The organism is Mucilaginibacter sp. 320_HR (assembly GCF_059691875.1).
Genome location: NZ_JCAWAI010000004.1, coordinates 285,383 through 400,725, shown reverse-complemented (window position 1 = coordinate 400,725; position 115,343 = coordinate 285,383). Strand labels below are relative to the sequence as shown.

General features: G+C 44.6%; 111 protein-coding genes and 1 pseudogene (2 of these 112 running past the window's edge). 69 read left to right on the top strand and 43 right to left on the bottom strand.

Features of this window, described 5'->3' with window-relative positions; genetic code table 11:
- The 9 genes and pseudogenes from hisD to AC59GT_RS16425 all read left to right on the top strand — a co-directional run.
- A protein-coding gene (gene hisD, locus AC59GT_RS16465) for a histidinol dehydrogenase (RefSeq protein WP_497238636.1) crosses the window boundary here: on the top strand, positions 1-1,086 show its 3' portion. The gene continues 276 nt to the left of window position 1, outside the view; the window shows 1,086 of its 1,362 coding nt (coding positions 277-1,362); the start codon falls outside the window, past its left edge; its stop codon occupies positions 1,084-1,086.
- Between the two features lie 118 nt (positions 1,087-1,204).
- Positions 1,205-2,305 (top strand): histidinol-phosphate transaminase, encoded by a 1,101-nt coding sequence (gene hisC, locus AC59GT_RS16460; protein WP_497238635.1) that lies wholly within the window; start codon positions 1,205-1,207, stop codon positions 2,303-2,305.
- A complete protein-coding gene (gene hisB, locus AC59GT_RS16455) occupies positions 2,302-3,447 on the top strand; it encodes a bifunctional histidinol-phosphatase/imidazoleglycerol-phosphate dehydratase HisB (RefSeq protein WP_497238634.1) in 1,146 nt (381 codons plus the stop codon). The genes hisC and hisB overlap by 4 nt, the downstream gene beginning before the upstream one ends.
- A 64-nt stretch (positions 3,448-3,511) precedes the next feature.
- On the top strand, positions 3,512-4,159 hold the full coding sequence (hisH, locus tag AC59GT_RS16450) for an imidazole glycerol phosphate synthase subunit HisH (protein ID WP_497238633.1): 648 nt from the start codon (positions 3,512-3,514) through the stop codon (positions 4,157-4,159).
- Between the two features lie 4 nt (positions 4,160-4,163).
- On the top strand, positions 4,164-4,913 hold the full coding sequence (locus AC59GT_RS16445) for a 1-(5-phosphoribosyl)-5-[(5-phosphoribosylamino)methylideneamino]imidazole-4-carboxamide isomerase (RefSeq protein ID WP_117382357.1): 750 nt from the start codon (positions 4,164-4,166) through the stop codon (positions 4,911-4,913).
- Between the two features lie 59 nt (positions 4,914-4,972).
- A pseudogene (locus AC59GT_RS16440) lies at positions 4,973-5,317 on the top strand (endonuclease domain-containing protein); the annotation flags it as partial.
- On the top strand, positions 5,315-6,109 hold the full coding sequence (gene hisF, locus AC59GT_RS16435; RefSeq protein ID WP_497238798.1) for an imidazole glycerol phosphate synthase subunit HisF: 795 nt from the start codon (positions 5,315-5,317) through the stop codon (positions 6,107-6,109). The pseudogene AC59GT_RS16440 and the gene hisF, both read left to right, overlap by 3 nt.
- A 55-nt stretch (positions 6,110-6,164) precedes the next feature.
- Positions 6,165-6,752, top strand: coding sequence for a bifunctional phosphoribosyl-AMP cyclohydrolase/phosphoribosyl-ATP diphosphatase HisIE (hisIE, locus tag AC59GT_RS16430; protein ID WP_497238632.1), 588 nt, complete (start codon positions 6,165-6,167; stop codon positions 6,750-6,752).
- Between the two features lie 5 nt (positions 6,753-6,757).
- Positions 6,758-7,660 carry a WD40 repeat domain-containing protein gene (locus AC59GT_RS16425; protein WP_497238631.1) on the top strand — a complete coding sequence of 301 codons (903 nt, stop codon included), beginning with the start codon at positions 6,758-6,760 and terminating at the stop codon, positions 7,658-7,660.
- On the opposite strand, the gene AC59GT_RS16420 is transcribed toward AC59GT_RS16425, so the two are convergent.
- A complete protein-coding gene (locus AC59GT_RS16420; protein WP_497238630.1) occupies positions 7,657-8,418 on the bottom strand; it encodes a C40 family peptidase in 762 nt (253 codons plus the stop codon). The genes AC59GT_RS16425 and AC59GT_RS16420 overlap by 4 nt on opposite strands.
- Positions 8,419-8,524: 106 nt before the next feature.
- Positions 8,525-8,878: a 4Fe-4S dicluster domain-containing protein gene (locus AC59GT_RS16415; protein ID WP_117382362.1), complete on the bottom strand. Its 354-nt coding sequence runs from the start codon at positions 8,876-8,878 to the stop codon at positions 8,525-8,527.
- Between the two features lie 101 nt (positions 8,879-8,979).
- Here AC59GT_RS16415 and AC59GT_RS16410 point away from each other — a divergent pair, with 101 nt between their 5' ends.
- The 5 genes from AC59GT_RS16410 (at position 8,980) to dnaJ (ending at position 13,063) form a co-directional block, all read left to right on the top strand.
- Entirely contained in the window at positions 8,980-10,005 is a 1,026-nt protein-coding gene (locus AC59GT_RS16410; RefSeq protein ID WP_497238629.1) for an acyl-CoA reductase, read from the top strand.
- A 98-nt stretch (positions 10,006-10,103) separates the two neighbouring features.
- Positions 10,104-10,307: a fructose-6-phosphate aldolase gene (locus AC59GT_RS16405; protein WP_117382364.1), complete on the top strand. Its 204-nt coding sequence runs from the start codon at positions 10,104-10,106 to the stop codon at positions 10,305-10,307.
- A gap of 7 nt (positions 10,308-10,314) precedes the next feature.
- Positions 10,315-10,998: a cell division ATP-binding protein FtsE gene (locus AC59GT_RS16400; protein WP_117382365.1), complete on the top strand. Its 684-nt coding sequence runs from the start codon at positions 10,315-10,317 to the stop codon at positions 10,996-10,998.
- A 155-nt stretch (positions 10,999-11,153) separates the two neighbouring features.
- Entirely contained in the window at positions 11,154-11,741 is a 588-nt protein-coding gene (locus AC59GT_RS16395) for a nucleotide exchange factor GrpE (protein WP_497238628.1), read from the top strand.
- A gap of 155 nt (positions 11,742-11,896) precedes the next feature.
- On the top strand, positions 11,897-13,063 hold the full coding sequence (gene dnaJ, locus AC59GT_RS16390; RefSeq protein ID WP_497238627.1) for a molecular chaperone DnaJ: 1,167 nt from the start codon (positions 11,897-11,899) through the stop codon (positions 13,061-13,063).
- Between the two features lie 69 nt (positions 13,064-13,132).
- Here the strand turns inward: dnaJ and AC59GT_RS16385 are convergent, their stop codons facing one another.
- Positions 13,133-13,588: a hypothetical protein gene (locus AC59GT_RS16385; protein WP_117382367.1), complete on the bottom strand. Its 456-nt coding sequence runs from the start codon at positions 13,586-13,588 to the stop codon at positions 13,133-13,135.
- Positions 13,589-13,828: 240 nt separating this feature from the next.
- Here AC59GT_RS16385 and AC59GT_RS16380 point away from each other — a divergent pair, with 240 nt between their 5' ends.
- The 4 genes from AC59GT_RS16380 (at position 13,829) to AC59GT_RS16365 (ending at position 17,015) form a co-directional block, all read left to right on the top strand.
- On the top strand, positions 13,829-14,731 hold the full coding sequence (locus AC59GT_RS16380; RefSeq protein WP_497238626.1) for an ABC transporter ATP-binding protein: 903 nt from the start codon (positions 13,829-13,831) through the stop codon (positions 14,729-14,731).
- 3 nt (positions 14,732-14,734) lie between these two features.
- A complete protein-coding gene (locus AC59GT_RS16375; protein WP_497238625.1) occupies positions 14,735-15,100 on the top strand; it encodes a hypothetical protein in 366 nt (121 codons plus the stop codon).
- Positions 15,097-15,993 carry an ABC transporter permease gene (locus tag AC59GT_RS16370; protein WP_497238624.1) on the top strand — a complete coding sequence of 299 codons (897 nt, stop codon included), beginning with the start codon at positions 15,097-15,099 and terminating at the stop codon, positions 15,991-15,993. The genes AC59GT_RS16375 and AC59GT_RS16370 overlap by 4 nt, the downstream gene beginning before the upstream one ends.
- 68 nt (positions 15,994-16,061) lie before the next feature.
- On the top strand, positions 16,062-17,015 hold the full coding sequence (locus AC59GT_RS16365) for a Ppx/GppA phosphatase family protein (protein ID WP_497238623.1): 954 nt from the start codon (positions 16,062-16,064) through the stop codon (positions 17,013-17,015).
- Here AC59GT_RS16365 and AC59GT_RS16360 read toward each other — a convergent pair.
- The 4 genes from AC59GT_RS16360 to AC59GT_RS16345 form a co-directional block, all read right to left on the bottom strand.
- On the bottom strand, positions 17,012-17,719 hold the full coding sequence (locus tag AC59GT_RS16360) for a carboxypeptidase-like regulatory domain-containing protein (RefSeq protein ID WP_497238622.1): 708 nt from the start codon (positions 17,717-17,719) through the stop codon (positions 17,012-17,014). The genes AC59GT_RS16365 and AC59GT_RS16360 overlap by 4 nt on opposite strands.
- A gap of 310 nt (positions 17,720-18,029) precedes the next feature.
- Positions 18,030-18,311 (bottom strand): hypothetical protein, encoded by a 282-nt coding sequence (locus AC59GT_RS16355; protein WP_497238621.1) that lies wholly within the window; start codon positions 18,309-18,311, stop codon positions 18,030-18,032.
- Positions 18,312-18,313: 2 nt separating this feature from the next.
- Positions 18,314-19,711, bottom strand: a complete 1,398-nt coding sequence (locus tag AC59GT_RS16350) for a radical SAM protein (protein ID WP_497238620.1) — start codon at positions 19,709-19,711, stop codon at positions 18,314-18,316.
- A complete protein-coding gene (locus AC59GT_RS16345) occupies positions 19,704-20,453 on the bottom strand; it encodes a prolipoprotein diacylglyceryl transferase (protein ID WP_497238619.1) in 750 nt (249 codons plus the stop codon). The genes AC59GT_RS16350 and AC59GT_RS16345 overlap by 8 nt, the downstream gene beginning before the upstream one ends.
- 105 nt (positions 20,454-20,558) lie before the next feature.
- Here AC59GT_RS16345 and AC59GT_RS16340 point away from each other — a divergent pair, with 105 nt between their 5' ends.
- Entirely contained in the window at positions 20,559-22,538 is a 1,980-nt protein-coding gene (locus AC59GT_RS16340; RefSeq protein ID WP_497238618.1) for a M1 family metallopeptidase, read from the top strand.
- Positions 22,539-22,654: 116 nt separating this feature from the next.
- Here the strand turns inward: AC59GT_RS16340 and AC59GT_RS16335 are convergent, their stop codons facing one another.
- The 5 genes from AC59GT_RS16335 to AC59GT_RS16315 are packed head-to-tail and all read right to left on the bottom strand — an operon-like array spanning position 22,655 to position 25,214.
- On the bottom strand, positions 22,655-23,227 hold the full coding sequence (locus AC59GT_RS16335; protein ID WP_497238617.1) for a Maf family protein: 573 nt from the start codon (positions 23,225-23,227) through the stop codon (positions 22,655-22,657).
- Between the two features lie 43 nt (positions 23,228-23,270).
- Positions 23,271-23,792: a KdsC family phosphatase gene (locus tag AC59GT_RS16330; RefSeq protein WP_117382378.1), complete on the bottom strand. Its 522-nt coding sequence runs from the start codon at positions 23,790-23,792 to the stop codon at positions 23,271-23,273.
- A gap of 2 nt (positions 23,793-23,794) precedes the next feature.
- Positions 23,795-24,037 (bottom strand): Fe-S cluster assembly protein IscX, encoded by a 243-nt coding sequence (gene iscX / locus AC59GT_RS16325; RefSeq protein WP_117382379.1) that lies wholly within the window; start codon positions 24,035-24,037, stop codon positions 23,795-23,797.
- Between the two features lie 42 nt (positions 24,038-24,079).
- Positions 24,080-24,412 (bottom strand): 2Fe-2S iron-sulfur cluster-binding protein, encoded by a 333-nt coding sequence (locus tag AC59GT_RS16320; RefSeq protein WP_497238616.1) that lies wholly within the window; start codon positions 24,410-24,412, stop codon positions 24,080-24,082.
- 19 nt (positions 24,413-24,431) lie between these two features.
- Positions 24,432-25,214 carry a Rossmann-like and DUF2520 domain-containing protein gene (locus AC59GT_RS16315; RefSeq protein ID WP_497238615.1) on the bottom strand — a complete coding sequence of 261 codons (783 nt, stop codon included), beginning with the start codon at positions 25,212-25,214 and terminating at the stop codon, positions 24,432-24,434.
- Between the two features lie 99 nt (positions 25,215-25,313).
- Between AC59GT_RS16315 and AC59GT_RS16310 the strand changes: the two genes are divergently transcribed.
- Together AC59GT_RS16310 and AC59GT_RS16305 are read left to right on the top strand one after the other, a co-directional pair.
- Positions 25,314-25,643, top strand: coding sequence for a YbjQ family protein (locus AC59GT_RS16310; RefSeq protein WP_117382383.1), 330 nt, complete (start codon positions 25,314-25,316; stop codon positions 25,641-25,643).
- A gap of 118 nt (positions 25,644-25,761) precedes the next feature.
- Positions 25,762-27,132: a dipeptidase gene (locus AC59GT_RS16305; RefSeq protein ID WP_497238614.1), complete on the top strand. Its 1,371-nt coding sequence runs from the start codon at positions 25,762-25,764 to the stop codon at positions 27,130-27,132.
- A gap of 133 nt (positions 27,133-27,265) precedes the next feature.
- Here the strand turns inward: AC59GT_RS16305 and AC59GT_RS16300 are convergent, their stop codons facing one another.
- Positions 27,266-28,363, bottom strand: coding sequence for a mandelate racemase/muconate lactonizing enzyme family protein (locus AC59GT_RS16300; RefSeq protein ID WP_497238613.1), 1,098 nt, complete (start codon positions 28,361-28,363; stop codon positions 27,266-27,268).
- Positions 28,364-28,557: 194 nt separating this feature from the next.
- On the opposite strand from AC59GT_RS16300, the gene AC59GT_RS16295 reads away from it, so the two are divergent.
- The 4 genes from AC59GT_RS16295 to AC59GT_RS16280 all read left to right on the top strand — a co-directional run bounded on the left by AC59GT_RS16295 (position 28,558) and on the right by AC59GT_RS16280 (position 32,888).
- A complete protein-coding gene (locus tag AC59GT_RS16295) occupies positions 28,558-29,304 on the top strand; it encodes a DUF4290 domain-containing protein (protein WP_497238612.1) in 747 nt (248 codons plus the stop codon).
- A gap of 145 nt (positions 29,305-29,449) precedes the next feature.
- The gene (gene murA / locus AC59GT_RS16290; protein ID WP_117382387.1) at positions 29,450-30,757 is read left to right on the top strand and encodes a UDP-N-acetylglucosamine 1-carboxyvinyltransferase; all 1,308 of its coding nucleotides are present in this window, start codon (positions 29,450-29,452) and stop codon (positions 30,755-30,757) included.
- 146 nt (positions 30,758-30,903) lie between these two features.
- On the top strand, positions 30,904-32,460 hold the full coding sequence (locus AC59GT_RS16285; protein ID WP_497238611.1) for an ArnT family glycosyltransferase: 1,557 nt from the start codon (positions 30,904-30,906) through the stop codon (positions 32,458-32,460).
- 56 nt (positions 32,461-32,516) lie between these two features.
- A complete protein-coding gene (locus tag AC59GT_RS16280; protein WP_497238610.1) occupies positions 32,517-32,888 on the top strand; it encodes a DMT family protein in 372 nt (123 codons plus the stop codon).
- Positions 32,889-33,038: 150 nt separating this feature from the next.
- Here AC59GT_RS16280 and AC59GT_RS16275 read toward each other — a convergent pair whose 3' ends face one another.
- Positions 33,039-34,400, bottom strand: a complete 1,362-nt coding sequence (locus AC59GT_RS16275) for a pyridoxal-phosphate dependent enzyme (RefSeq protein WP_497238609.1) — start codon at positions 34,398-34,400, stop codon at positions 33,039-33,041.
- 171 nt (positions 34,401-34,571) lie between these two features.
- On the opposite strand from AC59GT_RS16275, the gene AC59GT_RS16270 reads away from it, so the two are divergent.
- Positions 34,572-40,412, top strand: a complete 5,841-nt coding sequence (locus AC59GT_RS16270; protein ID WP_497238608.1) for an alpha-2-macroglobulin family protein — start codon at positions 34,572-34,574, stop codon at positions 40,410-40,412.
- Positions 40,413-40,600: 188 nt separating this feature from the next.
- Here the strand turns inward: AC59GT_RS16270 and AC59GT_RS16265 are convergent, their stop codons facing one another.
- The 6 genes from AC59GT_RS16265 to AC59GT_RS16240 all read right to left on the bottom strand — a co-directional run bounded on the left by AC59GT_RS16265 (position 40,601) and on the right by AC59GT_RS16240 (position 47,137).
- Positions 40,601-41,458 carry an AMP nucleosidase gene (locus AC59GT_RS16265; protein ID WP_497238607.1) on the bottom strand — a complete coding sequence of 286 codons (858 nt, stop codon included), beginning with the start codon at positions 41,456-41,458 and terminating at the stop codon, positions 40,601-40,603.
- Between the two features lie 141 nt (positions 41,459-41,599).
- Positions 41,600-42,838, bottom strand: coding sequence for an ATP-dependent Clp protease ATP-binding subunit ClpX (gene clpX / locus AC59GT_RS16260; protein ID WP_497238606.1), 1,239 nt, complete (start codon positions 42,836-42,838; stop codon positions 41,600-41,602).
- Between the two features lie 89 nt (positions 42,839-42,927).
- Positions 42,928-43,632, bottom strand: a complete 705-nt coding sequence (clpP, locus tag AC59GT_RS16255; protein WP_497238605.1) for an ATP-dependent Clp endopeptidase proteolytic subunit ClpP — start codon at positions 43,630-43,632, stop codon at positions 42,928-42,930.
- A gap of 268 nt (positions 43,633-43,900) precedes the next feature.
- Entirely contained in the window at positions 43,901-45,253 is a 1,353-nt protein-coding gene (gene tig / locus AC59GT_RS16250; protein ID WP_497238604.1) for a trigger factor, read from the bottom strand.
- An 84-nt stretch (positions 45,254-45,337) separates the two neighbouring features.
- Positions 45,338-46,330, bottom strand: a complete 993-nt coding sequence (locus AC59GT_RS16245) for a c-type cytochrome (RefSeq protein ID WP_497238603.1) — start codon at positions 46,328-46,330, stop codon at positions 45,338-45,340.
- Positions 46,331-46,411: 81 nt separating this feature from the next.
- Positions 46,412-47,137: a head GIN domain-containing protein gene (locus AC59GT_RS16240; protein ID WP_497238602.1), complete on the bottom strand. Its 726-nt coding sequence runs from the start codon at positions 47,135-47,137 to the stop codon at positions 46,412-46,414.
- Positions 47,138-47,291: 154 nt separating this feature from the next.
- Between AC59GT_RS16240 and AC59GT_RS16235 the strand changes: the two genes are divergently transcribed.
- Complete coding sequence (locus AC59GT_RS16235; RefSeq protein WP_497238601.1) at positions 47,292-48,392, top strand: carboxypeptidase-like regulatory domain-containing protein; 1,101 nt, start codon at positions 47,292-47,294, stop codon at positions 48,390-48,392.
- Between the two features lie 115 nt (positions 48,393-48,507).
- Here AC59GT_RS16235 and AC59GT_RS16230 read toward each other — a convergent pair whose 3' ends face one another.
- Positions 48,508-49,113, bottom strand: a complete 606-nt coding sequence (locus AC59GT_RS16230) for a GIN domain-containing protein (RefSeq protein WP_497238600.1) — start codon at positions 49,111-49,113, stop codon at positions 48,508-48,510.
- Positions 49,114-49,788: 675 nt separating this feature from the next.
- Between AC59GT_RS16230 and AC59GT_RS16225 the strand changes: the two genes are divergently transcribed.
- Positions 49,789-49,968 (top strand): hypothetical protein, encoded by a 180-nt coding sequence (locus AC59GT_RS16225; RefSeq protein WP_497238599.1) that lies wholly within the window; start codon positions 49,789-49,791, stop codon positions 49,966-49,968.
- Positions 49,969-50,136: 168 nt separating this feature from the next.
- On the top strand, positions 50,137-50,562 hold the full coding sequence (locus AC59GT_RS16220) for a hypothetical protein (protein ID WP_497238598.1): 426 nt from the start codon (positions 50,137-50,139) through the stop codon (positions 50,560-50,562).
- A 346-nt stretch (positions 50,563-50,908) separates the two neighbouring features.
- Here the strand turns inward: AC59GT_RS16220 and AC59GT_RS16215 are convergent, their stop codons facing one another.
- From AC59GT_RS16215 to AC59GT_RS16205, 3 genes are all read right to left on the bottom strand, one after another.
- Positions 50,909-51,526, bottom strand: a complete 618-nt coding sequence (locus AC59GT_RS16215) for a GIN domain-containing protein (RefSeq protein WP_497238597.1) — start codon at positions 51,524-51,526, stop codon at positions 50,909-50,911.
- A gap of 167 nt (positions 51,527-51,693) precedes the next feature.
- A complete protein-coding gene (locus tag AC59GT_RS16210) occupies positions 51,694-53,589 on the bottom strand; it encodes a RecQ family ATP-dependent DNA helicase (RefSeq protein WP_497238596.1) in 1,896 nt (631 codons plus the stop codon).
- 67 nt (positions 53,590-53,656) lie between these two features.
- Positions 53,657-54,943: a citrate synthase gene (locus tag AC59GT_RS16205; RefSeq protein ID WP_497238595.1), complete on the bottom strand. Its 1,287-nt coding sequence runs from the start codon at positions 54,941-54,943 to the stop codon at positions 53,657-53,659.
- Between the two features lie 133 nt (positions 54,944-55,076).
- Between AC59GT_RS16205 and AC59GT_RS16200 the strand changes: the two genes are divergently transcribed.
- Positions 55,077-58,325 carry a PAS domain S-box protein gene (locus AC59GT_RS16200; RefSeq protein ID WP_497238594.1) on the top strand — a complete coding sequence of 1,083 codons (3,249 nt, stop codon included), beginning with the start codon at positions 55,077-55,079 and terminating at the stop codon, positions 58,323-58,325.
- A 14-nt stretch (positions 58,326-58,339) separates the two neighbouring features.
- On the opposite strand, the gene AC59GT_RS16195 is transcribed toward AC59GT_RS16200, so the two are convergent.
- Positions 58,340-59,587 carry an ABC transporter permease gene (locus AC59GT_RS16195; RefSeq protein ID WP_117382406.1) on the bottom strand — a complete coding sequence of 416 codons (1,248 nt, stop codon included), beginning with the start codon at positions 59,585-59,587 and terminating at the stop codon, positions 58,340-58,342.
- A gap of 210 nt (positions 59,588-59,797) precedes the next feature.
- On the opposite strand from AC59GT_RS16195, the gene queA reads away from it, so the two are divergent.
- Positions 59,798-60,847 (top strand): tRNA preQ1(34) S-adenosylmethionine ribosyltransferase-isomerase QueA, encoded by a 1,050-nt coding sequence (queA, locus tag AC59GT_RS16190; protein WP_117382407.1) that lies wholly within the window; start codon positions 59,798-59,800, stop codon positions 60,845-60,847.
- Between the two features lie 384 nt (positions 60,848-61,231).
- Positions 61,232-61,927, top strand: a complete 696-nt coding sequence (locus AC59GT_RS16185) for a 2-C-methyl-D-erythritol 4-phosphate cytidylyltransferase (protein ID WP_497238593.1) — start codon at positions 61,232-61,234, stop codon at positions 61,925-61,927.
- A 34-nt stretch (positions 61,928-61,961) separates the two neighbouring features.
- Here the strand turns inward: AC59GT_RS16185 and AC59GT_RS16180 are convergent, their stop codons facing one another.
- The 4 genes from AC59GT_RS16180 to AC59GT_RS16165 form a co-directional block, all read right to left on the bottom strand.
- Positions 61,962-62,108 carry a lmo0937 family membrane protein gene (locus AC59GT_RS16180; RefSeq protein WP_117382408.1) on the bottom strand — a complete coding sequence of 49 codons (147 nt, stop codon included), beginning with the start codon at positions 62,106-62,108 and terminating at the stop codon, positions 61,962-61,964.
- Between the two features lie 146 nt (positions 62,109-62,254).
- Positions 62,255-62,401: a lmo0937 family membrane protein gene (locus tag AC59GT_RS16175; protein WP_117382409.1), complete on the bottom strand. Its 147-nt coding sequence runs from the start codon at positions 62,399-62,401 to the stop codon at positions 62,255-62,257.
- Between the two features lie 130 nt (positions 62,402-62,531).
- A complete protein-coding gene (locus AC59GT_RS16170; protein ID WP_002996718.1) occupies positions 62,532-62,753 on the bottom strand; it encodes a DUF2795 domain-containing protein in 222 nt (73 codons plus the stop codon).
- An 83-nt stretch (positions 62,754-62,836) separates the two neighbouring features.
- Positions 62,837-63,385, bottom strand: a complete 549-nt coding sequence (locus AC59GT_RS16165) for a cob(I)yrinic acid a,c-diamide adenosyltransferase (protein WP_497238592.1) — start codon at positions 63,383-63,385, stop codon at positions 62,837-62,839.
- Between the two features lie 136 nt (positions 63,386-63,521).
- On the opposite strand from AC59GT_RS16165, the gene AC59GT_RS16160 reads away from it, so the two are divergent.
- The 4 genes from AC59GT_RS16160 to AC59GT_RS16145 all read left to right on the top strand — a co-directional run bounded on the left by AC59GT_RS16160 (position 63,522) and on the right by AC59GT_RS16145 (position 66,768).
- A complete protein-coding gene (locus AC59GT_RS16160; RefSeq protein WP_497238591.1) occupies positions 63,522-64,520 on the top strand; it encodes a chitinase in 999 nt (332 codons plus the stop codon).
- Positions 64,521-64,591: 71 nt separating this feature from the next.
- On the top strand, positions 64,592-64,954 hold the full coding sequence (locus AC59GT_RS16155; protein WP_497238590.1) for a hypothetical protein: 363 nt from the start codon (positions 64,592-64,594) through the stop codon (positions 64,952-64,954).
- Positions 64,951-66,015, top strand: a complete 1,065-nt coding sequence (locus AC59GT_RS16150) for a cyanophycinase (protein WP_497238589.1) — start codon at positions 64,951-64,953, stop codon at positions 66,013-66,015. Before AC59GT_RS16155 ends, AC59GT_RS16150 begins: the two co-directional genes overlap by 4 nt.
- A 135-nt stretch (positions 66,016-66,150) precedes the next feature.
- Complete coding sequence (locus AC59GT_RS16145) at positions 66,151-66,768, top strand: hypothetical protein (protein ID WP_497238588.1); 618 nt, start codon at positions 66,151-66,153, stop codon at positions 66,766-66,768.
- Positions 66,769-66,828: 60 nt separating this feature from the next.
- Here the strand turns inward: AC59GT_RS16145 and AC59GT_RS16140 are convergent, their stop codons facing one another.
- The 3 genes from AC59GT_RS16140 to AC59GT_RS16130 form a co-directional block, all read right to left on the bottom strand.
- Positions 66,829-67,593 carry an ABC transporter ATP-binding protein gene (locus tag AC59GT_RS16140; RefSeq protein ID WP_497238587.1) on the bottom strand — a complete coding sequence of 255 codons (765 nt, stop codon included), beginning with the start codon at positions 67,591-67,593 and terminating at the stop codon, positions 66,829-66,831.
- A gap of 174 nt (positions 67,594-67,767) precedes the next feature.
- A complete protein-coding gene (gene gatC / locus AC59GT_RS16135; RefSeq protein WP_497238586.1) occupies positions 67,768-68,055 on the bottom strand; it encodes an Asp-tRNA(Asn)/Glu-tRNA(Gln) amidotransferase subunit GatC in 288 nt (95 codons plus the stop codon).
- Positions 68,030-68,770 (bottom strand): lysophospholipid acyltransferase family protein, encoded by a 741-nt coding sequence (locus AC59GT_RS16130; protein ID WP_497238585.1) that lies wholly within the window; start codon positions 68,768-68,770, stop codon positions 68,030-68,032. Before AC59GT_RS16130 ends, gatC begins: the two co-directional genes overlap by 26 nt.
- 53 nt (positions 68,771-68,823) lie before the next feature.
- On the opposite strand from AC59GT_RS16130, the gene trpS reads away from it, so the two are divergent.
- Together trpS and AC59GT_RS16120 are read left to right on the top strand one after the other, a co-directional pair.
- Entirely contained in the window at positions 68,824-69,819 is a 996-nt protein-coding gene (gene trpS, locus AC59GT_RS16125) for a tryptophan--tRNA ligase (RefSeq protein ID WP_497238584.1), read from the top strand.
- A gap of 120 nt (positions 69,820-69,939) precedes the next feature.
- A complete protein-coding gene (locus AC59GT_RS16120) occupies positions 69,940-70,554 on the top strand; it encodes a deoxynucleoside kinase (RefSeq protein WP_117382419.1) in 615 nt (204 codons plus the stop codon).
- A gap of 235 nt (positions 70,555-70,789) precedes the next feature.
- Here the strand turns inward: AC59GT_RS16120 and AC59GT_RS16115 are convergent, their stop codons facing one another.
- Positions 70,790-71,137, bottom strand: a complete 348-nt coding sequence (locus tag AC59GT_RS16115; protein ID WP_497238583.1) for a winged helix-turn-helix transcriptional regulator — start codon at positions 71,135-71,137, stop codon at positions 70,790-70,792.
- A gap of 101 nt (positions 71,138-71,238) precedes the next feature.
- Here AC59GT_RS16115 and AC59GT_RS16110 point away from each other — a divergent pair, with 101 nt between their 5' ends.
- From AC59GT_RS16110 to AC59GT_RS16060, 11 genes are all read left to right on the top strand, one after another.
- Positions 71,239-71,835, top strand: a complete 597-nt coding sequence (locus AC59GT_RS16110; RefSeq protein WP_497238582.1) for a short chain dehydrogenase — start codon at positions 71,239-71,241, stop codon at positions 71,833-71,835.
- Positions 71,836-72,166: 331 nt separating this feature from the next.
- Positions 72,167-72,565 (top strand): hypothetical protein, encoded by a 399-nt coding sequence (locus AC59GT_RS16105; RefSeq protein ID WP_497238581.1) that lies wholly within the window; start codon positions 72,167-72,169, stop codon positions 72,563-72,565.
- Between the two features lie 90 nt (positions 72,566-72,655).
- A complete protein-coding gene (locus AC59GT_RS16100; protein ID WP_497238580.1) occupies positions 72,656-73,543 on the top strand; it encodes a dienelactone hydrolase family protein in 888 nt (295 codons plus the stop codon).
- 51 nt (positions 73,544-73,594) lie between these two features.
- Positions 73,595-74,323 (top strand): hypothetical protein, encoded by a 729-nt coding sequence (locus AC59GT_RS16095; protein WP_497238579.1) that lies wholly within the window; start codon positions 73,595-73,597, stop codon positions 74,321-74,323.
- 171 nt (positions 74,324-74,494) lie between these two features.
- Positions 74,495-75,814 (top strand): peptidoglycan DD-metalloendopeptidase family protein, encoded by a 1,320-nt coding sequence (locus AC59GT_RS16090; RefSeq protein WP_497238578.1) that lies wholly within the window; start codon positions 74,495-74,497, stop codon positions 75,812-75,814.
- Positions 75,815-75,854: 40 nt separating this feature from the next.
- Complete coding sequence (locus AC59GT_RS16085) at positions 75,855-76,958, top strand: acyltransferase family protein (RefSeq protein ID WP_497238577.1); 1,104 nt, start codon at positions 75,855-75,857, stop codon at positions 76,956-76,958.
- Between the two features lie 177 nt (positions 76,959-77,135).
- Positions 77,136-78,746 carry a CTP synthase gene (gene pyrG / locus AC59GT_RS16080; protein ID WP_497238576.1) on the top strand — a complete coding sequence of 537 codons (1,611 nt, stop codon included), beginning with the start codon at positions 77,136-77,138 and terminating at the stop codon, positions 78,744-78,746.
- Positions 78,747-78,771: 25 nt separating this feature from the next.
- A complete protein-coding gene (gene yidC, locus AC59GT_RS16075) occupies positions 78,772-80,616 on the top strand; it encodes a membrane protein insertase YidC (protein ID WP_497238575.1) in 1,845 nt (614 codons plus the stop codon).
- An 81-nt stretch (positions 80,617-80,697) separates the two neighbouring features.
- Positions 80,698-81,261: a hypothetical protein gene (locus AC59GT_RS16070; protein WP_497238574.1), complete on the top strand. Its 564-nt coding sequence runs from the start codon at positions 80,698-80,700 to the stop codon at positions 81,259-81,261.
- A gap of 112 nt (positions 81,262-81,373) precedes the next feature.
- On the top strand, positions 81,374-82,738 hold the full coding sequence (locus AC59GT_RS16065) for an exonuclease domain-containing protein (protein WP_497238573.1): 1,365 nt from the start codon (positions 81,374-81,376) through the stop codon (positions 82,736-82,738).
- Between the two features lie 246 nt (positions 82,739-82,984).
- A complete protein-coding gene (locus tag AC59GT_RS16060) occupies positions 82,985-83,545 on the top strand; it encodes a pyridoxamine 5'-phosphate oxidase family protein (protein WP_497238572.1) in 561 nt (186 codons plus the stop codon).
- Positions 83,546-83,610: 65 nt separating this feature from the next.
- Here the strand turns inward: AC59GT_RS16060 and AC59GT_RS16055 are convergent, their stop codons facing one another.
- Positions 83,611-85,587 (bottom strand): alpha/beta fold hydrolase, encoded by a 1,977-nt coding sequence (locus AC59GT_RS16055; protein WP_497238571.1) that lies wholly within the window; start codon positions 85,585-85,587, stop codon positions 83,611-83,613.
- 74 nt (positions 85,588-85,661) lie between these two features.
- A complete protein-coding gene (pyrF, locus tag AC59GT_RS16050; RefSeq protein ID WP_497238570.1) occupies positions 85,662-86,495 on the bottom strand; it encodes an orotidine-5'-phosphate decarboxylase in 834 nt (277 codons plus the stop codon).
- Positions 86,496-86,739: 244 nt separating this feature from the next.
- On the opposite strand from pyrF, the gene rho reads away from it, so the two are divergent.
- The 3 genes from rho (at position 86,740) to purS (ending at position 89,518) form a co-directional block, all read left to right on the top strand.
- On the top strand, positions 86,740-88,392 hold the full coding sequence (gene rho, locus AC59GT_RS16045; protein WP_117382431.1) for a transcription termination factor Rho: 1,653 nt from the start codon (positions 86,740-86,742) through the stop codon (positions 88,390-88,392).
- 90 nt (positions 88,393-88,482) lie between these two features.
- Positions 88,483-89,223, top strand: coding sequence for a CDP-diacylglycerol--serine O-phosphatidyltransferase (gene pssA / locus AC59GT_RS16040; RefSeq protein ID WP_497238569.1), 741 nt, complete (start codon positions 88,483-88,485; stop codon positions 89,221-89,223).
- Positions 89,224-89,260: 37 nt separating this feature from the next.
- A complete protein-coding gene (gene purS / locus AC59GT_RS16035) occupies positions 89,261-89,518 on the top strand; it encodes a phosphoribosylformylglycinamidine synthase subunit PurS (protein ID WP_117382433.1) in 258 nt (85 codons plus the stop codon).
- 113 nt (positions 89,519-89,631) lie between these two features.
- Here the strand turns inward: purS and AC59GT_RS16030 are convergent, their stop codons facing one another.
- Together AC59GT_RS16030 and folK are read right to left on the bottom strand one after the other, a co-directional pair.
- Positions 89,632-90,006 carry an Hpt domain-containing protein gene (locus AC59GT_RS16030; RefSeq protein WP_497238568.1) on the bottom strand — a complete coding sequence of 125 codons (375 nt, stop codon included), beginning with the start codon at positions 90,004-90,006 and terminating at the stop codon, positions 89,632-89,634.
- A gap of 22 nt (positions 90,007-90,028) precedes the next feature.
- A complete protein-coding gene (folK, locus tag AC59GT_RS16025; protein ID WP_497238567.1) occupies positions 90,029-90,508 on the bottom strand; it encodes a 2-amino-4-hydroxy-6-hydroxymethyldihydropteridine diphosphokinase in 480 nt (159 codons plus the stop codon).
- 92 nt (positions 90,509-90,600) lie between these two features.
- Between folK and sppA the strand changes: the two genes are divergently transcribed.
- The 6 genes from sppA to AC59GT_RS15995 all read left to right on the top strand — a co-directional run bounded on the left by sppA (position 90,601) and on the right by AC59GT_RS15995 (position 97,121).
- Positions 90,601-92,391 carry a signal peptide peptidase SppA gene (gene sppA, locus AC59GT_RS16020; protein ID WP_497238566.1) on the top strand — a complete coding sequence of 597 codons (1,791 nt, stop codon included), beginning with the start codon at positions 90,601-90,603 and terminating at the stop codon, positions 92,389-92,391.
- Positions 92,392-92,557: 166 nt separating this feature from the next.
- Entirely contained in the window at positions 92,558-94,249 is a 1,692-nt protein-coding gene (locus AC59GT_RS16015; protein WP_497238565.1) for a helix-hairpin-helix domain-containing protein, read from the top strand.
- Positions 94,250-94,350: 101 nt separating this feature from the next.
- A complete protein-coding gene (gene rfaE2 / locus AC59GT_RS16010) occupies positions 94,351-94,848 on the top strand; it encodes a D-glycero-beta-D-manno-heptose 1-phosphate adenylyltransferase (protein ID WP_497238564.1) in 498 nt (165 codons plus the stop codon).
- A complete protein-coding gene (locus tag AC59GT_RS16005; RefSeq protein WP_497238563.1) occupies positions 94,849-95,907 on the top strand; it encodes a glycosyltransferase family 9 protein in 1,059 nt (352 codons plus the stop codon).
- A gap of 42 nt (positions 95,908-95,949) precedes the next feature.
- The gene (locus tag AC59GT_RS16000) at positions 95,950-96,582 is read left to right on the top strand and encodes a porin family protein (protein ID WP_497238562.1); all 633 of its coding nucleotides are present in this window, start codon (positions 95,950-95,952) and stop codon (positions 96,580-96,582) included.
- 62 nt (positions 96,583-96,644) lie between these two features.
- Positions 96,645-97,121 (top strand): SixA phosphatase family protein, encoded by a 477-nt coding sequence (locus AC59GT_RS15995; protein ID WP_497238561.1) that lies wholly within the window; start codon positions 96,645-96,647, stop codon positions 97,119-97,121.
- On the opposite strand, the gene dprA is transcribed toward AC59GT_RS15995, so the two are convergent.
- Positions 97,118-98,218, bottom strand: a complete 1,101-nt coding sequence (gene dprA, locus AC59GT_RS15990) for a DNA-processing protein DprA (protein ID WP_497238560.1) — start codon at positions 98,216-98,218, stop codon at positions 97,118-97,120. The two genes, AC59GT_RS15995 and dprA, sit on opposite strands and share 4 nt — an antisense overlap.
- A 154-nt stretch (positions 98,219-98,372) precedes the next feature.
- Here dprA and AC59GT_RS15985 point away from each other — a divergent pair, with 154 nt between their 5' ends.
- Positions 98,373-98,750 carry a BlaI/MecI/CopY family transcriptional regulator gene (locus AC59GT_RS15985; protein WP_117382443.1) on the top strand — a complete coding sequence of 126 codons (378 nt, stop codon included), beginning with the start codon at positions 98,373-98,375 and terminating at the stop codon, positions 98,748-98,750.
- Entirely contained in the window at positions 98,747-100,690 is a 1,944-nt protein-coding gene (locus AC59GT_RS15980) for a M56 family metallopeptidase (protein ID WP_497238559.1), read from the top strand. Before AC59GT_RS15985 ends, AC59GT_RS15980 begins: the two co-directional genes overlap by 4 nt.
- Positions 100,691-100,698: 8 nt before the next feature.
- On the opposite strand, the gene rsmG is transcribed toward AC59GT_RS15980, so the two are convergent.
- The 3 genes from rsmG to AC59GT_RS15965 are packed head-to-tail and all read right to left on the bottom strand — an operon-like array spanning position 100,699 to position 103,110.
- Positions 100,699-101,325 carry a 16S rRNA (guanine(527)-N(7))-methyltransferase RsmG gene (gene rsmG / locus AC59GT_RS15975; protein WP_497238558.1) on the bottom strand — a complete coding sequence of 209 codons (627 nt, stop codon included), beginning with the start codon at positions 101,323-101,325 and terminating at the stop codon, positions 100,699-100,701.
- Positions 101,315-101,920, bottom strand: a complete 606-nt coding sequence (locus AC59GT_RS15970) for an RNA polymerase sigma factor (protein ID WP_117382445.1) — start codon at positions 101,918-101,920, stop codon at positions 101,315-101,317. The genes rsmG and AC59GT_RS15970 overlap by 11 nt, the downstream gene beginning before the upstream one ends.
- Positions 101,911-103,110, bottom strand: a complete 1,200-nt coding sequence (locus tag AC59GT_RS15965) for a glycosyltransferase (protein ID WP_497238557.1) — start codon at positions 103,108-103,110, stop codon at positions 101,911-101,913. Before AC59GT_RS15965 ends, AC59GT_RS15970 begins: the two co-directional genes overlap by 10 nt.
- A 98-nt stretch (positions 103,111-103,208) precedes the next feature.
- On the opposite strand from AC59GT_RS15965, the gene tgt reads away from it, so the two are divergent.
- The 4 genes from tgt to AC59GT_RS15945 all read left to right on the top strand — a co-directional run bounded on the left by tgt (position 103,209) and on the right by AC59GT_RS15945 (position 107,494).
- Complete coding sequence (gene tgt / locus AC59GT_RS15960; protein ID WP_497238556.1) at positions 103,209-104,339, top strand: tRNA guanosine(34) transglycosylase Tgt; 1,131 nt, start codon at positions 103,209-103,211, stop codon at positions 104,337-104,339.
- Positions 104,297-105,454: an LptF/LptG family permease gene (locus AC59GT_RS15955; protein ID WP_497238555.1), complete on the top strand. Its 1,158-nt coding sequence runs from the start codon at positions 104,297-104,299 to the stop codon at positions 105,452-105,454. The genes tgt and AC59GT_RS15955 overlap by 43 nt, the downstream gene beginning before the upstream one ends.
- Entirely contained in the window at positions 105,454-106,356 is a 903-nt protein-coding gene (locus AC59GT_RS15950) for a DMT family transporter (protein ID WP_497238554.1), read from the top strand. Before AC59GT_RS15955 ends, AC59GT_RS15950 begins: the two co-directional genes overlap by 1 nt.
- Before the next feature lie 916 nt (positions 106,357-107,272).
- Positions 107,273-107,494 (top strand): hypothetical protein, encoded by a 222-nt coding sequence (locus tag AC59GT_RS15945; protein WP_497238553.1) that lies wholly within the window; start codon positions 107,273-107,275, stop codon positions 107,492-107,494.
- A 68-nt stretch (positions 107,495-107,562) separates the two neighbouring features.
- Here the strand turns inward: AC59GT_RS15945 and ispE are convergent, their stop codons facing one another.
- Positions 107,563-108,366, bottom strand: a complete 804-nt coding sequence (gene ispE / locus AC59GT_RS15940) for a 4-(cytidine 5'-diphospho)-2-C-methyl-D-erythritol kinase (protein ID WP_497238552.1) — start codon at positions 108,364-108,366, stop codon at positions 107,563-107,565.
- 145 nt (positions 108,367-108,511) lie between these two features.
- Here ispE and AC59GT_RS15935 point away from each other — a divergent pair, with 145 nt between their 5' ends.
- The 5 genes from AC59GT_RS15935 to AC59GT_RS15915 all read left to right on the top strand — a co-directional run bounded on the left by AC59GT_RS15935 (position 108,512) and on the right by AC59GT_RS15915 (position 115,174).
- Positions 108,512-109,333, top strand: a complete 822-nt coding sequence (locus AC59GT_RS15935; RefSeq protein WP_497238551.1) for a thymidylate synthase — start codon at positions 108,512-108,514, stop codon at positions 109,331-109,333.
- A gap of 10 nt (positions 109,334-109,343) precedes the next feature.
- Complete coding sequence (locus AC59GT_RS15930; protein ID WP_497238550.1) at positions 109,344-109,826, top strand: dihydrofolate reductase; 483 nt, start codon at positions 109,344-109,346, stop codon at positions 109,824-109,826.
- 114 nt (positions 109,827-109,940) lie between these two features.
- A complete protein-coding gene (gene secDF / locus AC59GT_RS15925) occupies positions 109,941-112,898 on the top strand; it encodes a protein translocase subunit SecDF (protein WP_497238549.1) in 2,958 nt (985 codons plus the stop codon).
- A 102-nt stretch (positions 112,899-113,000) separates the two neighbouring features.
- Positions 113,001-114,308: an NAD(P)/FAD-dependent oxidoreductase gene (locus AC59GT_RS15920; protein WP_497238548.1), complete on the top strand. Its 1,308-nt coding sequence runs from the start codon at positions 113,001-113,003 to the stop codon at positions 114,306-114,308.
- Positions 114,308-115,174, top strand: coding sequence for a hydroxymethylglutaryl-CoA lyase (locus AC59GT_RS15915; protein WP_497238547.1), 867 nt, complete (start codon positions 114,308-114,310; stop codon positions 115,172-115,174). Before AC59GT_RS15920 ends, AC59GT_RS15915 begins: the two co-directional genes overlap by 1 nt.
- Here AC59GT_RS15915 and AC59GT_RS15910 read toward each other — a convergent pair.
- Positions 115,171-115,343: the end of a GNAT family N-acetyltransferase gene (locus AC59GT_RS15910; RefSeq protein WP_497238546.1), read on the bottom strand. It continues 289 nt past the right edge of the window; the window shows 173 of its 462 coding nt (coding positions 290-462); its start codon lies off the right edge, out of view; it ends in the stop codon at positions 115,171-115,173. The genes AC59GT_RS15915 and AC59GT_RS15910 overlap by 4 nt on opposite strands.

The window sequence follows — 115,343 nt, the reverse complement described above, 5'->3', positions numbered from 1 at the left end:
GAAATAGCTGCTGCAGTATCTGCAGATCAGCAGAAGGCGCTGCAAACGGCTTATGACAATATTTACAAGTTCCACCAATCACAGGTAAAGACAGAAGATAAGGTGGAGACTATGCCGGGAGTAACCTGCTGGCGAGAACTGAGGCCGATAGAAAAGGTAGGATTATATATACCAGGTGGCACAGCAGTTTTACCATCCACCTTCCTGATGCTGGGCATCCCAGCAAAAATTGCCGGCTGTAAAGAGATTGTAGTTTGTTCGCCTCCACAAAAGAACGGCAAAGTAAATGCCTTTATAGCTTACGTTGCCATAATGCTGGGTATTGATAAGGTATACCTCGCGGGTGGTGCACAGGCGGTTGCATCGATGGCCTACGGTACCGAAACCATCAGCAAGGTAGATAAGATATTTGGGCCCGGCAATCAATTTGTGACCAAGGCTAAAATTATTATACAAAGCACAACAACCACCGCAATTGATATGCCTGCGGGCCCGTCAGAAGTACTGGTTATTGCAGACGAGACTGCAAACCCGGCCTATGTAGCGGCTGATCTTCTGGCGCAGGCTGAGCACGGAATAGACAGCCAGTCGGTGCTGGTAAGCACCTCTCAGCAGTTGATCGACGCGACGCTGCTGGAGGTAGAAAAGCAATTGCAGGTACTACCAAGGGCTGAGATCGCGCGCCAGGCTATAGATAACTCTTACGCGGTACTAACGAATAACCTGCTTGAGGCCATGGAATTCAGCAACCAATATGCCCCGGAACACCTGATATTAGCAACCGATAATTGGGAGCAAATAACACCGGAGATCATTAATGCCGGATCTGTTTTCCTCGGAAACTTAACACCGGAAAGTGCAGGTGATTATGCATCGGGCACCAATCACACACTGCCTACCAGCAGTTACGCGCGGGCATATTCGGGTGTATCTGTCGATTCGTTTGTAAAGAAGATCACTTTTCAGCACTTAACTGAGAAAGGCATCCAAAACATAGGTCCATCGGTAGAAATACTGGCCGAATTGGAAGGGCTGCACGCGCACAGGAATGCGGTAAGCATCAGGCTAAGCCCCCCAGCCCCCTGAAGGGGGAGCAGAATTAAACTGCGTGTTATAATGGGAACGAAGCAATCCCAATTATCAGACGCACATTCAATAGTTTAGGATTGCTTCGTACCTCTTAAAAACATCGATTGATTATCAAATGAGCGAAGAAATAAGTAAAGGTTTTTACAGCAGTCCCGACGGCAACTCCCCCTTCAGGGGGTTAGGGGGGCTTTTACGCGATAACATTAAACGCCTTGTACCCTACTCGTCTGCACGGGATGAGTTCCAGGGGGAGGCCAGTGTGTTTTTAGATGCTAACGAAAATGCCTTTGGCTCGCCGCTGGTGCAGGCATTTAACCGCTACCCGGATCCTATGCAGCACCAGGTGAAGCTGCGCCTGAGCCAGATAAAAGGCGTGCCTGCCCGGAATATTTTTTTAGGTAACGGCAGCGACGAAGCTATCGATGTGCTGTTCCGCAGTTTTTGCAACCCGGGTGTAGATAACGTAATTATCGTCCCTCCCACCTACGGCATGTACGAGGTATCGGCCAACATAAATGATGTTGCTATAAAAAAGGTGCTGCTTACAGATGAATATCAATTGAACCTGGAAGGCGTTGCCGAGGCTATAGATGACAATACTAAGCTCATCTTTATCTGCTCACCCAACAACCCTACCGGTAACTCTATCAATCGTGACGATATAGAAACGTTACTGGCAAATTTTCATGGCATCGTAGTAGTTGATGAGGCTTACATAAACTTTAGCCGGCAGAAAACCTTTATACAGGAACTTACCGAATACGCCAACCTGGTAGTATTACAAACGCTTTCAAAAGCCTGGGGACTTGCAGGTTTGCGCGTAGGTATGGCGTTTGCCAGTGAAGAGATTATTGAAGTTATGAATAAGGTTAAGCCACCTTATAACATTAACGAAGCATCGCAAACGCTTACTTTGCAGGCGCTGGCCAATGTAGAACAGGTAAATGCCTGGATAAAAGAAACGCTGGAACAGCGCGACAAACTGGTGCTTACCTTAAAAGACATGACCTTTGTGCGTGACATCTACCCTTCCGATGCCAACTTCATTCTGGTTAAGACAACCGACGCAAAAGGTATTTACAACTACCTGGTAGATAATGGTATAATTGTGCGAAACCGCAATAATGTAGAGCTTTGTGAAGGGTGCCTGCGCATTACTATAGGCACACCTGAAGAAAACAATAAACTGATAGCTACTTTACAAAAATATCAATGAGCCAATTGCAAAAAGTACTGTTTATAGACCGCGACGGCACCCTTATTAACGAAACACCTGATGAGCAGATAGACTCATTTGAAAAGCTGACCTTTTACCCGGGCTGCCTTCAATACCTCCCAAAAATAGCTGCAGAATTGGGCTATGAACTGGTAATGGTAACAAATCAGGACGGTATGGGTACCTCGTCATTCCCGGAGGATACTTTTTGGCCGGTGCACAACTTCATTATCAAAACTTACGAGAACGAAGGTGTGCACTTTACACATCAGGCTATTGACCGTACTTTTGCAAAGGACAACCAACCAACGCGCAAACCGGCTACCGGCTTGCTTACTCAATATCTGGATGCTACCAGGTACGACCTTGCAAACTCCTTTACCATTGGCGACCGTAAGAACGATATTTTACTGGCCCGTAACCTGGGTGCAAAAAGCATTTGGCTAAACAACCGCACCGGCTTAGGTGACGGGGAGTTTGAGGCCGGTAGTGATAACCTGGCCGATGTTATAGCCCTGGAGACCACCAGTTGGAAAGACATCTATGAGTTCCTGAAATTAGGCAAACGCGTGGTAGAACACCGCAGGGCTACTAAAGAAACAGATATATACATCAAGCTGAACCTTGATGGCACAGGTGACGCTAAGATTTCTACAGGACTGCACTTTTTTGACCACATGTTGGACCAGATAGCACGCCATGGAGGCTTTGACCTTACGGTAGAGGCAAAAGGCGACCTGCACATAGACGAGCACCATACCATAGAAGATACCGGCATTGCATTAGGCGAGGTTTTTGCTTTAGCACTAGGCAACAAAATGGGGATAGAACGTTATGGTTTTTGCCTGCCCATGGACGACTGCCTTGCACAGGCAGCCATTGATTTTGGCGGCCGTAACTGGATAGTTTGGGAAGCCGATTTTAAGCGTGAAAAGGTTGGAGATGTACCTACCGAGATGTTCTACCACTTCTTTAAATCGTTTAGCGATGCGGCGAAGTGCAACCTGAACATAAAAGCAGAGGGACAAAACGAGCATCACAAAATAGAGGCGATATTTAAAGCATTTGCCAAAGCCATTAAAATGGCCGTTAAGCGGGACGTAAACAAAATGGTATTACCGAGTACCAAAGGGCTACTTTAACCCCCTAGCCCCCTAAAGGGGGAACCAGGACTTTAATCCTTTAAACGGTTTACACGTTAGCAAAATGGATAACGAAAATAATAAAGAAGAAGCTCAAGAACTCCCCCTTCAGGGGGTTGGGAGGCTCGGCATCATACGCTACGGTGCCGGCAACATCTTTTCGCTTAACGCGGCACTAGACCGCCTTGGCGTAAGCTATGGCATGATAAATACCGAAGAAGATTTCGAAAAGTTTGATCGCTATATCATACCGGGAGTTGGGCATGCGGGTGCTGCAATGGCTAAACTGGAACACACCGGTTTAGTACCCAAAATAAAAGCGCTTAACAAGCCTACCCTGGGTATTTGCGTTGGCATGCAATTACTTACAGCTTACAGCGAGGAAGGCAGTGCCGATCTGTTGAATCTTTTTCCGATCAAAACGCTTAAGTTTCCGCATAGCGCAGGTTACAAAGTACCGCACACCGGTTGGAACCAGGTATTTACAGAGAAAGACAACCCTCTTTTTGCCAATATTCCATCAGGGAGCCACTTTTACTTTGTACATTCATACTTTATTGAGTACGATAAGCTATATACTTTATCATCAACAAATTACATTAATAAGTTTTCGGCATCAATTTGGCATGACAACTTTTACGGAGTGCAGTTTCATCCCGAGAAGTCAGGTGTGTATGGTGAAACCTTATTAAAAAACTTTGCAAATATTTAAACACATGTACATTATCCCCGCAATTGATATTCTGGACAAAAAGGTTGTTCGCCTGCGCGAAGGTGACTACAGCCAGGTGACCGAATACGACGTTACACTGGAAGAGATGATAGAAAGGTACCAGAGCAATGGTACAAACTTCATCCACATCATCGACCTGAACGGCGCCAAAAACGATTTCAGCAATCAGCAATACCTGTTTGATGTAATACAGAAAACAGACATGAAGGTGCAATACGGCGGCGGTATACGCAGCATAGATAAGGTTAAAGAACTTATTGACTCTGGTGTGCACCGCGTTATTGTAGGCACTCAAGCACTTACCAATCCATCATTCCTGCCTGATCTGAGCAAAGAAATTTGTGGCCGCGACAAATGCAGCGACCAGGTGGTAGTAGCTATTGACGTGCTGGACGAGGTGATAAAATACTCCGGCTGGATGGAAAGCTCGCCAATTAAGCTAATGGACTACGTAGACAAGTGCCTGGCGCTGGGTTTCTTCCGCTTCCTGTGTACGGATATTAATAAAGATGGAAAGCTGGGCGGTGCAGGTGTAGAGCTTTACAGCAAACTGCTGGATCATTCACCATTTATTAAGCTAATTGCCTCCGGTGGTGTAAGCTCCATGAGCGACATAGAGCAGCTTAGCAAAATAAAGGTAGAATCATGTGTGGTAGGCAAAGCCATATACGAAAACCGCATCAGCATAGAAGACATCAAGAACTGGAATCTGGAAAGCTTGATGTCTATATAAAGCTGCACCCCCCAACCCCCTGAAGGGGGAGTTATTATTTGCACGTTGTTCAACAAAACATGAGTAAACATCTATTTCTAGGTGCAGGTCCGGAGATATTTGAAAATGCGAAAGGATTGCGTTACAACATGACCCAGGCTGAGACAGTACTTTGGGGACATTTGAAAGGAAATCAACTTGGGGTACGGTTTAGGCGGCAGCATCCATTGGGCATTTATATAGCAGACTTTTACTGTCATCAGCATAAATTAATAATTGAACTTGACGGAAAAATCCACAACCGACAGGACATTGCAGCCAATGATATTATCAGGCAGCGAAGCCTGGAGTCAGATGGCTTTAAGGTAATCCGATTTACAAACAACCAAGTATTTAGTCAACTAGAAAGAATTTTGACCACTATAAAAGAAGAGTTAAGCTCCCCCTTCAGGGGGCGGGGGGGGTTAGCTAAAAGACTTATCCCCTGCCTCGACGTTAAAGATGGCCGCACTGTAAAGGGCGTCAACTTTGTAGACCTGCGCGATGCCGGCGACCCGGTGGAACTTGCCTGGAATTATTCGCAGCAAGGTGCCGACGAGCTGGTGTTTTTGGACATTACAGCTACCGTAGAACGCCGTAAAACCATGGTAGAACTGGTGAAGTCAGTCGCCCGGCAGATCAACATACCTTTTACCATTGGAGGCGGTATAAACGAAATTGCAGATGCAAATGCGCTGCTGAATGCAGGGGCAGACAAGATCTCGATCAACTCGGCCGCGGTACGTAACCCGGCTTTAATTGATGAGCTTGCAAGAGCGTTTGGTGTTCAGTTCGTGATCGTTGCAGTAGATACCCGTGTAATGGATGGCAAAAACATTGTACATCTGAACGGTGGACGCTTCCCAACGGAAAAAGAAACATTGGACTGGATAATAGAGGCCGAAAGCCGTGGGGCAGGCGAGATATTGCTCACCTCTATGGACCACGACGGCACAAAATCCGGCTTTGACAACGGTCTGTTAAAACAGGTAAATCAAGCTGTAAATATCCCTGTGATCGCGTCCGGAGGTGCGGGTTCAGTACAGCATTTTGTGGACTTATTCCACAAGACGGGTGTAGACGCTGCTTTGGCAGCATCTGTCTTCCATTACGGTGAGATACTGATACCAGATTTGAAAGCTACCCTAAAACAAAACAACATCGAGGTGAGGATTTAAACGCACCTACCCGTCATTGCATCGTATCTCGCAATGACAAAAACTGAAAAGAAAAATGAACATCAATTTCAATAAATCTGACGGTCTTGTGCCTGTTGTAATACAGGACGAGCAAACCCTTGAGGTGCTGATGCTGGGCTACATGAACCAGGAAGCGTACGATAAAACCCTACAGGAAAATATCGTAACGTTCTTTTCGCGTTCTAAAAACCGCCTTTGGACCAAAGGAGAGACCAGCCAGAACTACCTGCACGTTAAAAGCATTGATATCGACTGTGACGACGACACCCTGCTGATTAAAGTAAAAGCTGATGGGCCAACCTGCCACACCGGTTCCCGCAGCTGCTTTAAAACGGAGTATAATCAAAACTTCATCAATCAACTGGAAGGTATTATTGCCGACCGGTACGAAAACCCGCAGGAAGGATCCTACATTAATAAGCTGCGCGGTAAAGGCTTAAATAAGATCGCTCAGAAGGTCGGCGAAGAAGGTGTAGAGACGGTAATAGCCGCCCTTGCGGAAACAGAGACCGACCTGATAAATGAGGCATCAGACCTGGTTTTCCACTTACTGGTGCTGTTAAAAGAGAAAAACCTTAGCCTGGCAACCATTGCCAAAAACTTAGAAGGAAGGCACAAATAAAGCCTATGAACGCTCAGAAACTATCCGAACTTACCGGGCACGGCAATCCTATCTTCAGCATAGAAATGTCGCAGAAGCCGGGAATACTATTCAGTGGGGGTAATGATAAAGGACTGGTAGAGTGGAGCCTGAGCGATAACGCATTCATAAAGGTTATGTTCCCGGTGCCGGCATCTATATATGCTATACACTGCCCGGTTGGCTTTCCGCTGATGTTTGCAGGATTACGCAACGGTGAGGTGCTGGTGTTCAACTTTATTGAGCAGAAGATAACACATCGGCTGCGACATCACATAAAGCCAATATTTGATATAAAATCAATCTCGCAGAAAAAAGAATTACTCGTAGCTTCAGAAGACGGTTCCGTTTCAGTATGGAACATGGACAATTTGGAGCTTCTGCACACCATTAAGGTCTCTAACGATACCGTGCGATGTATAGCCATAAGCCCGGATGAAGAGCAGGTAGCACTAGGCTGCCGCGACGGCCGTGTCATGACCTACGATGCGACCGATTACGCACCTGTTAAGGCGCTTATCGGCCACACAATGGCAGTTTTCACGCTACAATATGCACCCGGCGGTAATTACCTTATTTCAGGTAGCAGAGATGCACAGTTGAAGGTATGGGGTACCGATAACTCATCGGTGATCACCAATATCGCAGCACACATGTTTGCGGTAAATCACATTGCATTTCACCCTAGCCGGTCGTATTTTGCTACCGCCAGTATGGATAAAAGCATCAAGATATGGGATGCAATGGAATTTAAACTGCGTAAGATCATCAGCCGCGAAAAAGGCTATGCGAGCCACGCTTTATCAGTTAACAAGCTGGTTTGGGATGCCGATAAGCTGCTGTCTGCCAGTGACGACAAGAAGATCATAACCTGGAACATAGAGTTCTAGAAAAAACGGCGGATGCTGTGCAGTTGATGGGTGTGACGTTTTAAGTCCTGCGAATATATGCCCTCATTATCTATCGAGTCTATTTTTACCTTTCCCGAAGCATGAATAATCTGACCGTTGTTCAGCAATATGCCAACGTGTGTTATCTTACCTTCAGGATTATTGAAGAAAGCCAGGTCTCCTAATTTGCCATTTGACAAGGTCTCTACAGTTTCTCCTTGTTGCGCCTGTAAAGAAGCGTCCCGTTTGATGTTGGTGCCGCACAAGCGATATACCACCTGTGTAAAGCCCGAACAGTCTACACCGAAATGTGTGCGGCCGCCCCACAAGTATGGTGCATTCATATACGATTTCGCAACATTAGCTATATGGTCTCGCTCTCCTATATCACCAATTATCTCAAATTTTTCGTTACCCATAAAACATGTAGTGCCTTCCAGAAAAGCCAGAGAGCTTCCTGCTGCAAGGTATATTACCGTATTATCCTCTATCTTCCAGGCCTGTGTAACAGGCTTGTGAGTTAAGGGCGCAGGCTTACGCTGCAGGTTTTGGTACGCCAAATGGCCCAGCATCACAAATTGCAACCTGTCGATCCAGCCCGTGTAGCTGTCGAACGCCGTTTTAATTCTCGCCCACTTATTTGTCCATTCTAAAATCTCGAAGGTCTCGCCGAACAAAAGCTGCGATACCAGTTCTGCACGGTCGCTGGGTTCGGCGCGCAGCGGCACAATAGCAATATTACAAATGCCGTATTCCATTAGGGTTATTAAGAAACAATGTTGTTATTCAGGGTTATATAGTGCAATTTAACAAAAAAGGGAAGACATATTTTGCCCTCCCTTGTAAATGTTATTCGTTTTACTACTAGCCGTTCATGTGCAGCCAATCTTTTTTGGCAAGTAGTTCTTCTTCAGTTTCGCGTACGTCTTCATCGTCAACGCAGCAATCAACAGGGCAAACAGCGGCGCACTGTGGTTCGTCATGGAAACCAACACACTCAGTGCACTTATCAGGTACAATGTAATATATATCGTCTGACAAAGCTGCCTGAGCTTCTTCCGCATTTAATGTATTGCCGTCGCCAAAATCTATAACGCCACGCAAGTCCGTACCGTCAGAAAAACGCCAGGCGGCACCGGCATCGTAAATAGCATTGTTAGGGCACTCTGGTTCGCAGGCCCCGCAGTTAATGCATTCATCGGTGATTATGATCGCCATATTCTTTTTATTCTTATTATCTCAATAACTTTGCCCCAACTGTAATGGGCTCGCAAATATAACAAAAAAACCATTTAAGGGTTTAGCTACAACACATATATATGTCAAAAATAAGCACCGATAGTGTAATAGATACGTTCTCTGAATTAGGCAGACGGCTTGCAACTCCGGACGATGAACTGATGGACATTATCAACTCCGAAAAGTACCATAATGCGTGGTTTACACCCGAAAGTGTACTATCTGCCGTACAGGCAAATGGCGAGATGCTGAACCGCTCAGATTTGGAAATCTGGCTTCAGCGGTACTCTGTCCAAAATCATCAGCCAAAAAATATAGGCCTTATACTAGCGGGCAATATACCGCTTGTTGGCTTTCATGATGTGCTTTGCGTGTTGCTCAGCGGGAACAACGCCCTTATCAAAGCCTCATCTCAGGATGCTCGTCTGATTAAGTACGTGCTGGACCTGCTTGTACAAATAGCACCACAATACCAACAACAGTACAGTTTTGTGGAACGTCTCGCAGATTTCGATGCTATTATCGCCACCGGCAGCAATAACAGTTCCCGCTACTTTGATTATTATTTTGGTAAAGTGCCTAACATTATCCGCAAGAACCGCAACAGTGTAGCCGTGCTTACCGGCAATGAGTCCACCGAACAACTGCACGCACTTGGCCGCGATATATTTGATTACTTTGGCCTGGGCTGCCGCAACATATCAAAGCTGTTTGTGCCTGAAGGATATAATTTCAATCACTTTTTCGAGTCGATAGAAGATTATAAAACCATCATCCATCACCATAAATACAACAACAATTACGATTACAACAAATCAATTTTTTTGGTGAACAGGGATGAGCACCTGGATAACGGCTTCCTAATGCTTAAGCAGGACGATCGGCTTACTTCCCCTTTGGCAGTAGTGTTTTATGAAACCTACAGTGATCTTAAAGTGCTGGACGATAAACTTGCCCGCCTTAGCGATCAGTTACAATGCATTGTTACAAGTACACCGCTTAATACCAATAACCAAATAGTTGATTTCGGCAAAAGTCAGCACCCTGAACTGTGGGACTACGCTGACGGTGTAGATACTATGGAATTCTTAACCAGCTTGAGGTAGAAGCAGAAAGCGAAAAGCTGATGACCTCAATGTCGGTTAAAAAAGATAAATTTGCCTGAAGGCTTTTTACCGTTGGGTTGAAGCTTACACAAGCAAACATGTACATTATAAAAGTAAAAGGCGTCGCCAAAATACCTGATTACGTGCAGTTAAGAGACGATAAGTTTACCTTGCTGGCGTACTTTAGGGTAGACAGACCTGAAAAATCATTAGATAAGGTTGGCCTTGGTGACAAACACGATTACATAATGGAAATTGTAAGGGACCTTCCCTTTGGCCAAATTTTAAAACTGGAGCTATAAAAATAAGATGATCGGTAACTCTATAATAAAACTGAACAACGTTGATATTTTTCAGCAAAAGCACCTGGTGTTATCAAACGTAAACCTGCATATAGATAAAGGCGATTTTGTTTGGCTTATCGGCCAGACGGGTTCTGGCAAAAGCAGTTTGCTTAAGGTAATTTACGGAGATCTGCTTGTTGCAAATGGTACGGGCCATGCCTGCGGTTACGAGCTAAGCAAGCTTGCCAACAAAGACATACCTTACCTGCGCCGCAAACTAGGCATCGTTTTCCAGGACTTTCAGTTACTTACCGACAGATCTGTTGAACAGAACCTCCAATTTGTACTACGTGCTACCGGCTGGGATGATAAAAAACTTATTGGCGATCGCATTTTAGACGTACTGGAAAAAGTAGGATTACGATCTAAGCTTAAAAAAATGCCGCATGAGCTTTCAGGTGGCGAGCAGCAAAGGGTAGTTATAGCCCGTGCCCTGCTTAACAATCCCGAGATTATACTTGCAGATGAGCCCACAGGCAACCTGGATCCGGATACATCAGAGGAAATTGTTTTACTGCTGAAACAAATAAGCCAGATGGGGACAGCTGTTGTAGTGGCTACGCACGATTATCACATCATCCGTACCTTCCCTTCACGTATTATTAAATGTGAGAGCGGTAAAGTACTTGAGGATGTGCAGATAGCTTAACAGTTGTAGTGCCAACCTCAGTCTTACTGACACATGGAGTAGAGCAAACTGACAACTGCGCATTGCACATCTGCAAACATAACATACAACTTTAAAAATCTACTGACACGCTGTCGGGTTTAACCTGATGGAATGAAACTTGATTAGCACTATACATGAATTTTAACGACATGTTGAAGAAAAAAAAGAAGGAAAATTCAGAAGCGGAAAACACTGTGGACATGGAAAACACAACCCCTCAGACAGAAGAGCAGGACGAAAACCAACAAGCGGAGAACACCGAAGAAACCCCTTCTGCAGAAGATAAATTTAAACAGCAGTTGGGCGAAGCGAATGACAAATATTTGCGCCTGTACGCTGAGTTTGACAACTTCCGCCGCCGTACAATAAAAGAACGCGAAGAAGCCCGCAAAACAGAAGGTAAGGACGTTATTGTTGCTCTATTACCTGTACTTGACGATTTCGAGCGTGCCCTTCGTGCTATGGAAAATGCAACAGAAGTGACTTCGGTAAAAGAAGGTGTTGCATTGATACAGCATAAATTAAAGAACATACTTGCTGCAAAAGGCTTAAAAGAGATGAGCTCGGTAGGCCAGCCATTTGACGCTGATTTACACGAGGCTATCACCAGCATACCGGCACCAACAGACGACCTGAAGGATAAGGTGGTTGACGAGATGGAAAAAGGTTATCAGCTCAATGATAAGGTTATCCGTTTTGCAAAAGTAGTTGTAGGAGCATAATACAATTAGTGAATCACTGAGCTGGAATTAATGGTTAAGCCAGGCACTTGAATGGATCAATCATTAAACCGTTAAGCTCATTAAACGATATATATTAAACAAGTGACAAGCGGATTATTTACTGATTCACCTATTCACAATCATTAATTTAAAAGATGGCTAAGAGAGATTATTACGATGTGCTGGGCGTAAGCAAAGGCGCAGATGCCGATGAGATAAAGAAGGCATATCGTAAGATGGCTATAAAATATCACCCGGATAAGAACGAGGGTGACAAAGCTGCCGAAGAAAAATTTAAAGAGGCAGCTGAGGCTTACGAGGTACTAAGCTCACCTGAGAAGCGCCAGCGGTACGATCAGTTTGGCCACGCTGCCAATGCGTCATCACCTAACGGTGGAGGCTACGGTGGCGGCAACATGAATATGGACGACATATTCAGCCAGTTTGGCGATATATTCGGTGGCGGCAGCCCGTTCGAAGGTTTCTTTGGTGGAGGCGGCGGACGTCAGGGAGGCGGTGGCCGTCGCGTAGCACGTGGCAGTAACCTGCGCATTAAAGTGCGCCTTACACTGGAAGAGATAGCCAATGGCGCCGAAAAGAAGATTAAAGTAAATAAGCAGGTAGTTTGTAAAACCTGCGACGGTAGCGGTGCAAAAGATAAATCATCTTTCTCTACCTGTAAAACCTGTGGCGGACAAGGTTCAGTACGCCGGGTTACCAATACTATACTGGGCCAGATGCAAACCACTAGTACCTGCCCTACCTGTAACGGCGAAGGAAGCACCATTACCAACAAATGTAATGTTTGCCATGGCGACGGTGTTGTACGCGGAGAAGAGACCATTACTATAAATGTACCTGCGGGTGTAAGCGAAGGCATGCAACTGAGCATGAGCGGCAAAGGTAACGCTGCGCCACGTGGCGGTGTACCCGGCGACCTTATCATCCTGATAGAGGAAGTACCGCACGAAACTTTGAAACGTGATGGCAATAATGTAATATACGACCTGCACGTGAACTTTGTTGATGCTGCGATAGGTACTAGTGTTGAAGTGCCAACTATTGATGGTAAAGCTAAAATCAAGATAGAACCAGGCACCCAGGGCGGTAAGATTCTCCGTCTAAAGGGTAAAGGCGTACCGGAGGTGAACTCTTACCACAGGGGAGATCAACTGATACACATTAACATCTGGACTCCAAAGGCACTAAGCCGTGAGGAACGCGAGATGCTTGAAAAACTCCAGAACTCGCCTAACTTTAAACCCAACCCGGGCAAAAATGAGAAGAGCTTTTTTGAACGAATGAAAGAGTACTTTGAGTAAAAAATAGAAGAAGGTAAATAAAAAGGGCCGCTGTACTTACAGTGGCCCTTTTTATTTTATAAGTAGTTACTAAAATATAAACCTGAAACCAAGGCCAAATCTTGCCGCATTGAAATCAGAGTTGTCGCCAACGTAAAAAGCCGGACGCCAGTCAAATGATAAGTCGATGGGTGCGCTGCCCAACTTGTAATCTAAACCGGCCATCGGGCGGATGTAGAAGTCGGTACTACCACTGCCAAATCCTAATTGCGGACCAATACCCAAATACCAGTTTAAGCCTGCAGCATTACGAATCTTGTCTTGGTACTGATAGTAAGCTCCAAGAAAAGTTTGGTCGCCACCAAAGGTTAACTCGGCCTGGCCAATACCGTTTCGGGTAAAATTGTGCCTTATAGCCGGACCAACTAAAGTTGATCCGTCGCCAAAATCAACTGTTAAACCCGCTGACGTTGCGCCAGTTTGTGCTTTAGCAACGTTGCCAAAATACAGGAATCCTACTGCTAATAATAAAAATACTTTTTTCATAAAATAATAGATTGATGTATAAATAAACAGTCAAACTTTAAACAACTTTCATGATATATGTTTTTTATTTTTTTACATTAATCTGCATCTGCGCACTTATTTCGCCATAATTGGAGTTAAATTGAAGGGTTTCTGTTTATTAAATATCTATCGGGATGATCAATTTTATTCATCATTATTCCTCTTAAAAGTTGTAACATTAAGCATTCACAACTATCTAATCCCACAAATCACACACACATGCTAAGCATTAAAAACATTGTTAAGCAGTATGCCGGTCATCGCGCTCTGGATGATGTAAGCCTGGAAGTTGAGAGCGGCAAGATCTTCGGCTTGCTTGGCCCAAACGGTGCAGGTAAAACGTCTCTCATCCGAATTATAAATCAAATTACCGCTCCGGATTCGGGTGAGGTTTATTTCAACGGCGAGAAGCTCAATCAATCGCACATAGAACGTATTGGCTATTTGCCCGAAGAACGCGGCCTGTACAAAAAAATGGAGATAGGCGAACAGATGATCTACCTGGCGCGCCTTAAAGGATTAAGCCGTACCGACGCAACTGCAAAGCTTAAATACTGGTTCCAGAAACTGGATATGGAAAGCTGGTGGAAAAAGAAGATAGAGGAACTCTCCAAAGGTATGTCGCAAAAGGCGCAGTTTGTGGCCACGGTACTTCACGAGCCGGACCTGATCATCCTGGATGAACCCTTTAGCGGGTTTGACCCGGTAAACGCCGAACTCATCAAGAACGAGATACTGGAACTTAATAAAAAAGGCGCCACCATATTGTTCTCCACCCACCGGATGGAGTCGGTGGAGGAACTCTGTGACTCCATTGCCCTTATCCACAAATCGCATAAAATACTGGATGGCCGGGTAAAGAACATCCGCCACTCTTACCGCAATGACACTTACCTGGTAGAGTACACTGGTGAAAAATTGAGCTTTGACGGCTCACAACCTTTCACCGTTATAAGCGAGGCCGAAGGCGAAGACAGCAACATCATAAAAATTAAGCTGGCAAATAGCACAGCTAACGACGCACTGCAATACCTGCTGCCTAAAACCCGCATCAACATGCTGCAGGAAGTTATCCCGAGCATGAACGAGATCTTTATTGAAAAAGTAAACCAAATAGCCTAAGCCATGAATAAAGTATTACTTATCATCCAGCGCGAATACGTTACCCGTGTACGCAAAAAGGCTTTTATTATCATGATTTTTGTTGTGCCTGGCCTTATAATCGGCATGAGTGCAGTAATTGGAATGGTAGCCAAAAACAGTCAGGAACTGCAAGACCAACAGGTTGTTGATATAATTGACGAAAGCCATAATTTTGAGACCAAGCTTACTGATGGCAAAAACATCAAGTTTAAACCATCGGCGCAAACGCTTGCTCAGGAAAAAGCAGCCTTAAAAGGCAATGAAAACCTCTCAGTACTTTACATCCCTGCTGATTATCTGAAGAAGAACAACATTCAAATTTTTTCAAAAAAAATAAACCCTCTATGATGCTGACCAGCGAAATAGAGAACCAGATGAATACTATTGCGGCCACTAAAAGCATGGTTGAGCACAATATAGACCCTGCCCTGCTTAAAACCATCAACAGCAACAAGGTTACCATTTCTGCCAAGGAGGTTACTGATGCCGGCACTAAAGATGCCAACGTTGGCGCCACTATGGGTGTGGGTATTGCTTGCGCTATTATCATTTACATGTCGCTGTTCATATATGGTGCACAGGTAATGCGCGGTGTTATTGAAGAAAAAACAAGCAGAATAATAGAGGTCATTATTTCATCGGTTAAACCGTTTCAGTTGATGCTTGGCAAGATCATCGGTGTGGGGCTGGTTGGCCTAACGCAGTTTGGCGCGTGGATAGTACTATCTATCATTGCTACTAAGATTGCCGGGCACACCCTTTCCGGGCCGGGCACCGGCATGATGGGTTTCCTCAGCGTACTGAGCACTATACCGTTCGGGTACATACTGGGTTGTTTCCTGTTTTACTTTATTACAGGTTACCTTCTGTATAGTGCATTGTTCGCTGCAGTAGGTTCTGCTGTAGACAGCGAAACTGAAACGCAGCAGTTCATGTTCCCGATAACACTACCGCTTTTATTTACCTACATCTTATCGGTATCAGTTTTGTTCCAGGCACCGGACAGCCAGCTAGCTGTTTGGCTATCCATGATCCCGTTTACCGCACCTATAGCTATGATGGTACGCATACCCTTTGGCGGTGTGCCCGACTGGCAGCTTGGCCTGTCTATGGCGCTTATGGTCGCCGGATTTCTGTTCACCACGTATGTAGCAGCCCGTATTTACAGAGTTGGCGTGCTGATGTATGGCAAAAAAGCAAGCTTTAAAGAACTATCTAAATGGTTCTTTTACAAAGAGTAGCAACCACCTTAACCATTCATAATTCAAGATCCCTGCAAACTATTGCGGGGATTCTTTATTTTTAGGCAATGCCACAGGAAAACACACCCAACAACATCCCCCACCGTGTAGCCGTAATGGACCTCGGCACCAACACTTTTCACCTGCTTATTGCCGAAGGTACCCCCGACGACACAAGAGTAATATGGCACCAAACCGAAGCCGTGAAAGTTGGTGAGGGCGGCATCACCAAAGGCATTATACAACCTGCTGCCTTTGCACGGGGTGTAAAGTGTATGGAGCAGTTTAGGCAGCAGATAAGCGATAGTGGTGCAACCACTGTACGCGCAATAGGTACATCGGCACTACGCAACTCCGCCAATAGCCAGGACTTTATTGACAAGGTACTGCAAAAAACCGGCATACAAATAGAACTGATAACCGGAGAACAGGAGGCCGCATACATTTATAAAGGCATTGCAGCCAGCGGCTGTTTAACTGATGAGAATGCCCTCATAGTAGACATCGGCGGCGGCAGTGTAGAGTTTATTATTGGCAACCGCAACGGGATATTGTGGAAACAGAGCTTCGAAATTGGCGCTGCACGGCTGATGGCTATGTTCCATCAGAAAGATCCTATTCCGGTGCAGTCTATTAAGGATATGTCGCGCTATCTTACCGGAACGCTCACAGGATTGTTTATGGCGGCCATTGAATTTAAACCTACTATATTGGTCGGCTCTTCGGGTGCGTTTGAAAGTTTTGCCGAAGTGATAGAGACCGAACAAGGCAGGCCTTTCAATCCGCGGCAAACTAAAACTTACGACTTTGATACCGACGATCTGCTCGGCCTGATAGAGCGCATTGCCAAATCTAATCACGGTTGGCGGGCAGCAAAACGCGGCATCATCCCGGTGCGGGTAGATATGATCGTTTCGTCGAGCCTGCTCACCATCTTTATCATGCAAAAGCTCGGACTTGTAGATGTAAGCATGTCTACCTGGTCGCTTAAAGAAGGCGTTATGGCCGAGATGCTGCCTTAAAAGATCCTTTTGATCTTATGCAGCAAACGTTTGTGCAAAGGTGCCCTTTTAACAACAACTACCTCTCCCAGCAACATACGCGTATCTGCCTGTAAGGTAATGATATAGTTTGGTTGCATAGCGCCCACTATAGGCACTTCAATAGTTTGATAGCCAATGTAGGTCACCACCAAATAACCATTCCTTACCGGTGATGTAAGCCTGAATGTTCCGTCAACGGCAGTTATTGTGCCAATGGAAGTTCCTTTCACCCTGATGGTAACTCCTTGAAGTACCGACTTATCACCAGCAACCAGTATCTTACCTTTGATCACTACACTATCTATCGAATCCGCTACGGCATTTTCCTTCACTGCCACCTTGAGGCTGGCATTTTGTTCAGTTACCAGGATGTTTTTTGCTTCCGCCTTGGCCGAAGGTATAATTGAGATCAACGAAGCCGCAGCTACTAACCCTTTCCATGAAAAAGAGCGTGGTGTGTTTTCAACCAGGGTGTTGATCCTTTTAAGTTGATGCGGGCTGAACCTGCCGCAAGCCTTGCCGGATGTCTGAATGTATTGAACAACCTCGACATCGGTCATCGTCGTGAAATCAACTACGGTTTTCTCACATTGCAGGCAATGGCGGCCATTGTCTGCCGGTGTCATTTCCTGCCAGGAAGCGGAACAAGGATTGGGAATGCTGATGTGTTGGAAAGGCTGCATAACGTTCGTTTTAGTACAGGATGCAGGCAGCAAAGCTATTCCATAAATATTTTTTAGCTTTTTTGGCTACAGTGCTATCACGCATGTTCCAAACCCAATCACTAGCACTAGCACTGCACTGAGCAGGAACTCTTTTGGGCGGTAGAAAATAGCAACAATAAGGCAAAGCACCACATGAGCGGCTATAAAAAACGCGTCGAAAATAAAGCCGTAATTACTTCTATAGCTAATCCTCAGAAACAAAGTATAAACAACCAGTGATTACTGTAGGTATAACCTTAGATGGTGTTTTTGGTGTCTCTTCCATACGTTACATCCCAGCCAGCGAAGCCACGCAGGTAGAAAAGCCAACTACCAGTAACAAACCGGCTGCCAGTGCCCAGGCTGCTTTCTTTTGGACTATCGCCAATATAAGGCATGCGATGATATGTAATATAAATACAGGAAGTGCAGAAAATATACTGCCTGCTATTAAGGCAGACAAGCCACAATAAACAGCGAAGGCTAAAAGATTGTAACCTACTATTTTCATCCCGCCTCCCGAACTCTTTTTTGGCGGGATCATGCCCGGAGTAATATGTGGCTGTTCCATATCTATATAGCCATTTCGGCCCTTAATTGTTCAAGGTACGCCCGTTTGTCGTCCCGGTAAAATATGTTCATTGTCTCAAAAGGAATAATCTGCATGTCTTTGTTCACAATGTGTACGCATGATTTTTTTATGGCACGTACATCAAAGTTCTGCGCATCTATAAATTGCATGATAATCACCCTGAATAAATTGTCGTAACCCAACTCGGGCGCATCTATCTCAGGCAGGCAGCACATAATTGATTTCAGGTGCTCTTTCGCCTTATCCACCGAATTACCGGTGCTGAACATGTTAAGCAGGTGACCTTTTAGTCGTTCGTCCTGTTCGTAAACAATGGTGTTCTTAGAATTGTCCAGCAAATCATCCGGGTTGATCATCCGCGTAAGCGGGAAAACCTCGCCACCAAGTTTAAGCGCGTAGCCCATCACAAGTGCATCAGGGTTACATGGTACAGGTAACAGATCGTTAGCGTTAAAGATGTTGGTTTGCTCCAGTATAGCGCTGCGCACTTCGGTAAGCGTGTAACGATCGGTACTTTCATTGAAATTTTCCAGCCGGCCGGCTTGCTGCGTAGGCTGAAAGGTTACGCCACGTACACAGGGCTGCTTTAGGGCATACTCTATTATCTCACCTATTTCGTCGGTATTAAGGCCCTTTTGCAACGTTACTACCAGTGTGGTGCTTACGTTATGCCTGTTAAGGTGCTCAATTGCCTTTGCCCTTACATCGCGCAGGTCCTCTCCCCTCAACTGCAACAGCGCCTCAGCTTTAAAGGAATCAAATTGCAGGTACACTTCAAAGTCGGGCTGGTAAGTTGCCAAACGCTTTACAAAGTTCTCGTCTTTTGCTATGCGGATGCCATTAGTATTCAGCATCAGGTGGCGGATGGGCTTGGTTTTGGCAATGTCCAGTATTTCGAAGAATTGCGGGTGCACCGTTGGCTCGCCGCCACTTAGTTGCACCACGTCCGGCTCACCTTCATTCTCCACAATTACGTCCAGCATTTGTTCTATCTCGGCCAATGTACGGTGCCTGCCATAGTGCGGAGAGGACATGGCATAACAGGTGGGACAGGTTAAGTTGCAGCGATCGGTAACCTCCACGACGGTAAGGCAGGAATGCTGCTCGTGGTCGCGGCACAGGCCACAATCGTACGGGCAGCCATAGTGCGTTTCTGCATTAAACTTTAGCGGCATTTCGCTGCGCTTTGCGTAGTTGCGGCAGTTTTTATAATATTCAATATCTGTAGCAATCAACACCCGCTCGAAACCGTGCTGACGGCAGTTCTTAAGCATATACACCTTGCCGTCCTCAAACACAATCTTGGCGTCGACACGCCTTAAACAGGTAGAGCAAATGCTTTGTGTAAAATCGTAATAGATATATGGGCGCTCAGGCATGTTTGGTTACGAGTTTTGATGGGCAGATAAAAACTTTATAATAATACAAAATGCCCCCGATACAAACCAATTGAATTACCGACAAGCCGAAACTAAAAAAATATGCCGGCTTAATAAATTCGATACCAAGGCGGAACAGCAGGTACCCGGCCATAAACAGCTTAAACCTGGCGCCATTAGCCAGTGTATAGCGGCGTTCTAATAGTTGCAAACTAACCCACATCAGCAGCCAAAATAGTATTTCATATAAATTAGTAGGGTGCCTGCGTATACCGTCACCGAAATTAATGGCCCAGGGCAGGCTGCTTGAAATGCCGTAGGTACCATCTTCCAACCCGGCAAAAAAACATCCTGTACGGCCGATGATCATCGCTAAAATTAAAGGATAAACCATCAGGTCGCCAGACGATACCGTAACGCTGATGCGTTTTTTAACAAGCTCTACTCCTATCAACCCGCCGAGCATGCCGCCTACAATGGTCTTATTCCCCATAAAGTAAATAAGGTTCATTTTACTTAAAGCATCGGGGTTCTCCAGTACGCCCACCAGGTGCGAACCCAAAAAAGCGTCAAACGCCGCGCCAATAAAAATTAGCATACGCTTGTTATCGTCAATACTGTCGTGCGTGTGCCTGCGCAGGTAGGCGTAATAACGGTAGCCAAGGAAGTACGCCAGCGTTTCGCAAACAAAGTGCACGGGAATAAACGAATGGCCTAAAGGGATATTTACAGGAAAATGCACGTGCGCTTTTTTGCACTAAAGTATCTATTGTTTCCTGATTTTGTTGGTTCCGGCCTAAAAATGTTCCCTGCTCTTTTTGTATCTTGCTTCGCTTTAACTGATCTTATGAAGAACAAACTTACCTGCACCGCGCTCTTGCTGTCGGCGGCGCTAATCGCTAATGCCCAAAAGAAAAGCGCGCTGGATACTATCACCAGCAACTACGTGCCATCGGCTTTGTTTTCCACTACACCGTTTACCGAAAAAGGTAATGAGTCCCACTCGCCAAACGGAGACCCCGGACCAAAGTACTGGCAGAACCGTGCCGATTACCAACTGAACGTTAAGCTGGACACCGCAAGTAAAACCATTAGCGGCAGCGCTGCTATCACTTATACCAACAATAGCCCCGACGCTTTGCAATACCTGTGGCTGCATGTAGAGCAAAACACTTATAAACGCAATGCGCGGTCTAACTACGTCACCGGTGCGGCGGCTACCGAGCATACAGAAGGCTATGTAATAGAATCAGTATCTATGATGCAGAACGGTAAAAGCATCACCTTGCCTTATGTGGTAAGCGATACCCGTATGCAGGTGAGGCTGCCCGCAGCAGTAAGCGCAAAAGGTGGCAAAATAACCTTCAATGTAAAATATCATTATACTATACCTGGCGCATTCGGTGGCCGTACAGATTATACTGACACCAAAAACGGCAAGATATACGAGATAGCACAGTTTTATCCGCAGATGTGCGTTTATGATGATTCGCGCGGATGGGACACGGCGCCATTCCTGGGGAGTGGCGAGTTTTACCTGGAGTATGGCGATTTTGATTATAAAGTTAACGTACCGTATGACATTATAGTAGCCGGTGCAGGCGAATTGCTCAACCCTACTGAAGTACTAACCGCCACACAGGTAAGCCGGCTTACAGCGGCGCGCAACAGCGACAATACGTTAATGATACGCACCCCTGCGGAGGTGAACAGCCCGGCATCCAGGCCGGTAAGTAAAGGCACGCTCACCTGGCATTTCAAAATGCTGAATACGCGCGATGTGGCTTTCGGCGCATCTAAGGCATACATTTGGGACGCGGCAAGAGTGAACCTGCCAAACGGGAAGAAATCGCTGGCGATGTCGGTTTACCCTGTAGAAAGCCAGGGCAACGAAGCCTGGGGCCGCGCAACCGAGTACCTGAAGAAATCGATAGAATACTTTTCTGAAAAGTGGTTTGTATACCCGTACCCTACTGCCATTAACGAGGCAGGCATAGCAGGCGGCATGGAGTACCCGGGCATTGTGTTCGACGGTATTAACGATAAGGGTAAAGAGCTTTACTGGGTTACTGCGCACGAGATTGGCCATAACTGGTTCCCGATGATAGTGGGCAGCAATGAGCGCCGCTTTGCCTGGATGGACGAAGGCTTTAACACCTTTATAGACATTTACGCATCAGACAACTTTAATAAGGGAGAATATGCACCAAAGCGCGACGGCGAGTATGCGCCCGGGGGCGGTAATCCTGCGGATGAGATCATTCCGTCGATCCTAGACCCGGAGTCGCCCACAATTATGACACAGCCGGATGCTATACCTGAAAAGTTCCGCCACCCGCTTACTTATTTCAAGCCGGCATTTGGTATGGTGTTGCTGCGCGAACAGATATTAGGCAAGGACAGGTTTGATTACGCGTTCCGCAATTACATAAATACATGGGCGTATAAGCACCCGCAGCCCGATGATTTCTTCCGCTCGATGGAGAACGCCGCCGGTGAGGACCTGGGCTGGTTCTGGAAAGGATGGTACTATAACAACTACAAGCTGGACATTGCCTTGGTTGACGCGAGATATACAAGTAGGGACCATAACAAAGGCATCCAGATAACAGTAGCCAACAAGGAAGCGATGGCCATGCCATTTACCGTAGAAATAAAGTTTAAGGATGGCACCAAAGAGCGCACCTACTTCCCGGTTGAGAGCTGGCTGCAACTGAGGGCATTTAACTTTACGCTTCCAACAACAAAGGATGCAGAAAGCGTAACCGTTGACCCGGATAATGTGTTACCGGATGTAAACAGGAAGAACAACGTTAGAAAATTATAGAATACCCAAGCTTATCACGAAAATCAAGTATTCTCAGAAAGAATACTGCGGTTCACGGAAGGGCTCAGCATAGTTCTGAAATTGCTTCGTACCTCGCAATGACGGCGGTAAAGGATTCAGATGGCAAGTCTCTTCAGCTGCTGGTACACCTTTTCGGTAGGCAGCCCTACCACGTTGGTGTAAGAGCCGTCAATGCGTTCGATGCCTATCAAGCCTATTCGTTCCTGGATGCCGTATGAGCCGGCTTTATCCATCGGGCTTTTGTCTGCCACGTAGCTCCGGATCTCTTCATCAGCAAGCTGGCGGAAGAACACCTCAGATACATCGTAGAACTTATTGTACTCGCCTTTGTAAAACAAACACACCCCTGTATAAACCTTGTGTACCTTACCGCTTAGCTTGTGCAGCATCTCTACAGCGTGTTCCGGCGTTTCGGGCTTACCCAGTATTTCGCCCTCTATGGACACTATGGTGTCGGCGGTAAGTACCACCTCATCGGTAACTTCCTCGTCAAAGGCTTCAGCTTTTTTAAAAGCAATGTAAACCGCTATATCTTCGGGAGTTAATCCATCCGGATAAGATTCATCGACCTCCTTCAGCACAATCCGGAAGTCTATATCCATCAGCCTGAGCAGTTCCTGCCTGCGCGGGGATTTAGATGCAAGAATTACTTTGGGGAAATTATTCATCCGAACAGTCTTTTGACTTTTAACTTTCGACTTTAAACTCGACCTACCAGCTGTACGCCTGGTCGTTCATCCAGGTGCCCTGTACCTTCATTACCTTTTCAATTACGTCGCGGGCACAGCCTCTGCCGCCCGGTACGTGAGATACGTACGCGCAGATGGCTTTAACCTCTTCTGCAGCATCTGCCGGGCAAACTGGTAAACCCACTAAGTTCATGGCAGCAAGGTCCGGGATGTCATCGGCCATGTACAATATCTTGGAAGGGTGCACGCTCTTCTCTTCCATGAAGAGTTTAAGGCGTTCGGCCTTGGTATGTGTACCCAGGTATACATCATTAATCCCCAGGCTATTTAGGCGATAAAGTGCACTTTTAGAGCGGCTGCCGGATATTGCAGCAACCGTATACCCGCTCTTTATAGCCAGCTGCAAAGCATAACCATCTTTAATGTTAAAAGCGCGGCTTTGCACACCGGCTTCGGTCACAAAAACCGATCCGTCGGTGAGTACGCCGTCCACATCAAAAATGAACGTCGTGATATCCTTAAGCCTGTTAAGAAAGTTTTCCATTACTATTGGTTATCACGCCACTCGTATACCCAGGCAGATTGTATCTGCTCAAGGTGGCCTTCATTCGCTTCCTCGCGCGTACCGGCAAAATTAGGCAGGGTAAGTACCCATTCCAGCAGGTCGGTAAAGCGGATGCGGTATATCCTGGTCTCACCAAATTCGTCGCCAAATTTTTCGTAAAGGCTCATGGCAATATCCTCATAGTCGTTCCAGTGGATCGGGAGGGCAAATTTGTCTTCTGTCATTTGTATAGCTACGTATGGTTATACGTGTTAAGTTCTTAAATATTAGTGCCCCATAAAGCCCGACTGATCAGGCAATGTTACTTCTATATCTCCGTCTATCACTACACACTGGCAGCCTAAACGCGAGTTTATACGGGGATTAACGGCGCGGTCTATAAAGTCTTCTTCTTTATCAGATATCTCCTGCAGGCTGTCCATCCCGCGGTTCACGTAGATATGGCAGGTACTGCATCCGCAAACACCGCCACAGTTGTGCTGCAATTCGATGCCGTTCTCCAGGCAGACGTCCAGCACCGATTCACCTTCGGCAATAGGGAGCTCCACAGTTTCGTGGTCCTGTTCTTCGAAGTTTATCCTTACTTTAAAAATATTCATTTTGGCAAAAGTAACAAAATTACTTATTGGAGTTAGGTGCCTTATGGTTTTTGATAATATCCTGACTGAGCAGATGATATATCTGTTTGAGTTCGTCTTTCCCTTCAAGCATTTGCAGGTGCGCAGTCATGGTCTGCAGGTCATGGCGTACTGCTGGCCCTGTTTGTACATCTGCAGGCGAATGCTCCCGAACTTTGTCAGCTGTTTCTGTTATCAACGGTCGCAGCATATCAAAGCTCATGTTGTGTTCTGCCAGTAGCTGCTGCGATATATCGTACAAGTGATTGGTGAAGTTACACGCAAACACGGCTGAAAGGTGCAGCACCTTACGTTGTGCAGAATCTACCCGGTAAACGTTATTGCTGATGGTACGCGCGAGGTCTTCCAGTATTTTGGTAATGTTGTCGTCAGAACCTTCTACGCAAAGGGGCACATCCCAAAAGTTTACTTCCTTAGTTTTACTAAATGTTTGCAGGGGATAAAACACTCCTGCGTTTTCAGTAGCGCCCAGCAGTTCCTGCAAGCTTACCGCGCCGGAAGTATGTACAACTAGTTTACCCTGGGCTGTCAGATGCGGAGCAATATCCTTAATGGCATCGTCCTTTACAGAAATGACAAACAGATCTGTATCTGCGGAAATATCGGCCAGGCTGTCTATTGCTGAAGCGCCTACGTGGTAAGCCAGCAGGGCGGCGTGTTGCATTTGCCTGCTGTAAACCTGTATAATGCGGTGCCCGGCATTTTTAAAAGCAGCGGCCAAGTGGGTAGCTACATTACCTGAGCCTATCAACGTTATTCGCATGAGTTTATCTCGTAAGGTTCAAAATTAAATAAATCTGCTACTTTTAGCTGGTAACATTTATGTAAAGGTTCTATCTAAAACAAAACCAAAAGAAAAACAATGGATACTTCACTCATTACTACCAGCAACAACCTGGAAGGCTATAAAATTGTAAAGCATTTAGGCGTTGTACGCGGCATAACTGTACGCAGCCGCAGCGTTGTGGGTAACTTTGCAGGCGGCCTGCAATCGCTGTTTGGCGGCAGGCTTTCTGTTTATGTAGAACTTTGCGAAAACGCTCGCGAAGAAGCCTACCACCTGCTGATACAACACGCACAGGCTATGGGTGCTAATGCGATCATCAGCATGCGTTACGATGCTAATGAGGTGATGCAGGGTATTACGGAGGTGCTGGCCTATGGCACAGCCGTAGTTGTAGAGAAGGCGTAAGTTTTTATACCCTTTCTTCATTAGTATGACCGGCTGTTTTTAAGCACCGGAGATTGCTTCGTTCGCAAAAACGTGTGTTTTATTATTGTGTTATATTTGCTGCAAATACTTGTGAATTATGCAGCATATAAAACAATACATAGAGGCCAATAAGCAACGCATGCTCGACGAGCTTTTTGAGCTTCTGCGCCTTCCGTCTGTTAGTGCCGACCCTAAATACAAAGCCGACGTACTAAAAACTGCCGATCTGGTAGCGCAAAAACTCACTGAGGCAGGTGCCGACAACGTCGAAGTTTGCCAAACTGCCGGCTATCCTATTGTGTACGGCGAAAAGATCATCGATCCGGCTAAGCCTACCGTATTGGTTTACGGGCACTACGATGTACAACCGGCAGATCCGCTGGAACTATGGCTCACTCCTCCTTTCGAGCCTACCGTTCGCGACGGAAAGATATACGCCCGTGGCGCCTGCGACGACAAAGGTCAGTTTTATATGCATGTAAAAGCATTTGAGCTAATGATGCAGACAGACACGCTGCCTTGCAACATCAAGTTTATGATAGAGGGCGAGGAAGAAGTTGGCTCTAACAACCTGGGGATTTTCGTGAAGCAAAATAAAGAACGCCTGAAAGCAGATGTGGTGCTGATATCTGACACCTCGATGATCAGCATGGAGCATCCTTCGCTTGAAACAGGTTTGCGCGGACTGTCGTACCTCGAGGTAGAAGTTACCGGCCCTAACCGCGACCTCCATTCGGGTGTTTATGGTGGCGCCGTGGCCAACCCGGCCACTATTCTGGCGAAGATGATTGCCTCACTGCATGACGAAAACAACCACATTGCTATCCCCGGTTTTTATGATGATGTAATAGAACTTACCCAAATCGAAAAGGACGAACTGAACGCGGCACCTTACGATGAGGAAGAATATAAGAAGGACCTTGATGTTAATGAGCTTTGGGGCGAACAAGGCTACAGCACTTTTGAACGCACCGGCACACGCCCAACACTAGAGGTGAACGGCATTTGGGGAGGCTACATTGGCGAAGGCGCTAAAACCGTACTACCATCAAAAGCAAGCGCTAAAATATCTATGCGGTTGGTGCCGAACCAAACCAGCGAAAAAATCACCCAGCTATTTACCGGTCATTTACTGAGCATCGCTCCGCCATATGTTAAAGTAAAGGTTACCCCTCACCATGGCGGCGAACCGGTAGTTACACCAACAAATAGTGTTGCTTACAAGGCAGCACAAAAAGCGGTGGCCGAAGCGTTTGGTAAAGACCCTATACCAACACGCGGCGGGGGCAGCATACCTATTGTCGCGTTGTTTGAGGCTGAACTGGGGTTAAAGACCGTGTTGATGGGCTTTGGCCTGGACAGTGATGCACTGCATTCACCTAACGAAAAGTACGACATCTTCAATTATTATAAGGGCATTGAAACCATACCACTGTTCCACAAGTACTTTGCGGAGTTAAGTAAATAATTTCTGAATCAGGATTTACAGAATTTTAGAATTTTCAGAATGAATATCGAGGCGCAAAATATTGCGCCTCTTTTTTTAACGTTATTGCCGAAAACAAGAATTCTACTCATCCTTAAATTCTGAAAATTCTGATTCAGACACTCAACTTCTCGCAACCTTCCAAAAACACTTCATCAGCATCTGCACCTATGCCGGGGGCATCATTAATGGTAAGATGGTAGCCGTCGTATTGTGCGCCGCCTACGCATGGGTCTACCAGGTGGCCCAGCTTGCAGGTGTCCATGTCATAGAAGTGAATATTGGGACTGGCATATACAAAATGTAGTTTGCTGCTCAGGGCAATGCGGCTTTCCAGCATCCCACCCATCATACATGGGATATTATGCTCGGCGCAGGTATCATGTATCTTCTTTGCTTCGGTGATCCCGCCTGCTTTGGCCATTTTAATATTCACATAATGGCAGCTGCCGCTTTCTATCTGCATACGTGCATCATGATGATTGTATACGCTTTCATCCGCCATAATTTTTACCGGTGTAAGCTTCATTAGCTGCGGCAGCCGATCGTCATACCAGGTGCGCATCGGCTGTTCGCAAAACTCAACATTATATTCGCCCAACGCCTGCAGCGCAAACACAGCCTCATCAAAGCTCCAGCCCTGGTTGGCGTCAACGCGTATCTTCATCTTATTACCCACAGCAGCACGAATCTGCTTAATACGTTCAAAATCCGTTTCAGCGCCTTTGCCCAACTTTACCTTTAGGATATTTGCACCCGAGTTCTTGAAATCTACTGCCTTTTGCGCCATTACTTCAGGTGAGCTAATGCCAATAGTAATATCGCTTTCTACCGCCCGTTTTTCACCTCCGAGATACTTGTAAAGCGGCAATCCTGCATTTTTTGCGGCAATGTCATACAAGGCCATATCAAAGGCGCTTTTGATGGTGGTGTTACCTGCGGTGAAACTATCCAGTTGCTGCAACCTTGTGGTGATGTCGAGCGGGTTTTGTCCTTTCCAAAGCTTGGCAAACTCTCTGGCCATGATCAAACAGGTATCCTGCGTTTCGCCTACGATCATGGGGAAGGCCGAGCATTCGCCCACCCCGTAAAAACCGGCGTCGGTATGCACGCGTATAAAAGTGTTCATGGCGTGGTCCATAGTGCCGGTGGCAATGGTGAACGGTTCCATAGGGATACTGAAACGGTAAATATCAACAGAGGTGATTAGCATAGTTTGAAGATGTTGCGCTAAAATACCAGAAATTAAATGTCGCCATCACATTAGTTGCACATTCACACAAATAGCCTATATTTGCGTTACTTCTAAAGTACTTCCATTTCGGTTCTCCGGTCCCTCATCCTTCGCAGGGCACTGATCATGAGCCGAAAACATTTAACTAACACTTCTTAATAAAGACATTATACATGGCATTAACAAATTTGCCTGGTCCGTTCGATTATAATTCGACCAGGAATAAACTATTATTAACGGAGTACGGCCGTAACGTACAAAACATGGTAAAGTACATTGTTGCGCTGCCTACCAAGGAAGAACGCAACCGTTATGCACAGGTTGTTATAGACCTGATGGGTTTCCTGAACCCTCACCTGCGTGATGTAGCCGACTTTAAACATAAGCTTTGGGACCACTTACACATTATCAGCGGTTTCCAGCTGGATGTAGATTCGCCTTACCCGAAACCTACCGAAGAGGCTATCCACATTAAACCCGAGCCGCTGAAGTATCCCAATCAGCGTATCAAATACAAGCACTATGGCAAAACTATAGAGCTGATGATTGAAAAAGCAAAGGCTATTGAAGAGCCTGATCGCAAACGCCACATGGTGCAGGCGATAGCCAACTTCATGAAAATGGCTTACGTACAGTGGAACAAAGATTCTGTTGCCGATGAGATCATCCTTGCCGATCTGCAATATCTGTCTAACGGAGAGTTACGCCTCGAAGAGAACATCAACCTGAATAAGGTAGAGTTTAGGGCTAACCCTTATAATGCACAAAGCAACAACAATCAACGCCGCGGAAGCAATCAAAACCAAAACAATGGCGGCCGTAACCAAAATAATGGCGGCCGTACCAACAACCAAAATAACCGCAACAACAATAACCAGAACAATCGCAACCGTAATAACGGCGGCGCAAAGAAGTACTAAGTTATTTATCGTTTATGGCTGCTGATAGTTGTGGGTGCGGACGGCGAGGCTTTGTATTTTAAATTAAAATCCAATCTTTGTCGCGTGTTATCTGTTTAGCTAAGTCATCAGCTATGAACGATGGACCATCAACTACGAACCAATTATGAGAAACGCATTCGAGATACAGGGTGGTAAAAAACTAAAGGGCGAGATCATTCCGCAGGGTGCTAAGAACGAGGCACTGCAGATCATTTCGGCCGTTTTACTCACCAAAGATAAAATGACGATCAAGAACATCCCGGACATTCAGGATGTAAATAAATTGATTGAACTACTAGGCGACATGGGTGTTGAGGTGAATCGCATCTCGCGCGATGTTTGCACCTTTGAAGCCAAAGAAATACATCAGGACTTCTTCAACTCCGAAGCTTTTAAGGCTAAGGGCGGTGGCTTGCGCGGCTCTATCATGATAGTTGGCCCGCTGCTGGCGCGTTTTGGTACAGCATCTATCCCCAAGCCGGGTGGCGATAAAATTGGCCGCAGGCGTTTGGACACCCACTTCCTGGGTTTTGAAAAATTAGGTGCGCGCTTTGACTATAACGCCGAGACCGGCTTTTACAATGTAGACGCAACCAATCTTCAGGGCTGCTACATGCTGCTTGACGAAGCTTCGGTAACGGGTACTGCGAACATTGTTATGGCGGCTGTACTGGCTAAGGGCACCACCACTATTTACAACGCAGCATGCGAACCTTACCTGCAGCAGCTTTGCAAAATGCTTAACCGCATGGGCGCGAAGATTAGCGGTATTGGCTCGAACCTGCTGACCATTGAAGGCGTAACCGAACTTACCGGCACCGAACACACCATGCTGCCGGACATGATAGAGATCGGGTCATTTATCGGCCTGGCTGCTATGACTGGTTCTGAGATCACCATTAAAGATGTGCATTACGATGAACTAGGTATGATACCTGACGTTTTTAAACGTTTGGGTATCAAACTGGAACGCCGCGGAGACGATATATATATCCCATCACAGGATCATTACGAAATAGACACCTTTATAGACGGATCATTACTTACCGTTGCTGATGCACCATGGCCGGGTTTCACTCCCGACCTGTTAAGCATTGTGCTGGTAGTAGCCACGCAGGCAAAGGGATCTGTACTAATACACCAGAAAATGTTTGAAAGCCGTTTGTTCTTTGTTGACAAACTGCTGGATATGGGTGCTAACATTATCCTCTGCGATCCGCATCGTGCCACCGTTATTGGTTTGGATAAGCAAATACAATTGCGCGGTATTTCTATGACGTCGCCAGATATTCGTGCCGGGGTGTCGTTGTTGATAGCGGCTTTATCTGCACAAGGTCAATCAACTATCTACAACATCGAGCAAATAGAGCGCGGTTATCAAAATATTGATACCCGCCTCCGCGCTTTGGGTGCTGATATAACCCGCGTTTAAAAAGCTCAAAGCAGAAAGTTAAAAGCGGAAAGTGATCGTAATACGACAACTTTCCGCTTTTTGGCTTTTACTGCTTTGCTTTGCAAATTTCCATTTTTTTTTAGCTTTACACTTTCAGCCTTTAACTAGGCTTAATAAACCAATAAATGTCCTATAAGAACCGGCGTCCCGGCTATTCTAAATTCATATTGATATTTGTTGCTGTAAAGGTATTGCTCAACCTTATGGCCATCAGCCGCTTTGGCTTTCACCGGGACGAGTTCCTGCACCTGGTTCTTGCCGATCATTTGGACTGGGGCTATAAAGAGGTACCACCTTTTATAGCCGTGCTGGCGAGGATAACGCTGTCGGTGTTTGGCGATTCCGTTTTCGCCGCACGCATATTTTCTACTATTGCAAGCGGGTTAATTATATGGCTTACCGGCCGCATTACGGTAGAGCTTGGCGGCAGGCGCTTTGCTATCACGCTCGCTTGTTTGGCATTAATTTTTTCTCCGGCATTTGCAGCCAGCGGCTACCTGTTTCAACCGGTCGTGTTTGATCAACTCTGGTGGGTAGTTACCGTGTGGCTCTTTACCAAATACCTCAATACGGCCGATGTAAGATACTTGTATTGGCTTGGCGCTGCCGTAGGGTTAGGCATGCTCACGAAGTACAGCATGGCCTTTTTTACAGGTTCGCTCATCATCGGCATCCTAATCAGCAAAGAGCGAAAGTTGCTTTTTAACAAGCATGTCCTTATATCGGCAGGAATTGCTTTCCTGATATTTCTGCCAAATGTAATCTGGCAGATAGTCCACCATTTCCCGTTTTTCACCCATATGAAGGAACTTAGGGTGAAACAGTTGGACTACGTAAAACCTATGGACTTTTTGATGCAGCAATTGTTGGTTAACGGCCCGGCATTGTTTGTATGGCTAACAGGTTTCTTCTTCCTGCTTTTCGCATTTAAGCTGAGGCGGTTCCGGTATATGGCGATTGCTTATGTACTTATCTTTCTGTTCTTATTGGAGATGAACGGCAAGAACTACTACCTTTTTGGCGCTTATCCTATGCTGTTTGCTGCAGGTGGTTTTGCATGGGAGCGCATTATTAAACGGTCGTGGGTGGCTTTGAGAGTAGTAGTTATACTGGCATTTGTTTTGCCGAATCTGTTACTGCTTCCAATGGTGTTGCCGGTGTTGTCGTTAGATAAAACGCTGGGCTTTTTCAGGTACACAAAAGAAAACATGCCTTTCCTAAGCTTTATAACTAAATGGGAGGACCAGCAGCAGCACCCTACCACACAAGATTATGCCGATATGCTTGGTTGGGAGGAAATGGCGCAAAAAGCTTCACAAGCCTACCACAGCCTCACACCCGAACAACAAAAACAAGCGCAGATCTTTGCTGACAACTATGGTGAAGCAGGCGCATTGCACCACTTCCACAAAAAGTATAACATGCCCGATGTGGTAAGTTTAAACAGCAGCTTTGCGCTATGGGCACCTGACACCCTCACCGCGAGGTACATTATTTATGTGGATGACGATGCTAATGTAAAAGAGCGGCTTGCCCCTATTCTTGAGAGCTACCGGCAAACCGGCGAAGTATTGGAACCTCTCGCCAAGGAAAAAGGCACTAAGGTATATATCCTGGTTAACCCATCACCTAAGCTAAACGAGGTTTACCAGAAGGAACTGGCTGAGAAAAGATTAAAGTAAGTTAGCTGGAAACAATTTGATTAATTATTCATTTTGTAAATTCCTATTCAGATACTATGCGTGGTTTTAAAACGATACTATTCCTTACAATTTCTAACACCTTCATGACCTTTGCCTGGTACGGGCACCTTAAGTTTAAAGACTACGAATGGGGCAAGAACCTGGGGCTAATTTCTATTATCCTGATCAGCTGGGGACTTGCCTTTTTCGAATACCTATTTCAGGTACCGGCAAACCGGCTTGGCTTTAAAGATGATGGCGGGCCATTTACGCTGGTACAACTTAAAACCATTCAGGAAGCTATTACCCTAACGTTATTTATGGTGTTCACCGTAGTGTTTTTTAAAACCGAAAAACTTGGCTGGAACCACCTGGTTGGTTTTGCGCTAATTGTATTGGCAGTGTTTGTGATATTTAAAAAGTGGTGATTGAAAATTAAGCTAAGCCAATACAGCGTTGTTTTCGTCATTGCGAGGTACGAAGCAATCTCAGAACTTTAATTATTTAAAGCATTTTAGACTGAACTACTCGGAGCTTGCTTCGTACCTCGCAATGACGCTTTAATAGCTTCTACCTTACTAAGCCGATATTGCATTAATGATATCATACTGCGTAATGATCTCGATGTTACCGCGCTCGTCCTCAACAAGGACTGCAATGTTATCTTTATTGATCATGCCGGATATTTTGTCGATTGAGGTATTCAAATCTACAAACGGGAACGGCGCTGTACTGATGTTCTTCACCGGCTGAGATTTGATGCCCGGGTTTTCTATCAGCGAATTCAATATATCGCTTTCGGTTATCTTACCTATAACCATACCTTTTTGTGTAACGGGTATCTGCGAAATATTCAGCGATTTAATAGTATTGATTGCCTCCAGTACGGTTTTCTCACAGTCGATAGTTATTATCTCCTGGTTCTCCTTTTTGTCGATGATATGGCGCGCAGTAAGTTTCTCATCTTTTAGGAAACCACGGTCTCGCAACCAGTCGTCATTGTACATTTTGCCCAGGTAGCGTGTTCCGTGGTCTGGGAAGATCACAACCACTACATCGCCTTCTTTAAAACGATCCTTCATCTGCAGTACGCCTGCAATGGCAGACCCTGTAGAGTTACCTGCAAAGATGCCTTCTTTACGGGCTATCTCACGGGTCATCAGGGCAGCATCCTTATCGCTTACCTTTTCAAAATAATCTATCAAGCTAAAGTCAACGTTATGCGGCAAGAAGTCCTCTCCTATCCCTTCAGTGATATATGGATATATCTCATTCTTGTCAAACTCGCCTGTTTCCTTGTATTTCTTGAAGATTGATCCATAAGTGTCAATGCCGAGTACCTGTATGTTAGGGTTCTTTTCTTTTAAGTAGCGTGCTGTGCCAGATATGGTACCGCCTGTACCCACGCCTACCACCAGGTGGGTTATTTTACCTTCTGTTTGTTCCCAAATTTCAGGCCCGGTTTGCTCATAGTGCGCCTGCGAGTTACTGAGGTTATCGTACTGGTTGGGCTTCCACGAGTTAGGAACCTCACGCTCAAGCCGTGACGACACAGAATAGTATGACCTTGGGTCTTCCGGGTCCACGTTAGTTGGGCAAACAATTACCTCAGCACCAAAAGCGCGTAGAGCATCAAACTTTTCTTTTGATTGCTTATCCGTACTGGTGAAGATACATTTGTAGCCTTTTATAACCGCCGCAATGGCTAGCCCCATACCGGTATTGCCAGATGTACCTTCAATGATAGTACCGCCGGGTTTCAGCTTACCGCTGGCTTCAGCGTCCTCAATCATTTTCAGCGCCATACGGTCCTTAATAGAATTGCCCGGGTTGGTAGTCTCTATTTTGGCCAGTACAGTAGCTGGTATGTCTTTTACTATTTTGTTAAGTTTTACCATCGGCGTGTGGCCTATGGTCTCCAGTATGTTATTATACCACATAATTTAAATTGGTCTTAAATCGGCAGCTAAAACTACCGATAGCAGAAAATCTACTAATCCTGTATACAAACGGGATATGCATCAAAATTAATCTTCTCATCTGATATTTTTTTATGGAATAACAAATACATCTGCATCCATAAGTAAAACAACAACACAAACCGCCTGCACATGTCTACCATTTTACGCCCAGCCTTTGTAACTGTAATCATGCTGCTTGGCAGCATTACTGCCAGCTTTGCACAGCGCCCGCTCACCAATAGCCGGCAGAGCAGCTACTACACCTACATTTATAGTCTCTCTCCTGCAGAGGTAGAGAAATTCTATGCTTCGCCGGGTAAGCCGCTGGACCAAGCGTTGCTGCGCAACCCTGTAGATTCGTTTCTAACAGATAAGGGAAACCTACCCCAGCTGCCGAATGGTAATTACCTTAAGGTGTTTGCTCTGCAAAATCAGCTTAAATATGCGCTATTGGAAAACCACTCAGCGTTTTTGCAACTATTTCTTACACCTTATGAATACCGCTTTACGCTCACCAATAAACAGGGTGCGTATATTAATGGTGCAGCGGTTATTATAAATGGCAAACAAGTAGCACATGACGAGGCCAGCAATACCTGGCACTTTAAACGCACCGGCAAACAAGCTACACTGCGGGTGGATTATGCTGGCGTAGCCAACTTTTTTAAGCTGGAAAAGGAGGAATATTACTCAAGCAATTACAGCAGCTTTAAGTACCGCCTGAGCAGATTCTGGAACAAGATTAAAGCACCTTTTACAAAACATCGGCGTAGCAGCTACAACCAGCGCGGAGGCTTTATGGTATTTAACAAACCTATGTATAAGCCCGGGGACACGGTAAAGTTTAAGGCCTTTATACTTCAGCAGAATGGTAAACCTGTTACGCAGAAAAAGCTATTGGTAAAACTTAATGATAGTGGCGATACAAAACTATTAGGCAAGGTAGATAGTTATCGCGCAGGGGGCTTTGAGTACAGCTTTGTTTTAACCGATAGCTTAGGCCTTGACCTGGATGAAACATACAGGATTGATCTTGTGGATCCGGCTAAAACCAAAAAGGCTAAAGCTAATGCTGATGAAGATGACGAACGCGACGATCCCGCTGTAGTTTTAATGTCGGGCAATTTCAAATATGAGGAATACGAATTGAAGTCCATTCATTTTGCGATGCGTACAGATAAAGAAGATCACTACCCGGGCGATCCATTAGTAGCTTATTTTAAAGCGAGCGACGAGAATGACTTGCCGGTTGCCGACGGACGTGTGGTGCTTACGTTGCAAACCAGCAGTGCAAGTAACTATAAAGGTGATCACGTTTTTGTGAAGGACACCTTGTGGCAGCACAAGTTCAACCTGGATCCGATTGGCGAAACTAAGGTAACCATACCTGACTCTATCTTCCCAAAGGCGACAGTAAGCTATCAACTGGAAGCAAAATTCATGAACTCCAATAACGAAGGTCAGGAACAACAAAAGGAAGCCACTTTTTACTACGAAAAGTACCGCGTGAAAACGGAGGTGATAAACGACTCATTAAAAATTAGCCATCTTGTAAACGGCAAAGCAGGCAGTTCTTCAGCTACGGTAAGCGCCCTCAATGTTGAAGGCGACACCCTATCGAAAGTAAAGCTTATGCTGCCCGGCTTCGTGCTGATAAACCCTAATACCGCTGAATACAATATAGAAACAGACAGTACTGATACCGATGTAGACTTAAAAGATTTTACAGGCGATATCACGCTCTCATCTGAACGTACTGCCGATTCGGTTTTTGTGAACGTGGCTAACCCGCGTAAGCTGCACTTCTTTTACTCAGTTTTTGAGAACGGAAAACTCACCGGGGATGGTCAGGCAGACCAGTTGAATTACAAAAAAGCGGTAAGCTCCACAGTTAGATTTACGTTCATTATCAATTACATCTGGGGCGGGAAAATGAAAAGCGCACAAGAAAACTCGGTCTACCAGGACAGGTTGCTGACCATCAACGTAAGACAACCGGTGTCGGTTTACCCCGGTCAAAAAGTAAAAACCAATATTGTAGTTACCGACGCGCAGGGTAAACCTGTTCCTAATGCTGATGTTACCGCCTGGGCCGTTACCCGCAAGTTTAAAAGCGGTATGCCTTATGTACCTTACCTGGGCAAAAACTACCCTGGAGCAAAACGTAAACCAACTTACAGGTTACAAGATGCAGAAACGAACGGAACTACACAGTTGGACTGGCTTAGGTGGAAAAATGCTCTAGGACTCGACAGTATTGAATACTTCCGGTTTACGCATCCTGATAAAATATACCGCATCGAAGAACCAGGAGTGGACACCATAACCCAAATAGCACCATTTGTAACTGGCAAAGCAGGCCTTGCACCAGTACATGCTTTATATATAGACCATTTGCCGGTGTATTTTAGCCAGGCACAACAACTGCAACCCTATAGCTTTAAGGTTGAGGCCGGCTATCATCACCTGAAACTGCGCACAGCAGAGGAAGAGATAGAGATAGACAGCGTTCTGGTTAGAAAATCGAAGAAACTCATTCTTAGCGTAAACGCAGATGCTTACCCTGTAACTAAAAAGAAGGACACGCTGGACACATACGAGGCAGCCCTTATTAACAAATACATGGTTACTATAGCCAATAACTTTGATGGTAAGCGGTCCATGATTGTCCAGCACGACCGCCTGTTTTTCCTTAATCCTTATAATGCCGCGCCGCGCAGTGTCCTGGTGGGTCCGCTCAGCAATAGCTACACTTTGTTTGATCAGCAGGATAAAAAACAACTGTTCGTGGCCGAACCGAGCTATTCTTACCTGTTTGAGCCTGGCTTAATAAAGCAGAAAAGCATCTCGACCGAATTTGCCTTTTCACGGTACCTGCGCGTAGCGTCGGGTGCTACCAATTACCGGGACTACGTACTTACCAATGCTGCTGCCGATGACCTCTGGCAGGATTACCTTGATAAACGTAGCAACAGCCAGCAATTGTTTGAAAATCCTCATGTACCCTATAACGAACGCGGGAAATTGGAACTACAAAGAGTGGTGTCCAAGAACGAGCATCCTGTACTGATCAAAAACATAATCTTTTACCGGTATAACGATCCGGACTTTATCAGGGTGTACCCGGGTAATTCCACAAACTTCGATGACATTGCAAGAGGAGTTTACAGGATCTTTTATCTTTTAAAAAATGACAGCTACGACATTAAAGAACGTATAGAAATCAGGAAGGGAGGCCGTAACTACTACAGCTTCACAGTACTGCCCGTTCACGCCAGAGATTCGGTAAGTATAAAGATTGCAGCCATCATTAATAAACGCAACAGCATTATTTACCGCAATGATGATTACGGCATAGAGAACGACGCTTTACGCTTAAAGGAAGCCTTTAACGAGCAATATTATAACACCAAAGAGTTCACAAGTGGAATACATGGCAAGGTAACCGCTGCTGATGATAAGCTACCTGTAGTGGGTGCAACCATTAAGATAAAAGGTACCAATGTAGCCACCACGTGCGATGTTAATGGCATGTTTCACCTTACAGGGCCTTCATCCGGTAAATTGGTGGTGAGCTTTTTGGGATACCACACACAGCAGGTTACTTTCGCCTCAGGCATAAAGCTGAATATTGTGCTGACCGCATCAAGCAATCAATTGAATGAGGTTGTGGTAGTTGGTTACGGTTCCGTGCGTAAAAAAGACCTTGCCGGATCTGTTACTACCATTAATAGCATGGAAATGGCGTTACAAGGCAAGGTAGCAGGTATACAGGTGGTGATGGATTCTACAGGAGCACCTGGGGCAGGTTTAAAAATAATGATAAGAGGTATATCGTCTCCCGGCACAACTAAACCATTATATGTAGTTGATGGGGAAATCGTAGAAAGCTTGGAAAGCATTAACCCTTCTGATATAGCGGAGTTAAACGTTCTAAAAGATGCCGCTGCAACTGCAATTTACGGTGCCCGTGCGGCTAACGGTGTTATTGTTATTACCCGTAAACAAAAGTTGGTCATCAACGGTGAGCCGCTTAAAGCTGCCGGACAGAACAGCGAAGAGCAGCTGCCGCCTGCACTGCGTAAAAATTTTAGCGACTACGCCTACTGGCAACCAAAACTTACTACCGACGAAAACGGTACGGCAAGCTTTACAACAGTATTTCCGGATGATATTACCAATTGGAAGACCTTTATCATCGGTATAAACGACAAAAAACAAACCGGCTTCCTTCAAAAAGAAATCAAGTCTTTTAAGCCACTTAGCGCCAATTTTATCGCCCTGCAATTTGCTGTGGAAGGTGACGAAATGAACCTCATAGGCAAGGTAATGAACTATAATTCTGCAGCTGCACAGGTAAGCCGGACTTTTAATTACAACGGGAAAATGTTAAAGCAGGATGTATTTAGCGTTAACAACGCTAAGATAGACACGCTGAACATTACTGCAACCGCTACTGACAGCCTGGAATTTGAGTACAGCATCAAACGCGACAATGGCTATACTGACGGCGAGCGGCGCAAGGTACCGGTATTTAAACAGGGTGTAACTGAAACCAAAGGCGCGTTTGAGGCACTTAATGCAGATACAACCGTTACACTTAAATTTGATCCGACCTTAGGACCGGTGACTTTTAGAGCAGAGGCTTCTGCCCTTCCGGCACTGGCGGAGGAAGCCCGTAAACTGCGCGAGTACAAGTACCTGTGCAACGAACAACTGGCATCTAAGCTGAAAGGCCTTCTAGCAGAAAAACGCATCAGAACGTTCCTGCGAGAACCTTTTAAATACGAGCGCAACGTTGCCGACGTAATAAAAAAGCTGCTGGAGAACCGCAAGACAACAGGTGCCTGGGGCTGGTGGAAGGACAGCAACGAAGAACTTTGGATAAGCCTGCACGCTCTGGAGGCATTAACAGAGGCAAAGAACATGGGCTACGGCTTTGTTATGGACACTCAGAAATTAACCGATTACCTGGTTTATCAGCTGGAAAGCTACCACGGTCAGGATAAACTCACCTGCCTGCAACTCTTATATAACTTAAAGGCTAAAGTAGATTATGTGAAATACCTTGGCACTATTGCTAAACAGAATAATCTGGCAAGAGAGGTTTCCACTTATGACAAGTTGAAACTGATGCTCCTAAGGCAACAGACCGGCTTAAGGGTGAATACTGATAGCCTGCTCAGAACAAGCCGATCCACCCTGTTTGGTAACCTGTACTGGGGCGAAGAAAACTACCGCTTTTTCGACAATTCAATACAGATTAGTGCTATAGCTTACCAGATTATAAAAGCTGAAGGTAAGCACGAAAACGTGCTTGCGAAAATACGAGGCTACTTTCTGGAACAACGAAAGGATGGTGATTGGCGAAACACCTACGAAGCTTCCACTATACTCGAGACTATCTTACCCGATCTATTAAAGGTAGATAACCAGATAAAACCAGCGGTATTAACTCTCAAGGGTTCTTCAGCGGAAACCATAACCAGGTTCCCATATACAGCTACGTTGCCGGCAGCGCCGCTGACAGTGAGCAAAACAGGCAGCTTACCAGTATACGTTACCGGATACCAGCAGTTTTGGAACAGCAAGCCTGAGAAAGTAAGTAAAGACTTCAGGGTAGATACCCACTTTGAACGTAATCAAAATACGCTAACCAGGCTAAAAGGCGGCGAGAGCGTACAACTTAAAGCGGATGTTACCGTTAGGGCTGATGCAGATTACGTAATGATAGAAATCCCGATCCCTGCCGGTTGTTCATACGAAAAGAAAGACCAGCAATGGAGCAATAACGAGGTGCACCGTGAGTACTTTAAAGACAAGGTGAGTATCTTCTGCAGAAAACTAACACAAGGCACTTACACCTTTACAGTAGATCTGATGCCGCGTTACAGTGGCAGGTATACATTAAACCCTGCCAAGGCAGAGCAAATGTACTTCCCCGTGTTTTACGGCCGGGAAGGGATCAAGAAGTTGGTTATTGGAGATTAATGGTATAAATCGATGATTGCCAGCGGCGGCTGGTAATCATCGATGCTCGTCGCCTACCTGTCAGTCGATTATCGCTGCGTATCTCGCAATGACCGTGGTAAAGATCATTGCGAGCGATGGCGTGGCAATCATTAATGCTTGCGGGCACTGGTTCGTCGACAGTTGCTTCGCATCGGCAATGAACCTAATTAAAACTTCAGGTGCTTAACCGTTAACCCACCATTGATGAGTTGCTTAAGCGATTCGATACCTACGCGCAGGTGTGTTTCTACATATTGCTCGGTAACATTAGAGTCGCTTTCGGCAGTTTTAACGCCTTCAGGTATCATCGGTTGGTCAGAAACCAGCAGCAATGCACCGGTTGGTATCTTGTTGGCAAAGCCGGTTGTAAAGATGGTCGCAGTTTCCATGTCTATCGCCATTGCACGAAGATCTTTAAGGTATTTCTTGAAGTCTTTATCATGTTCCCAAACACGGCGGTTAGTGGTGTAGCAGGTACCTGTCCAGTAATCGCGTGAATGCTCGCGTATAGTAGTAGATATAGCCTTCTGAAGCGCGAAAGAAGGCAGTGCAGGCACTTCTGCAGGCAGGTAATCGTTTGATGTGCCCTCTCCTCTTATTGCCGCTATGGGCAGGATAAGGTCGCCTACGTTGTTCTTCTTTTTTAAGCCCCCGCATTTGCCGAGAAATATTACGGCTTCGGGGTGTATAGCGGTAAGCAGGTCCATTACTGTAGCAGCTACAGAGCTGCCCATACCAAAGTTTATTATAGTTATACCATTTGCGGTAACGCTTTGCATTGGCTTGTCAAGCCCCATAATTGGTGCGTTGTCATGCCATTGCGAAAACAGCTGCAGGTATTTAGAAAAGTTTGTAAGGATAATATATTTTCCAAAAGCATTTAGCGGCCGGCCGGTGTAGCGGGGCAGCCAATTGGCTACTATGGCTTCTTTGGTTTTTAAACCAGATTTTACAGGGGATTGTACTTCTTTTACTTTCTTGGCGTCTGTTGTTTCCTCTTTTTTTACATCTAATTCTTCGTTCATCTTTTTTTCTCCTGTTTTTATCCTATCGGCGAATTCCTTTAGGGGCGTTCAGTAACGTTTTTATACAGCAAACCCCGGTGATATTATCACCAGGGCCGCGTCGTATTATTACAAATATAGCTTTTTAGATCGAGATTTGTGTTAAGCCACCTTTAACTTTTTAAGGTCGCTCTTCTCAAACTTCTCGCGTGCGTAGTCAAGCGTTACATTCAATCGCTTTACATCCTTCTGCGACGGGAACTCGAACATGGCATCTATCATTATAGCCTCGCAAATAGACCTAAGTCCGCGGGCACCCAGTTTAAATTCCATTGCCTTGTCAACTACAAAGTCCAGCACCTCAGCATCAAACTCAAGCTTCACACCTTCGTACTCAAACAATTTTTTATACTGCTTTAGCAAAGAATTTTTAGGCTCAGTTAATATGTTGTGCAACGCATCACGATCCAACGGATTAAGATACGTAAGTACCGGCAAGCGGCCAATAAGCTCAGGTATCAGCCCGAAAGATTTAAGGTCCTGCGGTGTAATGTACTTGTACAGGTTCTTTAAGTCAATTTCAGCGTCGTCGCGTTTAAATTTGTAACCCACCGTTTGGGTACGCAACCTGCTTGCTATCTTCTTATCGATACCATCGAAAGCGCCACCACAGATAAACAGAATATTGCTGGTGTTAACCGTTATCATTTTCTGATCCGGGTGCTTGCGGCCACCCTGAGGCGGTACATTCACCATGGTACCTTCCAATATCTTAAGTAAAGCTTGCTGCACGCCTTCGCCACTTACGTCACGGGTGATGGAAGCATTGTCGCTTTTACGGGCAATTTTATCCACCTCATCAATATAAACTATACCGCGTTCGGCAAGGTTTACATCATAATCCGCACTTTGCAGCAAACGGGTCAGGATGCTTTCTACGTCCTCGCCTACATAGCCGGCTTCGGTTAGTACTGTTGCGTCGCAAATGCAAAACGGTACATTCAGTATCTTGGCAAGCGTTTTGGCCAGCAAGGTTTTACCGGTACCGGTCTCACCCACCATAATGATGTTTGATTTCTCTATCTCTACCTCATCCTTGTCTACACGCTGGTTAAGGCGTTTGTAGTGGTTGTATACCGATACAGCAAGTACTTTCTTGGCATCATCCTGCCCAATAATATATTGGTCGAGATGTGTTTTTATCTCAGAAGGCTTTAATACCGCAGGTGAAGCCGGTGACGACTTGACCTTGCGCACTTTAAGCTCTTCGGCAAGTATCTCATTAGCCTGGTTCACACATTTATCACAAATGTGTGCATCAAGGCCTGCTATCAGCATCAGGGAGTCCTGTTTACCGGCCCCACAAAATGAGCACCTGATCTCCTTGCTGTTTTTGTTCATCTCTTAATTGGTTTATCAAAAATAACTAATCGTATCTTAGTAACAGTGGGTTCCGCTCCCTTGGTTACCAGGGGCGGAACTCAATATTATTATTTATTAGCGCTACTTCTCAAGATCTCATCTACCATACCAAATTCTTTGGCTTCTTCAGAGATCATCCAGTAATCGCGGTCTGATGCTTCCCAAACACGCTCGTACGACTGGCCGCTGTGATCAGCAATGATCTGGTACAGCTCTTTTTTTAGCTTGGTAATCTCGTGATACGTGATCTCGATATCGCTTTGCTGGCCTTGCGCACCGCCTGACGGCTGGTGTATCATCACCCTTGAGTGTGGCAGCGCTGCACGTTTTCCCTTTGCACCTGCTACCAGCAATACAGCACCCATTGATGCTGCCATACCGGTACAAATAGTGGCTACGTCATTTGATATAAACTGCATGGTATCATAAATACCTAAGCCAGCGTATACCGAACCACCCGGCGAATTGATATAGATCTGGATATCGCGTTTGGCATCAGCCGATTGTAAGAACAGCAATTGAGCCTGTATAATGTTTGCGATATTATCATAAATCGCATCTCCAAGGAAGATAATGCGATCCATCATCAAACGCGAGAATACGTCCATCTGCGCGATGTTCATCGGACGCTCTTCAATAATATACGGAGTCATGCCGGTTGGCAGTTTGGCCCTGTCAACGCCGGCGATAAATTTATCTACATATATACTGTTAATGCGGTGATGCTTTACAGCATACTTACGGAATTCATTTTTATCGATGTTACTACTCATGATATGTTGTATGATTTAAATAGTGCTTGTTAGGTAATTGCGATAAATATAGTTCTTAGTTGAATAGATTTTTAGGTATAAAGTTTGTAAAAAGTAAAAATACAATTGGCTTGTTCGCCATCCCTCCTTTATATACCAGTGTGTGATGCCGGCAATATATCACCCGGTTAATTCACCTTGTTATTAACAGCTGTTCGGTTGGTACCAAAAACACAAAAGCATCTGCTTGTGGCAAATGCTTTTGGTAAAGGTTATATAGAAAAAGTGCTTAGTCTTCCAGCTTGTTAAAGTCAGTAAACAGGATTTCTTTCTGATCAAGTGTGATAACACTCTTGATGTGATCGAAAACCTTAACTGCTTTTACTTCTTCAAATATCTTGTTAGCATTCTCTTTGTTCTGCAGGTACTGAACAGTGTACTGCGCCAGCTGATCCTCAGGGATAGCCTGCTGGCTGTACGCCCTGAACTGCTGATCAATGCTTGCTTTAGCGTAAGCAAAAACCTCATCGTACTTAATATCGATGTTGTTTTGTGTTACAATCTTATTGGCAATTAATGTCCACTTAAGGTTCTTAGCAAAATCGTTGTAACCACCTTCTAATTCTTCTTCAGAAAGTTTTTCGTTAGTAGCTTTCAACCAGCGTTTCAGGAACTCATCAGGCAGTTCAAACTGCACTTTGTTCAACGCGTAATTGTAGATGTCGTTCTGCAGCTTACGTTCGCTGTCCTGCTTCATCATGGTCTCCAGCTCCTCGGTGATCTTTTCACGGAAACCTTCTTCGGTAGTTACTGTACCTTCACCAAATAATTTATCAAAGAACTCCTGGTTCAAATCGCTTTCATCTAAACGGTTAACGTTCTTAACCGTTAATTTGAAGTTTGATTTAAGGTCAGCAGCGGCATCCTCTTCAATTTTAAGTAAACCTGCAACCTTAGCTGCGTCGTTACTAAAAGCTTGCTGGATATCCAGTGTAACCTCGTCACCTTTTTTCAGACCGATCAGGGAAGCTTTAATGGCTTCATCCTGAATTTGGTCTAAACGAACAGATGCGGTGTTGGTTATACCGTCCTCAAAAACACTACCATCCGGAGAAAGCTGCACTAATTCAGAATAAAGCACGTCACCATCTGCCGATACGTCAGGATTTGTCATTTTGCCATAAGCACGACGGATGCTTTTAACGCGCGACTCCAGCGTTTCGTCATCAACTTTAATAACGTATTGGGTTAATTTATCTTTTGAATCAAAATCAACGTTAAACTCAGGGGCTAAACCAACTTCGTAGCTAAACTCAAAATCGTCGTTAAAATCCCAGTTGTATTCTTTGTCTTCCTCACCGCGTTTAGGTAGTGGCTGGCCAAGTACTTCAAGCTTTTCCTGCTCCAGGTAATTGTTCATCGAGTCGCTCAACAGGTGGTTTATTTCATCAACCAAAATGCTCTTGCCGTACATTCTTTTAATGTGTGCAGGCGGAACCATACCCGGGCGAAAACCTGGGATCTTTGCTTTTTTAGCTTGTTCTTTAATAGCTTTCTCTACCCTTGGCGTATAGTCTGCCGGGGCAAGGTTGATTTTTACAACCGCATTCAGGTTGTCAATTTTTTCCTGTGATATATTCATCTTTTTTACCGGATATTTTAAAAATAAACTAAGCTGCCATGTGTTTGCATGGCAGCTTTGGGGCTGCAAAAGTACGAATATATTTTATTTATTTACAGCCGTAACCAACTGAAATTTCACTACTTTGTTATTTACCGGCTTAAGTGTTTTAAGGTAAGTGTAGATGGCTGCAAGGTCGGTTTCTTTCATGCCGCCGTAGCGCCACCAGGGCATAATGGTTTGAAAATCGGTGTTATTCACCGCTGCGGGTTTTATACCGCCATTACCATACTGTTTAAACCTGTTTATAAAGGCCTCTTTGCTCCAGCTGCCAATGCCGGTTAACTTATCGGGGGTGATGTTAGCGGAGCGCAGCAAACGCCCGTTGCCTAGTCCGTACTCATTACCGCCGGCATAATCCATCCCAGGGACAGGCTTGCCTTGTACTGCTTTGGTGTGGCAATCTGTACAAGCGGCTGCTTTTACCAGGTATTCGCCATATTTTAGGGTATCACTATCTGCAGGTATTGCAGATGGCTGTGCTTTCTGCGGCATGGTATTCACCAGCAGGTTAAGCGGAAAATCAAGCTTACGGTCCGGGAATTGGGTTTTGACAGGTTTAAGCGTGCGTATGTAAGCTATTATGCTGTAAATATCTTCGGGATCCATTTTACCGAAGGAACCGTAAGGCATAATAGGGAATATAGCCGAATCATCCTTTTTTACGCCGGTGGTTATGGCGCGGTAAAGTTCGCCATCTGTCCAATCTTTTAGATGGGCAGGCGTAATATTGGGTACATAAACCACGCCGGGAAAACTTACGCGGCTGTCAAACCGTTCGCCGCCGGCGCCTACAACATTTGTATCTATCGGGCCGGCAAACACGTTCCATTTACGGCTGCTGTGGCAATCTATACAAACAGCCACATGGTTGGCCAGGTACTTGCCCCGTTGTATCCGTTGAGGTGTGTAAGCTATTTTGAGATTTTGCGGCTTACCAACATTTGGCAGCGCGAGCGTTACGTAAGCTACTGCCGATACAATTACCAGCAGTACGAGGACGACAAAGTACGCCGCCCATTTTTTGAACTTTTTCATGTTATGATATAAGTGTTAGGTGTTATTATTACACTAAGACGGCTTATATCACCGGAACGTTACAATCTCCGCAAAAATCCTTTAGTTAATTTTGGTGATAGAAGATGAACCTGATTTATCGCTGTTTACATTTGACGGATTACCACGGTACTCAATTTCTGAGGAACCACTTGTGTGTACGCTTAAATCGGTAAGTACATTTATACGGCAATGGCTTGCGCCAGATGTTTCGATGTTATACTTGCCCACTACAAAGTCCAGCGCGTCTACGCTGCCGCTGCCGCTCATATCAATATCATGTGAGGTAGCCTGCCCTTTCAGCGAAATTTCTGTGCTTCCGCTGCCTTCGGTATGTACCCGGGCCGCCGTAATATCTAGTTTTACGTTGGTAGAGCCGGACAGGTCCAAATCAAAGTCGCCGGTATTGATGTGGCCATCGCCAACTACCTCTACCCCGCCCGATGCTTCCAGCGCGCGCAGGTGTTTAAAACCAACACTTACGCTCACGTTGCTGCCGCCAAAGAAATTACGTGTGCTGTAAATGCGCAGCTTACCCCCTTCTACACTGGTTTTGATGTATTTTAATAGGTTATCATCAGCAGTAATGGTAACGGCAGACGAGCTATCCTGCCTGATATGTACGTTAAAGCCGCCTGAGATATCAATCTTTTCAAAATCTACAACAGTGCGTTTCTCGGTAGCAGATACGCCCGAACCCCGCACAGGCCGGAACCTTTTGCATGACGAGAAACTTATTAAGCTAATTACTGCTGCTGATATGGTAAGTATTCGGATTGCTTTTTTCATGATAAGGATGTGTATTTGCCTTTTGGACTACATGGGCCAAATTGAAGTTACAACAAATCTAAAATAAAAAAAAACTACAACGCCAGTTGTGTTACGGTAAAACAAATTAACAGTAAACAGCTTAATCAACTAATAAATTAGTTAACTTTAAACAATGAAAGGTCTTTTAACGCTGCTATTTCTACTGCCGCTTGCCTGCCTGGGGCAAATAACTATTTCCGGCAAGCTGGTTAATGCTACAAACAACGCCCCAGTTGCAGATGCCAGTGTTTTTTTAAGTAACGCCACGGTGGGCGGTAAATCTGCAGCAGATGGAACATTTATACTGCGCAACGTTAGGCCCGGGCAATATGAACTGGTTGTTACCGTAGTTGGCTACGAAACACACCGGCAAACGGTTATGGCTGCTGCTGAAAGCATAGCGTTAGCCGATATAAAACTAACGCCGAAAACCAATGAGCTTAAAGAGGTGGTGGTAAGGCCCGATCCCGACCGCGCAAACAACTACCGGATATTTAAAGAGGAGTTTCTTGGCATGTCTAAATTAGCAAAGGAGTGTAAAATATTAAACCCCGATGTTGTTGACCTGGAGTTTGATAAACAGAAACGCAAGCTTACAGGCTCCTCAGCAGATTTCATCGAAATAGAGAACAAAGCGCTTGGTTATAAGATAAAGTACCTGCTCAGCACTTTTGTAAAAGACTACAAGGCCGGTTCGCTGTATTTTGAAGGATCAGCGCTGTTTGAGGAAATGAGGGGTTCGGAAAAACAGAAAAAACGCTGGCTCAAAAACCGGTGGATAGCTTTTGAAGGCTCATCTATGCACTTTTTACGGTCGATAGTACGGAATGATGTGCAGGCAACAGGTTTCGAGGCGCTCAGGCTGATCAGGAAGCTTAACCCCGACTATCATGGTATCGGCGACAAGTACATACAAACCTTGATTAATAAACCCCTGCCGGTTACCGATTATGCCAGCCTTACAGATGTTAAAGGCATATTTGCACTGCGATACACCGATTGCCTTTACCTTATGTACACTAAAATACGTGATAACAGCTCCGACAACAATCCCATACAATCTCTTTCTATGCCTAATTACCTTACCAGCATATTAACCCTCACCCCGCCATATACCCTTTTCGATTCTAACGGTGTAATACTCAACCCATCAAGCGTTGGCTTTGAGGGCAACTGGGGCAAAAGCCGTGTAGCAGAAATGTTGCCCGTAGATTACCTGCCGCCTGCAAAGTAGCGGCATAGGTACGTCGATGTTAGGCTTACCGAAATTAGTTAACAGAAAAAGGGGCTGCTCTCCTGGTTGGAGGCAGCCCTTTACAATGTATATATTGAGAACTATGAAAGTGCTTTTATAATACGGCCAGCTCTCTTTTTGCTGAACGTGAAGGTATTTGTGTTTTGGTTTCGTTTACGCTGATGAAGTTATCGTTTACGATTTTTGCCGACTCTGAGTAGCTAACATTGTATTCGTTAACGCTGCCGGTTAAGGTTACTTTAGCATTATCGTTTACGGTTAAGCTGGTGCGGTAAGCATCAAGGTTTAAGGCAGCAGATGCATTGTTGTGCAGGTTAACGTCAAAGTCTATTTTTGAAAGGCTGCCAAAAGATTTTACTTCAACATCGTCATAGGCGTTTATCTCGCGCAGATCGGCAGCGGTTACCCAAACCACCAATTTTTCTGCTTTGTAAGATGCTATGCGCAGTACACCGTTCTGGCCCTGTACCAAAGCACTTTCCGCGTAGTACTTGTTGTAAACCTTTACCTGGTCGGCAGTGCCGTCGCTTACATAAAGTTCTACGTTGCCGCGTACTTCTATTTTGTTGATGTGGCTTACGTTTGTTAAAACGGTGCTTACTTCTTTGTCGTTATTTTTTTCGCTTGCGAAACTTGTTGCTGTTGTGCTAACCACTGCTAAAACTACTGTAGCTACGATGGTTAAAAATTTTGCTTTCATGGTATTAATATTTTGATTTTGAATGCTTAATTGTTTATGTTTCTAAATACACTAATAAGACGATGCCCCGCTCTAAACGTTACAGGCAAATAGTGTAAACTAGACACACAGCGGGTTTATATCGGTGAACGGCGGATTGTAATCGGCGAAAGAAGGAGAGAATTTTTGGCGGATTGTAAATAACCGAGCGGACCAAACAATATGCTGCTATAATATAGCTATATTGAGCGTGGAAGCACGACCATTAACCCAACCTTTAACGATGAAGTATTTGAAGCACTTAATATTGCTTGCAGCATTTTTCAGTTTGTTAACCAGCCCACTCTATAGCTAAACAGCAAAGAGCTTACTATTGTCTGATCTTTATTCCCAGTATCAAAACACAAGATCAGTTAAAGCGGAAAAAAGGTTTTTCAGGGAGTTCCCGGAGACCTTTAAAGCATTCCAGGTAATCTATGGTTATGACGACAACAAAGGGCCTTCGCCCCCTATGCTGGCGCAAGTATGCAGCGGGAGAACGTGGGTAGCGTACTTGTGCCTTTACAGTAGTTGGCTAGCAAAACAGCAAACGGGTGGATTGAAGGTTAGAGAGGCACAAGTACGCCATGCTTGTCGCCACCGCTGCATACTTGAGCCAGCGAGGGGGACGACCTGGAGACTTATCGTGCGGAACTGTTGAAAACAGCGGCAGGCAAAAAAGCAGCCGAAAAAAGTGATGCCGAACTGCTCGATTATTATCATACCTGGAAAACGTGGCAGCTATCTGACCATAACATTTTATGGACACGCCTGAATATCAACAATAGCATGAAGTACCTGGAGAGTTGCCGGTTACCAACAACGCCTGTAGAATAGTTTGCAAGGCGAATGACTTTGTTGGTGTAGGTATGCAGCGCGGAAATGTGGATTGCGTAATACTGATTATACCTGAATAGTAATAACTTTAGAGGAACAAGGACGCCATGCGTTAGCAGCTAGAAGGTACTTGCACCAGCGGAGAGGTTGACACAATAACCCTTTTACATGAAAGCAAATCTTAAAATCAAAGTTATTCATCTCCTTTTATTACCCATTGCGGTATTCTCCTGCAATAGCTCGGATAAAAAACTATCCGGCGGCTGGGTAGTTGATAAGGCTTATTATAATAATAAGGTAGTGACTTGGAACTTATTAACAAATAGCATCGAACTATACAACAATCACACTTGCTTATTACCAATTCCTTATGAAAAATCTGAAGTAAAGAACTATGACCAAGGAAAATGGACAGCTTATGAACAAAACGATACTTTATTTTTACAAATAAAAACGATTAATACAATATTTAACAGAACCTTTAAAGTTTCTAATTATAGGACAGTTAGAGACAGCGTTAGCTTTGGTATGCTTACTAAAGCTAACCTATCGGCAGACTCGTTAAGGTTGGTTTGCACAAAAGCTCCGTATTAGCTTATTTACTCATTTTGAAGCCGGGATCTTTTTACCCGGTACAGAAAGAGGTGTCCCGCTATCGCATTTCCAAGGTGTCCCACTCCAAAAATCAAAAGTGGTGATATTTAGTTTAACTATCTAATATTAAAATATTTACGAGTTTCACCTGAAGCTTTTGTACTGTCCCGGGGTGTCCCGCTACTTTAACTTAAATACCTTTAATTCAATAATTTGCTTGTTTTTGGTGTCCCGGGTGTCCCGCTTTCTAAGCGGGACACTTTTGCGATTGATTATTCAACAAAAAAGCCACCGCTTGCGCGGTGGCCTCTCATGAATATATGTTGAACTTTTGCAAAAGTAGTGCTTACAGGGTAGCAACGTTGGCTACGTCAGCCTTAGGCTGAACGAACAGGTTGGTGGTTTTTTCCATTTTATTAACGGTAACTAGGTCTGTTTGGTTAAGGGTAGCGCTTTGATCGCGGATGATGGCACACTCGTTAACGTTACCGCTGATGTTTGCTTTAGCGCGGTCGTTAACTGTAATGCTTGCTTTAAAGGCATCCAGGTTAAGCTGTGCAGAAGCGTTGTTGTTCAGGGTTACGTCCAGGTCAATTTTAGACAGGTTACCAAAAGATTTCACTTCAGCGTTGTCATAAGCGCTGATGGCGCGAAGGTCGGCAGCAGTTACCCAAACCACCAGTTTTTTGTCGGTGTATGATGCAATGCGCAGTACGCCGTTCTCGTTTTGTACCATTGCGCTTTCGGCATAATAACGGTTATAAACTTTCACCTGGTCGGCGCTGCCGTCAGAAACGAAGAGTTCAACGTTACCGCGGATCTCGATCTTGTTGATCTGTGCTACAGAAAGTACGGTACTTACTTCTTCCTGTGCTTTAATGTTTTTGTCGGCTGCAAAGCTGGTTGTGAAGGTTGCAGTTGCTAATGTGATGATGGTTGCTATGGTTAAGAATTTCGCTTTCATGATTCCTAATATTTTGATTGTTAGTGATTTATTATTTTCTCGTTTTTAAATACACCAATATGACGCCCCCACTTGGGAAACGTTACAGCAAAATATCGTGGAATAGACGTACACCCCAATAACGTCGGCGAAAGGGGTGTAATGATCGGCGAAAAGAGAAGATATTTTCAGAGATAGTACCGTTCTCCGTCGGTTTTGATCTTGCCGGCATCCAGCAAACCCCGAATGGTCTCTATCTTTTCTTTTTCAGTACCAAGTCTGAGATGGCCCATTAGCTCATCAAGTGTAGCAGATTCTACCGTGAGTACCTGTACAATCTCTGCTGTGATGTTCTCTCCTATTTCGTCGGCATTCTTGCGGCGCTTTTCGTCAAGGCAAACGTCGCACACGCCGCATTTGGGTGGGTTTTGCTCATCAAAGTAGGTCAGCAGCATTTGGCTGCGGCAGCGGCGGTGACCGGCATACGCAAACACAGCTTCCATCTTGTCGCGGTAAGCAGCTTTGCGGTTATCAATGTCCACTTTGTTTATGTACAAGTTTTTGATCTGCCGGCGCGGTTTTAACCAGGTAAGCTGGGGTTTATCCGTTTGAGGAAGGTAGCTTAACAAGCCGACACTGTGCAGTTGCTTTAATGCCTCTATCACCTGCTGTGTGCTGGTGCCACTACGGCGGGCGATATCAAACTCTTTCATGGGCACGTAGTTTTCGAACGCGCCGCCGTAAGATCTCAAAAGGGTTTTAATGAACGGATCCCATCCCGGGTTCTGTATCTGGAAGTTATACAACTCCTCATTCAACACCTCAAATCTAAACCGCGATGGCAGGTACACGCTTTCGTTGAAACTTACGTATTCGTCCTGCTCCAGTACCTTTAATGCATTAAGTGTCCTAAGTGCATCAAGCTTGAATCGCGCGCAAAAGTCAGCAAGGTCCAGGTCAAAACTGGCACCTTCGCCGGCATCATAAGCAACCTGGCAATAGTTGCCCAACTGGTGGTAAACCTGCCTTATCTCCTCCACTGATGGAAAGTTCTGCTCGTACCTGTGCTGATGCTTTATACGGTCCGCGTTGTTGTAAAGCAGTACAGCATAAGCTTTCTGCTCATCACGGCCTCCCCTGCCCGCTTCCTGGTAGTATGCTTCAAGGCTGTCGGGCATTTCGTTATGGATGACAAACCTCACATCGGGCTTGTCTATCCCCATACCGAAAGCGTTAGTGGCAACTATGATGCGGTTGCGGTTATTTTTCCAGGCTTCCTGTTTCTCGGCACGCTCGTCGGCACTCAGGCCGGCGTGGTAGTAATCGGCTTTTATGTTATTATCGTTGTAAAATTTTACTATTTCTGCAGTTTCGCGGCGGGTGCGTACGTATACAATGCCGCTGCCTTTTACCCCATGAGCAACATCCAGCAGCTTGCGCTGTTTGTTCTCGGTATCCTGCACTACGTAGCTAATGTTGCGGCGGGCAAAGCTCTGCTGGTACAGTTCACTACCGGGCTTAAACAGAAGCTTTTCCCTGATATCTTCTTTTACGGTGGCCGTAGCAGTGGCCGTAAGCGCAAGTACAGGCACGTTGGGGTGCAGCTCACGCATATCTGCAATATGCAGGTATGGCGGACGAAAATCATAACCCCATTGCGAAATACAGTGTGCCTCATCTATCGCAAACAAATTTACCTTCATGTACCTGATGCGTTCGCGGACCAGCTCAGACATTAACCGCTCCGGAGACAGGTACAGGAACTTGGTATAACCGTAAACGCAATTATCCAGTGCAAGGTCTACCTCCCGCCTGCTCATGCCGGATACGATAGAGATAGCATCGATACCTTTTGCTTTCAGATTCTCTACCTGATCTTTCATCAATGCGATCAGCGGCGATACTACAATGCAGATACCCTCCTTAGCCAATGCGGGTATCTGGAAACACACCGACTTCCCTCCACCGGTAGGCAGCAGCGCGAGCACATCCTTACCGTTCAGCACAGAGGTAATGATCTCCTCCTGCATCGGCCGAAAGTTATCGTGTCCCCAAAATTGCTTTAACAGTTCGCGTGGCGTCATCGGTTTGCATAGAAAAAGCCCGGCATGCGGGCTTTTATATTCATTCTATCCGTTTGAAAGGTAAAGCTTACCTGGTGCTGATGTCGGTATATTCCCGGTCCACCGCGCCTACATATATCTGGCGCGGGCGACCGATAGGCTCTTTGTTGGTTTTCATTTCTTTCCACTGAGCAATCCATCCCGGCAAACGGCCAAGGGCAAATAACACGGTGAACATTTCGGTAGGGAAGCCTAGTGCGGTATAAATGATCCCTGAGTAAAAATCAACGTTAGGGTAAAGCTTGCGCTCAACAAAATATGGATCGCTAAGGGCAACCTCTTCCAGCTTTTTAGCTATATCCAGCGTTTCGTCTTTAATGTGCAGTTTATCCAGGATATCGTCACATGCTTTTTTAATGATCTTAGCACGCGGGTCGAAGTTCTTGTAAACGCGGTGCCCGAAACCCATCAAACGGAACGGGTCGTTCTTGTCTTTAGCTTTTGCAACCCACTTGTCTACGTCACCGCCATCTGCCTTTATCTTCTGCAGCATTTCTACCACAGCCTGGTTTGCGCCGCCATGCAGCGGGCCCCATAGTGCAGAGATACCAGCCGATATTGACGCGTAAAGATTAGCGTCTGACGAGCCAACTATACGCACGGTAGAGGTAGAACAGTTCTGCTCATGATCGGCATGCAGTATAAGCAGCTTATTCATCGCATCAACAACAACCGGATCAATCTCTATATCTTCCGTACGCTGACCAAAGGTCATGTGCAGGAAGTTGGTAACGTAATCGTATTTATTGCGTGGATAGATCACCGGGTGGCCAAGGGATTTTTTGTAAATCCATGATACAATGGTGCTCATTTTAGCGATCAGCTTAATAATCTCCAGGTTCACTTCATCTGCCGTAAGGCCCTGTTTAAGCGAATCCGGGTTAAAGGCTGCAAGTGCCCCTATCAATGATGAAAGCTGACCCATCGGGTGCGAACCTGAAGGGAATCCATCAAAAAACTTCTTCATATCCTCGTGCACAAGGGTATGGCAGCTTATCTGGTGTTCAAAGCTCTTCAGCTGGTCGGCTGTAGGCAATTCACCGTATATAAGCAGGTAAGCTACTTCTGTGAAAGTGGATTTTTCGGCAAGCTGCTCTATAGAGTAACCCCTATATTTTAGTACACCTACCTCTCCGTCCAGAAAGGTGATAGCACTTTTTGTGGCGCCGGTGTTCTTGTAACCAATATCAAGGGTTACATACCCGCTTTGATCGCGCAGCTTGGAAATATCAAGCGCCTTCTCGCCTTCAGTGCCTTCTATTACAGGCAGTTCGTATGTTTTATCACCAATTGTTAGTTGTGCAGTATTGGACATAGAAAAGATAGTATTTGCAACAAATGTAGTAAATATGCGTATAAATCGGCTTTAAGATATTGTACGGTTTGTAAAATTCTTGCGCTAATAAAGCGTAAATTGCCCGATATTGTTTCGCTAAAGCAAAAAAGATATGTCCTTTAAGGATAGGCCCCTTCTCCTTATAGAAAACGATCATACTATTGACAGGCTATTGCTGTTAGGCTTGCTTATCGCCAGCCCGTCGCTGCATTATCTGTGTTATTACAACTCTTATGACCCAATCTGGCTACGGGCCGTAAACAGCTGTTTAAGCGCCATTGCCTTTGCTGTTTCTTTTACAGGCTATAAGCAGGTATATAGATACTTAACTTATGCTACCATCCTGTCCTACCTTGCAATTAACAACTGCATATTACTGGGGGTAAACGGTTTTGAGCACGTGTACCTTTTTAGTTCCATAACTATTTTTATATCCCTTACCATTTTCTGTAAGAAACGCTGGGAATTTATAACGCTTAGCACGCTTAACCTGGCAGCTGTTTTAACGGCATACTTTACCGCCCCAACGCTTTATATCTCTGGCAGCGTGCTGGTGGTGCTGCTATTGGTATTTACGGTTATCGCCTACATTTCCTTCTTCGTAATGATAAATTATCAGATGCAGTTTAAGAAAGCTGTTAATGAAGTTGTGGAACTTAACAAATCGTTACTGCAAAATGATGAGAAACTCCGGCGCAGCCGTACTCAGCTACATGCTGTTATAAGTTCTGTTAACGATACTATTTTTGAGCTTGACGAGGATAGCATTTGTTTAAACGCCTGGTTTGGTGCCAACAGCCCGGCATACATCACGCGCGAACAGTTCCTGAATAAGCCACTGTTCGAGCAGATGGGTGCCGAACAGGCAAAACCATTAATAGCTGTTTTCAACGCTGTTAAAGAAAACAGGATAGCACAGTCGATTGATTTTCCGTCTGTTTATGGCCAGGGAAAATGGTTCACAGGCAAGGCGTCTCCGGTGTTTGATGTAAACGGCGAATACCTTCACCGTATATCTGTGTCTGTTACCGACATTACTGCGCAAAAGCAGCGTGCCGACGCCCTGCTGGAAAGCGAAAGACTATTGCAGCAGGCACAAACCATTGCTAAGATGGGCAACTGGTGGTACGATAGTGCTACCCGGGAAAATCACTGGTCTGACAACCTGTTCAAGATTTTGGAGATTGAGGAAATTCCGGAGGGAATGACCAAGTTTGAATATTATCTCACCCTTGTTCACCCTGATGATAAAGACCGCGTTAAGCATTGGCTGCAGAACATAAACGTTGGCACCGAAGATAGTGTTCAACATAAATTTTTATCGCCTGGTGGTAATTTAAAATACCTAAAGGTAATAAGGGGCGACATACAGCGCGGCGAAGATGGCTTAATGGAGCGCGTTGTAGGTATTATACAGGATGTAACTGAAGCCCGCCTGGCCGACAAAGCCGTTAAACTAAGTCAGAAGGAATTGCTGGAAGCGCAGGCTATTGCTAAAATAGGCAACTGGAAATGGGATAGTACATCAAACATGCTCAGCTGGAGCGATGAAGTGAACTCCATCTATGAAGTGGAAATGAACACCATGCCTGCCTCACGCTTTGGCAAAATGCTGCTGAAGTATGTTCATCCTGATGATAAGTACATCATTAAGTACCTCTTTCATAACCCGGAAACGGTAGGCACCTCTTACGAATACCGCATTATAACGCCAAAAGGCAACGTTAAGCACATCAGCGTTATCTCGGGCAAGTTGCTGTATCGTGAGGATGGATCTGTTCGCAAGATCATTGGCACCTTACAGGATATTACCCAACGTAAACAAGCCGAGATAAACCACAAGACCACGGAGAATAAATACCGCCTGGTACTGGAAACCATTAAACTGGCGGCCGTTTCGCTTGATGCACAAGGCAACATCATCTTTTGCAATAAGTACCTCGCCAACCTGCTGGGCTACCACCAAAGCGACATTCTGGGTATGAACTGGATGGAAAACTTTGTGCCGGATGGTTTGCGCGACTCGATGAAAGGATGGTTTGCCAAAAACACCGTGAAAGCGCACCATGTAAACCCGGTAATTTGCCGTAACGGCGAAACACGTACCATAAGCTGGCAAAACACCATTACTTATGATGAAGACGGAAACCTTACTGGTACCACCAGCATAGGCGAGGATATTACCCTGCAGCAAAAGGCACGGCAGGAGCTTATTATTGCTAAAGAGCAGGCAGAAAGGTCCTCGCATTTCAAATCGGAGTTCCTGAGCATCATGAGCCATGAGATACGCACACCGATGAATGCTGTTATAGGCACCACCAACCTGTTGCTTTCTGAAAACCCCCGCCCGGAACAGTTAGAGTACCTTAACACATTAAAGTTCTCCGGCGAAAACCTGCTGGCCATTATTAACGACATCCTTGACTATAATAAGATAGAGGCCGGCAAGCTGGTGCTTAACAAAGCGCCCTTTAACATTCATCACCTGGCGCAAAACATAAAGCAAACGTTTTATGCTAAAGCCGAAGAAAAGCACCTGGAAATTGAGCTGCTGATGGACAACAACATACCGGAATACATTATGGGCGACCAGGTACGGTTAGGCCAGATACTGTTAAACCTGGTAAATAATGCCGTTAAGTTTACTAAAAAGGGCAAGGTAACTATAGCCCTTGAAAATGAGCAGGTGAATGGTAAAGAGGTACTGGTCAAATTTAAGGTGAGTGACACCGGCATTGGCATTGCGGCAGAAAACCTCACGGTTATATTTGATCCTTTTATACAGGAGCAGCAGGTAATTAATAACGAATACGGAGGCACCGGCCTTGGCCTTGCCATTACTAAACGCCTGGTAGAACTTTACAACAGCAGCATCCGTGTAATCAGTGACTTGGGTAAGGGCACGCAGTTCAGTTTCCAGATATTGTTTGAAGTCGCGCCCGTTGCTGCCCCGCAACCAGTTATCGTGAAAGACCCCGCTTTGCCTGCAGATTTATCCGGAATGAACATATTGGTTGTTGACGATAATAAGATGAACATCATGATCGCGGCCAAGTTCCTCAAGAAATGGAAGGCTAATGTAGACGACGCGCTAAATGGTGCGATGGCTGTGGAGCGCATTAAGAACAAAAGCTATGACCTGGTGATAATGGATCTGCAGATGCCTGTAATGGACGGCTTTGAGGCGAGTTCCATCATTAAAGAATTATACCCTGCCCTGCCTATAATTGCGTTTACTGCTGATGCAATGCCCGAAACCAACGCCAAGGCATTAGAACACGGTATGTGCGACTTCCTGACCAAACCGTTCGTTCCCGACGTTTTGTTCCAGAAGGTATCCAGGCACTTTAACCTGGTGTAATTACCGGAAGATTATTAATTGGTACGGATAGCTTCCACAGGATCTAACCTCGATGCGAACCATGCCGGAACAATGCCGGAAATAATACCGATTGCTACCGAAATACTCAGACCAAAAATGATGTTACCAATGTCCAGCACTACGGTAATATCAGCAATAGCCGTTACAGCAAATGTGCCCAGATAAACCAGCAACAGGCCTATTAGGCCGCCGAGCAGGCAAAGCACTACAGACTCAATCAGGAACTGTAGCAGGATAAAGTAATTTTTAGCGCCAAGGGATTTTTGTATACCAATAATGTTGGTACGTTCTTTTACGGATACAAACATGATGTTGGCAATACCGAAGCCACCTACCAGGATAGAAAACCCGCCAATAATAAGTCCTGCTATATTCACAATCCCAAACAACTCGTCCAGCTGGTTAGATAGTATGGTTGATTTATTTAGTGAGAAATTATCCTCCGCACCCGGGCGTATACTGCGTATAGAACGCATCAGTCCGCGTACTTCACTTTCAACCTCAAGGTCGCTAAGGCCATCCTTACCCCTTACATCAATTTCGGGGTTATACTTTTCGTTTTGTATATCAATAATGTTCTTTGCGAAGTTAAGCGGAAGCAGTATGCGGCTATCATTGGTAATGCCAAGCATATCTTTGCCTTCTTTGGTGAACACGCCTATAATGGTCACCTTGCGGCCCATAATCTTTATCTGCTTACCTACACCGGTACCGTCAGGGAAAAGGTTACTGGCAATATCTGCGCCTATAATGCAAACCGGCGCACCCGTGCGCGATTCTATGTCGGTAAAATACCTTCCGTCAGAAAAATCGAAGTTCCATGTTTTATCATGATCCTGAGATGCGGCATCAATCTGCGCGCCGTCAACCGTGTTGCTTAGGTATTTAACCGTGCGGTTATCAATACCAATCTCGTAAGATATAGCTTTAGCGGTTTGGCTGCGGCGCTGTAGTTGCTCAAAATCGCGCAGTTTTGGTACAGGGCGCTGCATGTATTTCCACCAGGGAAAATTGTCCTCGCCTACCCATGGCCATTTTTGTATGTAAATGCTATTGCTGCCCAGTTTATTAACACTCTTTTGCAGGTTATTACGCAGTGTATCCACAGCCGAAAACACCGCTATAATGGTAAAAATACCTATGGTTACACCCAGCAGCGAAAGCAGTGTGCGCAGCTTATTTTGTATAAGTGCATCGTAAGCAAACAGAAAACTTTCGCGAATAAGTTTTAAAATAATCATGGCGGTTAGTGCTGTTGTTTGCAGCCTGCTTTGGGTTAGACTGCGTGCACTAAGTTAAGTTACAGTTGATGAAGGTTTTCTTCTTTTATAAAATACTTGTCCTGCTATCTTCTTAAAAGATTTTTTCTTATCTCAAAACGAAACGACAAAAAATCGGTTAATTTAACAAAATATCCGTACATTTGCGCCCTGAAAATTCGTATATAAAACATGAAATTATCCCAATTTAAATTCAATTTACCCGAATCACTTATTGCGCATACGCCATCTGACACGCGTGATGAGTCGCGCCTGATGGTCTTACACCGCGATTCTGGTAAGATTGAGCATAAAATATTTAAGGATATACTGGACTACTTTGATGATAAGGACGTTATGATCCTGAACAACACAAAGGTATTCCCGGCCCGTATGTACGGCAACAAGGAAAAGACCGGTGCAACCATCGAGGTATTCTTGCTGCGCGAATTGAACAAAGAACTGCGCCTTTGGGACGTATTGGTTGATCCGGCACGTAAGATACGCGTAGGCAATAAATTATATTTTGGTGACGACGACCTGCTGATTGCCGAGGTTGTTGACAACACAACATCACGTGGCCGTACCATCCGTTTCCTTTTTGATGGTACCGACGAAGAGTTCCGCCGTAATGTGGAGATCCTGGGCGAAACACCGCTTCCAAAATACATTAAACGTAAAGCTACTGCCGAAGATAAAGAGCGTTATCAAACCATCTTTGCCAAGCACGAAGGCGCTGTTGCAGCACCTACTGCCGGGCTGCACTTTAGCCGCGAACTAATGAAACGCCTTGAACTTAAAGGTGTTGAGTTTGCCGAGGTTACCCTGCACGTTGGTTTAGGTACCTTCCGCCCGGTTGAGGTAGAAGACCTTACCAAACACAAGATGGATTCTGAGCAAATTATCATCGAGCCAAAGCAAGCTGATATTGTTAACCGCGGTATTGAACGCAAAAGCCGTATATGTGCAGTGGGTACCACTTCAATGAGGACCATTGAATCTGCGGTATCTGCTAACAAGACACTAAAGTCTGTTAACGATTGGACCAGCAAGTTCATTTTTCCACCATACGAATTTAGCATTGCAAACAGTATGGTAACCAACTTCCACACGCCAGAGTCAACCCTGTTGATGATGGTAAGCGCATTTGGCGGTTATGAGCATATCATGAACGCTTATGAAGTTGCGGTTAAAGAAAAGTACCGTTTCTACAGCTACGGTGATGCCATGCTGATCATCTAATTTTTTATCATCCGGAACATTAATCGACCGAGATATAAAGCGGCTGACTTATAAAAGTCAGCCGCTTTTTTTTCATGCCAGCCACTAGTCCTTTTTAACCTGTAATTTACCCTATTACCTGCAAATAAAATTGTATTTAGCTCTTCAAATTGCTGCGGTTTTTGAAGGTACCTACATACATTTTAAGCTTAAAACCTGCATTTCACTGCTATTCTAGCACTTTTTTCAAAGTAAATTTTCTTGCCGTAAAAAGTGTTCAACTTGCGTATACACAAAAAAAGCTGAACACTTTTGAACACTTTGGGCTAAATTGATGGCAGGGCTAAAATCAAAAACGTTGCTATCTTTGATGCACAATGTACCGGTTCAGGTACTGTTCAAAACATGTCTCAACCCATATCTAAAGCTTACGCGGTGATTGTAGCAGGCGGTTCCGGCACCCGCATGCAGTCGGCCCTGCCTAAACAGTTTATACCGTTACATGGCCGGCCTATAATGATGTACACCATTGAGGCGTTCGTAGCCACCGGCTATTCACCGGAGATTATATTGGTGCTGCATGCCGACTACCATAAGCTGTGGTCAAAACTGTGCACCGAGCACAACTTTACTGTAAAGCACAGATTAATTTCAGGTGGCGAAACCCGCTTCCACTCTGTAAAGAATGCAATTGACCAGATTACCGATAAAAATGTGCTAATTGCTGTACACGATGCTGTAAGGCCATTGGTAAGTAAAACAGCTATAGACGAAGCATATTTGTGCGCAGAAATTTACGGGACCGCAGTAGTTGCGGTAAAAAGCAGGGACTCGGTGAGGCAGGCAAGCGGCACAACATCAGCAAGCGTTGACCGCGACAGCATCTACCTGGTGCAAACTCCGCAAACGTTTAAATCAGGTTTATTAAAAGCGGCATACACACAGCCTTACGATACGCAATTCACCGACGACGCATCTGTTGTAGAACGCTCAGGAGCTGAAATAAAGCTTGTAGAGGGCAGTTACACCAACTTTAAAATTACTTTCCCTGAGGACATTACCATTGCAGAGGCGCTTATAAACAAAAAGCCACCGGCGTAGTTCCGATGGCTAATTCTTAAAATATTGTTACTGATCAGGCTCTTCTGATAACGCCTAAAATCAAGGCGATAATAGCTATCACCAATAAAATGTGGATCAGGTTGCCTGCATGGTTAAAGAAAAAACCAAATATCCATCCGATAACCAGGATAACTGCGATTATGTACAATAAGCCTCTCATAGTGTTGTGTGTTTTAAGTAAAAGTTTCAGTTAATTATAATGCACCAGTACCAAAATCATTCCAAAAACAGATAAAAAAAGAAGGCTGCAGATATCTGCAGCCTTCTTTTATGCTGTAACCTGGTGATGTTGTACCAGGTGAATTATCAAGCCCTTCTGATCACCCCTAAGATTAATGCTATAATAGCAATTACCAATAAAATGTGGATTAAACTGCCAGCGTTGCCGTAGAAGAATCCAAATGCCCATCCAATAATAAGGATGACCGCGATGATGTACAATAAGCCTCTCATAGTGTTGTGTGTTTTAAGTTGTGTTAATTATAACTAAATGTATAATCGGCTATAACCAAAATCATTCCAAAACAGCTTAAAACAACAAAGCCCCGGTGGTTACCAGGGCTTTAATATCTAAAGAGGATATTTAATATTCGTCTTCGTTGAAAAAGAAGTCATCCTTTGTAGGATAATCAGGCCATATCTCTTCTATATTCTCATATGGTTCACCATCATCTTCCAGGGCCTGCAGGTTTTCAATAACCTCAACCGGCGCGCCGGAACGGATAGCGTAATCTATTAATTCGTCTTTGGTTGCCGGCCATGGTGCATCTTCCAGGTGTGATGCTAGTTCAAGTGTCCAATACATGTTTTTATCTTAATTGGTAAAATTCCTTTTTCGCAAAAGTATAATATTTTTAAATTGAATTTTACTATTTTTTTGTAATTTTTTCACACCCGTGGTAGCCACTGATTTTCAGCGATTTGAGCATCAGCCCCCACCTTTCGGGCAAGCGTAAAAAGATAGTCACTTAACCTGTTCAGGTATTTTATAACTTTTTCGTCTACTTTGCTTTCTTCCGCAAGGTGAACTGCAATCCGCTCTGCCCGGCGGCACACACAACGGGCGAGGTGGCAATAAGATACAACGTTGCTTCCGCCGGGTAAAATAAAGTTCTTAAGTTCGGGAAGGGTTTCGTTCATGGCGTCCATTTCGTGTTCAAGCAAGTCAACATCAGTGTTGTAAAGATCAGGAATAATCATCTTGGAACGTTCCGGATCCGACGCCAGGGAAGCTCCTATTGTAAATAGCCTGTCTTGTATTTGCTTTAACACATCCTGATGATGCTCTGCAATGGACTGATCTCGAATTAGGCCTATCCAACTGTTCAACTCGTCAACTGTTCCGTAGCTTTCAATACGAAGGTGGTGTTTCGCAACCCTGGTGCCCCCTATCAGAGATGTTTGGCCACTATCGCCGGTTTTTGTATATATCTTCATCCGGTTACTAATTTCATTATTTATTTTGTTTGAACGAATTATTTGGGTGGTATTATCGTTTCTTACATGAACGCACATTATCAATACCAACTTTTTTGCTTTATTAGTGTTGGATATTCGATATAATTAACAGAAAATGACATCTGCAGCAAGATTTACAATAGTTTGCCTATTAGCTATACCCCTTTTTAGCTTTAAGTGCAGTAATGATAATAAAGGTACTCCCGATGTTAACGCAGCCTCCCACAAGAAAGCTCCATCTTTTAGTAAGTTTTTGTCGGAGCAGCAGTTCAACGACCTCTTCCCTCAACGAAACAAGTTCTACACCTACCAAGCTTTTATCAAGGCAGTAGACGATCTGGCCAACATAAAGGTTAAAGTTACACGCCGCGCGGTATCGGTATATCAATTTATCCGTACGGATAAATTTACTGGTAAAGATTCTGTTGTAAGGCAGGACGGCGATTGGAACGAAGAATGGGCTAAAGAAAAGCCTGACAGTACTTACACAGTAGATTATGGCGGATTTTGCACAGCAGGAGACGTTATGGCTAACAAACGTGAACTCGCAGCCTTCTTTGCCCAAATCGCGCACGAGACACGCCACGGAATGAATGGTACTTATACCGACGGGCTGATGCAGTTACACGAGGACAACACCAACCTGCAATATGTAAGCGACAGCGATGAATACCCGCCTGTAAAAGGCCAAAAATACTATGGCCGCGGCCCTATGCAAATAAGCTACAACGGCAATTACGGCTACGCTTCCGATTGTATTTTTGGAAATAAAAAGATACTGCTGGATAATCCCGGCTTGGTAGAAACAGACCCTGTTGTAGCATTTAAAACGGCCATATACTTTTGGATGACGCCCGAAACACACAAGCCCTCGGCACATGATGTAATGACCGGCAAATGGCAGCCAAACGCCAAAGACAAAGCCGCTGGTCGCAAGCCAGGCTTTGGTATGACTATAGTTATTGTGAACGGCGCTTTGGAATGCAATAAGGGCGAAGATAACTTCAGCATGAATGACCGGATCGGTTTTTACCAGTTCTTTCTAAAAAAGCTTGGCGCTAACGATCCTGATTGCGTGTGCAGTTGCGCTACGATGGCCCCTTTTCAATATTAGTTATAATGTTAAACCGGATAAGTGTCACAATTCTGCTAATTGGTTTTTGCCTTACCGCTTCCGCCAATACAATGGCTGATACTACAGACTATTGGCAGGTTTTTGTAAACAAGAAAGTGGTTGCCAGGTATGATGAAGGCATGCTGGCTCCAGTCCCGCTTACACTTGCAAAGAAAAACATCACTGCTATAGACACACTTAAAGTACGTTATGTAGCTGATGCCCCATGCCATGACTGCTTGGTGAGCATGTACGTTGAGGATGAGCATGGGTTAAGAGCAACGTTATCGGTAATGCAAGGTTTACCAGCTGTGTTTAAAGCTAGCTTTAGGCCTCTACTAAGTTTCCAACGTTTAAATTTTAGTAAGCAGTTGTACATTTGGTATAACGACGGAAAGCGTAAACGCCTTCTGTTTGAATTGAAGCTCAAATGACCCATCCAACTTTACATTTACTAAGATTTTGTGTTCTGCTGTTATTATTCAGCCTTGCTCTACCAGCGTTTTCGCAGTCTTCGCAAACCCTGCTTTCTGCTCGGCTTGGATTTATTGGTGACACTACAGATGCGGTTACCCCCACCCATGCAGGTATAGTGATGATGGGCGGCGGAAAAGATGTGGACGAAGCATTTAAATGGATGATAGCACGAAGCGGCGGCGGCGATGTAGTTGTGCTGCGTGCATCAGGCACAAGTGCATATAACCCCTACATATACGAACTTGGTAAAGTAAATTCTGTACAAACCCTAAACATCAACTCTAGAGATATTGCTAATAACGACGCTATAGCCACTGTTATCCGCAACGCTGAAATGCTTTTTATAGCCGGTGGCGACCAAAGTAACTACATGAAGTATTGGCGCGGTACCAAAACCATGGATGCGATTAACTATCTGCTAAATACCAAACATGTCCCCGTAGGGGGTACCAGTGCTGGCTGCGCCATACTTGGTGGGATTTACTATAGCGGAGAGCTTGCAAGCCTCACAGCGGATTCTGCTTTAGCTAATCCTTACAACAGGTTGTTAACTTTATACAAGCATGACTTCTTAACAGCACCTTATCTGCAAGATGTAATTACAGATCAGCATTATCTTACACGCAACAGACAAGGCAGGCATGTAGCATTTTTAAGCCGCATACTACAAGACTGGCATATTGCAGCTAAGGGGATTGCCGCGGATGAACGTACAGCTGTTTGTATAGACGAAAACGGGCAAGCCATAGTACTTGGCAGCAGTAAAGCTTACTTTCTCATACCTGACCTGGCAAACCCGGCCGAAGTTTGTAAGCCAAATACCGCGCTGGTGTGGAACAGAGACCATCGTGCCATAAAGGTTTACCAAATACAGGCTACGCCTGAAGGTTCCGGCAGTTTTGATGTAAACAGCTTTGACGAGAGCAAAGCAAAAGGTGGTACCTGGCAATGGTGGTGGGTTGAAGGCGGTAAGCTAATAACTACAAACTTGGAGCAAATCAATTCAGCCAGATATTAGTGATGCTTAACATTGCTGAGATTAAAGGAGCCTGGTAAAATTAGAATTGAATAAAAAACGCATTGCTTGTTACAAATAGGCGTTCGTGCGGTCTTAATGTCTGAATCACAACACACGGCAATAGGCAATTCATTTATGAGCAGCTTTTTATTTGACACCACCGGGCTTTCTGAAGACACTGTTACAAACTTCCAAAATACTTACGAGGAACTATGCACTGCTTTTAATATGCATCTAACAGGGCATATCAACTTTCATCTGGAGGATTTTGAGGCATTTAACCAATACCATTCTTACAATGTATTAGGTTCATACGTTATTAAAAACGGCAAGAGCGACTGCTATATCCTGTTTATGGATACGCACACCAAAAAGGCGCATCAAAACCATATAACTGACCACTACGAGTATCAAACCTGGGCACTGGCTTATCTTAAACATGATTTTGGACGAGTGAAGATCCGTCCTGAGACCTTAGTAGATAAAATTGGCGAACTTATTCATCCTCTTGAACTTGACTTTAAAGAGGACAAAGTATTTAGCGATACCTTTTATGTGCTGGTTAATGACCGTGAGAAGGCCATCAGCTGTATGGACAGGCACTTCCGGAACGCGGTAATGGACATACGTGACGACGACTTTGTGATAGAGATAGTAAACCACACCCTTGTAATCGGCAACAAAAAACCTATAACACCGGAGCGCGCAGTTTACATGGCTGAATTTGTAAGTAAGCTATCAGCCCTTTGTTAGTATTTGTAACGGTGTTCCGCTTTTAAGTTTTCAACAAAGGTTCCGTGAAGAACATTGGTATTATTTAGCAAGGTTAATTCCTACCGCTTCGCTGTGTTCGCGTACAGTCTGGATGTTGGTGTTCACATAATCATTCTCTACCAATCCGTCACGCATACGCACAATACGGTGAGCGTGCAAAGCAATATCTTCCTCGTGGGTTACCAGAATAATGGTGTTCCCTTTTGCGTGGATATCTTCCAAAAGGCCCATAATCTCGATGGAAGTCTTGGTGTCCAGGTTGCCTGTTGGTTCGTCGGCAAGGATGATTGACGGGTCATTAATAAGTGCACGGGCAACAGCAACACGCTGACGCTGACCTCCGGAAAGCTCATTAGGACGGTGATCTGTTCGGTGGCCTAATCCCACATTCTCCAGGGCAGCTTTAGCACGCTGATTTCGCTTTTCTTTGCTTATTCCGGCATATACCAGTGGCAATGCAACATTATCCAAAGCGCTGTTACGTGGCAGAAGGTTGAAGGTTTGGAATACGAAACCTATTTCAGTATTGCGAACTTCTGCAAGTTCATTATCCGTCATATGGCTTACGTTAATACCATTGAGGATGTACTCGCCCTTAGTTGGCGTATCTAAACATCCAAGGATGTTCATTAGGGTAGATTTACCCGAACCTGATGGGCCCATCAAAGCAACAAATTCGCCCTTGTTAATCGTAAGTGATACGGATTTTATCGCATGTATCACCTCGGTACCAATTACGTACTTACGGCCGACATCGTTTATGGTAATAAGTGGGGCTTCCTTTGTTTTAGCTAATGGTATCATCCGTTTTTCTTGCTTTGACAGTAAGGTAGTAAGAAATGTTACAAGCTTTTTAAAAGATTAGAGAGGCATTGTTTAAATCAAGAGTTGCGAACAGAACATCAAGAAAGAAAAACAATTCTCAACCCTTGTTAAAGCTTTTGATTCTTGATTCTTAACTCCTGACTCTCAATCCGCTTACTTAATAACTTTAGCTACCAGGAAATGGCTGCCATCGTGGTCGGGAGCATTCAACAGTGCTTCAGCTGTGGTAATCTCCTGCTTTATTATGTCTTCCCGTAGAGTATTGGGTTCATCGGTCATGTAAATTAGGGGTTCCACACCGGTGGTATCCACCTCGTTCAACTTGTCCATAAAGCCTAATATTTTATTCATATCGGCAATCATGTCCTGCTTCTCCTGTGCCCCAAGTTCAAGGCGGGCCAGGTGAGCTATCTTATCAACCGTTTGTTCGTCTATGATCATGCTCGTTTAGTTTATTGCTGATCAACCCGTAAACAGTATTGCGCAGATTATCAGCATCCTCTATAGTCAAGTGCGCCGTTTCAATCGGCTTATGTACAAATATATGGCAAACTCCCGGCCGCGAACCAAATTTTAAACCATCGTCCCATAATACTTCCCATGTATCTAGCGAACTTACCGGTATAATTGGGATTTTAAGCTCAATTGCCATACGGAACGGGCCGTTCTTAAACTCGTGCAGGCTTGGAGGGAAATTGTCGGGTATGGTTGCTTCAGGGAAGATAATCGCCGTCATCCCTTTTTCCAATCGTTCCATCACCTGCTTAAATGCCCGAAATGAAGCCATTTTACTTTCGCGGTTAACAGGGATATCAACGGTGCGGAAGAACAGGCCGGTCACCAAACCATTCACCAGCTCTTCTTTGCCCATAAAGCAGCAGTTATTCTTCACCAGGAGGCTCATTGCGGTGATATCCAGGTTTGAAGTGTGATTGGGGCATATAATGTAAGTGCGACTCCAGTCAATTGGTTGCTCTACGTCAAAGGCGTATAATATCCCCACGACTGCGGAGCTTAGGAAACCCCAAATCCGGCGTATTACGTTCATGTGTTTATAACGCTCGGGCTTCCGCGAAAAGTAATAGAGCAAAGGCCATAATAAGAGGAAAAAAAACGCCACACTTCCACGGTATAGGTAGGTGTGTGCTTTCTTCATTATCATTTTCATCCGCGTCAAAAATATAAAAAATACTTACTTTCGCCCCCTATATGGAAACTGTTGTTAGCGGCATAAGATCTACCGGGAACCTGCATTTGGGAAACTACTACGGAGCTATTCAGAACTTCGTAAAAATGCAGGACGAATATAAATGCTATTTTTTTATTGCCGATCTGCACTCGCTAACCACTCACCCTACACCTGCAAATCTGCACGGCGCTGTAAAGCAAGTGTTGGTAGAGTACCTTGCCGCAGGCATAGACCCTGAGAAGGCTACTATATACGTTCAGAGTGATGTCCCTGAAATTGCAGAACTTTACCTGTACCTTAACATGAATGCCTACCTGGGCGAACTGGAACGCAGCACATCTTTTAAAGATAAAGTGCGTGCCAACCCGGACAACGTAAATGCAGGGCTACTCACCTACCCTGTACTGATGGCGGCCGACATCCTAATCCATAAAGCAACTAAGGTTCCTGTAGGTAAAGATCAGGAGCAGCACCTGGAAATGGCCCGCACTTTCGGTAACCGCTTTAACAGGTTATACAATAAAGAATATTTTCCTGAGCCTTATGCATTCACCTTTAGCGAGAATCTGGTAAAAATACCCGGACTTGATGGTAAAGGTAAAATGGGTAAAAGCGAGGGCGAAGGCAATGCTATATTCCTTGCAGACACACCCGAAGCTATCCGTAAAAAAGTAATGCGCGCCGTTACCGACAGCGGCCCGACTGAAGAGAACCAGGCTAAACCGCAGGAGATTCAAAACCTGTTTGACTTGATGAAGGTAGTGTCGGCACCGGACACTTACACGCACTTTGACAACCTGTACAACAGCATGTCCATCCGCTATGGCGACCTTAAAAAGCAGCTTGCTGAAGACATGATCATAGCCACTGCGCCTATCCGCGAGAAGATAAACGACATAGCTAATGATGCGCCTTACCTGCGCCAGGTTGCCCGTTATGGTGCAGCAAAGGCGCGTGAAAGCGCTCAAAAGACCATCCGCGAGGTGAGAGAGATTATCGGGTTCAGGAACTTTTAACAGAGTGAACTGGTCTGAATCAGAATTTTCAGAATTAGAAAATTTTCAGAATTCAGATGCTAAACAAACAAACATTCTCCTAATTCTGTAAATTCGGAAAATTCTGATTCAGATTATTTTATGCACATAGCTATTGTAGGAAATATAGGCGCCGGTAAAACCACCCTTACCGAAATACTGGCCAAAAATTATGGCTGGGACCCTTTGTATGAGGCGGTTGACAACAACCCTTACCTGGAGGACTTCTACAGCGAAATGAAACGCTGGAGCTTCAACCTGCAAATATTTTTCCTTAACAGCCGCTACCGCCAGATAGTTGAGATACAAAAAAGCGGCCGCAACATAATACAGGACCGCACTATATACGAAGATGCATACATCTTCGCTGAGAACCTGCACGACATGGGACTCATGACCACCCGGGATTATGAGAACTACGAGAGCATGTTCAACAACATTACCGAGTTTATAAAACCGCCCGACCTGCTGGTTTACCTAAAAGCCTCAGTACCAACACTAGTGAATAACATACAGCGCCGCGGCCGTGAGTACGAGATTGGCATCCGGATAGATTACCTCTCTAAACTGAACGAGAAGTATGATAAATGGATAAAGAATTACAAGCTGGGCAAGCTGCTGGTGCTGGACAAAGACAACCTTGACTTTGCCAACAATACCGAAGATATGGCCACCATTATACAAGCTATAGAACGCGAGATACACGGCCTGTTTTAGTCAAAAGTGTTCAGCTTTTTTTGTGCCGGTGCAAATTGAACACCTGTTTTTGAACGTTGCTTTACCTGCAAATTTTCATCTAAAAAGTTCGTTTCTGCAGCGTAGGACGTATAAACACCTTTAATTTCCACACTTTTATAGCTGGTTTTGCAAGCACATTTTCTGGTTATTTAAAAATAAATTTGCAGTGAATAGGTAAAAGTGCTATAGGCTATTTTTTGACGACTTACACCGCTTATTTAGTACCCGGGATGTTCTTTCTGCCCCACTCGGCAAAAAGCTCCATCATATCGTTAAGCGAGCTGCCTTTTTCAGTCAAGGTATATTCTACCCTGGGTGGTACCTCAGCAAAAACTTTGCGCGTTATAATACCATCGGCTTCCAGCTCTTTCAAATGCCTCGACAATACCTTCAAGGCTATTCCCGATATAGTTTTATGAAGCTCCCCAAACCTTTTAGGGCCTGATATCAGTACCCAAATAATCACGGGCTTCCACTTGCCGCCAACAATGTCTATCGCCGCAGTTATGGGGCATTCGCAAACCGGCGTTATTTTATTTTCAATTTTATCTTTAACTAACATGCTAATAATTAACATTAGTAACTAAACTGTCAATACTAGACAGTTGTGCCATTACTTGACAAATGTACAGTATTAACGTAATATTGTAAAAAAAAATAATCATGAAGATAATTATTGTAGGTGCCAGTGGCACCATTGGCAAACATGTAACAGCAGCCTTGCAAAACGATCACGAAGTAATTAAAGTAGGTTCAAAAAGCGGCGACCTCCAGGTAGATATATCCTCGCCTGATTCAATTGAAAATCTGTACAAGCAGGCAGGCCAGTTTGATGCACTGATAAATGTTAGCGGCGACGGCCATTTTGGTCCGCTTACCAGCATGAAGGACGCTGATTTTCGTGTAGGTGTAGAGAGCAAGCTTATGGGACAGGTAAACCTGGTATTAATTGGCCAGCATTTCATCAACCCTAAAGGATCATTTACCCTTACCTCGGGCTCGCTTGCCGAAGACCCTATAGTGCTGGGCGCAAACCTGAGCGCAGTAAACGCTGCAGTTAACGGGTTTGTAAAAGGCGCCGCCATAGAACTGGAGAATGGTGTGCGTATAAACACTGTAGCACCAACCGTGGTGGAAGAATCACCGGCTTATTTTCCATTTTTCCCGGGCCAAACGCCGGTTACTATGCAACGCGTAACACAGGCTTATGTCAAGAGCGTGCTTGGCGGGCAAACCGGCCAGGTATATTTTGTATTGTAGAGGGTTGTACGCTGTATAAGCGCCATTGCTTTCTTAGCCCTGATCGTTTCCCATGCTTCGTTGCAGGCGATAACAGGGGCAATCTCCGGCATAACAGTACCTTGTTATCTGTCGGGGATTGCTTTGTTTCTCACCACAATCTTTACGAGTTGCTGAACCAGATACGTTGATATCAACAAACAAGTAGCTATTTCGGAAATAAGGCGAGCCGGGTTCTTATTACCGCAACAAACCAATATAATGTTGTACGAGAGTAGGCTATGCTCAAGTAAGGTGTTTTTGATTATTTTGAGTCAGCTGCAACGCTGTTGATATCCTGACCCTTTGAGCTATGAAAATCATCCTTACTATACTTGCTTTGTTGTTTGCTATTAATATTGCTTCCGCCCAAACTGACGAAACAAAGCATCCTCAAATGACGGAAAGTTTTGTCGACTCTTTAAAGATGAACATCGGCAAAATAATCACATCAAATCACGACATCGAATTGCGGTACCAGGCCAGCGTAGCTCCGGACGGCCGCGTTATTAGCCCGGTTGTTTCTAAACAAACCAATTACAACCAGGACATCAACTACAACCCACTTGTGCAGCAACTTAAAGTAATAATTATCAACGCTCCCGCCTGGGTTCCTGCTTTTGATGGCAGCAAACAGCAAAAACCTGTCCCCGTGGCTTTTAATATCAGGATATATAAAGACCAGATTACCATACTCGACCTTACCAACTAAACAGCTCTCTGTAATTTGTCAGATTTACTTTTTGGTGCCCGATAAATATATCGCCTCAATCCTTATATTTACATAAAACCATCTGCCATTATGGACCACCTTAAGAAAGAAGACATTAGCCAGGAAGTGTTTGATCTGTATGACGATTACGCGCATGACCGCATTAACCGCCGATCCTTTGTAGAAAAGCTGGGCATGTATGCCGTTGGCGGGCTTACTATAACATCGCTCATGAGCTTTTTAATGCCGAACTATGAAGGCAACATACAGGTAAAAGCTGATGACCCGCGCCTCACATCGGGTTACATCAACTATCCTTCACCTAAGGGAGGCGGTACAATAAAGGGTTTACTCTCTGAGCCTGCCGGTAATAAAAAGAAGCTGGGCGGCATTATTGTGGTGCACGAAAACCGCGGCCTTAATCCTTACATTGAGGATGTAGGGAGGCGCGCAGCACTTGCGGGTTTTATTTCGCTTGCGCCGGACGCATTAACCCCGCTGGGCGGTTACCCTGGTAATGACGACAAAGGCCGCGAGCTGCAGAGCCAGCGCAACAAGGCCGAAATGGAGGAAGATTTTATAGCAGCGTATGAGTACCTGCGCAACCATAAAGATTGTAATGGCAAAGTGGGCGTGGTAGGTTTTTGCTTTGGCGGCGGTATAGCCAACATGATGGCCGTACGTGTGCCCGGGCTTGCAGCTGCTGTACCATTCTACGGTGCACAGCCCGATGTTGCCAACGTACCGAAGATACATGCCCCGTTAATGCTGCACTACGCCTCGCTGGATACCCGCATTACCGCAGGTTGGCCGGCCTACGAGGCAGCGCTAAAAGCTAACAACAAAAAGTACCAGGCATTTATTTACGAGAATGTGAACCACGGTTTTCATAACGATACCACTCCGCGTTACGACAAAGCCGCCGCAGAACTGGCCTGGCAGAGAACAATAGATTTTTTCAAGGAGCACCTGAGTTAAGACTGTAAAATTATATTCAGTTTTCATTCACTTAAGTAATTTAACCTCTACATGAAACTTTCTTTCAGGAACTTTCAGTTAATTATACTAACGCTGTTTTGTTCCTGTTCGCCAGCCGAAAAAAAGTTAGCCAAGCCCCCTTTTTACATTAAACTCCCACCTGGTTGGATAGTTAAAGAAGAACAGGGGATTGACTCTGAGGTAGGAATTATAGAGGGTCCTGGCGTGCGATTGTATTACGATAGAAGCGGTATGGGCTACGCTGACTCCCTTGTACAGTCGGAAACTACTTTCATACATAGGGAGAAATATAACCGGCCATGCGGGTTGCGTGATACAGGAGTTACTTACATATCCAGCCTTAATACAAAGCAAGCCATTGCTGAAGAAATGAAAAGGCGGAACATTAAAGATGCATCCTTGATAAGGATAGAGCCCGACCCTTTATTTTTTGCAAAAGAGCACATTCGTAAGCCGACAAAAGACGAACAAAGAAGGTTTCCGAAAGCAGACAAAATGCTCGACCTCAGTTATGGCAATAAATTGGTATCAATCGATATAGAGCTTCCTCCTAAAATCAAAGAGCAAGTAGTTACTACAGATACGACTAAAAATTTTATCATCAGAACGACGTGGCCAAAGGTGACAGGTAAAGGTATCACCGGGGTATACATCAAAAGTCGCAGTTCAGCCTTAAACTTTAATATATCAGGCAAAAGCCTTTCGGCACAACAGCAGGACGAGGCATTAAAGGCATTTAAAACAATAAAGTTAAATTAAAACGACCTTTAATTCTATTAGAGGTCAATTACTTCCGCAAAACTTTGCACCAGCAGTGTCAATCGTAATCAACAACTTTCAGCTGTAGCAGACGAGTTTACCTTCCCGATGATTTAGGATCGGTAAAACCTTTAGTGTGGTGCACAGGTATTACAATTATATACCAACTGTATGTCACTACGTCAACTCTTTATAGTAGTACTTCTTTCGGCCATTATGGCTTCCTGCTCCAAACGCGGTCGGCTGGCTATGTTCCAAAAGCTGTCGCCGCATAACGCTTACGCGCAAAAGCTCAAAGACGCTGGGCTTAGTAACTCGGCGCTTGGTACTGCCTGGCTTAAACAAGCCGGGCAAACAATAGCCAATCCACTAAACATCAATATACCTTACAAAGAAACCGGCTACTTCCCGGATGAAAGGGCAAGCGGCACCGCCCTGCGCTTTGATGCCAGGCGAGGGCAAAAACTGCGCATCGGCATCACCAAAAAACCAGCAAGCAATTTTAACATCTACCTGGATCTGTTTAGCGAGAACCTGCCGGCTGCACCTAAACTGGCTGCATCAGCAGACACAACAGGCGCGGTAATGGAATTTGAAGTAAAGGAAAGCGGCAAGTACATCCTGCGCCTGCAACCCGAACTATTGCGCAGCGGCGAATACACCTTAAACATTACAGCGGGGCCATCATTGAGCTTTCCGGTATCGGCATCGGGCAAGCCGCATATAGGCAGTTTCTGGGGCGACGGGCGCGATGAAGGCGGCAGAAAGCATGAAGGTGTTGATATTTTTGCACCGAAGCATACCCCCGCCATTGCGGCAGCAAACGGCACGGTAACTAGTGTAACAGTGAATAAGCTTGGCGGTAACGTAGTGTTCATGCATCCCGAGAATGAAGATTACACCCTTTATTATGCCCACCTGGATGTGCAGATAGCCCAACCTGGCCAGACCGTATCCGTCGGCGACACGCTTGGGCTTGTTGGCAATACAGGCAATGCGCGCACTACGCCACCTCACTTGCACTTTGGTATTTATACTAGCGGCGGCGCTATCGACCCGCTGCCTTTTGTAGACAGGGAAGTAAAAGAACCTGCATCTATATCTGCATCCTTAAAAAATCTAAGTGATACCGTGCGCATTGCTTCCAAAACCGCCAAACTGTACAATATTCCATCAGAAAAGGGCCTTGCTGTAAGTACGCTTACGCAGAATACAGCGATGACTGTTGAATCCGCTACAGACAGTTGGTATAAAGTAACCCTGCCAAACGGGCAACATGGCTACATCAGCAGCAGGAATGTCACTGCCGCTGATAACATTCGTAGCATAACAATAAAGGCAGATCAGCCGTTGTACAACGCCCCTGATAGTGCCGCTGCGGCCAGCAAGAAGGTGCTTGCTGCAGGAGAAAAGGTAAACTTACTTGCTACCTACCGCAACTATTTACTGGTGAAAAGTGACGGTGAAATAGGCTGGATAGCCGGGCAATAACCATCTGCCTCAAAATAGAATATTACCTATATTTGAGGGTATGCCCCAACCAGAAAAAGCCGTACTTCTCCCCAGCAAAGCTGTTCTTCAGGGTCACTATCCTTCGCTTAATGGACTGCGCGGTATATCCATCATCATGGTTGTTGTGGCGCACTTGCACCTAGGTCCGAATGTATGGATTTCAACTTTTTTTAATGGCTCGCTGGGCGTAAACATATTTTTTGTACTAAGCGGCTTTCTGATTACCTCACTTTGCCTGAGAGAGCAAGATGCTACCGGCAGCTTACGGTTAACAAAGTTCTACACCCGCAGGGTGCTCCGGATATTCCCGGTTGCTTACCTGTACCTGCTCGTGATACTTGTACTTAACCTGATCTTTCAGCTTGGTGTAAAATGGTTTCAGTTCGCCGGGGCAGCAGCCTATCTAATGAACTTTAGTTACTTCCGCTCGCATAACTTCTCCTGGTTTACGGGTCACTACTGGTCGTTGTCGGTAGAGGAGCAGTTCTACATTCTCTTTCCGATTATTTTGAAGATCAATCGCAAGGTGTTTTACTACTGTGTGCTGTTTATTGTGTTTGGGCTGCCTGTAATATGTGCTTTGCAAGAGGTTCTTCCATCTATAAACAGCGGCTTGCCTTATTTTTTATCCCATTACTTTATTAAGTTCCAATCGATAGCTACCGGATGCATGCTGGCCTTGCTGGTGTTCCGTAAGGTGCTGGATCAAAGCTGGCTGCAAACAACAAAATTACCGGGCAATCTGTTGGCTATGATACTGATACTTTGGCTCCGGTTTGATGATTTTTACTCATTAAAAGCAATTCTGATCAATGGCATCATTTCGCTGCTTACAGCTTATATAGTGGTTACCAACATTGTTCCGTCAGGCAACGTGTTCTATCGTTTTCTTAATCTTAAATGGCTGTCGTTTATTGGCGTATTATCGTACAGTATCTATATCTGGCAGCAACTGTTTACCTCCGGCGATGCCAGGTTATCTCCGTACGTGGTCTCGTGGCCGTTTAATCTTGTGTGGATAATAGTAGTGCCGGTGATCTCCTATTATGGTTTCGAGAGGTATTTTCTTAGGATAAAAAAGAAATTCAAAGTAATAAACGATACACAGGACAGTGGCATGTAGCTGGTATTCAGAATTACAGGGTATTTTAACTTTACAATACTTTCCTTTCAACAACACCCCCCTTTTCAACAATTGTAAATAGGTGGCCCAAAGCCCGCAAATTTTCTTACTTTTGTATCCCGTACACAAACATTTGGCAAAGGGGTAAAAGCCCGGCCATTTGATTCAAAAAAGATCATGACCAAATACATCTTTGTTACGGGCGGCGTTACATCGTCATTAGGAAAAGGCATTATTTCGGCCTCATTAGCTAAACTTTTACAAGCCCGCGGCTACCGGGTAACCATCCAGAAATTCGATCCTTACATCAACGTTGACCCAGGAACGCTTAACCCTTATGAGCACGGCGAGTGCTATGTTACCGAAGACGGCGCCGAAACCGACCTGGACCTTGGCCACTACGAGCGTTTCCTGAACACGCCGACCTCGCAGGCTAACAATATTACGACCGGCCGTATCTACCAGAACGTTATCAACCGCGAACGCGAAGGTGCGTTCCTTGGAAAAACGGTACAGGTAGTACCGCACATTACCGACGAGATCAAACGCAATATGCGTATCCTGGGCGAGAGCGGCGATTATGATATAGTGATTACTGAGATAGGTGGTACCGTAGGCGATATTGAGTCGCTGCCGTTTGTAGAGGCCGTACGCCAGTTTAAATGGGAAGCCGGCCCAAGCAATGCTTTAGTGATCCATCTTACGCTTATCCCTTTCCTGGCTGCAGCAGGGGAGTTAAAAACTAAGCCAACTCAGCACTCGGTAAAGATGCTTTTGGAGTACGGTATACAGCCGGACATACTGGTTTGCCGCACCGAGCACCACATAAATGCCGATATCAGGAAAAAAATCGCACTTTTTTGTAACGTAAACATCAATGCGGTAATCGAATCAATGGATGCATCTACCATATACGATGTACCGTTGCTAATGCTGAAAGAACAACTGGATAAAACTGTACTGGCAAAACTAAAGCTGCCTGCCAAGAACGAACCGGATCTGGAAAGCTGGAAAGACTTCCTCGGTCGTCTGAAAAACCCGACATCGGAGGTGCGCATAGGCTTGGTGGGTAAGTATGTAGAACTTCCGGATGCTTATAAATCTATTATTGAGGCTTTCATTCACGCCGGTGCTAAAAACGAGTGCAAGGTTAAGGTACAGTACATTCCGTCGGAACAGCTTACTGTTGAGAACGCAGTGGACAAGCTTAGAGGCCTGCACGGCGTGTTGGTTGCTCCCGGTTTTGGCGAACGCGGTTTCGAGGGCAAAATAGAAGCTATCCGGTATGTTCGCGAGAACAATATCCCGTTCTTTGGTATATGCCTGGGCATGCAGTGCGCGGTTGTTGAGTTTGGCCGCCACGTGCTTAACCTGGAAGGTGCCAGCAGTACAGAAATGAATGCTGATACCCCGCACCCAGTCATCGACATGATGGAAGATCAAAAAGGGATTACCAATAAAGGCGGTACAATGCGCCTTGGCGCTTACCCTTGCGAACTTAAAAAAGGCAGCAAGGCAGCAGCTATATACGGCAAAAGCCGCATCAGCGAGCGCCACCGCCACCGTTACGAATTTAATAATACTTACCTGAAGGACTACGAAGCCGCAGGCCTAACACCATCGGGCATTAACCCTGATAATGGGCTGGTTGAGGTTGTAGAGCTTAAAAATCACCCGTATTTCGTAGGCGCCCAGTTCCACCCCGAATTAAAATCAACAGTTGCTAATCCGCACCCACTTTTTATTAACTTTGTCGCCGCTTCGCTGGCTTATGCCCGCAAGAACTAAGAGATATTAGTACGATACACAAATAATGGACAAAAATACATTTACAGGATTATTCCTGATCATGGTGATAATGGTAGTTGGCGTTTGGTGGATGAAACCATCAGAAGCCGAACTTAAAAAGAACCAGGAAATTGCTCACCAGGATTCGATAAAGAAAGGCTATATAAAAACTAAAACTGCGGCCACCGCAGCACAGTCGGCCGAAGCAGATACTTCAGCTGCAACAGCACAAGGCGTGGTTGATTCTGCAGTACTCAAAGCGCCTTTCGGCGCAGCTACTGTTGGTAAAGACAGCATGATAACACTGGAGAACAATGATGTCAGCATAAAACTTTCGACAAAAGGTGGTAACGTTTACTCGGCAGAACTTAAGAATTACAAGACTTACGACAAAAAGCCGCTTGTTCTATTCAGTGGCGACAATAATGCGTTTGGCTTAACTTTCAGCGCTGCAGGTAAGGCTATCAATACCAACAGCCTTTACTTCAAACCAAGTACAACCAGCTTAAAAGTTGCGGGCAGCGATTCTGCATCGCTTACTATGCGTTTAAGCTACAGCCCTACGCAGTATATCGATTATGTGTACAGCCTTAAGGGTAAGGGCTTTAAAGTAGGCTTTACCATTAAACCCGTAGGTTTAGATCAGGTGATTGCCAACAGTGGTACCATAAACCTAAGTTGGGCTGCCAGCCTGCACAAACAGGAGCGCGACATTAAAATGGAGCGTACTTATTCTACCGTTTACTTTAAAAACACAGAAAACAGCGTAGATTATCTGAGCGAAACAAAGGACGACACCAAAGCTATAAACGACCAAAAACTACAGTGGATAGCTTTTAAACAACACTTTTTTTCAAGCGCGCTTATAGCTAAGGAAGGCGTAACTATCAGCAAGTCTAACCTGGCGGTGACCACCGACATTAACGACACCACTGATGTTAAGCAGATGAAAGCTGATATAGCTTTCAACCGTAACTCGTTAGGCGCTGTGCCGCTGGAGTTTTACTTTGGCCCGAACAGGTATTCAATACTAAAAGATCAGGGTTACGATCTGCAGAAGATAGTTAACCTGGGCTGGGGACCGCTTAAATACATCAATCAGTTTGCTACCCTGCCTATCTTTAACTTTCTGAATAATTTTAACATGAATTACGGTATTATCATCCTGATACTTACTGTGATACTTAAACTTGTGCTTTCACCGCTTACCTACAAGTCATACCTGTCTATGGCGAAGATGAGGGTTATTAAGCCGGAAATGGATGAGATAAAAGCTAAGGTTGGTGAAGACAACCCTACCCTGCTACAGCAGGAATATCTTAAGCTTTACAAAAAAGCTGGTGTAAATCCATTAGGAGGATGTTTGCCTTTGGTAATACAGATGCCGATAGTGATCGCATTCTTCCGCTTTTTCCCGAGCTTATTTGAGCTTAGGGGACAAAGTTTCCTTTGGATGCATGACCTGTCCACCTATGATGCGGTAATTAGCTTTTCACCAATTATGGGCGTTAGCCACATTAGCTTAATGTGTTTGCTGATGACCATCTCCACACTTATTTATACCTACTTCAACAACCAGATATCCGGAGCTACCGGGCAGATGAAGTATATCGGTTATATTACCCCGCTGGTATTCCTGGTTACGCTTAACAGCTACCCTGCAGGTTTGAACTATTACTACTTCCTGGCTAACATGTTTACCTTTTTACAACAGTACCTTATTAAGTTTATGGTAGATGATAAGAAGATTCATGCACAGATACAGGAAAACAAAAAGAAACCTGAAGACGCTAAAAAGAAGTCGGGCTTCAGCGCAAAACTTGAAGAAATGATGCGCCAGCAACAGCAGGTTCAGGCTAAGAAGAAATAAGCGTAATCTTAAATTAAATAAATAGCAAAGCCCGATAGTAAACTATCGGGCTTTTTGTTGAGAAAAATTCTATTTTACTACATGGAAGCTAAATACCAGGACTTTAATGTCATCTTGTTAGATGAAAGCTCATACGATCCAGACTCAGCTGACAATTACTTTCAGTATGAGTTCGTTTACAACCAAGGGAAACAATACCGGTACTCAAGTAAACATGGCATAAGAATCATTCATCAAGATCACACTGAAATTTCTAGTGCATTAATTGTTGGATGGGGTGGTGGAACTACTATCCATGAAAGTTCGTTTTTAATAATTGGCGATCTAATATTTATATGTTGTGGTAATCAAGTTTATTCGCTCTATCTACCACAACTTACGCTAAATTGGAATAACAAAATTGATGATGCTACCTGCTTTGGTGTCTATCAATTTAAAGATGATCTTATCGTACACGGTGAAATGGAGATAATTCGTTTGACCATTAATGGACAAGTTAAATGGCGGTTTAGCGGAAGGGATATCTTTGCCAGCCTTCATAGAAACGATTCTTTTTACATTTCAGGTGATGAAATCCATGTATTTGATTTTGAAGATAACAAATACGTTTTGGATGGAAATGGTCTTGGTACCCTAGTAAAATGAACTAACTATATTATCAAAGGCTTATACCACGTGCACTTTCCGTTTCTTCACATCCGAAACTTTTTCAACATTTTATTAACTAATATAATTAGCAAATAGTTACATTTGGGTTATGTACGCTATTGTGGATATTGAGACTACGGGGGGACATGCCAGCGCAAACGGCATTACGGAAATAGCTATTTGCATACATGACGGTAAGAAAGTGATCCGTCGTTTTGAGACTTTGGTAAATCCGCAACGCGACATTCCCGTTTACATACGGGCACTTACCGGTATCACCAATGAAATGGTGCAGGGTGCCCCTTCCTTTGAAGATGTAGCACACGAAATATTCCACCTGCTTAAAGGACACATTTTTGTAGCGCATAACGTTAATTTCGATTATTCTTTTCTCCGCTATCACCTAAACGCTGCCGGCTACGAGCTTAACTGCAACAAGCTATGCACAGTAAGGTTAGGTCGCAAGATAATGCCGGGCCTGCTATCGTATAGCCTTGGAAAGCTTTGCAGCCATTTGGGTATACCAAACAACAGCCGGCACCGGGCCATGGGAGATGCAGCAGCCACTGCAGAACTCTTTAGCTTATTGCTTAAAACAGATGCAAACAACCACATTGGGCAGGCATTAAAGCAAAACTCCAAGGAGCAGGTATTGCCTGCTAACTTATCCAAAGCGGATATTGAGCGTTTGCCGCAGTCGCCGGGCGTTTACTATTTCCACGACCAAAAGGGCAAAGTAGTGTACGTAGGAAAAGCCAAAAACATTAAAAAACGGGTATGCAGCCATTTTACCGGCAACAACCCCGGGCAGCAGCGGCAGGAATTCCTGAAGAACATTTACAATATCAGCCACCAGGTATGCGGCACAGAGTTAATTGCTTTTGTGATGGAAGCTGTAGAAATAAAACGGCTTTGGCCAAAGTACAACCGCTCGCTTAAGCGCTTTGAGAACACCTATGGCTTGTATGCCTACGAAGACCAGCGCGGATACATCAGGCTAGCCGTAGACAAGCACCGCAAGCATATGCCCTCTGTTTACGCATGCAATTCGTTAGTGGAAGGCCATAACCTGCTTACCACACTTGTAGAAACCTATAGCCTATGCCCAAAGTTGTGCTTCATACAAAAGAACGACGCTCCCTGCCAGGGCAATAACATCAACGCATGCGCCTGCGAAGGACACGAAACGCCTGATGAATACAACACTAAAGTAACCGCGGCGATAGATGAGCTGAAACATGCCCTACCTACCTTCGCCATACGTGATGAAGGCCGCACCAGCGACGAACACAGTTGCATATTGATAGAAAAAGGGCGTTTTTACGGAATGGGATATATATCGCACTATTTTGATGCTGATAACATTCAACAGTTGAAGAATCACCTTACCCCCTATCCTGGTAACGATTATATCAAAAATATGGTTACAGGCTATGCTTCGCGCTTCCCGGAACGGAAGATGGTGTTTGCTTAGAAGCTTTTACGAATCGTGCTAACAGGTTAAAAGGCATACCAACACCATTCAAACGTGTCAGTCTGAGCTTGTCGAAGACCTGTAAGCCTTATCAATGGTTCGACAGGCTCACCATGACGGGTATGTCAGACATGTTGGTTCACCAAGTCTATAATTGATACAAACGACAATCGGCGTTAATAATTCAAAACAAAAGATTTTCCAACAGGTTAATATCTTATCATTTACCTATAAATATAAGATACCATGGACAGTATTAATCAGCAACAACCTGAAGATAATTTCGAGAACCTTGAAGGCAACGATGCTTTCAAAAAAATAAAGGAAATGGCCGAAGGCGTTAGCTGCTTTTTTTGCAGCAACATAAAAACCGGCCTTCCGTTTTCAACCCGCCCTATGTCACCACAAAAGATTGACGACAACGGCGACCTGTGGTTCCTGAGTGCTAACGACAGCCACAAAAACATGGAAATTGATATCGACCCAATGGTACAGCTGCTGTTCCAGGGATCAAAATATTCTGATTTCCTGATGATTTATGGTATAGCAGAGATCAGTACCGACAAAGAGAAAATCAAAGAACTTTGGGAACCAATTTTAAAAACGTGGTTTACCGAAGGGGAAGACGATCCGCGCATTACTGTTATAAAGGTATCGCCTACGCAGGGTTATTACTGGGACAACAAGCATGGTAACGCAGTAGCATTTGCCAAGCAGCTTGTTGGTGCAGCCGTGGGAAAAACACTTGACGACTCGATAGAAGGTAAATTAGAAGTGACTGACGATACACAGATCAGCGAAAGCTAAGAACTGTAAAAAGGCACAAATGAAAAAAGAGGTTAGTTTAAAGCTAACCTCTTTTTGCGTTAAGACTACTTAAGATATTTATCAAACCACTTTATGTAGCGCTCCACCCTGTCTACCTGGTAACTTGGGGTACTGATCCCGTGGAACTGGTTAGGGTAAAGTATCAGCTCGGCATCTATCCCCAACGACTTTAGTGCCTGGTACATGTGCTCGCTGCCTGCAGTAGGCACGTTGAAGTCTTTTAAGCCAGACATGAACAATACCGGTGTTTTGATCCTGTCTGCATGAAAGAACGGGTATGAGATTTTGGTATAAACATCGGGGTTCTTCCATGGTTGCCCTAACTCGTTATCGTACTGTAATACATACTGATCAATACCATAGTTGGCAACCTGCAAAGCGCTGCCTGCACCACTTGCCGCTGCTTTAAAACGCGTGTCTGAAGCGATCATGAAATCGGTTAGAATACCGCCATAACTCCAGCCTCCCACGCCCAATTTATCAGGATCGGCAATTCCGCGCTTCACCAGTTCGTCTACCGCACCTTGCAGGTCAATCACCTCTTTGTTTCCCCAATCAGCGTTTATAGCACGTGTATACTCAATACCCCTTCCGGAGCTGCCCCTGTAATTTACAGAAGCAACCGCATACCCGGAGGCTGCAAGCGCCTGTGAAGTAGCGTCGAACCCGTAATCGTCCTGTCCAACAGGGCCGCCATGTATAAACAAGATGAACGGAAGCTTTTTAGTGCTTGTACTATCCTGGCGATACAAAATGCCCGATACCTTAGTGCCATCTTTACTGGTAGACTGAAATGGCATCGCCTGTGCAAACTGCATACCTTGCATCCATTCCTGCTGATGGTGGGTTAACCTTCTCAATTTATTACCCTCCAGTGCATACAACTCAAAAGGCATGTGCGGGGTACTAATGCTTACTAGCCAATTACCTGCAGAGTGCGCAATAACGTCATCCAGGTTCATTTTGCCACGGGTGCTCTGCATTACGCTTATCTTCCTGCTCTGCAAATTGTAAAGAGCAGCGTAACGTTCCCGGTCATCGTCTACCAAAAAGGCTATGCTTTTGCCGTCCTTGCTCCACTCGGGGCTTGCCGCCGGCCGGTCAATCTCTTTACTAAGCAGTTTATTATTGCTGCCATCAGCATTCATCAGGCACAAAATATTCTCATCATACATGTTATAACCTTCGCTATCCTGGCGCAGGTAAGCTATGTATTTACCGTCCGGGCTCCATCGCGGGCTAACATCATGCCCTTTCCAGGTGGTTAGCTGTTTTACGTTACCGCCGGCGCGTGCTTCAATGGTAAATATATCCGTGTTCTCGCTACGGTCGGGGTCGGCATCCCTGTTGCTTACAAATACAATGCTTTTTCCGTCAGGCGACCACAACGGGGACGATTCATCAAACTTGCCTTTTGTAAGCGTGTCCAGCTTTTTGGTCTCGATATTAAAAATATACAGGTGGGTATGCAGATTTTCAAGGTAGCCCTCGTAATCCTGCTTAAAATGGTATCGGTCTATCACAATTGGCTTAGGGGTTTTCGGCGCATCCTTGCCGTTGTTTTCAGGATCCTGAATCACCATTACCAGCTTTTTTCCGTCAGGGCTCCACTCGTACGAGCCCAGATCACCTTTTATGTCGGTAACCTTTTTGGCTTCCCCGCCGCGCCTGTCCATCAGCCATAGCTGTGAGCCGTTCTTTGATTCACGGGATGAAAGAAATGAAATGTACATCCCATCCGGGCTCCACTTAGGCCGGGAAGCTGGTTCGGCACCGTGCGTAAGCTGTATGGATTGTTTGCCATCCCAGCTTTGCATCCAAAGGTGAGATACCCGCTTGTCTTTAGCGGTATCCACCATAGATACGCTATAAGCAACCCACTTGCCATCCGGCGATATCTCGGCATTGCTTAAAGCAGGTATTTTGTAAAAATCGCTTGTTTTAAAAGTTTTTGAAGGTGTTTGAGAAAAGGCCGGAACTGATAACACAGCCAGCAGCAATGCAGGTAAAATTCTTTTCATATCGACAATGGATTTGTTTGTAATTTAAACAATTGTCAATATAAAAAGCAAGATGCTGCGGATTTTACATCAATTTATATGATCCCGGCTTTTTGCAATTCAGCTTCCATTTGCTTTTGCAAACTTAGCGCTTCCGCACGGGCAGCTTCTGCAAAGTCCTCGCCGTTGCTGGCGTATATAATGGAACGGGAGGCATTTACTATTAACCCGCAATCGGGCGTCATGCCATATTTGCACACATCTTCCAGACTTCCACCCTGTGCACCAACACCAGGCACCAACAGGAAATTGTTTGGTGCGTGTTTGCGAATGTTGGTGAATTCATTGCTTTTGGTGGCACCAACCACAAACATCAGCCTGTCTGCGCCTGCCCAGGTATTAGCTTTTTGTATCACGGTTTCATACAGGAAGCTCTCTCCTGTCTCCAGATATTGAAAATCTTTACTGCCAACAGAAGATGTAAGCGCCAGGATGATCACCCATTTACCATCGTACTTTAAGTATGGTGTAACACTATCATTGCCCATGTAAGGGGTTACGGTGATTGCATCAAACCCCATTCCGGTAGTTTCTTCATTAAAAAAAGCTTTCGCGTAATTATCTGAAGTGTTGCCGATATCACCACGTTTAGCATCTATTATACTTAAACAATCCTTAGGCAGGTATTTATAGGTATCAATCAGGCTTTGCAGTCCTTTTATTCCCATCGCTTCATAAAAAGCAGCGTTGGGTTTATATGCTACACAAAGGTCCTGAGTAGCATCAATAATCCTTTTGTTGAATTCCAACACCGGATCGGGGTAACTTTTTAAAAAATCGGGAATTTTATCTACATCTGTATCCAGGCCAATGCATAAAAAAGATCGTTTTAATTTAATTTGCTCGATTAATTTCTTTCTGGATAGCATAAGTGTCAGAATTAAGTAATTCGCACCAAAAAAACTAAAAAATATGCTAGTAATGTTAATTTATTAATAAATTTGCATTTAAAGATAATTTCATTAAAATTGCACTGTTTTCCCTTGCAGCTTCTTGCACTAAAGAAACAATTTTTATCCCACGTCACTTATTGCTGATACTTGCTGGCTTAAATATTGTGAATAAGGGTTGACCATCTTTCAACTAAAATCCTTTTGAACTATAATTCATATCATGTCTGATACAATCGAATTGAACGACAAACTCGTTTCTGAGTTGCGCGAAATTGCTAAAAGTTTAGGTATTGCTGAAGCTGATGAGCTTAGAAAAGCACAGCTAATAACTGCCATAAACGACCAGCAAAACCTAATTGAGGTAGCGCGTCAGCAACAGAGTACTGTTGACAATAACTATACACCAAAAACCTCATCTCCTGAACCTGAGACTTCTACCGCAGAAGAAGATGACAAGCCGCGCAAACGTACACGCAGCGTAAAAAGTACTACTAAGATAGAAAAGCGCCAGGAGGTGCCTTTAAAAGATACAAACGACCAGTTTAACGAAGCTGACGATCAGCCGCAACCTACCGGCGAACAACCTGGCACCGTAAAGGAAACGCCTGCTCCGGTTACCGAACAAGCTGACGAGAACCAGATCACAACGCCGGAACAACCTGCAGCACGCCCTCAGAAATTTGATCGCCGTGCAAATAATAATAACAACAATAACCAAAATCAGCAAAAATCGCAGGAACCTGCAATCAACCTTGATTTTGATAATGTGATAGTAAATGAAGGCGTACTGGAAATTATGCCTGATGGTTACGGCTTCCTTCGCTCATCAGATTATAACTACTTAACCTCTCCGGATGATATTTACGTATCGCAGTCGCAGATAAAACTCTTCGGTTTGAAAACCGGTGATACGGTACGTGGCAGCATACGCCCGCCGAAAGAAGGTGAAAAGTATTTCCCATTGGTACGTGTTGAGGCCATTAACGGCCGTATACCTGCAGAAGTGCGTGACCGTGTTCCGTTTGATCACTTAACACCGCTTTTCCCTTCAGAAAAGTTGTCGTTGTTTACAGACGCGAACAATTACTCTACCCGTATTATGGACCTTTTCTCTCCTATAGGTAAAGGCCAGCGCGGTTTAATTGTAGCACAGCCAAAAACAGGTAAAACCATGTTGCTGAAGGATGTGGCAAACGCAATAGCTAAAAACCACCCAGAAGTATACCTGATTATATTACTGATAGACGAACGCCCTGAAGAGGTTACCGATATGGCACGCAGCGTGCGCGCCGAAGTCGTATCATCAACGTTTGATGAGCCGGCCGAACGACACGTTAAAATAGCTAACATTGTGTTAGAAAAAGCTAAACGTATGGTAGAATGCGGCCATGATGTGGTTATCCTGCTCGACTCGATTACCCGTTTAGCACGCGCATACAATACGGTAGCCCCTGCTTCAGGTAAAATATTATCAGGTGGTGTGGATGCAAACGCATTGCATAAACCTAAACGTTTCTTTGGTGCTGCTCGTAACATTGAAGATGGCGGCTCACTTACCATCATCGCTACTGCACTTACCGAAACGGGCTCCAAAATGGACGAAGTTATCTTTGAAGAATTTAAAGGTACCGGTAACATGGAGCTTCAGCTGGATCGTAAACTGTCTAACAAACGTATTTTCCCGGCTATCGATATTACCGCGTCAAGCACCCGTCGCGACGATCTGTTATTAGATCGCGAGACCTTGCAACGTATCTGGATACTGCGTAACCACCTTGCCGATATGAATTCTCAGGAAAGTATGGAGTTTTTACAGGCGCAAATACGTGGCACAAAAACCAATGAAGAGTTTTTGATCTCGATGAACTCATAATATAATTAGGTATATGGAGTTATAATTTAGCACAACGTTAACTTATAACTCCATGTTATTTCCAAAAATATTGATACCTTCATAACCAATATGAAGAGGCGGGTTAAAAAACATCTTCCTAATGCCATAACATGCGCAAACCTGTTTAGCGGATGTGTGGGCATTGTTTTTGCCTTCCAGGATAACCTGGTTATAGCGGCATATGCCATTTTCCTGGCAGCTATATTTGATTTCTTTGATGGTTTCGCAAGCCGGGTTTTAAACTCGCAGTCGTGCATCGGTAAGGATCTTGATTCACTGTCAGATATGGTGAGCTTCGGTGTATTGCCATCAGCAATTGTATACGAGCTGTTACTGCGTGCACCGCAAGTCCCGGGCTTTAGCGAGTACTTTAATTATCTCGCGTTTCTGCTGGCGGTTTTTTCTATGCTCAGGCTGGCCAAATTCAACACCGATACGCGGCAGGCAGACAGTTTTATTGGCCTCCCTACTCCTGCTAATGCTATACTGATAGCATCATTCCCATTAATCTTACAGCAATACGGGGGTTTTGCCCGTTATATTTTAAACCCGTATGTGTTGGTATGCTTTATAGCGCTGATGTGTACACTACTGGTTGCGGAGATACCACTGATGTCGCTTAAATTCAAAAACAGTGATTTCAACAAAAACTTTTACCGCTATTTATTACTGCTGTTCTCGGCAATACTCATACTATTTTTTAAATTTGCGGCAGTTCCGGTGGTTATCGTTATGTATATCACCTTGTCGTTAATTCAACTTAAATTTGCAAACGAAGGTATGATGAGCAGCTCGCACAAACAAAGCTAGCTAACCACATACTTTGTTAAAACACACATTCCCGCTGATGAAAAAGTTCCTGGCCGAAATAGATGTAATGCCGAAAAAAGAAATATTGGACCCTCAGGGCAAAGCCGTTACCGGCAGTATGAAAAACCTGGGTTTATCTGAAATCCAAAACGTACGCATAGGCAAACACATTTCTCTTGAAATTGAAGCTGACAGCACCGAAGCTGCAAGTGCAAAAGTAGACCAGGCTTGTAAAAACCTTTTAGCAAACCTGATAATGGAAAGCTACAGCTTTAAATTGGAAGAAGTAGCTTAAGTAAGCCGAGAGCTAGAGGCCAGAGAAAGATATTATATAAACAGAAAAGGCAACCAATGTGGTTGCCTTTTCTGTTATGCTAAATTTGTATTTAAGCTTTCCGTTGTATTAGCTTAAAGGTTTGCTTCTTTTTCTTTTTTAATTTTCTCCAGCTCTACCAGGTTGTTGTTCACCATCGTTTTTACAGCATTAAATTTTTCTGTAATCTCAGCCGGGTTTTCTGCACCCATCTTGCAGGCAATTTCTACCTGTTGTATGGTTTCCTGGCTCCAAGGCATTCCAAAAAAGCCCAGGTTTGGTTTCAGTTTATGTGCAGACTGCGCGGCTGTCTGCCAGTCCTGGCTGTTTATGGCACCTTCTATAGTGCTAAGTAACTGCGGTGTCTGGTCAAGGAACATTCCTATCGAATCAACTATAAAGTCGTCGCTTCCATCGGCTATCTCATACAAAAAGGCAAGATCAAGGTCTTGAGCTGGTAAATCGGTCATTGTACAGGTTTATCATTCAAAATTATAACTTTTTTACTATCAAGCTATCCTTTAAAGAACTTTTGAGTGCTAAAATATTTTTATTAAGTACAGGATGAATAAGGTACGGAGCTATCTCTGCTAATGGCTCTAATGTAAACCGCCGGTTATGCAGCTGCGGATGAGGGATAATAAGACCGGGTTCATTAACCACCCCATTACCATAAAACAGGATATCAATATCTATTGTCCTTGCTCCCCATTTAACCATCCGTGTACGCCCCATCTGCTGTTCTATATCCAATATTCGCGTTAGCACTTCTGCAGCTGATAAAATGGTTTGCAATACAATCACCTGGTTTAGGTAATCTGGCTCATCCGTCTTTCCCCATGATTGCGTCTCGTAAACCGACGAACTTTTTGCTACAGGCGCCACTTGTTGTGTTATCAGCCGAATTGCCTCCTGCAAAAACAATTGGCGGTCGCCAAGGTTGGTACCCAACAGTAAAAAAACATCAATCATTGTTGTAACAATTATTACACAAGTAGCTCTTAACTTAAAGTAGCACCACCTATTTTAGTAAGTTTGCATAGATAAATGATTTATAGCAGTTAATGAAACAATTCTTCAAATACGTACTCGCCACAATTACCGGCATCGTTATATCAACAATAATCCTGGCAGTGTTATTCGTGGTCATTATTGGTGGTATTATCGCATCAGCCGGATCAGATAAAGCCCCTGAAGTAGCTTCTAATTCTATTCTACACATTAAACTGGACAGGGCTATTGCCGAACGTACCCCCAATAATCCGTTTTCAGGACTCGGCTTTCTGGGTTTCGACAGTGATAAAACCCCGGGTTTGAACGACATTTTGGCGAGCATAAAAAAAGCTAAAAGTGATGATGATATAAAAGGCATCTTCCTGGACGAAAGCTATATGCTATCCGGCCAGGCTACTACTGAAGAGATCCGCAACGCGCTTATTGATTTTAAACGCTCCGGCAAATTTGTTATAGCCTACTCAGAGATATATACTCAGGGATTCTATTACCTGGCATCTGTAGCCGATAAGGTTTACGTTAACCCAAACGGGATATTTGAGTTTAGGGGCTTCAGTTCAGAAGTTACCTTTTTAAAAGGCGCGCTGGACAAACTTGGGATAGAAGCACAGATAATAAAGGTAGGCACTTACAAAAGCGCGGTTGAGCCATTCTTTTTAACTAAAATGAGTGACGCTAACCGCCTGCAGGTTACCTCCTATTTAGGGTCGATGTATGACCACTTCCTTTCAGGCATAAGTAAATACCGCCATGTAGAGAAAGATTCACTGTTCAACTACGCTAACAATGGCGTAATACAGGAGCCTGCTGACGCGCTTAAATACAAACTGGTAGACGGCTTGAAGTATAAGGACGAGATATTGAGCGACCTTAAAGAGCGTACTGATACTAAACAGAAGGACAATTTAAAAAGCATTGAAATTGGCGAATACGCTAAAACTGCGCCTAAGCATGACGACGACGATGATAAAAAATCATCATCAGGCGACAGGATCGCTGTAGTTTACGCGTCCGGCGAGATCAACGGTGGTGATGGCGATGACAATACCATTGGTTCTGAAAATTTATCCAAAGCTATTCGCAAAGCCCGCACCGATGATAAGGTTAAAGCTGTTGTTTTAAGGGTTAACTCCCCGGGTGGCAGTTCATTAGCATCGGACGTGATCTGGCGTGAAGTAATGCTTACTAAGAAAGTAAAGCCGATTATTGTTTCTATGGGCGATGTTGCGGCTTCAGGCGGGTATTACATTGCCTGCGCAGCCGACTCTATAATTGCCGAACCAAATACTATTACCGGTTCCATAGGCATCTTCGCTGTACTGCCTAATATGCAAAAGTTCTTTAATGATAAACTGGGAGTAACTTTTGATGGCGTTAAGACCGGCAAATACGCCGACTTGGGCGATGTAAGTCGTCCGCTCTCTCCCGAGGAGCGCGCGCTACTGCAAAAAAGCGTGAACCATGGTTACGACACTTTCACCAAAGCTGTAGCCAACGGTCGCCATAAAACACAAGAGTACATCAACTCAATTGGCCAGGGCCGCGTTTGGACAGGCGAACAAGCATTGAAGATTGGCTTGGTTGATCGTTTAGGAAACATCAGCGACGCTGTTAATGCTGCTGCCAAAAAAGCGGGAATAAGCGACTATAAACTGGTAAACTATCCTGAGCAGAAGAGCATATTTAAACAGTTTGGCGACGGTTTTTCTACACATGTAAAAGCGCATTTCGTGAAAGCAGAGCTTGGCGAAAACTACAAATATTACGAGCAGATAAAAGGCGTAACACAAATGATGCGCACCCCACAGGCACGGTTACCATACAACGTAGTTATTAAATAGATGAGGTTGAAGAGTACCTTCTAATAAGATTTTACCAACAAAAAAAAGCTGCCCAAGGCAGCTTTTTTTTGTTGGTAAACACCGTCCGGCAAAACACCTGTGTATAGCTGTTGTTAAATGATGGTACAACTTCTGTTTGCTTTTGTACTTTTGCTGATAACCAATTATGGAAAATAAGCCTGTCGCCCGTACGCTCCGTTTGCTTTCGCAATTAATGGAATTGCATGACGAGAATCCCTTCAAAATAAAATCATTAGCAAATGCTGCTTTTAAGGTAGATAAACTACCCTACCCAGTGGCAGGTAAAACATTAGACGAGCTTTCTAAAATAGACGGCATTGGCAAAAGCACGGCCACCAAAATATGCGAGCTGCTTGAAACTGGTACCATGACCGACCTACAGGATCTGATCGGCCAAACACCTGAAGGTATTGTGGAAATGATGGGCATTAAAGGGATCGGGCCTAAAAAGGTTGCCATTATTTGGAAAGAGTTGGCCATAGAAAACATTGGCGAACTTTACTACGCGTGTAACGAAAACCGGCTTGTAGAAGCCAAAGGCTTTGGGCTGAAAACACAGGAAGAGATCCGTAAGGTGATTGAATTCCGGATGGCAGGAAACGGCAAGTTTTTGTACGCCCAGGTAGAAGCGGAAGCAAAGCTGCTGATGGATGAAATAAAAGGAGTCTTCCCGGACGCACTAAAGCATTTTGCGGGCGAATTCCGACGACTAAATGAGATCATATCTGAGCTGGTAATTGTTGTAGGCAGTATTAACCAGCAAGTTGCTTTTGATGCACTAGCGCAATCCAATATACTAAAGAATGTATCACTTAATGGAAACCACATTGGTGGCGAACTGAGTAACGGTTTATTGGTTGATATAATCTGCGTACAAAAAGCCGACTATTACAAGCAACTCTTCATCAGCACCGGTAACGACGAGCATGTTGATGCTGTGATGAAACGCATCAGCAACGATCTTGAGCTACCATCAAGCGAAGAATTAATCTACCAGAAGGCAAACCTGAGCTGGATGCAGCCGGAGCTGCGCGAAGGTGACACCTTTATAGATAAGGCGAATAATGATGCATTACCTACACTCATCACCCTGCACGACCTTAAGGGAACGCTGCACAACCATAGTACCTGGAGCGATGGCGTAAACACGCTGGAAGAAATGGCCGTTTACTGCCGCGATGAGCTAAAACTGGAGTATTTAGGTATAAGCGACCACAGCAAAAGTGCCTTCTATGCAAAAGGATTAAATATTGAACGGGTGTTACAGCAGCACGAAGAAATAGATCATCTGAATAAAAAGATGGACGGGTTTAAAATATTTAAAGGTATTGAGTCTGACATCCTGAACGATGGCGGGCTGGATTACCCGGATGAGATTCTACAAAGATTCGATTTTATTGTTGCTTCCATACACTCCAATCTGAAGATGAGTGAGGAAAAGGCGACTGCCCGATTGATAAAAGCAATAGAAAACCCATATACTACCATTCTGGGCCACCCCACCGGCAGGCTGCTGCTGAGTAGAAAAGGTTATGATATTGACTATGCCAAAGTAATTGATGCATGTGCCGCAAACGGAGTTGTAATAGAAATTAACTCGAATCCTTTACGGTTGGACCTAGACTGGCGCTGGCATCAATATGCACTCAACAAAGGTGTTATGCTTTCAATAAACCCAGATGCGCATCGAAACTCTGGCTTTCACGATATGGAATTTGGAGTGAACGTAGCCCGCAAAGGCGGATTAAGCCGCGAAATGTGCATGAATGCCTTATCTTTGGATGAGATAACAAAAGTGTTCGCAAAGAAAAAGGCAGGCGCAGCAATTTCGCGTTAGGGATTGCAGCGGATAACGGCTTGTGGATAAGGCTTGCAGGCGTATAAGCGCAAAGCCCGCCCGCAGGGAACGCCAACAAAATACACTTACTTAATTGACAAATGAGCCAAAACCTGGAACAAACGCTATTGCACAAAATTACCGACACAAGTGCCCTGGCCAAAAGGATACAAACTTGGAAAGCGGAGGGCAAAAAAGTAGTTTTCACAAACGGCGTGTTCGATTTGCTGCACCTGGGCCATATCACTTACATGGCGAAAGCAGCCGACCTTGGTGATAAATTGGTAATTGGCTTAAACTCCGATGCTTCCGTAAAACGTTTGAAAGGAGAAAGCCGTCCTGTAAACGATCAAAACAACCGTGCAGCCTTACTGGCCGCTCTGTTTTTTGTAGATGGTATAACCATATTCGAGGACGATACCCCCCGTGACCTTATTGTTGACCTGATGCCCGACATACTTGTAAAAGGCGCTGATTATACTATAGAGAACATCGCCGGAGCGAAAGAAGTACTGGCAAATGGTGGCGAGGTAAAGACCATAAGCCTGGTGGATGGCTACTCATCAACTTCTATTATAGAACGTATCAAAGCCGGTTAAGTGACTCAGGAGAAGCATATACTTGTTTTTCGCTTTTCTGCCCTGGGCGATGTTGCCATGACGGTGCCTGTAGTTAAAGCAGTACTGGCACAAAACCCGGATGTGCGCATAAGCTTTGTATCGCGGCCGGCATTCGGGGGTTTGTTTGAAGGTATAGAGCGATTAACTTTTATCCCCGTAGACCTGAACGATAGCTTTAAAGGAGCCGCCGGGCTATACCAGCTTTTCAATTTTTTGAAGAACAGCGGCAGCTACTATGCCTTGGCCGACCTGCATAATAACCTGCGCTCTCGTGCCCTGCGGATATTATTTAGGCTGTCAGGCATGCCCTACCACTATATTGATAAAGGTAGAAAGGGGAAAAAGCTGCTCACACGTTTCCCAAACAAAGTAAGGGTACAGCAACAGCTAACTACGGAACGTTATGCCGATGTTTTTCGTAAACTGGGGCTAAACGTAGTGTTACATCACGAGCGGATCAGGGCAGAAATCATACAGGATCAGGATGTAACATCAATTACCGGCATTAAAACAAAACCCTGGGTGGGCGTGGCGCCTTTCGCGCAGCACCGCGGTAAGATATACCCCTTCGAGCTAATGGAGGAGGTAATCAAACTTTTATCCCAACAGAATATAACCACATACCTTTTTGGCGGCACTCCACTTGAAGCTGAAATATGCAAAGGATGGGCAGAGAAATACCCCAATGTAGTTTCGTTGGTGGGCCGTTTATCAATCGCCAAACAGCAACTGCTTATCAGGCAGCTTGATGTGATGCTAAGCATGGATTCGGCGGGTATGCACCTGGCCTCGCTTGAAGGTGTGCCGGTTATTTCGCTATGGGGAGCAACGCACCCATACCTGGGTTTTAAAGGCTTTGGGCAATCTGACGACGATATGATCTTCACCGATATCGAGTGTCAGCCTTGCTCCACCTACGGGCAAAAGCCCTGTTTCAGAAAAGATTACGCGTGCTTGCACGGCATACAACCAGCTACGGTCGTAGCCAAGATCAGCAAGTACATCAACGACTACTCTTTTCCAACCATTAAGCAATAAGTACACTTTTACGTAACTTTGCTCAACATAAAACCAAATCACATGAAAAAAATTCTACTAAGCGTGGCGCTTATATCAGCATCACTTTTCACATTCGCACAATCGGCAAAATTAGGTATACGCGGAGGATTAAATCTGGCATCGCTATCTGCATCCAGCAAAAGCTTTGATGCATCCGGCTTAACGGGTAATCTGATTGCCTTCAATGCCGGCTTTTTTGCAGACTTAAAGGTGGGCAAACTTTCTGTTCAGCCAGGTATATACTACAGCGGCAAGGGCGGAAAAGAGGCAGATGGAATAGGCTCATCAACTACAGTTAAGCTACATTACATAGAAGTTCCGGTTACGCTTGTTTACCATGCACCCGTTATTATAGGAGATATTTACCTGGGTGCAGGACCTTACGCATCATTGGGCTTTTCTGCAAGCGGAAGGGTTTTATCAGAAGGTACCGAAACCAAAGAAGATCTTAAGTTTGGTGATGGCCCTGACAATGTAAAACGCGCTGATTATGGTATACAGTTTATTGGTGGATTACAGCTTAAAAAGGGCCTCGCCATACACTTCAACTATGACCTTGGGCTTACCAATATTTTGCCAGAAGCAGCAACTGACGGAGGTGATATCAAACTGAAAACAGCCGTTTTCGGGATTGGCTTAGGGTATTCTTTTTAAAAATTGTCATTAGTAGCAAATCAAAAGAGGGGCAGCAACTGTTCCTCTTTTTTATTAATGTTATGAAGAAACTATTACTGATACGACACGCAAAGGCTACACAAGAATCCGGCTACACAGATTTTGAACGCCCACTTACTGAAAAAGGTGTCAACGGCGCTACCACAATGGCGCAACATCTGCAGGAAAAAGGGATTATACCGCAACTACTGGTGACCAGCCCGGCACTACGCACACACACAACGGCTAACATCTTTACAGACATCCTAAAGCTAAACCCCGCAACCATAATTAAAGAAATTTATGAAGCAGGAGACCGTACGTTGTTACGATTGATAAACGGATTGCCTGACGAACATGACTTTATAGCCCTTGTGGGACACAACCCCGCGGTAGAGCAAATGCTTTATACTTTAAGTGGCGCCATTAAAGATGTACCGCCGGGTACAGTAGCATTGATTGAGTTTGATGCAGAAAGCTGGCAGGTAGTTGATGAAAACGACGGCAAGCTTACTTATTATGATAATCCTAAGCTTTAATTAACGCAGTAGGTTTTACCCGGCAGCGACCGGATAAAGCCTTGTAATTCCATGTCCAGCAACGTCATAGCTAACTGACTGGTAGGCATGTTGGTTTTAATGCTCAGGTCATCAATAGCAAGAGGTGCTTTGTGTTCGCGGATGATTGTATATACAGCAAACTCGTCGGCAGACAGATCAATAGGTAATATCAACTGATCTGTTGATGGTTTCGCATCACTGTTCTTTTCCCATCCCATACTATAAGCAAGATCGGCCATACAGGTTAGCAACGACGCTTTGTTATGCCTTATCAGGAAATTGCATCCTTCGGAATACTCATCCCCTAACCTGCCCGGGAAGGCAAACACATCGCGGTCGTAGCTATTTGCAATTTCAGCAGTGATCAATGCACCACCTTTTAACCCCGCTTCCACAACTATTGTTGCGTCAGCCATACCGGCCACCACCCTGTTGCGCGCGGGAAACTTCTCCCGGTCAGGCCGCGTACCCGATGGATATTCAGTAAGCAAACCTCCGTTCTCCAGCATCTTTTCAGCAGTCGGGCGGTTTTGGCTTGGGTATATCCTGTCTAAACCATGAGCAAATACGCCAACGGTAGGTACGTTCATCTTTACACATTCTTTATGTGCAGCAACGTCAATACCGTGCGCCAGCCCGCTAACCACAAGTACATTATATTCCTTTAGCTCTTCTACAAGCTGACGGCACAAACTGCGGCCATAATCGGTAGCGTTCCGCGTACCCACTATGCTCACCACCCTTTGCATATTAAAGTTTGCGTTACCTTTGCTGTATAAAAGTAAAGGAGCGTCATTACAATTCTTCAGCCGTTTAGGATAGCGTACATCATTAAAAAACAACACGTCTATACTATTCTTCTCTATGAAATACATCTCCTGTTCTGCCCGGCGTAGCGCCTGATCAAAATCGGTTGGCTCCAGCCGCTTTTGACCTATGCCAGGCGTTTTTGTAAGTGCGTTCTTAGAAAGCCTGAACACCTGCTCGGCACTGCCAAACTGCCGCACCATTGATCGTGCGAGTACTGGACCTATATTATCAAGGAATGTTAAAGCTATTTGGTGATGTAACGACATGGCTGTTTTGGTGCACTAAAATAGTAAAATCCTAAAATAATTAGCAAAATCAATTCTAAATACCTGCAAAAAAAATATTTCCAATTAACTACAAAAATAGTTTGCAAACTATTAAAATAGTTTTACCTTAGCCTAACTACAAAAATAGTTTGCTATGAAGATAAAGGAACTCACCAAGGCAGAAGAACAGATAATGCAGATATTGTGGCAATTACAGGAAGGTATTGTAAAGGATATACTGGAACAATTACCCGATCCAAAACCTGCTTATAATACCGTCTCCACGGTAGTAAGGGTACTGGAAGGCAAAGGCTTTGTGGACCATAAGGCCTACGGCAACTCACATGTGTACTTCCCGGTAATAAGTGAAGACGAGTACAAGAAATTCACATTTGATAAGCTGATGAAGAATTACTTCAGCGATTCTTACAAGAGCCTGGTGTCCTTTATTGCTGATGAAAAGAACCTCGGCGTTAAAGAACTTGACGAACTAACCGAACTACTCAATAACCTGAAAAACAAAAAACAATGAGCTGGCTGCACTACCTTATTGAAGCAAATATTTACCTGGGGGTATTCTATTTGTGCTACTGCTTGTTCCTGAACAACGAGACACATTATATGCTTGGGCGTATTTACCTGCTTTTTAGTTGTGTGCTGGCTTTCACGCTGCCGCTTACACAGCTAAGCGTGCTTAAAAAACCTGTAGAGCAGATACAATTATCACCCATGGTTTACATTCCTGCACCTAAAGTAATACAGCACGCCAGTGTTCCAAAAACGCCAGAGGTAACGTTTTCAATAGAGACAGCGCTGATAACTGTTTATGTTTTAGGCGCGGTTGTGGCGCTGTGTATACTATTGTATAGGCTGTACAAGCTATCCGCTTTAACACGAGGTAACAAGTCCAAGTATGCTGATAAGTACACCATGGTATGCCTGCAGGGATCCAATACCGCCTTTTCCTTTTTCAACTACCTGTTCATTGGCGACGACCTGCCCAAAGCCGAAACTATAATAGCTCATGAACTTGTGCACATCAAACAAAAGCACTCGGCTGATATTCTTTTCATCGAGCTTTTAAAGGTGATTAACTGGTTTAACCCGCTTATTTACCTGGTGCAGCGCAGCCTGCGCACCGTGCACGAGTACATTGCCGACGAGCAAACTGCCGCTTACGAGCAGGATGCCATAAGCTATTCATCCTTCCTGGTGAATAATGCATACGGGGTACAGGGTACTCCTATTGCGCACTCATTCTTCAATTATAACCTATTAAAAAAGAGGATAATCATGTTAAACCAAAAACGATCAGGCAACTTAGCTAGGCTAAAGTACCTGCTGGCAGTACCGCTTTGCGCGGGTATGCTGTGCACATCTACACTCGTGTTCAGTAAAGATTACGCGTTTATAGATCTGGCACCAAAAAACGTGGCTAAAGAAAAGCCTGAACTGGTGAAGTACTTTAAAATCACCGACAAAAAGAACAACTTAACGGCCTACTCTGACAATCTTTCGTTTACGGAAGGCGGTGTAAAAAAGATGTTCTTAGCAAAAAGTGTTACTCAAAAAGATATTGCGTATATAAAAAAAATGCGCGGCCTTACTGTTGAGGTGATAGATGTTGACAGCAAAACAAAACTGCAGGTGCCCATGGTAACTAAGGAGGATATTAATACCGATACACCCAAATACAAACGGCCCATTCCACCTCCCCCTATTGAGGTTAAAGACGGGTTTGCTGATGTTCATGTGTTTTTATCCCGTGCGATAAAGTATCCAAAAACAGCATTGGTAAATGAAGAAAAAGGCAATGCATTGGTTAGTTTTGATGTTACATCTGCCGGTAAGATAAGCAACGTACAATTGCTCAAGAAAGCAGGTGGCCAATTTGACAATCTACTTGTAAACGCACTTCCTAAATTCCCGGGTAAAATAACAGCCAAAGTTGGCACCTATAAAATGGAAGTGATATTTGATATCCTGGGTGGCAATTTTGTGTCCTCCGTTGACAGCAAAACTTTAAACTCACCTTATTTTGCAGGGCAAGCTCAAATAATGGGAATGACTGATGAACAATACAGGAAAATGGTTCCCCCTCCGCCACCACCAGCGCCACCTGCTAAAGCACCAAAAAAGGTAGGTAAGACAGCTCCTAAGCTTATCCGTATACCTCCCCCAATTGTAGTTCCGGATAAACCAGGTAGTATCCCGCCACCGCCGCCACCTGTTCCTGCAAAAGCGCACAAAGTAAAGCCTGCAAAGGAAATTACCATGTTAAAGTTAGTACCGGCTATTTCTATTGATGTAGATTCGGTACAACTGGTAAAGGATGAGCCTGCAAAAACTAACAATACAATAAAGCTGCAGCTAAAGGAACCCCGCGTTGCTCAGGTAAAATCAATTAATATCAGGCCAGTTGTTAAGACAAAAATTGATACTGTTAGAATTGTACCACCGCAAAACAACTAATATAAATACTACCCTTTTACATAGATGACCTGCTTGGTCTCAAAAAACTCCTCGGCAAAATATTGGCTGAGGTAGAATTGCTGAACGGCTAAACCCGACTCGGCAATTTCTTGTTTCAGGTCTCCACCTTTTAAATACAGTATTCCGTTGGGTAGCGTATTCTTGTTTTCTTTGTTAAATTTCCCCTTCACCCACGGGTAAAAATCTTTTAATTGAGTAACCGCCCGTGATACTACAAAATCAAACTTTTGCTTTATTTCTTCGGCCCGCTGATGGGTAGCTGTAACATTGTTGAGGCCCAACGCTGCAGCAACCTCGTTAACTACTTTTATCTTTTTGCCAATGGAGTCTACTAGATGAAATTGCGTTTGCGGGAATAAAATAGCAAGCGGGATGCCGGGGAATCCACCGCCGGTGCCAACATCCAGTACGGTTTCGCCCGGCAAAAAAGCCATCACTTTAGCTATTCCTAATGAGTGAAGTATGTGGCGTTCGTACAGCAGGTCGATATCTTTGCGGGATATTACGTTTATTTGGTTGTTCCAAAACGTATAAAGTTCCTGCAAACGTCCAAATTGCTCTTGCTGAGCGGGTGTAATATCCGGAAAGTACTTCAGGATCAGGTCAGATGTCATCCTTATTATATCTGTTAATGATGTTACCAAGTAAATACCGCGCCCTAAATAGCTGTGCCTTTACAGTACCAAGGGGCAAATCTAATTGCTGGGCTATTTCTTCGTAAGACAGTTCATCAAAGTAGCGCAGGGTTATCAGGTTTCGGTAACGCGGTGGTAAGCTTTCTATAAGCAATTTTAACTCTTCAGTTTGCTGCTTTTTAATGGACGATTCTTCAGGGTTAAGCGTATCTGCCTTAATTTGCAGCGGCTTTTCCTCGCCCTCCTCATCTATCATTCCGTGTATAGATTGCGTGTTAAGCTTCTTCTTCCTAATGAAATCTATACAGTTGTTGGTAGCAACCCTAAACAACCAGGTGCTGAAAGCAAATTCTGGTTGGTATTTGTCCAGCTTTTCAAATGCTTTCGCGAAGGTTTCAACAGTAAGGTCCATTGCGTCCTCTTTGTTGTTTACCATTTTCAGAACCATAAAGTAGATAGAGTCCTTATAGCGGTGCATCAGGTCGGCATACGCTTTCTGGCTGCCCGCCCTTGCCTTCACCACCAGGTGAAAATCATTCTTTGCGTTCTCGGTAAAATTTTGGTTTACTTCCATCGGCCAGGTTTTATAAAGGTCCCTATCAGTCCAAATACGTTCAGGTAAATATAGTATATCAGGTCAAAAAACGGCAGTGACCATAGCATGTCGGGGGAGCCAAGCTTCTTAAATACCTTATTGTATAACAGCAATTGTAGTACCATTCTGAAAGCCAGCATGCCTAAAGCAAGCAATGGTTCAAAACTAAATACAATGCACAGCACAAATAAGGTGTAAAACAGAAATCCTGTGACAGCATCAAAGCTTAACATGCGGCGGTGGCGGTTCCTGTACTCCTTTCCCACCCCCATGTGGCGCTTCTTTTGGGTAAACCATTCCCCAATTGTCTCTTTAGCAGGAGTGTAAGTAAAGGTATCGGGGTGTATTTCTATAATGGTATTGTTGGCTGTGGCATTTTGATTCACAAACAAATCATCATCACCAGACATGAGGTGCATATGGGCTGCAAAACCCTTTGAAGCGAAAAACAGGGTTTTAGTATAACCAAGGTTTCTGCCTATCCCCATGTACGGATCGCCGCCGAGCGCCATGGACAAATAATTGATGGCCGTCTTCAGGGTCTCAAAACGTACAAAGGCATTTAAGAAACTTCGGCTGCGGTAGTAGGGCGAGTAGCCTAGTACTATTTGCGCCTGGGTGGTAAAGTTGGCGGCCATACGGGTAATCCAATGCAGGGTAGCCGGCTTACAATCCGCATCGGTAAATAGAAGGTGCTCGTTTTTGGCCGCCTTTATACCTAATGTAAGGGCAAACTTCTTACCGGTTTTGTAACGTTCGTGCTCGGTAATGGTAACTATTTTGAGGTGCGGAAACTCTCTTTGTATGTCTTGCAGTACCTCATCTGACCCGTCGGTAGACCGGTCGTTCACTACCACAACTTCAAAATCAGGATAATTCTGCTGAAGAATATAAGGCAGGTTTTCGGTAAGGTTGCGCGACTCGTTGCGGGCGCTGATCACTACCGAGATTGGGATATTCACCTTTGGTAGCTCCTGTAGGGGGGTGTAGCCGGCTAGGCGGCTGTGGTTACCAACAAGGTAATACAGCTGAACAATAAAACATAGCTGAAACAGAACGAACAGTGCCTCTTGAATATAAGCTTCCAAAACCCCTTTATAATAAGGTGCAAATTTGTGAAAAAAGCACGAGATGTACGCGGTAAAGTTGGAAGGTTTTAAGGTACCCAAGGTATGTTATAATGGGTAACCTGTGCGTCCCTTTTATGATAACACTCTTTAAACCTTATAATAATGGCATCAAAAATTCGTAATTTTGTACACTTATAATGGAATTTACTTTACACGCACAAGACCCGTTATCTAAAGCCCGCGCGGGCGAGCTTGTTACAGATCACGGCGTTATACAAACTCCTATTTTCATGCCCGTTGGCACTGCCGGTACTGTAAAGGCCGTGCACCAGCGTGAGCTGAAAGAGGATATAGAAGCACAGATCATACTCGGAAATACCTACCATTTATACCTGCGGCCTGGCCTGAACACGCTGGAGAGCGCGGGTGGACTTCATAAATTTAATGGTTGGGAAGGCCCTATACTTACCGACAGTGGCGGGTACCAGGTGTATTCGCTTACCGAGGTGCGTAAAATCAAGGAAGAAGGGGTTACATTTCGCTCACATGTGGATGGCTCAAAACACCTGTTTACACCCGAGAATGTAATGGATATCCAGCGTATTATTGGCGCCGATATTATTATGGCCTTTGATGAATGTACGCCTTACCCGTGCGATTATAACTACGCGAAACGCTCTATTGAGATGACCCACCGCTGGCTGAAACGCTGCTGCGACAGGTTTGATGCTACCGAGCCGAAGTATGGGTATAACCAAACACTTTTCCCGATTGTACAGGGGTCGGTATATAAAGATCTGCGTGTAAAATCAGCAGAGGTTATTGCTTCTTTCGGGCGCGAAGGCAACGCCATCGGCGGCCTTTCTGTAGGCGAACCTGCTGAAGAAATGTACGCCATGACGGAGATTGTATGCGATATATTACCCCAGGATAAGCCGCGTTACCTGATGGGTGTGGGCACCCCCGTAAATATCCTAGAGAATATTGCGCTGGGGATTGACATGTTCGACTGCGTGATGCCTACCCGCAATGCCCGTAACGGCATGCTTTTTACCAGCAACGGAATCATCAATATTAAGAACGAGAAGTGGAAGAATGACTTCTCTCCTATTGACGCTGAAAGCGATTTGTTTGCCGACAAGGTATACACAAAGGCTTATTTGCGCCACCTTATACATAGCGGCGAAATGCTTGGTGCGCAAATAGCTACCCTTCATAACCTTCACTTTTACTTGTGGTTAGTGAAAGAAGCGCGCAATAAAATTATAGCCGGGGAGTTTTACCAATGGAAAAACACCATGGTTACCCGCCTGGCGCAACGCTTGTAATGAAGAAACTCTTAAGCAGATACTTAAAAACGATTGACTGGTACATCATTAATAAGTACCTGGGCACGTTTGTGTTTACGCTGGGCATCTTTTTGGCGATATCAGTTGTTTTTGATATATCTGAACACCTCGACAACTTTCTAAGTAAAAACGCGCCTTTAAACGAGATCGTTTTTAAGTATTATGCCGGGTTTATTCCGTTTTACCTAATGATGTTGTCGCCGCTGATTAACTTTCTATCGGTGATATTCTTCACCGCGAAGATGGCTAATCAGACGGAAATTGTGCCGATACTCACCAGTAAAGCCAGCTTTTACCGCTTCTTAAGACCTTATTTTTTCTCCGCAACGGTCATATTTGTGGTGTCCATATTGGCCAATATCTTCGTAATTCCGTATACAAATAAGCTGAAAGTAGACTTTGAAAGTGCTTATTTTTTTAACGGAGAAGACCCTACAAAGGCTGAAGTCCATATTCAGCTAGACAAAAACACCTTCGTTTTTCTGCAATCTTATGACCCTCAGGTGCACACCGGCTACCAGTTTATGCTGGAAAAATTTGATGGAGACGAGATGAAAATGCGTTTAACAGCGCCCAGTATTACCTTCGATTCTGTGAAAACAAGGTGGAAAATCAACACGCCATCTATACGTTATATAGACGGTTTAAAGGAAAAATTCATCAGTAACGGGCCACTTATTGACACCGTTCTAGACATGCGCCCAATAGACTTTGAGGTGCATGATAACGTTAATAGCAACGTGTATGGCGGCATGCCATTAAGCGAACTGAACAAGCTTATCGACAAAGAAAAGATACGCGGAACAGGTGCTTTAATAGACATGCAATTTGAAAAATACCGCCGTTTTGTTGAGCCATTATCCTCCTTTGTACTCGCCGTTATCGGTGTCGCTATATCCTCCCGGAAGGTCCGCGGAGGGGTTGGATTGCCTCTTGGCATTGGCATTTTTATCTGTTTTGTGTACATTGTTGTAAACAGATTTGCCCTTGTTTTCGCCGTAAAAGGCGGCTTCGAACCGCTTATCGCAGTGCTTATCCCAAACATAGTTTTCGGGATTTTGGGCTGGATATTACTCGTAAAAGCACCTAAATAATGCCCCAGCAAACCGTCCCGGCAGCCTTAAATAAGAACCTCATCATCCTTCATTTTACCGTTTTTGTATGGGGATTTACCGGAATTCTTGGTCAGCTTATTACCATATCTGCAGTAAATTTGGTTTGGTACAGGGTCGCGATTGCCGCATTTTCGCTGTTTTTTTACTTCATTTTGGCAAAAAAGCCGATCAAAATAAGTGTGAAAAATGCAGGAAAAATGTGGCTGACCGGCGCTTTAGTAGGTGGTCACTGGATACTTTTCTTCGCATCTATCAAGCTTTCTACCGTTCCGGTAACGCTGGTTTGCCTCTCATCTATCACGCTTTTCACGGCAATTTTTGAGCCGCTAATCAATAAAAAACCGATCTCAAAAATGGAGATCATCGCCGGTTTTTTAATAATTACGGGTATTGTACTTATTTTCAAATTTGAATCTCATTACACTAAGGGCATTATAGCAGGGCTTGCCAGCGCTGTACTTGCAGCACTTTTCGCCATCATTAACTCGCGTTTTGTAAGATACTACGAGGCGCCCATTATCGCTTTTTACGAGCTTTCCGGGGCGTTCGTTTGGATCACAATATACCTTTTAATCACTCTTGGAACAGCCGGATTTATCATCCCTAAAGCAGCTGACATCGGCTACCTGGTGCTGCTTGGCACCGTTTGTACATCTCTGGCTTACGTTGCAGGCGTGTCTGTAATGCGGGAACTTTCTGCGTTTCGCGTGGCACTTATCACCAACCTCGAACCAGTTTATGGCATTATTATAGCCTTCATTTCCTTTGGTGATATAAATAAAATGACGCTTGGTTTTTGGTCAGGTGCGCTCATTATCCTCTCTACTATCTTCCTTTTTCCATTCGCCCAAAAGCAGGTTGCTAAACGCCGGGCTAGGTAAGATCTGTTTACATTACTCTTTAAATTTGATGTTTTCATCTACCTTCTCTGGGGTAGGGGACGCATTTCAGTTATAGGCTATAAGCCATTTTAAAGCCCTATAAGACACTTTAATTTTCAACCACTGTAATCTTACAGTTCGCAAACTTCGGGCGAACAGACGCAAAATCAACAATTCTCTAAGTGTACTGACCAGATTATCGCCGTCGTGATGAATCATTTACTATTATCTTCAAATTTAGATGCTTCAATAATATAATACATTTAAAATTCGCGCTTATTTATATTATTTATTTATATAAAAATCAACAATTTATAAACTTTAACTAAAGTAAAATTTCAATAAAAATGATTTAAGTTATTTCATGAAATACTAAAGTATTTAGCATTAACCTCATTCAACAATAATTTTACTAGATAGTGATTTACAAATCAGTTATTTAAGATTAATTATATAACGTAAAAATAAATTTGCATGAAGTAAGTAATTGCTGCAACCAAAGTGTACCGAACTCGTTTTACCAGAATGCAATTAATTTGATAAGTACCGGCAGATGTATACACGCAGAAGAATCAGGAGAGCTGAAATCCGCTTGATGTTGCCAGGAGAATTAATGAGACGTCTAACGAAGGAACATTACGTCTTCATAGAAAAGTCGTCTTTAAAGCCAACAAAAAATCTACCAAGCCTTAAAATTCAGCACGAAAAAATTTTGGCATTGTAGGTAACCAACAACATTGGGGAAGGAGAAGAAAGAACAAGTTGCATTTCTAATAAAGTGACAAGCAGGAAAACCGCCGCTTTACATTGATGTTTTAAAAGTGCATCTTAGAGACAGCAATAACCAGAGGAACGAACCATGCGCATTAAAACCATCATCATACTTGTCATCGCAATTTTACTGACGATCATTTTCATGCAAAATCTTGACCCGGTCAGATTCACGGTGTTGTTTTCCACACTTTACATTGCCAAGGTTTCTATGATGCTGGCTGTACTTGCAGTAGGGTTCGTGCTCGGCTACCTTGTCGGCCGTCCGGGAAGCAAGAAGTACAACCACATAGGTTATGACAACGACACATCACAACCAACCGAATCCCGTACACTAAGTGACGAAGATCGCGATTACATCAATTAAGACAGTGTCAGATTTTCCTTCAGGAGAAACAGCAATGAAGATACTGGACTTCTTACAGTAGCAACAAACTACACGTTGTAGAATACCTGGCAAGTTTCTTCCAGAATACTTAAATCTGGCAGGGTTTCAAATATGCCAAATACCGAGGCTCCAGAGCCGCTCATACTGGCGTATAATGCACCTTGCTCGTACAGCGTTGCTTTTACGCCACGGATAACCGAGTGGCTATTGAAGATATGCCTCTCAAAGTCGTTGCGAATATTGCGTTTCCACTGCGCTACGGGCATTTTTATAAGATCGTACAAAGTCTCTTTAACCGGCGTTGGTTTAACACCTCTGTAAGCCTCTGCGGTGGATACATGAGCATCGGGCATCACTAGCACTATCTTGTAGCCCGAGAGGTCTAGTTTTACGCTCTCGAACTCGTCGCCTTTTTCGAAAGCAAATACTGGTTGGTTGTTGATGAAAAAAGCACAGTCAGCACCGAGTACTCTGGCATAGTCCATCATTTCATCAGCTGTTAAACCCAACCGGAATTTTTCGTTCATCAACTTGATGAAAAATGCTGCGTCAGACGACCCTCCGCCAAGCCCGGCCCCTATCGGAATATTTTTGTGCAGGTGGATAGCAACGGGCGGCAGTTTAAAATCTCTCTTGAGCAATTGATAACCTCTCAGACAAAGATTATCGTCTTCACTCCCGGGTATCTCCAACCCGCTGGATTGAAAGCTTAATGAATCACTTTCTATAACCTCCAGCACATCGTTTATTTTGACGGGGTAAAAAATAGTCTCCAGGTTGTGGTAGCCATCCGGGCGGCGTTCCGTAATATTTAGTCCTATGTTTATCTTAGCGTTCGGAAATACAATCATCAGAAATCAATTAACACCTGCATGTTTTTTTGCACATCGGTAGGATACCAAAATTAGATTATTTTTCTTTGCATCTGATTAGCCTGCTAAAAACAGATCTTAACAACAGCTGGCATATGCCTCTTCCAAACTTTACAAGCAGAACATGAAACAATACCTCGACCTGATGCGGCATGTGATGGAGAACGGTGCGCAAAAGCACGATCGCACCGGAACGGGCACCTTAAGCGTTTTTGGATACCAGATGCGTTTTGACCTGAAAGAAGGATTTCCGATGGTGACTACCAAAAAGCTCCACTTGAAATCCATCATTCATGAACTGATATGGTTTTTAAGCGGAGACACCAACATCAAATATCTTAAAGATAACGGCGTGCGCATTTGGGACGAGTGGGCCGATGCTGACGGCAACCTTGGGCCCGTGTATGGCTACCAATGGCGCTCGTGGCCAAAACCTGATGGCGGCCACATAGACCAGATAACCCAGGTGGTAAATACCCTGAAGAACAATCCCGACTCGCGTAGGATTATGGTGTCGGCATGGAATGTGGCCGACGTGAACCAGATGGCGCTCCCGCCCTGCCATAGCTTGTTCCAGTTTTATGTTGCACCAGCAGATAAATCCAAAGGTGAAACGCGGGGAAAGTTATCCTGCCAGCTTTACCAGCGTAGTGCCGACATCTTCCTGGGTGTGCCGTTTAACATTGCTTCGTATGCACTGCTTACCATGATGATGGCTCAGGTATGTGATCTGGAATACGGCGACTTTATACACACCTTTGGCGACGCGCACATTTACAATAATCACCTGGAACAAGCGCAACTGCAATTAAGCCGCGACCCCAGGCCGTTACCTACGATGAAGATAAACCCGGAGGTTAAAGATATTTTCAGTTTTAAGTTTGAAGACTTCACCCTGGAAAACTACGACCCGCATCCGCACATCAAAGCAGCCGTTGCTGTTTAACTGAACGAACATGATCATATCTATTGTTGTGGCCATTGCCGAGAACCGTGCTATCGGCAAAAACAACCAGTTGTTATGGCACATGCCAAATGACCTTAAACACTTCAAAGAAGTGACGTCAGGCAGGAGTATTATCATGGGTCGTAAAACTTACGAGTCTGTTGGCAAGCCGCTTCCGAAGCGCCGCAATATCATTGTAACGCGGCAAGAAATCCAAATACCCGGGTGCGAGGTAGTAAAATCTTTAGACGAAGGCATCGCCTTGTGCAAAGGGGAAGATGAAGTGTTCATAGGAGGTGGTGCCGAGATATACCGCCAGGCAATGGACAAAACAGACCGGATCTATCTTACCATTGTTCACCAGGCATTTGAGGCTGACACCTTTTTCCCTGAAATTGACTATACGCAATGGACCGAGACCAGCAGGGAAAACTTTAATGCTGACGAGAGAAATCCCCACTCATATTCCTTTATCCAGCTCGATCGGCGGTAACAAAAACAGCCTTTATATTGTTTCAATTAAAAATTTCATGCTTGTGAAATTTTATTAGATTTGCCGTCTTATTTCAGAAAGCTTATAAACTAATTATTTACATACTAATTCGAAATGCAAGGTAAAGGGGTTATTAAATTTTTCGCCATTCTGCTGGCAGTGGTGTGCTTGTACCAACTGTCGTTCACGTGGGTGGCCAATAAAGTTGAGAACAATGCAAAAGAATACGCGAAGGGCAACACTGAGAAGGAAAAAGCCTATCTTGATTCCATGTCTACTCAACCGGTGTATCCATTACTTGGCCACACCTACCAGTATTGCCTTGACAGGGAGTTAGCCCTTGGTCTCGACCTTAAAGGCGGCATGAACGTTACCATGCAGATCTCTCTGCGCGAGTTGGTACAGTCATTGGCAAACAACAACCAGGATCCTGCATTTAAGCAAGCTCTTGTTGAAGCAGAAAAGAATGCGGTGACTACTCAGAAAGACTACATCACCCTTTTTGTTGATGCTTACGAGAAGATATCTCCAAATGGCAAACTAGCTTCTATTTTCGCTAACAGCAACAACCAGGACCACCTGAAATACAATGCTTCTAACAGCGAGGTTGAAACTTACCTGAAAGATCAGGCTACTGTAGCAGTTCAGCAGTCATACACGGTGTTGCATACCCGTATAGACCAGTTTGGTGTTACCCAGCCAAACATACAGCTACAGAAAAGCACTAACCGCATCCTTATCGAACTTCCTGGTGTTAAAGAACCGGATCGTGTTCGTAAGCTATTGTCGGGTTCTGCAAAACTTGAGTTCTATCAAACTTACGACAATACCGAAATTTTCGGCCTGCTGAACAACATTAACAGTGTTCTGGCTGCAAAAAGCAAATCTGCTGATACTACTAAAGCAAAAACTGCTGAAGTAGCACCTAAATCAGCAAAAGACTCTGCAAACTCTTTGCTGGCTAAGCTAAAGAACAACACGTCTAAAGATTCATCTTCTTTAAACAATAAAGCTCAATTAGCTGCTCAAAACCCTTTGTTCTCTGTAATGGCTCCAATGTATGGCCAGGACGCAAACGGACAGGGACAGCCTTACCCGGGCCCAATGGTTGGCCGTGTCGCTCAAAAGGACACTGCTAAAGTTAACAGCTACCTGCGCAGTGCCGAAGTTAAAGCCATCATTCCTCAAAACTTGAAGTTTCTTTGGAGCGTAAAGCCAGTAGAAAATTCTAAAGTATTTGAACTGTACGCTATAAAGCTTGCCGGCGCGCAAAATGGCCCGGTATTAACCGGAGACGTTATCAATGACGCACGTAGCGACGTTGACCCAACTAAAGGCGGCTATGAGGTTATCATGAATATGAACTCTCAGGGCGCTCAAAAATGGAAAAACATCACTGCAGAAGCTTCTGCAGGTGCAAATAAAAGAGCTATCGCCATTGTACTTGACGACAATGTTTACTCTGCCCCTACTGTACAAAACGAGATCTCCGGCGGTGTATCATCTATTTCAGGTAACTTTAAGGTTGAGGATACAAAAGACTTAGCTAACGTGCTTAAAGCTGGCCGCTTGCCTGCTCCTGCGCGCATCATCGGCGAAGAAGTTGTGGGTCCATCACTGGGACAGGAAGCTATCAACGCTGGTTTACTATCCTGCGTATTGGGTTTAGTTGTAATCCTGATCTTCATGATCGCTTATTACAACCGTGCAGGTACCGTTGCGGTAGTTGCCGTTTTGGTTAACGTGTTTTTCCTGATGGGTGTACTGGTAAGTATTCGTGCGGTATTAACTCTGCCTGGTATAGCAGGTATTATCCTGATATTGGGTGTGGCGGTTGATGCGAACGTTTTGGTTTACGAACGTGTTCGCGAAGAACTTGGTTTAGGCAAATCTATCCGCATAGCTATTGCGGACGGCTTTAAACACGCGCTTCCGTCAATTCTTGATGCCAACATCAGTACTTTCCTTACCGGTTTAATCCTGTTCATATTCGGTTCAGGTCCTATCCAGGGTTTCGCAACCACATTAATGATCGGTATCATAACAACTTTGTTCTGTTCATTACTGATCTCCAGGTTAATATTTGAATTCATGCTTGAAAAAGGCTGGGATATCAAGTTTTCAAACCCATGGAGCTCACACACCTTTAAAAATGCGAACTATGGCTTTGTAAAAAACCGCTTTAAGTTTTATGCTTTCTCCGGTATATTCATCATCGCCGGTTTGATCTCAATGTTTACTCAAGGCTTTAACTATGGTGTAGACTTTGGTGGTGGCCGTACTTACATTGTTAAATTCCCTAATAAGGTAAACACAGAACAGGTTCATGACGCTATTGATGCAACGCTGGGTCGCGGTACCGAAGTTAAAACTTACGGCCAGGACAAGATCAGCATCAATACCAACTACCTGATTACTGACAATACGCCAGGTGCTGACGAAAAGGTACAAGCTGCTTTAATAAACGCTTTAAACAGCAAGCCTGCTACTGCCATTAAGGCAGCTAATATATTAAGCCACCAAAAGGTAGAGGCAACAATAGCTAACGAGGTTAAATCTTCTGCAAAGTGGACCATCATTATCGCTATTATTGTGATCTCTGCTTACATTTTGATCAGGTTCCGCAAATGGCAGTTCAGCTTAGGTGCAATGATCGCTACTGCGCATGACTCACTGCTGGTACTATCGTTTTTCTCTTTGTTTAAGGATGTACTTCCTTTCTCACTAGATATCGATCAGGCCTTTATAGCAGCGTTGTTAACAGTGATTGGTTACTCTATTAACGATACCGTGGTAGTATTTGACCGTATTCGTGAGTTCCTCGACCTGCACCATGCAAAAACTGATGACCCTAAAGAGGTGATCAACCATGCTATCAACAATACGTTGAGCCGTACAATTATCACTGCTTTAACCGTGGTGATGATACTAGTTGTACTATTTGCCTTCGGTGGCGACGTTATACGCGGTTTCTCGTTCGCATTGCTAATCGGCGTGATCTTCGGAACCTACTCGTCTATCTGTGTAGCAACCCCGGTTATTATCGACTTTGGAAAGAAAGACCTTAAGTAAAAAATTAATTTAATTAAATGAAGGCTCCAAAGAACATTTGGAGCCTTTTTTGTTTTCAGAATAGAGTGCAGTTTAAAATATTATAAAACTGTTAAGAATATTATGAGCGATCTATCAAAATTCCCTACAGTAGTAGTTATAGGCGGTGGTTTCGGCGGTATAGAAGTAGTAAAACAGCTGGCAGACAAACCTGTAGAAGTCATATTGCTTGATAAGCACAACTATCATACATTTCAGCCGCTGTTGTATCAGGTGGCAACCGGCAGCCTTGAGGCAGAATCTATCGCATTTTCACTTAGAAAGAACTTCGAAGGTCAAAAGAACCTTCGCTTCCGTATCGCGGAAGTAACCAGTATTGATTCTGCTGCCAATGTGGTACATACCGATATAGGCCCTATTCCCTACGACTATCTGGTGATAGCTACCGGATCTACCACCAACTTTTTCGGCAACAAGGATATCGAAAAGTATTCAATGCCTATGAAATCCATCCCTGAGGCGTTAAACCTAAGGTACATGGTTCTACAAAACCTCGAGGAGGCTATTTTAAAGCCTTCTAAGGAAGAACGTGCACCGTACCTGACATTCGTACTGGTTGGAGCAGGACCTACCGGTGTAGAGCTTGCAGGATCGTTAGCGGAGTTACGCAACCACGTGCTTAATAAGGACTACCCTGAACTGGCTAAAGAAGAAATGAAGGTATACCTGGTAGACTTCCTGCCGAAGGTATTGGGTCCATTTTCAGACGAGGGTTCCAAAGCTGCTGAAGGCTACCTTACCAGGATGGGGGTAGATGTACTGCTGAACGTGAAAGTGCAAAGCTACGACGGCCAGGAGATTAAATTTGAGGATGGCAGAAGCATACCTACGCGCAACGTTATCTGGTCTGCAGGTGTAATGGGCGTTGTGCCTGAGGGCGTGGACAAAGCATCAATAGAGCGCGGTAACCGCATACGTATAGATAACATTTGCCGTGTTGCGGGATCAGAAAACATATTTGCCATAGGCGACGTTGCAGCTATGATTACACCGGAAACACCTAAGGGACACCCGGGTGTGGCACAAGTTGCCATACAGATGGGCGAACTTACCGGCAAGAATATTAACAGGCTAATTAAAGGTGAATCTACCGAGCCGTTCAAGTACAATGATAAAGGTTCGTTAGCCACCATCGGCCGTAATAAAGCTATCGCAGATCTTGGCAAAATCAAGTTTCAGGGATTTTTTGCATGGCTGATATGGATGTTTGTGCACCTAATATCGCTTATGGGTGGCCGTAATAAGGTAATTGTATTTATAAACTGGATAGCAAGTTACATGAGCTACAATGGTGGCAGCAGGCTTATTATACGTAAGTTTGAACCTGAAGAACTTGTCAACAAAGAAAAACAGGTAGCCCAGGCAGATTAATGATACAGGAAACGATAAGGATTACAGAATGCCCCCGCGATGCAATGCAGGGGCTTTCTCATTTTGTACCAACCGAGGTAAAAACCGAGTACATTAACCTGTTGCTGCAGGTTGGTTTTGACACGATTGATTTCGGCAGCTTTGTATCACCAAAAGCTATCCCTCAAATGCGGGATACAGCAGATGTACTCGCTAAACTTGATCTTGGTAATACCAAATCTAAACTGCTGGCCATTGTTGCCAATTACCGGGGCGCGGAGGATGCGGCAAAGCATGAGGCTATCACTTACCTGGGCTATCCATTCTCCATCTCTGAGACCTTTCAACAGCGTAACGCGAATACTTCTATAACAGATGCTTTTGATTCTGTAAAGCGGATAAACGAGCTTTGCAGAGCTAACAATAAAGAGTTGCTTATCTACCTTTCTATGGGGTTTGGCAATCCTTATGGCGATGACTGGAACACCGGTATAGTACAATACTGGGCGCAAAAAATGATTGAAGAAGGAATTGGACACATTGCTCTTTCAGATACTATAGGCATTGCCACACCGGACCAAATAACTGCGATTTACCCTAAGCTAACAGAACTTTCAGATATAACCAGCTTTGGGTTGCACCTTCACTCTACCCCGCACACCTGGCAGGAAAAAGTAGCTGCTGCTTACGAAAGCGGATGTACCAGGTTTGATGCAGCTTTAAAAGGTTACGGCGGCTGTCCCATGGCTACAGACGAGCTAACGGGCAACATTGCAACAGAGAACTTTATAGCTTACCTACTGCACCAAAACATTGACCTGGGGCTTAATTTGGATAAACTTGCCGAAGCTATGGAGTATTCAGAAAAGGTGTTTATTACAAATTAATGCAGTTCTTCTTTTATTTTGTCGCGAACAGATGACGGCCTGATCATTTTATAGTGCTGTATGCCAGCTTCTTCAAACATTTCGCCTACCTTCTCAAAGCCGAAGCGCGCGTACAATGTAGCGGCATCTACCTGTGCATGCAGGTAAACGTAGTCGGCATCTGCAGGAA

Bases quoted from the DNA above. Each gene is read 5' to 3' on its own strand.
- AC59GT_RS16105 (WP_497238581.1), top strand. From the start codon at position 72,167: ATGAAAATCATCCTTACTATACTTGCTTTGTTGTTTGCTATTAATATT.
- AC59GT_RS16285 (WP_497238611.1), top strand. From the start codon at position 30,904: ATGTCCTATAAGAACCGGCGTCCCGGCTATTCTAAATTCATATTGATA.
- AC59GT_RS16095 (WP_497238579.1), top strand. From the start codon at position 73,595: ATGAAACTTTCTTTCAGGAACTTTCAGTTAATTATACTAACGCTGTTT.
- rho (WP_117382431.1), top strand. From the start codon at position 86,740: ATGTCTGATACAATCGAATTGAACGACAAACTCGTTTCTGAGTTGCGC.
- rfaE2 (WP_497238564.1), top strand. From the start codon at position 94,351: ATGAGCCAAAACCTGGAACAAACGCTATTGCACAAAATTACCGACACA.
- AC59GT_RS16170 (WP_002996718.1), bottom strand. From the start codon at position 62,753: ATGTATTGGACACTTGAACTAGCATCACACCTGGAAGATGCACCATGG.
- AC59GT_RS16355 (WP_497238621.1), bottom strand. From the start codon at position 18,311: ATGGAACAGCCACATATTACTCCGGGCATGATCCCGCCAAAAAAGAGT.
- AC59GT_RS15920 (WP_497238548.1), top strand. From the start codon at position 113,001: ATGAGCGATCTATCAAAATTCCCTACAGTAGTAGTTATAGGCGGTGGT.
- AC59GT_RS16180 (WP_117382408.1), bottom strand. From the start codon at position 62,108: ATGAGAGGCTTATTGTACATAATCGCAGTTATCCTGGTTATCGGATGG.
- AC59GT_RS15945 (WP_497238553.1), top strand. From the start codon at position 107,273: ATGCAAAATCTTGACCCGGTCAGATTCACGGTGTTGTTTTCCACACTT.
- AC59GT_RS16130 (WP_497238585.1), bottom strand. From the start codon at position 68,770: ATGAAGAAAGCACACACCTACCTATACCGTGGAAGTGTGGCGTTTTTT.
- AC59GT_RS16350 (WP_497238620.1), bottom strand. From the start codon at position 19,711: ATGCCTGAGCGCCCATATATCTATTACGATTTTACACAAAGCATTTGC.
- AC59GT_RS16230 (WP_497238600.1), bottom strand. From the start codon at position 49,113: ATGAAAGCAAAATTTTTAACCATCGTAGCTACAGTAGTTTTAGCAGTG.
- AC59GT_RS16235 (WP_497238601.1), top strand. From the start codon at position 47,292: ATGAAAGGTCTTTTAACGCTGCTATTTCTACTGCCGCTTGCCTGCCTG.
- ispE (WP_497238552.1), bottom strand. From the start codon at position 108,366: ATGATTGTATTTCCGAACGCTAAGATAAACATAGGACTAAATATTACG.
- AC59GT_RS16315 (WP_497238615.1), bottom strand. From the start codon at position 25,214: ATGCGAATAACGTTGATAGGCTCAGGTAATGTAGCTACCCACTTGGCC.
- AC59GT_RS16370 (WP_497238624.1), top strand. From the start codon at position 15,097: ATGATGCTGACCAGCGAAATAGAGAACCAGATGAATACTATTGCGGCC.
- AC59GT_RS16300 (WP_497238613.1), bottom strand. From the start codon at position 28,363: ATGCTAATCACCTCTGTTGATATTTACCGTTTCAGTATCCCTATGGAA.
- pyrG (WP_497238576.1), top strand. From the start codon at position 77,136: ATGACCAAATACATCTTTGTTACGGGCGGCGTTACATCGTCATTAGGA.
- AC59GT_RS15970 (WP_117382445.1), bottom strand. From the start codon at position 101,920: ATGGAAGTAAACCAAAATTTTACCGAGAACGCAAAGAATGATTTTCAC.
- AC59GT_RS16240 (WP_497238602.1), bottom strand. From the start codon at position 47,137: ATGAAAAAAGCAATCCGAATACTTACCATATCAGCAGCAGTAATTAGC.
- AC59GT_RS16275 (WP_497238609.1), bottom strand. From the start codon at position 34,400: ATGTGGTATAATAACATACTGGAGACCATAGGCCACACGCCGATGGTA.
- sppA (WP_497238566.1), top strand. From the start codon at position 90,601: ATGAAACAATTCTTCAAATACGTACTCGCCACAATTACCGGCATCGTT.
- AC59GT_RS16380 (WP_497238626.1), top strand. From the start codon at position 13,829: ATGCTAAGCATTAAAAACATTGTTAAGCAGTATGCCGGTCATCGCGCT.
- AC59GT_RS16280 (WP_497238610.1), top strand. From the start codon at position 32,517: ATGCGTGGTTTTAAAACGATACTATTCCTTACAATTTCTAACACCTTC.
- rsmG (WP_497238558.1), bottom strand. From the start codon at position 101,325: ATGACATCTGACCTGATCCTGAAGTACTTTCCGGATATTACACCCGCT.
- AC59GT_RS15995 (WP_497238561.1), top strand. From the start codon at position 96,645: ATGAAGAAACTATTACTGATACGACACGCAAAGGCTACACAAGAATCC.
- AC59GT_RS16395 (WP_497238628.1), top strand. From the start codon at position 11,154: ATGAATTTTAACGACATGTTGAAGAAAAAAAAGAAGGAAAATTCAGAA.
- AC59GT_RS16215 (WP_497238597.1), bottom strand. From the start codon at position 51,526: ATGAAAGCGAAATTCTTAACCATAGCAACCATCATCACATTAGCAACT.
- AC59GT_RS16375 (WP_497238625.1), top strand. From the start codon at position 14,735: ATGAATAAAGTATTACTTATCATCCAGCGCGAATACGTTACCCGTGTA.
- AC59GT_RS15935 (WP_497238551.1), top strand. From the start codon at position 108,512: ATGAAACAATACCTCGACCTGATGCGGCATGTGATGGAGAACGGTGCG.
- AC59GT_RS16055 (WP_497238571.1), bottom strand. From the start codon at position 85,587: ATGAAAAGAATTTTACCTGCATTGCTGCTGGCTGTGTTATCAGTTCCG.
- AC59GT_RS16245 (WP_497238603.1), bottom strand. From the start codon at position 46,330: ATGAAAAAGTTCAAAAAATGGGCGGCGTACTTTGTCGTCCTCGTACTG.
- AC59GT_RS16310 (WP_117382383.1), top strand. From the start codon at position 25,314: ATGGATACTTCACTCATTACTACCAGCAACAACCTGGAAGGCTATAAA.
- iscX (WP_117382379.1), bottom strand. From the start codon at position 24,037: ATGACAGAAGACAAATTTGCCCTCCCGATCCACTGGAACGACTATGAG.
- AC59GT_RS16140 (WP_497238587.1), bottom strand. From the start codon at position 67,593: ATGATACCATTAGCTAAAACAAAGGAAGCCCCACTTATTACCATAAAC.
- tgt (WP_497238556.1), top strand. From the start codon at position 103,209: ATGGAATTTACTTTACACGCACAAGACCCGTTATCTAAAGCCCGCGCG.
- AC59GT_RS16085 (WP_497238577.1), top strand. From the start codon at position 75,855: ATGCCCCAACCAGAAAAAGCCGTACTTCTCCCCAGCAAAGCTGTTCTT.
- AC59GT_RS16115 (WP_497238583.1), bottom strand. From the start codon at position 71,137: ATGTTAGTTAAAGATAAAATTGAAAATAAAATAACGCCGGTTTGCGAA.
- hisC (WP_497238635.1), top strand. From the start codon at position 1,205: ATGAGCGAAGAAATAAGTAAAGGTTTTTACAGCAGTCCCGACGGCAAC.
- secDF (WP_497238549.1), top strand. From the start codon at position 109,941: ATGCAAGGTAAAGGGGTTATTAAATTTTTCGCCATTCTGCTGGCAGTG.
- AC59GT_RS16205 (WP_497238595.1), bottom strand. From the start codon at position 54,943: ATGTCCAATACTGCACAACTAACAATTGGTGATAAAACATACGAACTG.
- purS (WP_117382433.1), top strand. From the start codon at position 89,261: ATGAAAAAGTTCCTGGCCGAAATAGATGTAATGCCGAAAAAAGAAATA.
- AC59GT_RS16265 (WP_497238607.1), bottom strand. From the start codon at position 41,458: ATGAACGAAGAATTAGATGTAAAAAAAGAGGAAACAACAGACGCCAAG.
- clpX (WP_497238606.1), bottom strand. From the start codon at position 42,838: ATGAACAAAAACAGCAAGGAGATCAGGTGCTCATTTTGTGGGGCCGGT.
- trpS (WP_497238584.1), top strand. From the start codon at position 68,824: ATGGAAACTGTTGTTAGCGGCATAAGATCTACCGGGAACCTGCATTTG.
- AC59GT_RS15915 (WP_497238547.1), top strand. From the start codon at position 114,308: ATGATACAGGAAACGATAAGGATTACAGAATGCCCCCGCGATGCAATG.
- AC59GT_RS16000 (WP_497238562.1), top strand. From the start codon at position 95,950: ATGAAAAAAATTCTACTAAGCGTGGCGCTTATATCAGCATCACTTTTC.
- AC59GT_RS16305 (WP_497238614.1), top strand. From the start codon at position 25,762: ATGCAGCATATAAAACAATACATAGAGGCCAATAAGCAACGCATGCTC.
- AC59GT_RS16400 (WP_117382365.1), top strand. From the start codon at position 10,315: ATGATCGGTAACTCTATAATAAAACTGAACAACGTTGATATTTTTCAG.
- hisB (WP_497238634.1), top strand. From the start codon at position 2,302: ATGAGCCAATTGCAAAAAGTACTGTTTATAGACCGCGACGGCACCCTT.
- AC59GT_RS16060 (WP_497238572.1), top strand. From the start codon at position 82,985: ATGGACAGTATTAATCAGCAACAACCTGAAGATAATTTCGAGAACCTT.
- AC59GT_RS16160 (WP_497238591.1), top strand. From the start codon at position 63,522: ATGACATCTGCAGCAAGATTTACAATAGTTTGCCTATTAGCTATACCC.
- AC59GT_RS16410 (WP_497238629.1), top strand. From the start codon at position 8,980: ATGTCAAAAATAAGCACCGATAGTGTAATAGATACGTTCTCTGAATTA.
- pssA (WP_497238569.1), top strand. From the start codon at position 88,483: ATGAAGAGGCGGGTTAAAAAACATCTTCCTAATGCCATAACATGCGCA.
- dnaJ (WP_497238627.1), top strand. From the start codon at position 11,897: ATGGCTAAGAGAGATTATTACGATGTGCTGGGCGTAAGCAAAGGCGCA.
- AC59GT_RS16405 (WP_117382364.1), top strand. From the start codon at position 10,104: ATGTACATTATAAAAGTAAAAGGCGTCGCCAAAATACCTGATTACGTG.
- AC59GT_RS16090 (WP_497238578.1), top strand. From the start codon at position 74,495: ATGTCACTACGTCAACTCTTTATAGTAGTACTTCTTTCGGCCATTATG.
- clpP (WP_497238605.1), bottom strand. From the start codon at position 43,632: ATGAGTAGTAACATCGATAAAAATGAATTCCGTAAGTATGCTGTAAAG.
- AC59GT_RS16120 (WP_117382419.1), top strand. From the start codon at position 69,940: ATGCACATAGCTATTGTAGGAAATATAGGCGCCGGTAAAACCACCCTT.
- AC59GT_RS16220 (WP_497238598.1), top strand. From the start codon at position 50,137: ATGAAAGCAAATCTTAAAATCAAAGTTATTCATCTCCTTTTATTACCC.
- AC59GT_RS16365 (WP_497238623.1), top strand. From the start codon at position 16,062: ATGCCACAGGAAAACACACCCAACAACATCCCCCACCGTGTAGCCGTA.
- AC59GT_RS16200 (WP_497238594.1), top strand. From the start codon at position 55,077: ATGTCCTTTAAGGATAGGCCCCTTCTCCTTATAGAAAACGATCATACT.
- AC59GT_RS16295 (WP_497238612.1), top strand. From the start codon at position 28,558: ATGGCATTAACAAATTTGCCTGGTCCGTTCGATTATAATTCGACCAGG.
- AC59GT_RS16335 (WP_497238617.1), bottom strand. From the start codon at position 23,227: ATGAATAATTTCCCCAAAGTAATTCTTGCATCTAAATCCCCGCGCAGG.
- AC59GT_RS16415 (WP_117382362.1), bottom strand. From the start codon at position 8,878: ATGGCGATCATAATCACCGATGAATGCATTAACTGCGGGGCCTGCGAA.
- AC59GT_RS15980 (WP_497238559.1), top strand. From the start codon at position 98,747: ATGAGCTGGCTGCACTACCTTATTGAAGCAAATATTTACCTGGGGGTA.
- AC59GT_RS16210 (WP_497238596.1), bottom strand. From the start codon at position 53,589: ATGACGCCACGCGAACTGTTAAAGCAATTTTGGGGACACGATAACTTT.
- folK (WP_497238567.1), bottom strand. From the start codon at position 90,508: ATGATTGATGTTTTTTTACTGTTGGGTACCAACCTTGGCGACCGCCAA.
- AC59GT_RS15985 (WP_117382443.1), top strand. From the start codon at position 98,373: ATGAAGATAAAGGAACTCACCAAGGCAGAAGAACAGATAATGCAGATA.
- AC59GT_RS16150 (WP_497238589.1), top strand. From the start codon at position 64,951: ATGACCCATCCAACTTTACATTTACTAAGATTTTGTGTTCTGCTGTTA.
- queA (WP_117382407.1), top strand. From the start codon at position 59,798: ATGAAATTATCCCAATTTAAATTCAATTTACCCGAATCACTTATTGCG.
- dprA (WP_497238560.1), bottom strand. From the start codon at position 98,218: ATGTCGTTACATCACCAAATAGCTTTAACATTCCTTGATAATATAGGT.
- AC59GT_RS16110 (WP_497238582.1), top strand. From the start codon at position 71,239: ATGAAGATAATTATTGTAGGTGCCAGTGGCACCATTGGCAAACATGTA.
- AC59GT_RS16320 (WP_497238616.1), bottom strand. From the start codon at position 24,412: ATGAATATTTTTAAAGTAAGGATAAACTTCGAAGAACAGGACCACGAA.
- tig (WP_497238604.1), bottom strand. From the start codon at position 45,253: ATGAATATATCACAGGAAAAAATTGACAACCTGAATGCGGTTGTAAAA.
- AC59GT_RS16195 (WP_117382406.1), bottom strand. From the start codon at position 59,587: ATGATTATTTTAAAACTTATTCGCGAAAGTTTTCTGTTTGCTTACGAT.
- AC59GT_RS15930 (WP_497238550.1), top strand. From the start codon at position 109,344: ATGATCATATCTATTGTTGTGGCCATTGCCGAGAACCGTGCTATCGGC.
- AC59GT_RS16420 (WP_497238630.1), bottom strand. From the start codon at position 8,418: ATGGAATACGGCATTTGTAATATTGCTATTGTGCCGCTGCGCGCCGAA.
- AC59GT_RS16330 (WP_117382378.1), bottom strand. From the start codon at position 23,792: ATGGAAAACTTTCTTAACAGGCTTAAGGATATCACGACGTTCATTTTT.
- AC59GT_RS16070 (WP_497238574.1), top strand. From the start codon at position 80,698: ATGGAAGCTAAATACCAGGACTTTAATGTCATCTTGTTAGATGAAAGC.
- hisIE (WP_497238632.1), top strand. From the start codon at position 6,165: ATGAACATCAATTTCAATAAATCTGACGGTCTTGTGCCTGTTGTAATA.
- AC59GT_RS16030 (WP_497238568.1), bottom strand. From the start codon at position 90,006: ATGACCGATTTACCAGCTCAAGACCTTGATCTTGCCTTTTTGTATGAG.
- AC59GT_RS15955 (WP_497238555.1), top strand. From the start codon at position 104,297: ATGGAAAAACACCATGGTTACCCGCCTGGCGCAACGCTTGTAATGAAG.
- pyrF (WP_497238570.1), bottom strand. From the start codon at position 86,495: ATGCTATCCAGAAAGAAATTAATCGAGCAAATTAAATTAAAACGATCT.
- AC59GT_RS16340 (WP_497238618.1), top strand. From the start codon at position 20,559: ATGAAGAACAAACTTACCTGCACCGCGCTCTTGCTGTCGGCGGCGCTA.
- gatC (WP_497238586.1), bottom strand. From the start codon at position 68,055: ATGATCATAGACGAACAAACGGTTGATAAGATAGCTCACCTGGCCCGC.
- AC59GT_RS15950 (WP_497238554.1), top strand. From the start codon at position 105,454: ATGCCCCAGCAAACCGTCCCGGCAGCCTTAAATAAGAACCTCATCATC.
- AC59GT_RS16445 (WP_117382357.1), top strand. From the start codon at position 4,164: ATGTACATTATCCCCGCAATTGATATTCTGGACAAAAAGGTTGTTCGC.
- AC59GT_RS16065 (WP_497238573.1), top strand. From the start codon at position 81,374: ATGTACGCTATTGTGGATATTGAGACTACGGGGGGACATGCCAGCGCA.
- murA (WP_117382387.1), top strand. From the start codon at position 29,450: ATGAGAAACGCATTCGAGATACAGGGTGGTAAAAAACTAAAGGGCGAG.
- AC59GT_RS16155 (WP_497238590.1), top strand. From the start codon at position 64,592: ATGGCTGATACTACAGACTATTGGCAGGTTTTTGTAAACAAGAAAGTG.
- AC59GT_RS16165 (WP_497238592.1), bottom strand. From the start codon at position 63,385: ATGAAGATATATACAAAAACCGGCGATAGTGGCCAAACATCTCTGATA.
- AC59GT_RS16185 (WP_497238593.1), top strand. From the start codon at position 61,232: ATGTCTCAACCCATATCTAAAGCTTACGCGGTGATTGTAGCAGGCGGT.
- AC59GT_RS16175 (WP_117382409.1), bottom strand. From the start codon at position 62,401: ATGAGAGGCTTATTGTACATCATCGCGGTCATCCTTATTATTGGATGG.
- AC59GT_RS16270 (WP_497238608.1), top strand. From the start codon at position 34,572: ATGTCTACCATTTTACGCCCAGCCTTTGTAACTGTAATCATGCTGCTT.
- AC59GT_RS16145 (WP_497238588.1), top strand. From the start codon at position 66,151: ATGAGCAGCTTTTTATTTGACACCACCGGGCTTTCTGAAGACACTGTT.
- AC59GT_RS16425 (WP_497238631.1), top strand. From the start codon at position 6,758: ATGAACGCTCAGAAACTATCCGAACTTACCGGGCACGGCAATCCTATC.
- hisH (WP_497238633.1), top strand. From the start codon at position 3,512: ATGGATAACGAAAATAATAAAGAAGAAGCTCAAGAACTCCCCCTTCAG.
- AC59GT_RS16385 (WP_117382367.1), bottom strand. From the start codon at position 13,588: ATGAAAAAAGTATTTTTATTATTAGCAGTAGGATTCCTGTATTTTGGC.
- AC59GT_RS16360 (WP_497238622.1), bottom strand. From the start codon at position 17,719: ATGCAGCCTTTCCAACACATCAGCATTCCCAATCCTTGTTCCGCTTCC.
- AC59GT_RS16015 (WP_497238565.1), top strand. From the start codon at position 92,558: ATGGAAAATAAGCCTGTCGCCCGTACGCTCCGTTTGCTTTCGCAATTA.
- AC59GT_RS16100 (WP_497238580.1), top strand. From the start codon at position 72,656: ATGGACCACCTTAAGAAAGAAGACATTAGCCAGGAAGTGTTTGATCTG.
- yidC (WP_497238575.1), top strand. From the start codon at position 78,772: ATGGACAAAAATACATTTACAGGATTATTCCTGATCATGGTGATAATG.